94 protein-coding genes, 1 pseudogene and 1 riboswitch (1 of these 96 running past the window's edge) are annotated in these 115,343 nt (G+C 38.6%); of the genes and pseudogenes, 57 read left to right on the plus strand and 38 right to left on the minus strand.

Annotation, left to right across the window (positions count from 1 at the left end):
- Positions 1–616 precede the first annotated feature (616 nt).
- The gene (locus GQR54_RS00005) at positions 617–1,942 is read left to right on the plus strand and encodes an OprD family outer membrane porin (protein WP_166376144.1); all 1,326 of its coding nucleotides are present in this window, start codon (positions 617–619) and stop codon (positions 1,940–1,942) included.
- Between the two features lie 107 nt (positions 1,943–2,049).
- On the plus strand, positions 2,050–2,919 hold the full coding sequence (locus GQR54_RS00010) for an alpha/beta hydrolase (RefSeq protein WP_166376145.1): 870 nt from the start codon (positions 2,050–2,052) through the stop codon (positions 2,917–2,919).
- A 68-nt stretch (positions 2,920–2,987) separates the two neighbouring features.
- Here the strand turns inward: GQR54_RS00010 and GQR54_RS00015 are convergent, their stop codons facing one another.
- Positions 2,988–3,377: a DUF2750 domain-containing protein gene (locus GQR54_RS00015; RefSeq protein WP_166376146.1), complete on the minus strand. Its 390-nt coding sequence runs from the start codon at positions 3,375–3,377 to the stop codon at positions 2,988–2,990.
- A gap of 225 nt (positions 3,378–3,602) precedes the next feature.
- On the opposite strand from GQR54_RS00015, the gene GQR54_RS00020 reads away from it, so the two are divergent.
- The 10 genes from GQR54_RS00020 to GQR54_RS00065 all read left to right on the plus strand — a co-directional run bounded on the left by GQR54_RS00020 (position 3,603) and on the right by GQR54_RS00065 (position 22,872).
- A complete protein-coding gene (locus GQR54_RS00020) occupies positions 3,603–4,646 on the plus strand; it encodes an alkene reductase (protein WP_166376147.1) in 1,044 nt (347 codons plus the stop codon).
- 202 nt (positions 4,647–4,848) lie between these two features.
- Positions 4,849–7,218, plus strand: a complete 2,370-nt coding sequence (locus GQR54_RS00025) for a TonB-dependent receptor (RefSeq protein ID WP_166376148.1) — start codon at positions 4,849–4,851, stop codon at positions 7,216–7,218.
- Positions 7,219–7,291: 73 nt separating this feature from the next.
- Positions 7,292–8,419 carry an alkaline phosphatase family protein gene (locus tag GQR54_RS00030; RefSeq protein WP_166376149.1) on the plus strand — a complete coding sequence of 376 codons (1,128 nt, stop codon included), beginning with the start codon at positions 7,292–7,294 and terminating at the stop codon, positions 8,417–8,419.
- Positions 8,416–9,477, plus strand: a complete 1,062-nt coding sequence (locus tag GQR54_RS00035; RefSeq protein ID WP_166376150.1) for an alkaline phosphatase D family protein — start codon at positions 8,416–8,418, stop codon at positions 9,475–9,477. The genes GQR54_RS00030 and GQR54_RS00035 overlap by 4 nt, the downstream gene beginning before the upstream one ends.
- Positions 9,478–9,638: 161 nt before the next feature.
- The gene (gene recC / locus GQR54_RS00040; RefSeq protein ID WP_166376151.1) at positions 9,639–12,938 is read left to right on the plus strand and encodes an exodeoxyribonuclease V subunit gamma; all 3,300 of its coding nucleotides are present in this window, start codon (positions 9,639–9,641) and stop codon (positions 12,936–12,938) included.
- Positions 12,925–16,503, plus strand: coding sequence for an exodeoxyribonuclease V subunit beta (recB, locus tag GQR54_RS00045; protein ID WP_166376152.1), 3,579 nt, complete (start codon positions 12,925–12,927; stop codon positions 16,501–16,503). The genes recC and recB overlap by 14 nt, the downstream gene beginning before the upstream one ends.
- On the plus strand, positions 16,500–18,563 hold the full coding sequence (gene recD / locus GQR54_RS00050) for an exodeoxyribonuclease V subunit alpha (RefSeq protein ID WP_166376153.1): 2,064 nt from the start codon (positions 16,500–16,502) through the stop codon (positions 18,561–18,563). The genes recB and recD overlap by 4 nt, the downstream gene beginning before the upstream one ends.
- 186 nt (positions 18,564–18,749) lie before the next feature.
- Positions 18,750–20,075: a PAS domain-containing methyl-accepting chemotaxis protein gene (locus tag GQR54_RS00055; protein ID WP_166376154.1), complete on the plus strand. Its 1,326-nt coding sequence runs from the start codon at positions 18,750–18,752 to the stop codon at positions 20,073–20,075.
- 609 nt (positions 20,076–20,684) lie between these two features.
- Positions 20,685–21,755 carry a hypothetical protein gene (locus GQR54_RS00060; protein WP_007585627.1) on the plus strand — a complete coding sequence of 357 codons (1,071 nt, stop codon included), beginning with the start codon at positions 20,685–20,687 and terminating at the stop codon, positions 21,753–21,755.
- 55 nt (positions 21,756–21,810) lie between these two features.
- Complete coding sequence (locus GQR54_RS00065) at positions 21,811–22,872, plus strand: hypothetical protein (protein ID WP_165728836.1); 1,062 nt, start codon at positions 21,811–21,813, stop codon at positions 22,870–22,872.
- 68 nt (positions 22,873–22,940) lie between these two features.
- On the opposite strand, the gene ttcA is transcribed toward GQR54_RS00065, so the two are convergent.
- The 11 genes from ttcA to ccoN all read right to left on the minus strand — a co-directional run bounded on the left by ttcA (position 22,941) and on the right by ccoN (position 33,056).
- Positions 22,941–23,855, minus strand: coding sequence for a tRNA 2-thiocytidine(32) synthetase TtcA (ttcA, locus tag GQR54_RS00070; protein WP_007585631.1), 915 nt, complete (start codon positions 23,853–23,855; stop codon positions 22,941–22,943).
- A gap of 170 nt (positions 23,856–24,025) precedes the next feature.
- On the minus strand, positions 24,026–24,952 hold the full coding sequence (gene uspE / locus GQR54_RS00075) for a universal stress protein UspE (RefSeq protein WP_166376155.1): 927 nt from the start codon (positions 24,950–24,952) through the stop codon (positions 24,026–24,028).
- Between the two features lie 103 nt (positions 24,953–25,055).
- Positions 25,056–25,793, minus strand: a complete 738-nt coding sequence (locus GQR54_RS00080; protein ID WP_007585636.1) for an FNR family transcription factor — start codon at positions 25,791–25,793, stop codon at positions 25,056–25,058.
- Between the two features lie 67 nt (positions 25,794–25,860).
- Positions 25,861–26,532 carry a sulfite exporter TauE/SafE family protein gene (locus GQR54_RS00085; protein WP_007585638.1) on the minus strand — a complete coding sequence of 224 codons (672 nt, stop codon included), beginning with the start codon at positions 26,530–26,532 and terminating at the stop codon, positions 25,861–25,863.
- A complete protein-coding gene (ccoS, locus tag GQR54_RS00090; protein WP_121954920.1) occupies positions 26,525–26,692 on the minus strand; it encodes a cbb3-type cytochrome oxidase assembly protein CcoS in 168 nt (55 codons plus the stop codon). The genes GQR54_RS00085 and ccoS overlap by 8 nt, the downstream gene beginning before the upstream one ends.
- The gene (locus GQR54_RS00095; RefSeq protein WP_166376156.1) at positions 26,689–29,064 is read right to left on the minus strand and encodes a heavy metal translocating P-type ATPase; all 2,376 of its coding nucleotides are present in this window, start codon (positions 29,062–29,064) and stop codon (positions 26,689–26,691) included. Before GQR54_RS00095 ends, ccoS begins: the two co-directional genes overlap by 4 nt.
- 8 nt (positions 29,065–29,072) lie before the next feature.
- Positions 29,073–29,564, minus strand: a complete 492-nt coding sequence (locus GQR54_RS00100) for a FixH family protein (RefSeq protein WP_010554059.1) — start codon at positions 29,562–29,564, stop codon at positions 29,073–29,075.
- A 149-nt stretch (positions 29,565–29,713) separates the two neighbouring features.
- Positions 29,714–30,748, minus strand: coding sequence for a cytochrome-c oxidase, cbb3-type subunit III (gene ccoP / locus GQR54_RS00105; protein ID WP_166376157.1), 1,035 nt, complete (start codon positions 30,746–30,748; stop codon positions 29,714–29,716).
- The gene (locus GQR54_RS00110) at positions 30,745–30,930 is read right to left on the minus strand and encodes a cbb3-type cytochrome c oxidase subunit 3 (protein WP_010554061.1); all 186 of its coding nucleotides are present in this window, start codon (positions 30,928–30,930) and stop codon (positions 30,745–30,747) included. Before GQR54_RS00110 ends, ccoP begins: the two co-directional genes overlap by 4 nt.
- A gap of 5 nt (positions 30,931–30,935) precedes the next feature.
- Entirely contained in the window at positions 30,936–31,610 is a 675-nt protein-coding gene (gene ccoO, locus GQR54_RS00115; RefSeq protein ID WP_024599141.1) for a cytochrome-c oxidase, cbb3-type subunit II, read from the minus strand.
- Positions 31,611–31,622: 12 nt separating this feature from the next.
- A complete protein-coding gene (gene ccoN, locus GQR54_RS00120) occupies positions 31,623–33,056 on the minus strand; it encodes a cytochrome-c oxidase, cbb3-type subunit I (RefSeq protein ID WP_024594372.1) in 1,434 nt (477 codons plus the stop codon).
- 339 nt (positions 33,057–33,395) lie between these two features.
- Between ccoN and GQR54_RS00125 the strand changes: the two genes are divergently transcribed.
- From GQR54_RS00125 to GQR54_RS00135, 3 genes are all read left to right on the plus strand, one after another.
- On the plus strand, positions 33,396–33,821 hold the full coding sequence (locus tag GQR54_RS00125; protein WP_166376158.1) for a hypothetical protein: 426 nt from the start codon (positions 33,396–33,398) through the stop codon (positions 33,819–33,821).
- Between the two features lie 625 nt (positions 33,822–34,446).
- Positions 34,447–37,137, plus strand: coding sequence for a TonB-dependent receptor (locus GQR54_RS00130; RefSeq protein ID WP_166376159.1), 2,691 nt, complete (start codon positions 34,447–34,449; stop codon positions 37,135–37,137).
- A gap of 107 nt (positions 37,138–37,244) precedes the next feature.
- Positions 37,245–38,597: a hypothetical protein gene (locus tag GQR54_RS00135; protein WP_007585662.1), complete on the plus strand. Its 1,353-nt coding sequence runs from the start codon at positions 37,245–37,247 to the stop codon at positions 38,595–38,597.
- 49 nt (positions 38,598–38,646) lie between these two features.
- Here the strand turns inward: GQR54_RS00135 and GQR54_RS00140 are convergent, their stop codons facing one another.
- The 8 genes from GQR54_RS00140 to GQR54_RS00175 form a co-directional block, all read right to left on the minus strand.
- Entirely contained in the window at positions 38,647–38,901 is a 255-nt protein-coding gene (locus GQR54_RS00140) for a hypothetical protein (RefSeq protein ID WP_007585664.1), read from the minus strand.
- Positions 38,902–38,920: 19 nt separating this feature from the next.
- The gene (locus tag GQR54_RS00145) at positions 38,921–39,757 is read right to left on the minus strand and encodes a peptidoglycan binding protein CsiV (protein ID WP_165722269.1); all 837 of its coding nucleotides are present in this window, start codon (positions 39,755–39,757) and stop codon (positions 38,921–38,923) included.
- Entirely contained in the window at positions 39,757–43,230 is a 3,474-nt protein-coding gene (gene mfd / locus GQR54_RS00150) for a transcription-repair coupling factor (protein ID WP_166376160.1), read from the minus strand. Before mfd ends, GQR54_RS00145 begins: the two co-directional genes overlap by 1 nt.
- A 59-nt stretch (positions 43,231–43,289) precedes the next feature.
- Positions 43,290–44,183 carry a carbon-nitrogen hydrolase gene (locus GQR54_RS00155; RefSeq protein WP_166376161.1) on the minus strand — a complete coding sequence of 298 codons (894 nt, stop codon included), beginning with the start codon at positions 44,181–44,183 and terminating at the stop codon, positions 43,290–43,292.
- Positions 44,180–45,235: an agmatine deiminase family protein gene (locus tag GQR54_RS00160; protein WP_166376162.1), complete on the minus strand. Its 1,056-nt coding sequence runs from the start codon at positions 45,233–45,235 to the stop codon at positions 44,180–44,182. The genes GQR54_RS00155 and GQR54_RS00160 overlap by 4 nt, the downstream gene beginning before the upstream one ends.
- A gap of 57 nt (positions 45,236–45,292) precedes the next feature.
- The gene (locus GQR54_RS00165; RefSeq protein ID WP_166376163.1) at positions 45,293–45,901 is read right to left on the minus strand and encodes a PilZ domain-containing protein; all 609 of its coding nucleotides are present in this window, start codon (positions 45,899–45,901) and stop codon (positions 45,293–45,295) included.
- 220 nt (positions 45,902–46,121) lie between these two features.
- Complete coding sequence (locus GQR54_RS00170; protein ID WP_010554072.1) at positions 46,122–46,889, minus strand: haloacid dehalogenase type II; 768 nt, start codon at positions 46,887–46,889, stop codon at positions 46,122–46,124.
- Positions 46,889–47,539, minus strand: a complete 651-nt coding sequence (locus GQR54_RS00175; RefSeq protein ID WP_166376164.1) for a peroxiredoxin-like family protein — start codon at positions 47,537–47,539, stop codon at positions 46,889–46,891. The genes GQR54_RS00170 and GQR54_RS00175 overlap by 1 nt, the downstream gene beginning before the upstream one ends.
- 122 nt (positions 47,540–47,661) lie before the next feature.
- Between GQR54_RS00175 and GQR54_RS00180 the strand changes: the two genes are divergently transcribed.
- Positions 47,662–48,549 carry a LysR family transcriptional regulator gene (locus tag GQR54_RS00180; protein ID WP_007585683.1) on the plus strand — a complete coding sequence of 296 codons (888 nt, stop codon included), beginning with the start codon at positions 47,662–47,664 and terminating at the stop codon, positions 48,547–48,549.
- On the opposite strand, the gene GQR54_RS00185 is transcribed toward GQR54_RS00180, so the two are convergent.
- Positions 48,529–49,044 carry a DUF2937 family protein gene (locus GQR54_RS00185; RefSeq protein WP_166376165.1) on the minus strand — a complete coding sequence of 172 codons (516 nt, stop codon included), beginning with the start codon at positions 49,042–49,044 and terminating at the stop codon, positions 48,529–48,531. The two genes, GQR54_RS00180 and GQR54_RS00185, sit on opposite strands and share 21 nt — an antisense overlap.
- 374 nt (positions 49,045–49,418) lie before the next feature.
- On the opposite strand from GQR54_RS00185, the gene GQR54_RS00190 reads away from it, so the two are divergent.
- From GQR54_RS00190 to GQR54_RS00200, 3 genes are read left to right on the plus strand one after another with little or no spacing between them, the layout of a single operon-like run.
- Positions 49,419–49,985, plus strand: a complete 567-nt coding sequence (locus GQR54_RS00190) for an RNA polymerase sigma factor (RefSeq protein ID WP_002961494.1) — start codon at positions 49,419–49,421, stop codon at positions 49,983–49,985.
- A complete protein-coding gene (locus tag GQR54_RS00195) occupies positions 49,982–51,061 on the plus strand; it encodes a FecR domain-containing protein (protein WP_166376166.1) in 1,080 nt (359 codons plus the stop codon). The genes GQR54_RS00190 and GQR54_RS00195 overlap by 4 nt, the downstream gene beginning before the upstream one ends.
- Before the next feature lie 9 nt (positions 51,062–51,070).
- Positions 51,071–54,106 (plus strand): TonB-dependent receptor, encoded by a 3,036-nt coding sequence (locus tag GQR54_RS00200; RefSeq protein WP_166376167.1) that lies wholly within the window; start codon positions 51,071–51,073, stop codon positions 54,104–54,106.
- Between the two features lie 72 nt (positions 54,107–54,178).
- On the opposite strand, the gene GQR54_RS00205 is transcribed toward GQR54_RS00200, so the two are convergent.
- From GQR54_RS00205 to GQR54_RS00235, 7 genes are all read right to left on the minus strand, one after another.
- Positions 54,179–54,574 (minus strand): biopolymer transporter ExbD, encoded by a 396-nt coding sequence (locus tag GQR54_RS00205; protein WP_024594385.1) that lies wholly within the window; start codon positions 54,572–54,574, stop codon positions 54,179–54,181.
- Between the two features lie 317 nt (positions 54,575–54,891).
- Positions 54,892–55,335: a PA2169 family four-helix-bundle protein gene (locus GQR54_RS00210; protein WP_007585695.1), complete on the minus strand. Its 444-nt coding sequence runs from the start codon at positions 55,333–55,335 to the stop codon at positions 54,892–54,894.
- Between the two features lie 178 nt (positions 55,336–55,513).
- Positions 55,514–56,452 (minus strand): LysR family transcriptional regulator, encoded by a 939-nt coding sequence (locus tag GQR54_RS00215; RefSeq protein WP_002961484.1) that lies wholly within the window; start codon positions 56,450–56,452, stop codon positions 55,514–55,516.
- A gap of 16 nt (positions 56,453–56,468) precedes the next feature.
- A complete protein-coding gene (gene aceK, locus GQR54_RS00220) occupies positions 56,469–58,187 on the minus strand; it encodes a bifunctional isocitrate dehydrogenase kinase/phosphatase (RefSeq protein WP_166376168.1) in 1,719 nt (572 codons plus the stop codon).
- Positions 58,188–58,290: 103 nt separating this feature from the next.
- Positions 58,291–58,770, minus strand: coding sequence for a DUF4124 domain-containing protein (locus GQR54_RS00225; protein ID WP_166376169.1), 480 nt, complete (start codon positions 58,768–58,770; stop codon positions 58,291–58,293).
- Positions 58,771–58,861: 91 nt separating this feature from the next.
- Positions 58,862–60,358 (minus strand): DUF3413 domain-containing protein, encoded by a 1,497-nt coding sequence (locus GQR54_RS00230; RefSeq protein ID WP_166376170.1) that lies wholly within the window; start codon positions 60,356–60,358, stop codon positions 58,862–58,864.
- A gap of 5 nt (positions 60,359–60,363) precedes the next feature.
- The gene (locus GQR54_RS00235) at positions 60,364–60,576 is read right to left on the minus strand and encodes a DUF1414 domain-containing protein (protein ID WP_007375276.1); all 213 of its coding nucleotides are present in this window, start codon (positions 60,574–60,576) and stop codon (positions 60,364–60,366) included.
- Positions 60,577–60,638: 62 nt separating this feature from the next.
- Here GQR54_RS00235 and yejK point away from each other — a divergent pair, with 62 nt between their 5' ends.
- The gene (gene yejK / locus GQR54_RS00240) at positions 60,639–61,655 is read left to right on the plus strand and encodes a nucleoid-associated protein YejK (RefSeq protein WP_166376171.1); all 1,017 of its coding nucleotides are present in this window, start codon (positions 60,639–60,641) and stop codon (positions 61,653–61,655) included.
- Between the two features lie 334 nt (positions 61,656–61,989).
- On the opposite strand, the gene rne is transcribed toward yejK, so the two are convergent.
- Positions 61,990–65,094, minus strand: coding sequence for a ribonuclease E (rne, locus tag GQR54_RS00245; RefSeq protein WP_166376172.1), 3,105 nt, complete (start codon positions 65,092–65,094; stop codon positions 61,990–61,992).
- Between the two features lie 771 nt (positions 65,095–65,865).
- On the opposite strand from rne, the gene rluC reads away from it, so the two are divergent.
- Together rluC and GQR54_RS00255 are read left to right on the plus strand one after the other, a co-directional pair.
- A complete protein-coding gene (rluC, locus tag GQR54_RS00250; RefSeq protein WP_010554171.1) occupies positions 65,866–66,825 on the plus strand; it encodes a 23S rRNA pseudouridine(955/2504/2580) synthase RluC in 960 nt (319 codons plus the stop codon).
- Entirely contained in the window at positions 66,822–67,484 is a 663-nt protein-coding gene (locus GQR54_RS00255) for an HAD-IA family hydrolase (protein ID WP_197192408.1), read from the plus strand. The genes rluC and GQR54_RS00255 overlap by 4 nt, the downstream gene beginning before the upstream one ends.
- A 1-nt stretch (position 67,485) precedes the next feature.
- Here GQR54_RS00255 and GQR54_RS00260 read toward each other — a convergent pair whose 3' ends face one another.
- Complete coding sequence (locus tag GQR54_RS00260; protein WP_166376173.1) at positions 67,486–68,082, minus strand: Maf family protein; 597 nt, start codon at positions 68,080–68,082, stop codon at positions 67,486–67,488.
- A gap of 131 nt (positions 68,083–68,213) precedes the next feature.
- Here GQR54_RS00260 and yceD point away from each other — a divergent pair, with 131 nt between their 5' ends.
- From yceD to GQR54_RS00330, 14 genes are all read left to right on the plus strand, one after another.
- Positions 68,214–68,738, plus strand: coding sequence for a 23S rRNA accumulation protein YceD (gene yceD / locus GQR54_RS00265; RefSeq protein WP_007585727.1), 525 nt, complete (start codon positions 68,214–68,216; stop codon positions 68,736–68,738).
- A 9-nt stretch (positions 68,739–68,747) separates the two neighbouring features.
- A complete protein-coding gene (gene rpmF / locus GQR54_RS00270) occupies positions 68,748–68,918 on the plus strand; it encodes a 50S ribosomal protein L32 (RefSeq protein ID WP_002962381.1) in 171 nt (56 codons plus the stop codon).
- Positions 68,919–68,930: 12 nt separating this feature from the next.
- A complete protein-coding gene (plsX, locus tag GQR54_RS00275; protein ID WP_076923839.1) occupies positions 68,931–69,971 on the plus strand; it encodes a phosphate acyltransferase PlsX in 1,041 nt (346 codons plus the stop codon).
- Between the two features lie 52 nt (positions 69,972–70,023).
- Positions 70,024–70,950 carry an ACP S-malonyltransferase gene (fabD, locus tag GQR54_RS00280; RefSeq protein ID WP_166376174.1) on the plus strand — a complete coding sequence of 309 codons (927 nt, stop codon included), beginning with the start codon at positions 70,024–70,026 and terminating at the stop codon, positions 70,948–70,950.
- An 11-nt stretch (positions 70,951–70,961) separates the two neighbouring features.
- On the plus strand, positions 70,962–71,708 hold the full coding sequence (gene fabG / locus GQR54_RS00285) for a 3-oxoacyl-ACP reductase FabG (protein ID WP_101217158.1): 747 nt from the start codon (positions 70,962–70,964) through the stop codon (positions 71,706–71,708).
- A gap of 250 nt (positions 71,709–71,958) precedes the next feature.
- Positions 71,959–72,195: an acyl carrier protein gene (gene acpP / locus GQR54_RS00290; protein ID WP_002962377.1), complete on the plus strand. Its 237-nt coding sequence runs from the start codon at positions 71,959–71,961 to the stop codon at positions 72,193–72,195.
- Positions 72,196–72,410: 215 nt separating this feature from the next.
- Complete coding sequence (fabF, locus tag GQR54_RS00295; protein WP_007585731.1) at positions 72,411–73,649, plus strand: beta-ketoacyl-ACP synthase II; 1,239 nt, start codon at positions 72,411–72,413, stop codon at positions 73,647–73,649.
- 59 nt (positions 73,650–73,708) lie between these two features.
- The gene (gene pabC / locus GQR54_RS00300; RefSeq protein ID WP_166376175.1) at positions 73,709–74,524 is read left to right on the plus strand and encodes an aminodeoxychorismate lyase; all 816 of its coding nucleotides are present in this window, start codon (positions 73,709–73,711) and stop codon (positions 74,522–74,524) included.
- Complete coding sequence (gene mltG, locus GQR54_RS00305; RefSeq protein WP_166376176.1) at positions 74,518–75,504, plus strand: endolytic transglycosylase MltG; 987 nt, start codon at positions 74,518–74,520, stop codon at positions 75,502–75,504. The genes pabC and mltG overlap by 7 nt, the downstream gene beginning before the upstream one ends.
- A gap of 5 nt (positions 75,505–75,509) precedes the next feature.
- A complete protein-coding gene (gene tmk, locus GQR54_RS00310; protein WP_007585737.1) occupies positions 75,510–76,136 on the plus strand; it encodes a dTMP kinase in 627 nt (208 codons plus the stop codon).
- A 1-nt stretch (position 76,137) separates the two neighbouring features.
- A complete protein-coding gene (locus tag GQR54_RS00315; RefSeq protein WP_166376177.1) occupies positions 76,138–77,052 on the plus strand; it encodes a DNA polymerase III subunit delta' in 915 nt (304 codons plus the stop codon).
- An 11-nt stretch (positions 77,053–77,063) separates the two neighbouring features.
- Entirely contained in the window at positions 77,064–77,390 is a 327-nt protein-coding gene (locus tag GQR54_RS00320) for a PilZ domain-containing protein (RefSeq protein ID WP_002962367.1), read from the plus strand.
- Positions 77,391–77,505: 115 nt separating this feature from the next.
- Entirely contained in the window at positions 77,506–78,285 is a 780-nt protein-coding gene (locus GQR54_RS00325) for a YchF/TatD family DNA exonuclease (RefSeq protein ID WP_010554178.1), read from the plus strand.
- 4 nt (positions 78,286–78,289) lie between these two features.
- Entirely contained in the window at positions 78,290–80,149 is a 1,860-nt protein-coding gene (locus GQR54_RS00330) for an alkaline phosphatase D family protein (RefSeq protein WP_166376178.1), read from the plus strand.
- Between the two features lie 303 nt (positions 80,150–80,452).
- On the opposite strand, the gene GQR54_RS00335 is transcribed toward GQR54_RS00330, so the two are convergent.
- From GQR54_RS00335 to GQR54_RS00350, 4 genes and pseudogenes are all read right to left on the minus strand, one after another.
- Complete coding sequence (locus GQR54_RS00335) at positions 80,453–81,754, minus strand: O-antigen ligase family protein (protein ID WP_166376179.1); 1,302 nt, start codon at positions 81,752–81,754, stop codon at positions 80,453–80,455.
- Positions 81,755–81,866: 112 nt separating this feature from the next.
- Positions 81,867–82,418, minus strand: coding sequence for a hypothetical protein (locus tag GQR54_RS00340; RefSeq protein WP_166376180.1), 552 nt, complete (start codon positions 82,416–82,418; stop codon positions 81,867–81,869).
- Positions 82,419–82,441: 23 nt separating this feature from the next.
- Positions 82,442–84,445, minus strand: a complete 2,004-nt coding sequence (locus GQR54_RS00345) for an EAL domain-containing protein (protein ID WP_166376181.1) — start codon at positions 84,443–84,445, stop codon at positions 82,442–82,444.
- A pseudogene (locus GQR54_RS00350) lies at positions 84,429–85,125 on the minus strand (transglutaminase-like cysteine peptidase). The gene GQR54_RS00345 and the pseudogene GQR54_RS00350 overlap by 17 nt, the downstream one beginning before the upstream one ends.
- A gap of 275 nt (positions 85,126–85,400) precedes the next feature.
- On the opposite strand from GQR54_RS00350, the gene galU reads away from it, so the two are divergent.
- The 7 genes from galU to GQR54_RS00385 all read left to right on the plus strand — a co-directional run bounded on the left by galU (position 85,401) and on the right by GQR54_RS00385 (position 93,825).
- Positions 85,401–86,291, plus strand: coding sequence for a UTP--glucose-1-phosphate uridylyltransferase GalU (gene galU, locus GQR54_RS00355; RefSeq protein ID WP_166376183.1), 891 nt, complete (start codon positions 85,401–85,403; stop codon positions 86,289–86,291).
- Positions 86,292–86,319: 28 nt separating this feature from the next.
- On the plus strand, positions 86,320–87,675 hold the full coding sequence (locus GQR54_RS00360; RefSeq protein ID WP_166376184.1) for a UDP-glucose/GDP-mannose dehydrogenase family protein: 1,356 nt from the start codon (positions 86,320–86,322) through the stop codon (positions 87,673–87,675).
- 1 nt (position 87,676) lies between these two features.
- On the plus strand, positions 87,677–88,675 hold the full coding sequence (locus tag GQR54_RS00365; RefSeq protein WP_166376185.1) for an NAD-dependent epimerase: 999 nt from the start codon (positions 87,677–87,679) through the stop codon (positions 88,673–88,675).
- Complete coding sequence (locus tag GQR54_RS00370; protein WP_166376186.1) at positions 88,672–89,814, plus strand: glycosyltransferase; 1,143 nt, start codon at positions 88,672–88,674, stop codon at positions 89,812–89,814. The genes GQR54_RS00365 and GQR54_RS00370 overlap by 4 nt, the downstream gene beginning before the upstream one ends.
- Positions 89,798–90,871 (plus strand): glycosyltransferase family 4 protein, encoded by a 1,074-nt coding sequence (locus GQR54_RS00375; protein ID WP_166376187.1) that lies wholly within the window; start codon positions 89,798–89,800, stop codon positions 90,869–90,871. The genes GQR54_RS00370 and GQR54_RS00375 overlap by 17 nt, the downstream gene beginning before the upstream one ends.
- Complete coding sequence (locus GQR54_RS00380) at positions 90,871–92,178, plus strand: O-antigen ligase family protein (RefSeq protein ID WP_166376188.1); 1,308 nt, start codon at positions 90,871–90,873, stop codon at positions 92,176–92,178. The genes GQR54_RS00375 and GQR54_RS00380 overlap by 1 nt, the downstream gene beginning before the upstream one ends.
- A 243-nt stretch (positions 92,179–92,421) precedes the next feature.
- Positions 92,422–93,825 (plus strand): oligosaccharide flippase family protein, encoded by a 1,404-nt coding sequence (locus tag GQR54_RS00385; protein WP_166376189.1) that lies wholly within the window; start codon positions 92,422–92,424, stop codon positions 93,823–93,825.
- Between the two features lie 7 nt (positions 93,826–93,832).
- Here GQR54_RS00385 and GQR54_RS00390 read toward each other — a convergent pair whose 3' ends face one another.
- Complete coding sequence (locus tag GQR54_RS00390; RefSeq protein WP_166376190.1) at positions 93,833–94,960, minus strand: hypothetical protein; 1,128 nt, start codon at positions 94,958–94,960, stop codon at positions 93,833–93,835.
- A 100-nt stretch (positions 94,961–95,060) separates the two neighbouring features.
- A riboswitch (cyclic di-GMP riboswitch) is annotated at positions 95,061–95,159 on the minus strand.
- Between the two features lie 1,699 nt (positions 95,160–96,858).
- Between GQR54_RS00390 and GQR54_RS00400 the strand changes: the two genes are divergently transcribed.
- The 8 genes from GQR54_RS00400 to GQR54_RS00435 all read left to right on the plus strand — a co-directional run bounded on the left by GQR54_RS00400 (position 96,859) and on the right by GQR54_RS00435 (position 104,965).
- Positions 96,859–97,377, plus strand: a complete 519-nt coding sequence (locus tag GQR54_RS00400) for an acyltransferase (RefSeq protein ID WP_166376192.1) — start codon at positions 96,859–96,861, stop codon at positions 97,375–97,377.
- 233 nt (positions 97,378–97,610) lie between these two features.
- Positions 97,611–98,006, plus strand: a complete 396-nt coding sequence (locus GQR54_RS00405; RefSeq protein ID WP_240918842.1) for a 3-phosphoshikimate 1-carboxyvinyltransferase — start codon at positions 97,611–97,613, stop codon at positions 98,004–98,006.
- Between the two features lie 171 nt (positions 98,007–98,177).
- A complete protein-coding gene (locus tag GQR54_RS00410; RefSeq protein WP_166376193.1) occupies positions 98,178–99,581 on the plus strand; it encodes an undecaprenyl-phosphate glucose phosphotransferase in 1,404 nt (467 codons plus the stop codon).
- Positions 99,565–100,779 (plus strand): outer membrane beta-barrel protein, encoded by a 1,215-nt coding sequence (locus GQR54_RS00415; protein WP_166376194.1) that lies wholly within the window; start codon positions 99,565–99,567, stop codon positions 100,777–100,779. The genes GQR54_RS00410 and GQR54_RS00415 overlap by 17 nt, the downstream gene beginning before the upstream one ends.
- Entirely contained in the window at positions 100,779–101,297 is a 519-nt protein-coding gene (locus GQR54_RS00420; RefSeq protein ID WP_166376195.1) for a polysaccharide biosynthesis/export family protein, read from the plus strand. The genes GQR54_RS00415 and GQR54_RS00420 overlap by 1 nt, the downstream gene beginning before the upstream one ends.
- 22 nt (positions 101,298–101,319) lie before the next feature.
- Positions 101,320–103,527: a polysaccharide biosynthesis tyrosine autokinase gene (locus tag GQR54_RS00425; protein ID WP_166376196.1), complete on the plus strand. Its 2,208-nt coding sequence runs from the start codon at positions 101,320–101,322 to the stop codon at positions 103,525–103,527.
- 15 nt (positions 103,528–103,542) lie between these two features.
- Positions 103,543–104,271 (plus strand): CpsB/CapC family capsule biosynthesis tyrosine phosphatase, encoded by a 729-nt coding sequence (locus tag GQR54_RS00430; protein WP_166376197.1) that lies wholly within the window; start codon positions 103,543–103,545, stop codon positions 104,269–104,271.
- Positions 104,264–104,965, plus strand: a complete 702-nt coding sequence (locus GQR54_RS00435) for a VpsP family polysaccharide biosynthesis protein (protein WP_166376198.1) — start codon at positions 104,264–104,266, stop codon at positions 104,963–104,965. The genes GQR54_RS00430 and GQR54_RS00435 overlap by 8 nt, the downstream gene beginning before the upstream one ends.
- 207 nt (positions 104,966–105,172) lie before the next feature.
- Here GQR54_RS00435 and rsmF read toward each other — a convergent pair whose 3' ends face one another.
- On the minus strand, positions 105,173–106,624 hold the full coding sequence (gene rsmF / locus GQR54_RS00440) for a 16S rRNA (cytosine(1407)-C(5))-methyltransferase RsmF (protein WP_166376199.1): 1,452 nt from the start codon (positions 106,622–106,624) through the stop codon (positions 105,173–105,175).
- Between the two features lie 265 nt (positions 106,625–106,889).
- On the opposite strand from rsmF, the gene GQR54_RS00445 reads away from it, so the two are divergent.
- The 5 genes from GQR54_RS00445 to prpF all read left to right on the plus strand — a co-directional run bounded on the left by GQR54_RS00445 (position 106,890) and on the right by prpF (position 113,664).
- On the plus strand, positions 106,890–107,579 hold the full coding sequence (locus GQR54_RS00445) for a GntR family transcriptional regulator (RefSeq protein WP_024590401.1): 690 nt from the start codon (positions 106,890–106,892) through the stop codon (positions 107,577–107,579).
- Positions 107,580–107,661: 82 nt separating this feature from the next.
- Positions 107,662–108,540: a methylisocitrate lyase gene (gene prpB / locus GQR54_RS00450; RefSeq protein WP_002962361.1), complete on the plus strand. Its 879-nt coding sequence runs from the start codon at positions 107,662–107,664 to the stop codon at positions 108,538–108,540.
- Positions 108,541–108,590: 50 nt separating this feature from the next.
- Positions 108,591–109,718 (plus strand): 2-methylcitrate synthase, encoded by a 1,128-nt coding sequence (gene prpC / locus GQR54_RS00455; protein ID WP_166376200.1) that lies wholly within the window; start codon positions 108,591–108,593, stop codon positions 109,716–109,718.
- Between the two features lie 158 nt (positions 109,719–109,876).
- Positions 109,877–112,486 carry a Fe/S-dependent 2-methylisocitrate dehydratase AcnD gene (gene acnD / locus GQR54_RS00460; RefSeq protein ID WP_166376201.1) on the plus strand — a complete coding sequence of 870 codons (2,610 nt, stop codon included), beginning with the start codon at positions 109,877–109,879 and terminating at the stop codon, positions 112,484–112,486.
- 11 nt (positions 112,487–112,497) lie between these two features.
- On the plus strand, positions 112,498–113,664 hold the full coding sequence (gene prpF, locus GQR54_RS00465) for a 2-methylaconitate cis-trans isomerase PrpF (protein WP_166376202.1): 1,167 nt from the start codon (positions 112,498–112,500) through the stop codon (positions 113,662–113,664).
- A 116-nt stretch (positions 113,665–113,780) separates the two neighbouring features.
- On the opposite strand, the gene GQR54_RS00470 is transcribed toward prpF, so the two are convergent.
- Both GQR54_RS00470 and GQR54_RS00475 read right to left on the minus strand, forming a co-directional pair.
- On the minus strand, positions 113,781–114,422 hold the full coding sequence (locus tag GQR54_RS00470) for a CPBP family intramembrane glutamic endopeptidase (RefSeq protein ID WP_166376203.1): 642 nt from the start codon (positions 114,420–114,422) through the stop codon (positions 113,781–113,783).
- A gap of 64 nt (positions 114,423–114,486) precedes the next feature.
- Positions 114,487–115,062, minus strand: coding sequence for an inner membrane-spanning protein YciB (locus GQR54_RS00475; RefSeq protein WP_166376204.1), 576 nt, complete (start codon positions 115,060–115,062; stop codon positions 114,487–114,489).
- A gap of 191 nt (positions 115,063–115,253) precedes the next feature.
- Here GQR54_RS00475 and GQR54_RS00480 point away from each other — a divergent pair, with 191 nt between their 5' ends.
- Positions 115,254–115,343, plus strand: the 5' end (the start) of a protein-coding gene (locus GQR54_RS00480) for an HU family DNA-binding protein (RefSeq protein ID WP_007375441.1). The gene runs 180 nt beyond the window's last position; only the first 90 of its 270 coding nucleotides appear in the window; its start codon is at positions 115,254–115,256; the stop codon falls past the right edge of the window.

Consider the following 115,343-nt stretch of genomic DNA (forward strand, 5'->3'; position numbering starts at 1 on the left):
TGCCAGCAAAGCAGAAGAAAGCGATGCGCAGTACAGCTTATCTTGAAAAGGTATTGAATTTATAGTGTTTTTTCATGCTCTTGCCCTGGATGTAATGTAAGAGTTGATTTTACTCATCAAGATAAAATGAACATGTATATAAATATAATAATTTACATGTTCTTTGCTACTTTATAGCCAACAACAAAAGTATTGGCTAAAGGGTGCTGATTTTTATATTTATTGATTTTTTAGTGGAAATTAGCTGCTCATAAAACAACAGATAGCTTTTAGTTTTTGCTCATAACTTTACTTTGATAAGTTTAAATAAAGTAAAATTTTACCAATGTTATGACGTTTTTAAAGGGAGCTATCGTCATAGGTACGAGTAAGCAAGAGACAATGCTCACCTTACTTTTGTAATTCATCCGAAACAAAACAAACACTTAATATTTCATAATATGAAAATTAAAACATTAAAAACTTATATTGTTCTATATTTTAGTAGCGTGAAAGAAAACGTGATTACTTAAAATGTAATTACCTTATGACATGTTTGCCGTGTAGGTCGAAAAAATACACGCTGCTATGTACTGCACAGTGAAAACTTAAACAAAATAAGGTAACGGAGATAACTATGGCTCACCGAGTATCTAAATTACTTGCGGCAATAGCCGCAGTATTAACATGTATTTCTATTCCTTCGTATGCCGCTGTTAATGGGCTGACAGAACAAGATGAATTTAATATAAAACTTAGATCAATTTATTTTGACCGTGACTACGATAACGACGCAAGTGACGATTCAACTTTTGCTCAAGGTATAGAGCTCAATTACACATCGGGTTATATAAACGATTTATTGAGTGTGGGTGTATCGACTTACACCGTAATGAATATTAATTCTACGGGTTCAGCCGCAGGTAATATTTTACCAGCAGGTAGTGAGAGCGGTGGAGTTGACGATAGCTTTTCTAAATTTGGTCAATATTTTTTAGATTTTAAATTGGGCAATAACGGTTACGTTAAAGTGGGCGGGCAAAAAACCAAAAGTATGTTACTTAAAAGCTCTGGGAGTCGGGCTATTCCTAATACTTTTAGAGGTGTTTTTGGCGATTATAAAATTGGCAACACTAAATTATACGGTTACGTTTACGACAAATGGAGCCGTCGACACGACGATAGATGGGAAGACTTTTCTACCGACCAATCGGCAACTGGCGCTATTAGTGTAATTTGGGGCGTAGGTGCTACGCATAAAAAAGACAATCTAATATTAGAGGCTGAATACTTAAATTCGCACGATTATCTAAGTAAAATCGCATTAAAAATCAGTTACGACATTAAATTTGAACAAAGTAAGTTAACCCTTTCAACTGGCATATTTACCTCACAAGATGATGGTGATTTATTTGTAACAGGCGCAGAGGGCGGCGATTTAGATGATGAAGATACACCTGGTGCATTAACAGGCTTAACCAAAAGTAAAAACGATGGATTTGCCTATTACCTAGATGCTGATTGGAAAAAAGATATTTGGAGTGTAGGTGCGGCATTTACTAAAGTGAGTGATGCTTGGATTGAAGATAATTTCAGTGGTGATCATGGTACAAACCCATTTCCAACTCGCTCATTAATCGGTGCCGATTTAACAAACCAAAATGAAACATCATGGCAAGCTCGTTTAGGAATTGATTTGAAAGCAGTATCGCCTGGCTTAACAACTAAATTTTACTACACAGACGGCAGCGATGCTGAAAACTCTGCGTTGGGTAAGTTAGGTGGCACAGCCGACGAAAAATATTGGGCTGTAGATACCCGCTATAAAGTTGAGAAAATAAAAGGCTTAAGCTTACGTTGGTTATTTGTAGATTATACAACCGAAAAATCAGGCAGTGTTGATGGTGTTAAAGGCGATAGAGCTGACCATCGAGTTTATGTAGATTACACTATTAAATTTTAACATGACTTTTAATAAGCCAATGCAAATTTTATGCATTGGTTTTGTTTCCTTTTTTAATTACCTTTATGATAAAACTAACAAATCAACAATAAAAATTAAGCTAATATATGTTTTCTCTTCAACAGTGGCAATCACAGGGTCAATTTACTCAAATTAGTGGCCATCAAATTTTTACTAAAACAGCTGGTGATATAACTAAGCCTGCGCTGCTCTTAATACATGGCTTTCCAAGTGCTAGTTGGGACTGGGAAGGTATGTGGCAAACCCTTAGTGAACATTATTTTGTAATTACACTCGATATGCTAGGTTTTGGTTTGTCAGATAAACCTAAAAATGCAGGCTATAAAATTACTGAACAAGCCGACTTATATACTCAATTTTTAAAAACGTTAAATATTAATGATATACATATTTTAGCTCATGACTATGGCGATACTGTGGCTCAAGAGTTATTAGCAAGGCAAGTCGTTAGCCAAAGTGACTTTAAAATAAACAGTGTGTGCTTTTTAAATGGTGGGTTATTTCCGCAGGTGCATAAACCCTTATTTATACAAAAGCTTTTACTTTCAAAGCTAGGTTGGATAGTGCCAAAATTAATGAATAAACAAAAATTTGCCAATAATCTACTTACTATTTTTGGTAAAAGTACACCGCCCTCAAAACAAGTGGTAGACACACTTTGGGAGCTGCTAATTTATAAAGATGGCTTAGCCGTAATGCCCAAACTCATTAGTTATATAAAGCAGAGGCAGCAAAACAGAGAACGCTGGGTTGGTGCCATCATAAATAGCAATATACCACTTACGTTTATAGCCGGCGCAGAAGACCCCATCTCTGGTAAGCATATGATTGAGCATTATAAAAAGCTTATTCCCAATGCGCGCGTACAAGAGTTTGTAGAGCTTGGGCATTATCCGCAAGTAGAAAATCCAGATGCAATTACACAGGCTTATTTGAATTTTAGATATTGCCAATAAAAACGCGGCTACTAAATTAAGTGCCGCGTTTATAAATTTTAGAACTCTGAGTATTTAGGCTTTGAACCTTAATATTTTTGCTTTGGCGCTTTTAATTGTTTTTCAAACTCATCTGAAAACAATATCGTGCCATCATCTTCCTCTGTAGGGAAGGCAGCAATAAGTAAGTCATCTACCTCAAGACCCGGTGTCCAGCGACTAAACCAGTCAGCAAGTGGGATCGCTTTAGCGCTGCAGCCAGCCCATTCGCCAGTTGCCCATGCTTCTGCAAATTCACGAGTTGGCCAAACTGGCACACAGTCGTCATCTTCGTTGGCAAGCATAACGCAGCCATCATCATCGTTTAAAATCCATACTTGCTTGAACTGTCGTACGGTTTCGAACATATAGGCTAGGCGTTTTTTTGCTCCAAGTCCTAAAATTACTGCGTGTTCTTCGCTTAAATTTGGCGTTGTCATAATTAGCTCACTTTTAATTACTATATCTAAATTATATGCACACAAGTATATCGAGTTATATGACAGAGTGTTGAAAAGTTGCTATTTAATTTCAGCAATGCAGATCTAATTTGTAGATTGATCAGTATAATTTCTTACTAATTTGAGCGATCATTCAAAAATAAGCTTGAATGTTTGTAAAAAGGCCACATTGTAGTAAGCATATACTTAATGAAGGATTGAAAAATGACAACTGATCTACTTGCTCCGTTTAAATTAAATAACACGATTGAGCTTAAAAACCGCATACTTATGGCGCCATTAACGCGTTGTATGGCTGACGATAACCTAGTGCCAACACAAGATATGGTTGAATATTATGCTCGCCGTGCCGAAACCGGTTTAATTATTAGTGAAGCAACTATTATTCGTCCAGATGGACAAGGTTACCCAAATACTCCGGGTTTATTTACCAGCGAGCAAATTCAAGGTTGGAAAAAAGTAACTGACGCTGTGCACGCTAATGGCGGCAAAATGTTTGCACAGCTATGGCATGTTGGCCGTGTTGCACACCCTCACTTTTTTGATGGCGATGTACTTGCTCCATCAGCAATTGGCGTTGAAGGCTCTGTCCCTCGTATGCGTGAGCTTACATACATCACACCAAAAGCAGCCACTACTAATGATATTAAAAGTCTAGTTGCTGATTTCGCAAAAGCTGCTGAAAACGCAATTGAAGCAGGCTTTGATGGGGTAGAGATTCACGGTGCTAACGGTTATTTAGTGGACCAATTTTTACATTACGCTGCAAATACACGCAGCGACGAATATGGTCAAACGCCTGAAAACATGTCGCGTTTTGCACTAGAAGTAACCGATGCGGTTATTGCTGCTGTAGGCAGTGATCGTACTGCACTTAGATTAACACCGGGTGCTTACTTTAATATGAGCGAAGATAGCCGCGATAAAGCGGTATTTGATTACTTATTAACAGAACTTGAAAGCAGAGAATTAGCGTACTTACACGGCGGTATTTTTGACGACAGCATGCGCTTTGACTCGCTTGAAGGCAAAAGCATCTCTGAATTTTTACGCGCAGGCTACAAAGGTACATTAGTAGGCGTAGGTAGTTATAGTTTTGAGTCAGCAAAAGAAGCTATTAACGATGCTAAGTTTGACTTAATCGCTATTGGTCGCCCACTTATTGCAAACCCAGATTACATTAGAAAAATTGCAAACGGTGAAGAGTTAGTACCATACAGCGATGAAATGCTAGCTGAATTGAAATAAATTACTATTTGTAATAAGTTCTAGAAAATAATTAAGACACCCAAAGTTAAACCTTTGGGTGTCTTTTTTTGTACATATTCCCGCCATAAATCTTCCATATTTGTTTAATTTTTATGTAAATAAAGTTCATCCTCGTTGTCATATTTAAAATTCATACTGTCCGCGTTTTCATATTTCATAATTAAAATCAAACGGGACAACAATGTACGCTTTAAAAAACAAATCGCTTTTGAGCATGGCTATTGCCATGGCTGTATCAACATCTGTTCATGCTAACGACAACACCATAGAAGAAGTAACAGTGGTTGCTAAACCAACGAGCTACGCTAACAATGTTATTGAGCCTGCAATGCTTGAGCAACAAAGTTCGGTATCGAGCATATTATCGGTTATTGATAATTTACCGGGTATTAGCATAAATGAAGGTGATGCATTTGGTGGCGACGATTGGTCTACTACAATCACCATGCGTGGTTTTAGTATTGATGGAAACCAACAACAATTAGGTATGACCGTTGATGGCATTCCCAATGGTGGCTCTAATTACGGCGGTGGTGCTAAAGCTAACCGTTACTTGGAGAGCGAAAACCTTGCAACGGTTGAAGTAGGTCAAGGTACGTCTGATATTAAGTCGGCTTCACTTGAAGCACTAGGCGGGACATTTAACTTTGTAAGTAAAGACCCAAGCCTTGAAAAAGGCACTACCTTTGCGTATACATCAGGCAGCCACGATGCCACGCGTTATTACTTTAAACACGAAACAGGCACTGTTTTTAATAACACACAAGCGTACGTAAGTTACTCGCAAACAGATACAAGCCGCTGGATTGGTTCTGGCAGTAATGGGGGCAAAGACAACCAACACGCAGAGCTTAAGTTTGTATCTAATTTTGACGATTTAACGCTCACTGGTCGTTTGTCTTACGACGATGTAAGCGAGACAAACTATAACAGCGTAAGCCTTGAGCAGTTTGAACAAACGACCGATTGGGATCAGCTAACATGGAATTGGACGGGAGTTCCGCACTTTGACCAAATGTTTGCAGAAGGGTGGGGAACGCTTCGTGAAAATACCTTAGGCTATTTAAAATTTGAATACGCGATTTCGCCAACTTCATTATTAACCGTTAGCCCTTATTACCATAAAAATTCAGGTCGCGGCGATTGGATCCCACCTTACTTAACAACGCCTGTTGATGAAAATGGCGAACCAACAACCGAGGGCGGTACTAATGCAGGCTCTTATGGTTTTGCTGATAGTGAAGGCAATCCGCTTGCACCAAATGCCGATTGTACGCAAAGTTTGAGCTGGCCATGGGAGTCGGGTCCTGGTTTAAATCCTGCGTGTTACGATGCAACAGCAACGCCGGTTATGTCTTACCGCCATACGCATTACAACAAAGATCGCTTAGGTGTAACGGCAAATTACCAAGCTACATTTGGTGATCACGATATCGAAGCGGGCTTTTGGTATGAGCAAAGCGAACGTGACGAGTCGCGTGATTGGCACAAAGTAATTGACGCGCGTATCTATCATCACTTTGATAGCACGCCTTACTGGACACAATACAAAAACACTTTTGATACCGATACATTCAAATGGTACCTACAAGACTCGATTAATTTTGGTGACTTAACATTAAATATTGGTGCAAAACAATATTTAGTTGAATTACAAAAGTACGACCACTTTGCTAACGAAAGATCAGATAAAGTAGATAGCGACTCAGACGTGTTATTTAGCGGGGGTGTATTGTATCAGCTAAATAACAGCACAGAATTATTTGCCAGTTACAGCGAGAATTTTTCAGCAATAAAAGACGGTGTACTTGAGCGAGATAGCTCAACACTTACAAACATAGAGCCAGAAACTGCCGACAATATAGACTTTGGTGTACGTTATCAAGCTGACAGACTAACGCTTACAGCAACGGCTTACAGTGTTAAGTTTGATAATCGCATTACCTTTATTGCCCCTGGTAGTGGCACAGACGGCATTGATTACACGATTGGTACAAATGGCTCGTACGTAAATGTAGGGGGTATTGACTCAAATGGGCTCGAGCTTGCAGCAAGCTATATGCTAACACCAAGCTGGAACGTTTACTCGTCGTATACTAATAGCAGTTCTGAGTATTCGTCGGATGATCCAAATGCATACGATTCACAAGGCGTAATATTAAGAGATGAAAGTGGTAATGAGGTAGCACCGAGCTTTAGAAAAGGCGACAGCATAATAGATTCATCAGAAGATTTATTTGTGGTATCTACCGATTACTTTAGCGATGGCTTTCGTGTTGGTTTATCGGCTAAATACACCGGTGAGCGCTTAGGCGCATGGCAAGACGAAGACACTCGCACGCGCAATAAAGTAGACGGCTACACAGTACTTGATTTTAATGCAGGTTATTCAACTGACGTAGATGCCGGCCCGTTTAAAGCCATTGACGTATCGTTTGTTGTTTATAATGTTACTGACAAAAGCTACTTAGCAGGTGGTACCGGTAACGGCGCTACTTATTACATTGGTGCGCCTCGCACCGCAGCAGTTACATTTACCGCTGACTTTTAATTAGGTTTTAGTAATTGAATTTAAATATAGCCCATCATTGATGGGCTTTATTATATGAAAGGGCGCAAACGCGATGAAAACAATTATAAAAGTAATACTATTTAGCTTAAGTGTATTAGCGAGTAACTTTGCAACAGCAGCGCAAAATGTAGTGCTGGTAACGCTTGATGGAGTACGCTGGCAAGAAGTATTTAACGGGGCTGATAATAGCTTAATTAATAATACTGATTTTGTTAAAAAGCCTGAGCAATTAAAGAGACAATTTTGGGCAAAAACTGCAAATGAGCGCCAGCAATTACTAATGCCTTTTTTAACGCAAGTAGTGGCTAAACAAGGCGTAATTATTGGCGATAGAGCTAACGGCTCTACTATGTCGGTAAGTAACCCGTGGTATTTTTCATACCCTGGTTATAACGAAATACTCACCGGTGAAGTTGACGAAAATATAAATAGTAACAACAAAGTGCTCAACCCAAATAAAACTATTTTAGAGCGTTTAGATAAGTTACCTGAGTTTAAAGATAGCACTGCCTTATTTGGCAGTTGGGATGTATTCCCATACATTGTAAATACTAAGCGCAGTAACGTGTATGTAAATGCAGGTTTTATGTCAATTGAAGAGAATTTATTCACCGATGCGCCACTCTTAAATGCGCTACAAAATGAAATTCCCAGTCCTTGGTATAACGTACGACTAGATAGTTTTACATATCGCTTTGCTAAAGCGTATATGTTGGCTAAAAAGCCTAAGTTGTTAGTGATAAGTTTAGGCGAAACCGATGACTTTGCGCATGATGGTCATTACGATCAATACCTTAAATCGGCAAGGCAAAGTGACGCCTTTATAAAAGACTTATGGGCAACCATTCAAACTACAGCGGGTTATAAAAATAACACCACACTAATTATTACTACTGATCACGGCCGTGGCAATAATGCCAATGATTGGCAACATCACAGCTCTAAACGTGCACTTGCTGAACTAGAGTTAGGTGAAAATACCTACCCAGAAGGAATTGTCGGCTCTGAACATATTTGGCTTGCAGCCATTGGCCCCGCAATAAAAGGACGTGGCTTAATTAAAACTAAAAATGAGCTTAAACAAGCGCAAATAGCGGCGACCGTTTTAAAGGCTCTTGGGCAGAACCCAAATGAAATAAATTCAAATATGGCGCCTGCTATTAGCGAGATTTTAAAATGAAGAACCTATTAAAACCATTAACCCTATCTGCCTTGGCGCTGAGTTTGGTTATTAGCGCAAGTGTTACTGCCGCGCCATCTAAAATCCTATTTGGTTCGTGTGGGCATCAAGATAAAAACATACCCATATTTAATACAATTAACAAAGAGCAGGGGGATTTGTTTATATTTTTGGGTGACAATATTTATGGCGATACCAACGATATGGATGTACTTGCCGAAAAATACCAACGTTTAGGGGCAAAGCCTGGTTTTAAAACGTTGAAAGCGCAAACGCCTATTATTGCTATGTGGGATGACCACGATTATGGCCAAAACGATGCAGGTAAAGAGTATCCGCATAAAGAGCTATCACGTCAAATTATGCTTAATTTTTGGGATGAACCTGTAAACTCAGCGCGTCGCACTCGTCCTGATGGAATTTATACCTCGTACATGTATGGTGAAAATGAGCAAACCATACAAGTAATAATGCCTGATTTACGTTGGAACCGTGATGCGCTAAACCATGTAGGTGAGCTTGAATACGACACTAAGCGTAAGTTAAATAACCAAGGACCGTATAGTCCTAGTGAAGTGAAGGGCGCATCCATGTTAGGTGAAGCCCAGTGGCAATGGCTTGAACAAGAGCTTAAAAAGCCTGCTGCAATAAAATTGATTGCCTCAAGCTTACAGCTTTTACCCGATTTCACAGGTTGGGAGTCATGGGCAAACTTTCCTGAAGATAGAAACCGTTTATTTGCATTGATTAAAAAGCATAAAGTAAATGGGGTCGTGATCATCAGCGGCGATACGCACTGGGGTGAAATATCAAAGTATCAGCAAAACCTTGATTACCCATTAATTGAGATGACCAGCTCTGGCTTAACTGAAAAGTGGAAAGATGTAAGCCCTAACAAACACCGAGTAGGGAATTTTACTCATAACGTAAATTATGGTGATTTAAGCATAGACTGGCAGCAAATTGATCCCACTATTTCACTTAAATTAAAAGGCATTGATGGCGAAGTAATAATGCAAAGTGACTTTAGTTTATCAAGTATTAGCCCTTATAAATAAACTCACTACTACGCACAGTATATAAAATAGATGCTGTGCGTATAAAAATCTGTAAATTAGTTCTTAACTCTCTGATTTATTAAAGCCAATTACCCGTTTGCGCTACCCCTAATATTGAAAATATCTTACACTGGTTTTATCTCAAGCAAGGTCAGTGCTATATGCTAAATATTATTCAATCAAACCGGATGGAAGCCCTACAAGCGCAGTTCCACCAGCTGTTAAAAGTAAACCCATTGCAAAGCCCGTTCGACAAAGAAGTAGTGCTAGTGCAATCGCCGGGTATGTCGCAGTGGTTAAAAATAGGTTTGAGCGAAAGCTTAGGGGTTGCAGCGCAGGTAGATTTTCCGCTGCCGTCGAGCTTTATTTGGCAGTTGTATCAGCAATTACTGCCAAATGTCCCTAAAGAGTCGGCATTTAATAAGCCCAACCTTGCTTGGAAACTGTTTGCAATTTTACCAAACTGTATTGACGAGCCATTATATTTGCCGCTAAAGACCTATTTAGAAGGCGATATTGACGGGCAAAAAACCTTTGCGCTGTGCGAAAAAATAGCCGATGTGTACGACCAATATTTAATGTACCGACCGCACTGGATAGCCACATGGGATAGCGGAAAAGATGAACTTGATGACGTGGATGTAGCCATTGCCCCATGGCAACCTGACTTATGGCGACGCATTGTAAAGCTAAGCCAAGACCTTGGGCAAAGCCAATTTCATCGCGCTAATATGCAAGGGCAGCTACTAGCAGCACTTGAGACTATGGACAATAGCTTACTGCCACAACGCATTAGCTTATTTGGTATATCGGCGATTGCCAGCTCCCAGCTAGACGTATTTGAAGCGCTGAGTAAAAAAACCGAGGTTATATTATTCTTTTTTAACCCGAGTGAGCATTATTGGGGCGATATTATAGATGAAAAAACAGCAGCTAAAATAAGCGCTAAATACGCCAAAATGCCGCTGGTGGAAGCGCAACAAAAAAAACAAACCAATCCAGATGAAGAATACTACTTTATAGGTAATCCGTTGTTATCGTCGTGGGGTAAATTAGGTCGCGACTATTTTGAGCAACTCGTACAGTTAGATGCCCGTTGGATAGATGGTTTTATTGATGTGTTTGACGACACCTTACTAGGGCAAGTACAAAGCGAGATTTATCAGCTTGCGTTTAAAGGTGAATCGCTGACCGATAACAAAGAGTGGTTTATAAACGACGAAGGTAAGTTACCAATCAGTGCAACCGACACCAGTATTACGCTAAGCGATTGCCATACACCGCTTAGAGAAGTTGAGCGCTTGCACGACTACTTACTTAACTTATTTAATCAAAACCCAACGCTTACCCCCAAAGACATAATTGTCATGATGCCCGATGTAGGCACTTACAGCCCTTATATTGAAGCCGTATTTGGCGGGGCACAAGGTAGCCGCTTTATTCCTTACGCACTGGCCGATTTAGCCATAGAGCAAGAAAAACCCGTCCTTAGTTCATTTGCGAGTTTAGCTAACTTACCGTTTTCGCGCTTTGGTGTGTCGGATATTCTCGATTTATTACAAGTGACGCAAATAGCCGAAAAATTTGGGCTTGAAGCGCACGAATACGAGCAAATTCAATACTGGCTTGAACGTGTAGGCGTTAAATGGGGTATAAACGCAGCGCATAAAAGCAGCTTTGATTTGCCCGCTATCGATTTAAATACCTGGCAACATGGGCTCAACCGTTTACTGCTTGGTATTGCCATGCGCGACGAACAATGCCCGTTTAACGGTATTTACAGCGCTGATGAAGTAGAAGGCATGGCGCTTGATACACTCAACAAGCTCGTGCACTTTATTGATGTACTGCAAAGCTTTAAAGAGCAGCTAACGCCCGATGATACGCTCATTAATAAAGCGCATATTTTAAGCGAGCTATTAAACGCCATATACGAAAGTGAAAGCGACGACAGCTGGGATTTATTAGTACTTCAAAACGTGCTCGAAGAGTTACAAAAACACCACGACAATGGTGATTACAGCAAAGCGGTTTCGCAGCGTATTGTTAGTTACTTAGTTAAACAAGGCATTCAAGAAAAAGGCGTAGGGCAGCGATTTTTGGTCGGGCAAGTAAACTTTTGTACGCTTATGCCCATGCGCGCCGTGCCATTTAAAGTGGTATGTATGCTGGGCTTAAATGATGCCGACTACCCGCGTAACGTACAGCCTATTGGTTTTGATTTAGTGCCTTATTCTAAAAAGCAAAAAGGTGACCGATCACGTAAATTAGATGACCGTTACTTATTTTTAGAAGCGCTACTGAGTGCCCGCGACAACTTATACATGAGTTACATTGGTCGCTCGTGTTTTGATAACCAACCGCGCATGCCATCAACCCTTGTAAGCGAGCTGTTAGAATACATAGGGCGCAGCTTTGTATTAAGCGATAAAAGCGAAAAAACGCTGCCCGCATGTCTAATCAATCAGCAGCATTTACAGCCTTTTAATAGCCATTATTATTTAGCAGATGAGCAAGCCAATACTGTGCTGAGCAACCACAGTTACAATCCAATTTGGCTGCCAAGTGAGTCAATTAAACCACAACCGGTTATTGCACTTGATGTGACTGTGCCAGAGCAGCTAGATCTTGATGTGTTTATTAGAAGTGTGTGCAGCGCACAAGAGAGCTTTTATCAACAAACATTAGGTTTACGCCTGCCACAATTTAACGAAGTAGCAAAAGACGAAGAACCATTTAGCCTAGATGCGCTGCGCCGTTATTTTTACCTTGATGAAATACTTAAAGCCAATATAAACGAGCAACCACTGAGTACCGAGCAAATACTGCAGCGGGGTGAGTTACCTCAAGCCAATGTAGGCAGCCTCATATTTGAGAGTATGGAGTACCGAGTTGATGCGCTTGCAGGGCAAGTTAAAGAGCACATTAAAGGCGGAAAAAGTGAGCCAATAGAAGTTTTGCTTACCATTGAAGGCACCAAAATAGAGGGCTGGCTCAATCATGTGTATTTGCAAAAACAAGTGTTTTACCGCAGTGCGAGTATTAAAGCGAAAGATTTAATTAAAGGCTTTATTTATCACCTTGCAGCGCAAAGTATGGATCAACAAGTAGAAACGTTGCTACTTGGGCTCGATAAGCAAATTACCTTTGCGCCCATAAACAAAGCCGATGCCGATGCTCTATTAGCTGATTGGTTTGAGTTATACAAAGCGCTGCGCGCAGAGCCTGTGCCGTTCTTCCCGGTAAGTGGCTATGAATACGTTAAAAGCGGCGGCGATATAACAAAAGCAATGAGCAAATTTAGCCCGCAATATATAGGGCGAGGCGAGGGCGAAAATCCGTATATTCGCTTAACGGTGCAATCGCTAAACGACTGCCAAGAAGAATTTATAAAATGGAGTGATAAATTGCTCACGCCTTTATTTGAACACGCAAAGGAGAGTGACCATGCAAGCGCTTAATCCTCTTACTATGCCGCTCATTGGTCAAAGTTTAATAGAAGCCAGTGCAGGTACTGGTAAAACTTATACGATTACGGGGCTGTATTTACGCTACTTATTAGGCATGCAAATAGAAGGTGAGTTAAATACGCCGCTCAGTGTTGAGCAAATTTTGGTAGTAACCTTTACCGACGCCGCCACCCAAGAAATTAAAGACCGCGTACGCAGCCGAATTATTGCTGCGCGCGACGCATTGCTTGGGCAAGACCCAAATGACGAACTCATTGAAGGCGTAATTGCCAAAATTGATGATAAGCACCGCGCGTTTGATTTACTCGATGCAGCTGCTAAATCAATGGACGAAGCCGCTATTTTTACCATTCATGGCTTTTGTCAGCGAATGCTAAAACAACATGCGTTTGAGTCGGGTGTGGCGTTTAATCTCGAATTTATTTTAGATGAGCGCGACATATTACTCGAAACCATTAAAGATTTTTGGCGCGCATTTGTATACCCACTAAACAAAGAACGCACCGATGCTATTTTAGATGTATTTGCCGCACCAGAGGCTTTATTCGCTCAAGTGGCGAGCATTTTAAATAAAGCTAATGCGCACATTACGCCACAAATAAATTTAGATGATGTATGGAAAGCCCGTGACGAGTACATAATCCGTGTACCTGCATTTAAAAAAGCGGTGTTAGAGCAAGAGTTTATAGGTGCTATTAAAGGCTCGGGTTTAAGCGGGTCTAAAACGCCAGCACGAAAAGGCAGCCTTAGTGCGCTTGAGGCATTTTGTTTAGGCGGCGATTTGTTTTTTGAATTTGGCACTAACAAGTATTCGTTTGAAGTGTGGAGTACAGAAAACCTAAGCGATGTGAGCAATTATAAAAAGAATCAGCCATTATTTGTGCATCCATTACTGAGTCAATTTGACGAGCTTGCCGCACTTAATAACACCATAAACCAAGGGCTCAAAATAGCAGTTATACAACATGCAGCACGCTGGGTAAAAGCTGCAATAGTTAAGCGTAAGCAAGAGCAAAGCGTGATCACCCCAGATGACTTACTGACCAATTTACACAGTGCGCTTAATAACGAGCAAGGCGACGTACTGGCGCAAAAAATTGCGCAGTTGTTTCCGGTTGCCATGATTGATGAATTCCAAGATACCGATCCGATTCAGTACGGTATTTTTAGTAAAATTTATGGGCAACAAAATACCACGCTTGCCATGATAGGCGACCCTAAACAGGCTATTTATGGCTTTAGGGGCGCGGATATTTTTACGTATATTGGCGCAAAAGAAGCTGTACAGACTGATCAGCAATTTACGCTGGGTACTAACTTTCGCTCAAGCACCGACATAGTAAATAGCGTTAATAGTTTATTTGGCAAACACGCTAACAGCTTTATTTATAACGACGCCATACCGTTTAACGCAGTAGCAGCTAAAGGTAAAAAAGCGGATGACTCTTTTTTAATTGATGGCAAACCCGCTACCGCATTCGAATTTAATGTATTTGTAGATGAAGCCGCCGATGAAAAGAACAAACCAACTAACAAAGGTGTAGGGCAAGCGCATTTAGCCACTCACTTTGCGAATAAAATAGTGACCCTGCTTGAAAAAGCAAAACAGGGGGACGCGTGTATTGGCAGTATCCCTATAAGCGCTGCCGATATTTGTATATTAGTGCGCGACCGTGTTGAAGCACAAATAATAAAAAAAGCGCTAGATGATGCCAAAATTTCCAGCGTGTATTTATCGCGAGAAAGCGTTTTTAGCCAAGAGCTTAGCCATAACCTACTTAACTTTTTAACAGCGCTGCATGGTCAATATGACGAGTCATTGCTGCGCGGTGTTTTAGCTGGTCCATTATTTTGTTTAAGTTATAACGAAATACATGCACTCGCCGATGATGAAAATAAATGGCAAGAGCATTTAAACTTTTTTGCACAACTTAGCCACATTTGGAACAAGCAAGGCGCTATGGCCATGCTTGAGCGCTTAATGAGCCATAACCAGCTTAGCGCTAAATGGCAAGGTTTAGGGTATAACGTTGAGCGTTGGCTGACGGACTTTAGGCACTTGGGCGAAATACTTCAGCAAAAACAAATAGAGCTTGAAGGCACGCTGCGTTTGCTGCGATGGTTTGCACAAAAGGTAAGCCAACAAGATGGCGAAACAGTACAAGTGCGCCTAGAAAGTGACGCCAATTTAGTTAAAATTGTCACTATGCATGCCTCAAAAGGGCTTGAATACCCACTGGTATTTATGCCGTTTGCCAGTGGCTATCGCGAAACAAAAGAAGCGCTTTATCATAATAATGGCAAGCTAGTTTACGATTTAAGTAAAGACGAAGATGCCCTGCAAAAAGCAGAGCAAGAACGCCTAGCTGAAGATTTACGCCTGCTTTATGTAGCGCTTACTCGCGCCGTACATTTTTGTGCGCTTGGTGTTTATAACATTGGGCAAGGACAAAGTAGCCGCTTGGCTATGCAAAGTAGTGCACTTGGGCATGTTTTATTTGCAGGGCTTGAACTTGCCAGTAGCCAAACATGGCGCACGCATTTAAGTGAGTTTTGCGACGCTAATAGTGCGATGAGCTATCAGCAATTTACCTCACAAACATTATTAGAGCAGGGCACGCTTTGTTTTAGTAATAGTAAAATTGCGCAGCAAACATTAAGTGTTAATAGAGTAACGGCAAATATTGAGCGTAACTGGCGAGCAACCAGCTTTAGTGCGTTAAGCTTTAAAAAGCATAGCGACCAATTAGCCCCAGGGCGAAGTGATGAAGATCACGAAAAAGACGAGTTTGCAGTGCAAGAGGACGAACTGCCATCACCTTATAGTTTTCCTAAAGGGCCAAAGCCGGGTAGCTGTTTGCACGAAATATTTGAACAAATAGATTTTATTAGCCCAATAGTTCACCCAACTAATACCGAGCAAAACTTATCTGAGGTAGTTAAGCGCAGCCTTGAAAAGTATCACATAGGTGAGCAATGGCGAGAAGTGGCTGAAAAGTGGGTGCTTGATGTTCTTGCGTGCCCCCTAGATAAAAGCTCTCTAGAAAACAGCCTTCTTTCATTAGGTGTGCTTACACCCAATGACTGCCTAGTCGAAATGGAGTTTAATTTACCACTTGAGAGCTTAAGTGCACCAAAGCTAAACGAAATGCTGGTTAAACATTTTGGCTTTACGCAAAGTAAGCTTGAATTTTCGCACGTAAAGGGCTTGTTAAAAGGCTTTGTCGATTTAATATTTTGCTACCAAGGCAAGTATTATATTTTAGATTATAAGTCTAATTATTTAGGCAGTACGCCAGCTGATTACGAAGGCGATATGCTTGAGCAAGCTATGAGCAGTCATCAGTATCATTTACAGTATTTAATTTACACCGTAGCACTGCATCGTTTATTAAAACAACGTATAGCTGATTACTCAATAGAAACCCATTTAGGCGGCGTGTATTACACGTTTTTACGTGGAATGCCGGCAGGGCAAGGCGTGTACTTTAAAAAGCTAACTGTAGAGCAAGTAACTATTTTAGATGGCTTATTTAGCCAAGGAGCTATGCTATGAGCGATTTAAATGAGCAACCTGGATTGTTTGACGATATTGACGAGACACTTAATAATGAAGCCGCAGAGCCTCTTACTTCAAAAAATGTAGCACAAGATGCCCCATTAGAGGACATTGTGTTAAATAATACGATTACCGAAGTCCCGTTACTTGAGTATTTATTAGCGCAAAATCGACTGCGTGTAGTTGATGTGAAGCTCGCTGAATTACTGTGTGCTAATGACATTGAGCAAACTCACAATGAACTGTTTTATATTATTTTATTGCTGTGCTTATCGCAGCAAAGCCAGCATAGCTGCCTAACCTTAAATGAAGTTGATTGGAGTAACCCTTTTAATTTGCGCAAAAGCGACTTTAATAAACTCGATGGCAATGTACCCAGTACGCTAAGCCCGTTTAGTGATGATTTTAACGTACATACGGCGCTTAATTATTTACAAAGCCATGAAAGCGTGGGCGAAAATAAACCACTGCAGCTGTTTAACGAGAGACTTTATTTTGCGCGCCTTGCAGGTTATGAGCAAACACTCGCAGATAGATTACTAAGTATGAGCGAGCGAAAGCTCAATATTAATAATGAAGTATTGGCAGCGCTTTTAAATACCTATTTTCCTGCTGATTCAACTGTTGAAACTGATTGGCAAAAAGTGGCGTGCGCGATTGCTGCAACCAAAGGCTTTAGTGTGATCACGGGTGGGCCTGGCACAGGTAAAACCACTACAGTGACTAAGTTGTTGGCTATTTTACAGTCACTTTATGAAACAGCACCCCTTAGCATTAAACTTGTGGCCCCTACAGGTAAGGCCGCTGCTAGGTTGAGTGAATCAATATTGGGTGCTAAAAATAAGCTCACAACAATTCCTGATAATATAAAAACGTTAATACCGCAAAACGCTCAAACAATTCATCGCTTGCTAGGTGTAAAACCGTTCACAAATAAATTTAGACACGACAAACGTAACCCATTGCATTTAGATGTACTAATTATTGATGAAGCCAGTATGGTCGATTTATCGCTGATGGCTAAATTAATAGAAGCACTTCCTGCGCACGCGCGATTAATACTCCTAGGTGACAAAGATCAACTTGCATCGGTAGATACCGGCAGTGTAATGAGCGATTTATGCCAAGGTTTAACACTTGGGCAAACGCCAAGCTACTCGCAAGCACGTTGTGATGAGCTAAATAGCTTATGCTTTAATAATGAGCCTAAGCTCGTAGCGCAAAGCGTGAGTGAATTTAAACTCGCAGATTGCATTGCCTTTTTACAACACAGTTATCGATTTGATGCACAAAGCGGCATTGGTCAACTCGCACTTGCGGTAAACACCAATAACACCGGTATTTTAAATTACGTAGAGCAAGAAAGTAGTGAAGGGCGCTTTAACGATGTAATTTTAGATTACGACTTTGTAGCAAAACCAATTGAAAAGCTCGTTAAAAGTGCAGCAAGTCATTATGCAAAGTACCTTAACTTAATAGCTCAAGGTGCAAGTGTTGCACAGGTGCATGCTGCTTTTGCGAGTTATCAGCTTTTAGCTGCGGTACGAGAGGGCGATTACGGCGTTCATAGCTTAAATCAACGAATAGAGCGCGTGTTGCAACAGCAAGGTTTAATTACCGTAAGTCCTAATACTCACCACTACACGGGTATGCCTATTATGGTGAGCCAAAACGATTACCAGCTTAAGTTATTTAACGGCGATATTGGTATTTTAATGCCCGATGAAAGTGGGCAGCTCAAAGCCATATTTATTGATGAGCAAGGTAATCAACGAGCATTTTCACCTGCACGACTCCCTGCGCACGATAAAGTCTATGTAATGACTATTCATAAATCACAAGGTTCAGAGTTTAGCTACACAGCCATGGTACTGCCACCGCTAAAACAAGCGCGCATGGGTATTAACAGGCAATTAGTGTATACGGGAATAACCCGTGCTAAAAATAAGTTTGAGCTGGTGGCTGATAAAAAAGTACTGCAATTAGCAATGAATAAAAGCGTATCGAGAGCATCTGGATTGTATGAAAGATTAAAGTTTGAGATTCAAAAACTTTAGCGGGAAGTTAAGCGCTATTAGATTAATTTATTTATAGTTATTTTGTATTGATGTGTTGTAGCGACTTTATATAAATCTATGTGTTTTGAGACTTTAGTAAGTAAAGCTCTTATTATTTATCGCGCTATGAAAATTAACTTCTATACTAAAATAAATTTTATATTGATTGTATTAGTAAGGATATTAATGTTTTTTTCTAAAAATAAGCAAAACGAAATAGTGTCTTTAAAAGCTGAGCTTTACCCATTACAGCAAGTATGGGAAGGGCTTTACCGAGAGATGCTAGTACTTAATATACTCTATGATGGGCGAATCTCACACGCTAATGATTTGTTTTTAGATAAATTGGGCTATAACGAAGATAGTTTAACGAATAATCCTTTTAATGACTTTGTTACTGAGCAGTCGCGCAAATCAAAAGATTTTATAAGCTTGCAACAAGCAATTAAAAAAGAAGGTCACTGGGGCGGTACATTACAAATAACGCGTTTTGATGGTAAAGCTGAATGGTTACGTTTAATAGTACATCCAGTAAAAGGGGAGCAAGATCAGTTGCTCTATTTTTCTATATTCGGAAGTGTACTTACAAAAACAATTACGGCTTCTCGCGAGCAAAGCGATACTATTAAAGCGATATATCGCTCTATGGCGGTAATTGAATTTGATTTAGAGGGCCATGTCTTAAAAGCAAATGATCAGTTTTTAGCTGCAATGGGTTATCAAGAAAGTGAAATACTAGGTAAACATCACCGTACGTTTTGTGAGGCTTCAGAGTATAACTCTCAAGAGTATCTGCAATTTTGGGCTAAATTAAGAGAAGGTAAGTTTATTGCTGAGCGTTTTAAGCGCGTAGATAAACATGGCAACATTGTTTGGCTAGAAGCGTCGTATAACCCAATCTCAAATGACGCGAATGAGCTTTATAAAGTGATGAAGTTTGCAACTGTTATCACTGATCAAGTAAATCAAGAAATTGCGATATCACAAGCTGCCGAAATTGCTTATAGCACCTCGACCCAAACTGATAAAAAAGCAGAGCAAGGCGCGAGCGTTATACAAGATACAGTCGCAGTAATGACTGAGCTGGCTATTAACATGGAGCAAGCTGCAAATGAAATTTCAGCGCTTGATCAGCAGTCGCAACAAATATCGAGTATTGTACAAAGCATTAGTAGTATTGCTGAGCAAACAAATTTATTAGCATTAAATGCCGCAATTGAAGCGGCAAGAGCTGGCGAGCAGGGGCGAGGCTTTGCTGTGGTTGCAGATGAAGTGCGATTGCTTGCATCGCGTACCTCAAAAGCAACAGAAGAAATTGTAGAAGTTGTACAGCGCAACCAATCACAAACCCAAAATACGGTGGCTGTAATAGAAAAAGGTAAAGAGAAGGCAGAGCAAGGCTTGGCGTTATCTAAAGAATCTGGTGAAGTGATGCAAGAGATCCAACAAGGTGCACAAGAAGTTGTAAATGCGATTGGGCAATTTACCAGTGAACTTAAAGCTAACGGTTAGATTAGCTTCGTCCTTATTCTAAAGCGGGCACTTTCAATGGTATCCGCTTTAATCTTACTACCCTCAATATACCCCTTGAAACCCATCTAATAATTTCAAATATAACAACTATACCTCTATTAACTCATTAATCGGTATGAAATAAGTTTCTTCTCTTCCCTAAATGATAATAAGTTGTTGCATTTTTGTTCGTTGTTCCTAATACTAGAGTCTGTTGATCTTTCAAGGTTAAATTTGCAGCAGTCTGTTTGGTATTTAGGCAAGGCAGAGCCTAAGTAGTGTGGTTGTTCCCCATAAATAGGCGATAACGTAGCATTAATGCCAAACAGACGCTGCCCAAAGGGTACTTCCTAGAGGCTATTTACTCTTTGTTGCTCGTTTTTTACTTATTCTACATGGATGTAAGCCAGTAGAGTAACGCAGGAGCAGTTACCGAGCCCACTAGGTTACAAATCTCGCGCCGTGATTAAATAGCCTCTAGTTTGAACGAATTTTAATCCGCAAAGAACAACAGACCCTAGTGAACACCTAAGCTGACAAGCTTATGTAAACCAACATGAATACCTTAAATGATAATAAAATATTAAGTACACAACATTAAGGAATTGTATGAACAACACAAAGCGCACACACAAATTAATTAAGCCAAGCCACCTAATTGGTGCGGGGTTAGCTATGTTAATGAGCTTTTCTGCAGCGAGTAAAGACTACAAAATTATATTAATTCATGGGTTACAAACTTCGCAAATAACAAATAAGTCGGGTAGTGATGTAATCAATGATGGTGAAACATATTGGCAATCGTACTGGAATAATCGTGCAGATGAGCGAATTGATTGGCCTGCTTATGAACGTATTGAAGGTAAAATTGCTACCGATTGGGTGTGGCCAAAGCTAAAGCAAATTTCACGCTCTAATTTATGCAGTGATGGCTGTGTATTTGTAACACATTCAACAGGAGACTTAGTTGCACGCCATATTATTGATAATCAAGAAAACTGGTTAGAAAACGAAGGCTTAGAGCCGCTTAATATTGTTGCTACGTTTGATTTAGCAGGTGCGGGTGGTGGAAGTGAGCTGGCTGACGTAGCTGTTAGTGCTTTAACTGGCGCATCATGGAACTTTGCGGTCGATGCTGCACTCAAATGGTGGCTAGGAAGTGATGTAACCGAAGCTGTTGGTGTATTACACGATTTAAAAGTAAACAATGCACGTAAAATTTCACCATTCCCAGATGCACGTACGCCACGTTTACGCTTTGTTGCCGATGGAAATGCATATTTGGGTTTAACGGGTGGTTTTTTAAAAGGCAATGATGATTCGGTTGTTGCATCGCACTCTTCATGTGGTGCCAGTTCGGCTGGCTCGTTTGGAAGTTGTAGCAGCAGTATTGATACAAATGGCCATTTAAAATCGCAAGGTGATGCAGTAAGTAGCTTTATGCCAAACCATTATCCAATGATGATGAGTGACAGTTATAGCCATAACGAAATACATAACGCGCAGCGAAAAGGTAATGTAACAATAGCCATGAATAACGTAAATGTGGAAGGTGACACTGTAGGTTTTAATACGTTTGATAAAACTACAGGTAGTTGGTTTTGGAAAAAACAATATCGTTATATTAAGGATTCAAATAATTTAAGCGCATCAGCACTTATTTATAATGTGATTCCATAACATACAAGGCGTGTAGTTAAAAACTATACGCCTTATAAAAGATTGAAATATAAAAATGAAAAAATTTTATGTCGTTGCTTTAATTATTAGCACTATTTTATTCTCGCTATGGTTTACAGGTAAAAATGATGCTCATAAAGTTGCTGAGCCAATAACACCTCAGGTTAAACACAGTGCGAGCGTAGCTGATTTATCGCCAGTAAAAGTGATCCCTATAGATGTACCTACAGCAAAAAAAACACAATCAAAAAAACAAATCGCGTTTAATGAAGACTTAACAAAAGCAGCGCAGCAAGTGGTTATGCAATATGAAAGTGCACTTAAATTTCCTCCTTATTCTCAGCCATTGAGTCCATTAGATGAAGATCGATTAAAGCCAAATCAATTCTACCCGGTATCGAGCCCTATTGATGAAAGTGGCGATGCTTTAACGTTAAGTCTTAAGCAATATCGTTTTGTATACCCAGAAGAAATAACAATAAAGATAAGCGCTCAAGGGCTTGGAAAAGTGGTCGTTGAGCTTGCAAATACAGATACAAAAGAAGTGTTAAATACCCATACAGGCAATGCGCGTGACGGTGAAGCAATTATAACATTTGAAGAGGATGAAGATTACCCTCGTAGCTTACAAGTGTTTGTAGAGGGTGATGTTGCCGGTAAAAAAGTTCCCGTAGTTGCACAAATTCAATATATGCCGCCTAGTGCAACTTTAACAGGTTTTGAAACTGCTTATGCACAAAACGAAAATATGATTTTGCCAGCTAACATAGCGGTAGTAAAAAGTGGTTTGTATCGTGTTAGGGCTAATTTATACAGTGGCGATACACCACTTGCTCATTTAGTATCTAAAGAGCGGTTAGCACAAGGAAGCCAAACACTTAATTTGAAAGCCCACTGGTCGGTATTACCACAAGGCATTACAGATATGCGCTTAAGCGACTTTGTTATTGAGAGAATGTCGCCAAGCCCAGGTGAGCGAAACAGCTTTGGGAATAGTGAAATAAGTCATTTTGATATTAACGATTTTTCGTACGATAGCTTGCAGCAATTACCATATCAGGCTAATGCACAAGAAAAGTTAAGTTTGGAATTTTTACAAGGCTTAGCTGAGAGTTAAAAATAGAACGCAATGCTGAATTGGTAAATTTAAGGGGGTTGTACATAAATACAACCCCCTTAAATTTGTTAGCTTAGATTTATAGTAACTACACTTGGCGCTTCTTGTTCATCAAGCTCATTAGCAACAGGCACTTTAGGAATATCTGGTTTATCAAGGGCTATATCGCCACCATCAATTACTTCACCTGTTTGTAAGTTTTTAAAATCAAACAAGTCGGCGTCAGCTAAATGTGAAGGCACTATGTTTTGCATTGCTGTAAAAATGCTTTCAATACGACCTGGGTGCTCCGCATCCCATTTAGCGAGCATTGTTTTTGTATGTTTACGCTGTAAGTTTTCTTGCGAGCCACATAGGTTACACGGAATGATAGGGTAACCTTGTACAAATGCGTATTGGCTTATGTCGCTTTCTTTACAGTATGCAAGTGGGCGAATAACCATATGCTCGCCGTTATCACTCATTAATTTAGCCGGCATACTTTTTAGCTTTCCGCCGTAAAACATATTTAAAAACAATGTTTCAATCATGTCGTCACGGTGATGCCCAAGGGCTATTTTAGTAGCGCCTAGCTCTTTTGCTGTGCGGTATAAAATACCACGACGTAAGCGTGAGCAAAGTGAACACGTTGTTTTACCTTCAGGGATAATATCGGTAACAATACTGTAAGTATCTTCTTCTACAATTTTGTATTCAACATTTAATTTATCAAGATACTGGGGTAAAACATGCTCAGGAAAATCAGGTTGTTTTTGATCAAGATTTACAACAACTAGGTCAAACTTTATAGGTGCTACACGTTTTAAATGTTGAAGCATTTCAAGCATTGTGTAGCTGTCTTTGCCGCCAGAAAGACATACCATTATACGGTCACCCTCTTCAATCATATTGAAGTCCATAACGGCTTGACCAGTTTGGCGACGTAAACGCTTTTGCAGCTTATTTAAGTTAAATTGAGCTTTAGCTTGATCTGAGTGTGACAATTACGCCCCCTAGTAAAACAATACAGCAAAGTTATTTGCTAAAAATAAAGGGGCGTATTATACCCAAACCACCTGAATATGCGAGTTTAGGATGTAATTAAAATTGATTTAAACATGCCTTATTAACACGTAAAAATAACTCGCTTATAACTTGCACATAAAGCTTAAAATTAATCCTTTGCCATAGGGCTCACGTAACCATCGGGTTTGAGTGCCAGTACATCACAGTCTAGGCTATCAATTACATGCTCTGCTGTATTACCTACAAGAGCGGCACTTAAGCCCGTGCGGCCTACAGTACCAATAACAACTAATTCGCTATTTAACCGCTTCGCTACATCAGGGATTACATCCTCTGGCAGGCCTTCTTCAATAAAACATTGCTCTGGGTTTAAATTAAACTCTGCAGCAAGTGCATTGGTTGATTCATGATGATGCTTTTTAACTGATTCGTTATAAAGTCCTGGGTTAAACTCAGGAATTTCGATGGCAATATTAATAGGAGTTGCAGGGTAGGCATTAACTAAATTAAGTTTTGCGTTGGCAAGTTCACATAAATATTGTGCGTCTTTAATAACGCGTTTATTAAGTGCTACATGTTCTTCGTTTTCACTAACCGCATTTACAGCAGCTAAAATATTACCGTTTGCTGGCCATGCCATTTCTTTTACAAATAATACCGGGGCTGGGCATTTGCGTACTAAGTGCCAATCGGTCGGGGTAAAAATAACTGATTTAAGTGCACCATGTTGATGTGTGCCTTTAATTACTAAATCGTACTTTTGATCAATTACAGTATCGATTATGGCTTCGTAAGGGCGATTATGCCAAACCACTTGGGTTTCAATATTTATATCTTTGTAAGGGGAAACTAAATCGTTTAGCCATAGCTGGCGATCTTTTAGTACGGCATCGCGCATTGCTTCGCGTTCATCGCCAGATAGCATAGTTGTCATTTCGTAAGAGAAGTCGTAAACCGTCATAAAGGCGGTAATACTTGCGCCAGATTTTTTAGCTAAATCTATTGAACGTGCTAAACCGTGTTGATCATCTTTGGTGGGGTCAATAACCGCAATAATGCGTTTAATAGTGTTCATATGCTACTCCATTTACCTAACGGGTGTACATTTAGTGTAACGTAAATATAAAACAGTTAAAGGGGTAGCATATAAATTGTTGTTCTAAATCAAACTATTTAATTTAGCGAGGCTTAACTATCGCCGCTGTTTTAGCCAAGGCATCATTATCTAAAATTGTAATAAATTTACCCTCTACTTTAATTAAGTCAGCTTTTTGAAAACGACTCAATAAACGACTAATGGTTTCTACTGTTAGGCCTAAGTAATTGCCTATTTCACCGCGAGTCATCGTAAATCTAAATTCCTTACGCGAAAAACCACGCTCACCAAAACGCTCCGACAAGTTATAAATAAAACTAGCTAAGCGTTCCTCTGCTGATTTTTTATTGAGTAATAACAGCATTTCTTGATCGTAAGTAATCTCGCTACTCATTAAACGCATTATTTGTTGGCGAAGTTTTGGTAATTTTCCTGATAGTTCATCAAGAGTATCGAATGGGATTTCGCACACCATTGACGTTTCAAGTGCTTGCGAAAAACTGGGATGAGTCATTTTACTTATTGCGTCAAAACCAACTAGGTCGCCCGCTAAATGAAAGCCGGTAATTTGCTCATCACCTCGCTCCGATAACGTGTACGATTTAAATGAACCAGAACGAACCGCATAAATAGCCTGTAAAGGTGCACCTGATTCAAATAGATAGTCGCCTTTATGGAGTGGTTTTTTTCGCTCAATAATTTCGTCAAGCTTGTCCATTTCTTGGCCATTGAGTGAAAATGGCAAACACAATTGACTAATACTGCAGTTATTACAGCTAATAGCACAATTACCTTTAGCGCGACTTTGAGAGAAATCCATAATTTAATCCGTTTAAATTTTTATACACGACTGCAAAATAACCTTAAAGGTTAATAATGCGAATAGATTAATGTACCAGTTTGTCAGTTGCAATAATCAATAAGTAGATACCATACCAAATTATAACACTGCCTAATACAATTCGGGTCCATGGATGGTTAATAATAGTATTTAGTTTTTGCGCGGTAATGCCTAATGTGATCATCGCGGGAAAAGTACCCAAAGCAAAGCAAAGCATAACTAAGGCACCGTCAAGGGCACTTGGGCTGGTCATCGCCCATGTAAGCGCTGAGTATACAAGCCCACAAGGCAGCCATCCCCACAAAGCACCATAACCTAGGGCTTTAAAAGGAGAGTTAATAGGCATTAAATATTTATTTAGTTTAACAATGTGTTGCCACACCAAGGTTTTACCAATTTTCTCTAACCATTGCAAAGTAGGGCCCAAGCGCATTATATACACGCCAACGAGGAGCATAAAAATAGCTGCAATGAACGAAAGTACTAAAGAGAAGGAGGTGTTTTGCCTTGCAAATTGGCTGCTAATACCAGCAACAAGTGCGCCAGCAGCCATATAGCTTAGTGCACGTCCAATATTATAAGCAAATGAATAGGTAAATGTTTTACGTTTGTCACTTGCTAGTTGTAATGAGCTTGCAATACCGCCACACATAGCAATGCAATGACCGCTACCTATTAGCCCCATTAAAAAAGCGCTGGTATAAAGAGGGTCAATCATTACTTTTTTTATGTTGCTCTTTGTCATCTTCAAACAAAATACTATGACCTTGCTTGTTTAAATCCGAAAACTGCTCGCTTTTCACTGCCCAAAAGAAAACACCAATAGCAATAATGACGAATAAAATGGCGATAGGGATCAAAATGTAAATTATGCTCATAACTTTAATAGCCTTAGTGAATTACTAATCACAATAATTGAGCTGGCAGACATGCCAATAACAGCCATCCAAGGAGCAACTAAGCCCAACGCTGCCAGTGGTAATATTGAAGCATTATACAATAAAGACAGCGCAAGATTTTGCTTAATAATACGTCTGGTTTGTTTTGCTACATTAAGTAAGTGACCAATGGAGGCTAAATCGCTATTAAGAAGCACTACATCGGCGCTATTTTTTGATATGTCTGCACCGGTTTCCATAGCAATAGATAAGTGCGCACTAGCAAATACCGGGCTGTCGTTTACACCATCACCTACCATTGCAACGACTTCATTTTGTGAAGACCATTGCTCAACGGCGGTTTGTTTATCTTGTGGAGAACATCCAAATTGCACACTTTCAAGTTTAAGTTGCTTTGATACTTTTTGCCCAGCATCTGACGCGTCACCGGTTAACATGTGACACGTTAAGTTTTGCGATTGAAGTGAGTCTATAAGCTTTTTAGCATCGCTTTTTACTTTATCAACAAAGTAAAAGCGTGCAACAACTTGCTTATTTATATACAAGCTCGCTTGTGCATTCGATTTTTTGCAATTAAACCAACCACTTTTACCAATTGCGTAATGATTAGTTGCATCTTGTGCGCTAATTCCCAGCCCTGGGTGTACTTCAACGTTATTAAGACTGCGGTGAGCTGGCGTAAACTCATCAAATGCACTGGCGATAGGGTGCTCAGAATAACGCTCTAGCATGGCTGCCATATCTAGCACTTGAGCTTTTGTATACTGTTTATCGATTATATCTACTTCATCAAGGCTAAATTTACCTTGCGTAAGTGTGCCTGTTTTATCAAATGCAAATAAAGTAATTTGTGAGAGCGTTTCGAGCACATGCGCTTGTTTTATTAATACGCCTTTGCGGGTAAGCGTTGCCACTGCACATGTGAGCGCGGTAGGTATGGCTAAACTCAGGGCACACGGGCAGGTAGCAACTAAAACCGAAATAGTGATCCAAAATGCGTGTTCAGGATCAATTTGGTACCAACCAATAGCAGTAAGCGAAGCAAATATGAGTAAACACGCAATAAACCACTGTGCTACTTTATCAGTAATTTCAACCAGCTTAGGCCGCTTAGTGAGTGCGTTGTGTTGTAGGCGTATAATTTGATTTAAAAGTGTATTTTGGCCAATTTTATTGATTTTTATTTCAATAACGCCGTCGTGGTTAACGCAACCAGCATAGACATTGTGACCAATAAATTTAGTTACGGGTTTATGTTCACCGGTCATCATAGACTCATCAACCGTGGTTTTGCCTTTAATAAGTTCGCCATCGGCAGGAATCGTTTCACCCGCTTTAATAAGTACTACGTCATTAAGTTTTAGTTTTTTAGCCGCAATTATAAGCTCGTCACCACTTTCGTTAATGGTACGCGCTGTTAATGGCAGTAGTTTTTGTAAGTTGGCAGTAAATTCGCTCGCTTTTAAACGCGCTCTAAATTCAAGATATTTACCTAATAACAGTAAAAAGGTAAACATGCATACAGATTCAAAATACACTTCGCCGACTTGCATAAATGTGGCGTAACAACTTGCACCAAATGCGCCAAAAATAGCCAGTGATACGGGTAAATCCATATTGAGCTGTTTTGCTTTTAATCCATTTATAGCACTGGTTAAAAAGGGCAGTGCGCTATATAAAATAACCGGAGAGGCCAGTACCAAGCTGATCCATCTAAAATACTGCTCAAAGTTACTGTCCATGCCTGAAAACATGCCAAAGTACATGGCGAACGCAAACATCATTACTTGCATGGTCATTAAGCCTGCAACACCTAAGCGCCGAATATAGGCTTTGGCAGTTTGTTGTTTTTGCTGAGCTTCAATATCTGATTGAAATGGGTAGGCTTTATAACCAATTTTAGCTAAGGAAGTAATAACCTCACTCAACGGGGTGCTGGTTTTATCCCATTGAATCATCGCGCGGTTGGTCGATGTATTTACATCAACACGCTTAACTGAGGTTAAATTTAAGAGTTGTTTTTCGATAAGCCACGCACACGCTGCGCAGGTTATACCCTCAACGCTCAATAATACCTCTGAGATATTATCGTTAGTGGCTATAAATTCGTCTTGAATGTCTTCGTTGTCATAACTTTTTATAAATGCGAGTTGCTCAGGTACTAGCTGTTCTACTTTACCGGCACGTACGGTGCGGTATTTGTAGTAATCGGTCATACCTTGGTCAACAATGTTTTGTGCAACAGCTTGGCAGCCAATGCAACACATTGGCTGGGCTTTGTCGTCAATTATAACGCTGGCACTAAATCCATTTGGCACACTCTCAAGGCAATGAAAACAAGAGTTAGACATAGTTATTACTACTTATAATTAGGAGTAACTAAAACGGTTTGTTCAGTTGGTAACGTTATATTTTCTTTCATTTTCCAACTGCCATCTATTGGCTCAATAAAGACTGAGTAGGCGCCTTGTGTATACTCATTAAGTAATGCAGTAAATTCTTGATTGGCATTAGGAGTAAGTGTTGCTTCAAAGTCGTGTGCTTTTATGGTGCGATGGTAAAACGAGAGTTTTAACACATGCACATTGCTGCTGTCGCCTTTTGTAAATTTAAAGCTTACACGTTCGTTAGTTACATTTAACTCGCCATGTAAATAAAGTGCCTTTGCTTTTTCAAACTTAGTCAGTTCTAAGTTTATTGCTTTACCTTTTTTATAGTAGTCGTCAACAACCATGTCTGGGCCGTTACCTATTGCTGTAATAAATAAGCTAATACAGCCAATAATGGCAACTAACGGAAAAAAGATTAAAAACCAAGGCCAAAAATTTTTATACCACGGAGTAGGTTGCATAGTGTCTCTAAAGTAAGTTTAGGAAGCGTTATTTTATAGGAATTATACGTAAAAGACTAAAAAAAAGCCTCACAGTGGAGGCTTTTTTGATCTGGATTAATCTATTGAATTAAATAAATTAATTTATAAACATTTTATTAACCGCGTGCTTATTTATCTTGCGATAAACTGTAAACATAGGCAGTTAATAAGTGAATCTTATCTTCACCTAAAATGTCTTTCCATGCAGGCATTACACCGGCACGGCCGTGGTTAAGCGTTTCTTCAACAGCACGTTGAGAACCACCATATAACCAAATGTTATCAGTCAGGTTAGGCGCGCCAAACGGTAGGTTATGTGCAACCGACCCTTTACCGTCAGCACCATGACATGCGGCACACATTGCAAACTTAGCAGCGCCTGCGTCTGCGTCTTTTTGGTTAACAGTACGACCAGAAAGGCTCAGCACATGTGCTGTCATTTCTTTAACGCCTTGTTCGCCAAGAGCAGGACCCCAAGCTGGCATTGCTGCAATACGACCATAAAGAAGTGTTTCTTTAATTTTGTCAGGTGTTCCGCCATATAACCAATCTTTATCAGTTAGGTTAGGGAAGCCAGTACCACCACGTGCATCAGAGCCATGACATTGCGCACAGTTTTGTGAGAATAAACGCTGACCAATTTCAATGGCTACTTGGCCATCTGTTTGCTCATGTTTATTATCATTATCAAGTGCTACTTGCTGCGCTGCATCACCTTCAAATTTAGAATTAACTAAATCTAAAACGGGTACTTGTGCAAGTTTATTAAAAATAGGACCAAAGCGCTCTTCTGCAGCTTCGTACTCTTTATCAAGTTTTACAAAGCGACCATCCGCTTTTGCCTCTGCAACTGCTTTTTTAGATTCAGCTAAAGACGTAATACCTTGATTAGAGCTCGTCCATTTACCAAAACCTTCCCAGTTACCTAAACCCGGGTAAGCCGCAAGATAGTATACAGACCAAATAAAGGTTGCGAAAAACATGTAAGTCCACCATTTAGGTAGTGGATTATTTAGCTCTTCAATGCCGTCAAATTCATGTCCACAGCTTTCACCTTCTTTTACGCCAGCGTAGTTTTTTAAGTTCCAAACTAACAGGCCAAAAATGATGCATAAGCATGCAAGGGTTAATACAATAACCCAAATACTCCAAAAGCTAGTCATTTTTCAGACTCCTTTTCCTCGTTAGAGAGTGTGTTGTCATGTTTTTTTTCATCTTCGAAAATGGCATTAGCGGCGCTGTCAAAACGAGTTTTGCTTCGCTTGCTATATGCCCATGCAACAATCACAATAAACAATACTAAAATTACCAGAGTCAAAATGCCTCTGTATGTTCCGTAATCCATAATTTTTACTTCAAGTGGGTGCCAAGTTGCTGTAAATACGCGATGAGAGCTTGTATTTCTGTTGCGCCTTTGCCGTCATTCATAGCATTAACTTTATCAACATCAGCTTGAAGCTCTTCGTCGCTGCCATAACCTAGACCCGGATGTTTAGGGTTTTCTGGGTTAATAGCAAAAGTATCACGGAAAATTTGTAGTTTTTTCAGAGTGAGGCTGGTATCAACCGTATTCTCTGCTAACCAAGGAAAGCCTGGCATGTTCGACTCAGGAACCACTGCACGTGGATCAACTAAGTGAGCATAGTGCCAATCATCTGAGTAACGCTTACCAACACGAGCTAAGTCAGGACCAGTACGTTTAGAACCCCATAAAAACGGATGATCCCAAACAGATTCACCGGCTACAGAGTAGTGACCATAACGTTCAACTTCATCACGAAAAGGACGAATCATTTGCGAGTGACAGTTAGAACAACCTTCACGCACGTAAAGGTCGCGGCCTTCCATTTCTAAAGCGTTAAGAGGGCGTAAACCTTCTACAGGCTTAGTTGTATCGTCTTGGAACATTAGCGGAGTGATCTCAACTAACGCGCCAAAGCTAATAGCAAAAACAGTCAGAATAGCCATAAGGCCAACGTTCTTTTCTACTATTTCATGTTTGTTTTGTGAATTTTTCTTGCTCATCATCTCACTCCGTTATGCTAATTGTGCTTGCGCGTCTAGTTTCAGAGATTCTTTCTCAGCTGAAATAGTACGGTAAACGTTATAAGCCATAACTAACATACCTGTTACGATGAATACACCGCCTACAAAGCGCATAATATAGAAAGGATGCGACGCTTCTAAAGACTGCACAAAGCTATACATCAATGTACCGTCAGCATTTACTGCGCGCCACATTAGACCTTGCATTACACCTGAAATCCACATTGCAACAATGTATAAAACAACACCTACAGTGTGTAACCAGAAGTGGGTATTAACCAATTTAACGCTATACATACGACCTTGCGCGAATAATGCAGGAATTAAGTGATAAATAGCACCAATTGAAATCATAGCAACCCAACCTAGCGCACCTGAGTGTACGTGGCCGATTGTCCAATCTGTGTAGTGAGATAACGCATTTACAGATTTAATTGCCATCATAGGACCTTCAAACGTAGACATACCGTAGAAAGACAATGAAACAACTAAGAAACGCAGTACTGGGTCGGTACGTAGTTTATGCCACGCGCCAGATAGCGTCATAATACCGTTAATCATACCACCCCAAGACGGTACGAATAGGATAATAGACATAACCATACCTAAACTTTGCGTCCAATCAGGAAGCGCTGTGTAGTGAAGGTGATGAGGACCAGCCCAGATATATAATGAAATTAAAGCCCAAAAGTGAACTACCGATAAACGGTATGAATACACCGGACGACCTGCTTGTTTTGGTACAAAGTAATACATCATACCCAAGAAACCAGCAGTTAGTAGGAAGCCTACAGCGTTATGACCATACCACCACTGAACCATCGCATCTACCGCACCTGCATAGATTGAGTATGATTTAGTTAACGACACAGGCACTGCCATACTGTTTACAATATGAAGGACTGCAACAGTAATAATAAAGCCAGCGTAGAACCAGTTAGCAACATAAATATGCGACACTTTACGCTTGATTAAAGTACCAAAGAATACAACTGCGTAAACAATCCAAACCACAGCGATTAAAATATCGATTGGCCATTCAAGTTCTGCATATTCTTTTGAGCTAGTAATACCTAAAGGTAGCGTTATTACAGCTAATACAATAACTAGCTGCCAACCCCAAAAAGAAAAGGCGGCAAGTTTGTCTGAGAAAAGACGCGTTTGACAAGTACGTTGTACGACGTAATAAGACGTCGCAAAAAGTGCACTGGTACCAAATGCGAAAATTACTGCGTTCGTGTGTAACGGACGTAGTCGAGAGTAAGTTAACCATGGTGTATCAAAGTTAAGTGCTGGCCAAGCTAATTGGGCAGCAATCAGAACCCCAATACTCATGCCAACGATGCCCCAAATCACTGTCATAATAGCGAATTGGCGTACAACCTTATAGTTATACTCAGTTTGTGATGCTACTGTTTGGCTCATTTTCTGGCTTCCGCTGCAATAAATGCGTTTAGAAATGAATTACCCACCTTTAAAAGTGGGGCCTACTATTTTCTCAAGCGTGTTATCTAAAACTTTCAATACATGAAAGCTTCAGAAAAAAAACTTGAGAAACCCTTATTTTTTGCGGGTGAAATGATAAATTTTTTGGCCTAAAAAAGATAGGTCAATTACATAAAATTATGACATCAATCAATGTTTGTGAGCTTGTTGTTTATTTTTTGATACAGTTTGTGCCTTATTTGGTCTAATAGTAACACTCGCACTTGTTATTTGCAGTCGCGATTATTAGTATTTGCTTTTTTTTAGTGCGAAATTGTTATGCTTATATATAGGTTAAGTTTATTCACGGCGGTGTTTTTTTTATTAACAGCGTGTGATTTTTCTAAAAATACAGATGAAAAATTTCTTAAAAACGCCCAGTGCGAAGTCAATTTACCGTGTACTTTTTCAAATGATGTTAAAGTATGGTTAAGCGAGAAAACCCTTTCTCCCGAAACTCCATTTACTATTTTTAGTGATTTACCAACAAACCTTACAATTGAAGATGCCAAGCTTAAAGGCATTACTATGTATATGGGTTACATTCCTCAGCAATTTAAAAAACATAATGGCCTGTGGCAAAGTGATACCATGGTTGGCATTTGTTCTGAGCAAAATATGCTCTGGAATTTAGAGCTAACAGTCAAAGATAATACAACCTCTTTAATACAAACACTAAATTACTCTTTTTATGTAACGTATTAGATTTACTCCTACCGACTGATTCCTTCGGTACAGCTCACTTTTCTAACGAGAATTGATGTTTGCTATTCATACGATTATTAGAGCAACAAGATCAATTAATTGCCTCCTTAAATTGTGTCACCTGTCAAAATACTAATAATGCCCAATTTATCTCAAAAAGTTCAATTTTAATTATGACTGAGTGAAAATCTAATCAAAAAACCTCCTAAAGTAGCTAAACAAGACTATTCAAGCACTAAACATGCATAAATAGGGTTAGTAATTAACATTTAGTTTTGCGGTTTTAATAATGTGCTGTGATTAACTTGTTAATTTATTCAAACTTGGTACGCAATCCAGTTGATTACATTTAATTACAAAGTAAGCCAGTTTGATTTCAGGTGTGTTTTTTAAGTGTCTAGATATCATTAGTTGATTGATACTAAAGTGTATTTTCTAGTTAACAATGAAACAAGTTGTAACGTATGTTCCTAATAAAGATGTTCTATTTTGTTGAAGCATACAAAGTAAGCAGTTATTAAGTTTTCGTTCAGTTAAAGGCGCCTAAGTTGCCCGCCTGACTCACTATTCTTATAACAAGTGAGCATTACCAATAAAGGTAAATTTCAACAAGTAGGGTTCTTTCATGAAAAAATCAACTCTTGGTTTAGCTGTCATTGCAGCGATCCCAATGTTCTCAAGTGTGCAAGTTTTAGCGGCAGACGAAGCTGCGAAATCAATCGAAAAAATTCAAGTAACGGGTTCTCGTATTAAGCGTTCTGACATGGAAACCGCTAGCCCAGTTACACTAATTGGTGCTGATGAGATCAGAGCTTCCGGCGCTACATCAGTTGATAGTGTGCTTCAGCAAATGACCGCCGCTGGCGGTGCAATGACTAATCCTGGCGTTAACAATGGTTCAGGTGGTAATGCATCTATTAACTTACGCGGTTTAGGCTCAGCACGTACTTTGGTACTTGTAAACGGCCGTCGTATGATCAATTCAGGTACTGGCGCAGCATCTACTGTTGATTTAAATACGATACCAGTTTCAATGATCAAGCAAATTGAAGTACTTAAAGACGGCGCTTCAGCCGTATATGGTACAGATGCTGTTGCTGGTGTTGTAAATATTATTCTGAAGAATGATTTTGAAGGCCTTGATTTAAACGTAAACACTGCAATGACATCAAAGCACGATGCAACTGAAAACTCTATTGACTTTACAGTGGGTACTTCATTTGACAAAGGTAATATTGTCTTTGGTGCACAATATACAAATCGTGGTGAAGCAAGCCAAAGTAATCGTGATTTCTCAAGCTGTCCAATACTTGAAGATGAAAACGGTTTATATTGTGGTGGCTCTTCATTCAGTGAAGGTGGTCATATTCAAAGCAACGTGACTGCACCCATTTTGAATAAAAAAAATGAAATTGAACAAACTGGAGTTGCTAATGATAGTGGCTTGAGCGGATTAGGTGGGAGTTTACATCGTTACACAACAGCTGCCGATGCATATAACTACGCAAGTAGCAGTTACTTATACACACCAATGAACAGATTAAATATTACAGGTCTTGGAACTTATGAAATATCTGATGACACAAGCTTTTTTAGTGAATTCACTTACACTAAGCGTTGGTCAGAGCAGCAGTTAGCACCGCAACCAATTAACTTTGCATTTGATTACGACCCAAGCACTATGGGTGACAGTCTGTTAGGACAAACCTACGACAAGCGCGAAGTTGCAAATAACGCATTCGTGAAGGGAGCTGATGGTCAGTATGTGACAACAGCTACAAACTATGCTGCTGGTGATCCAATTAGCTACCGTCGTAGAATGAGTGAAAGCGGTACACGCAATTATTCTCAAACAGTTGATACTGTTCGTATTGTAGTTGGTGCCGAAGGTGTAATTGATGATTACTCTTGGGATATTTCAGCTAACTTCGGTCGTAATGACTCTGTAAGTAAAACAGATAATCTTCATAATGTTTCGTCTCTAACAGCAGATGTAGAAGCTGGAACATTCAATCCTTTAAGCGAAGCTGATTGGGCTCAATCTAACGTAAGTCAATATATTTACAAAGAGCAAGAATCAGGTGGAAGTCAGTTATTTATTGTATCAGGCTCTCTTTCAGGCGAAATGTTCGAGTTACCAGCTGGCTATGCTGCGTTTGCTGCAGGTGTTGAGCACCGTCAAGAAAAAGCATGGCAGGATCCAGATTCAATAGCTGCACAAGGCCTAGGTAACGACCCTCGTATTGATCCAACAAGTGGTGGTTTCAATGTAGATGAAGCATATGTAGAATTTGCAATACCATTATTGGCTGATGCTCCTTTTGCTGAAAGTGTTGAATTAAGTGCTGCAATACGTGCGTTTGACTACAGCACATTTGGTTCAGATAATACTTGGAAGCTAGGTCTAACTTGGCGCGTAAATGACGAACTAATGCTACGTGGTGTTCGCTCAACGGCTTTCCGTGCACCTACAGTAGATGAGCTATATTCTGGTAAAGCAATATCTTATGATGGCGTTACTTACCCTGGTGCTGATGACCAAGCAGAAGTAACAGTTGGTGGGAATGCTGCTTTAACACCTGAAGAAGCAGATACACTAACGTTCGGTGTTGTGTACGAACCACAATGGCTTGATGGTTTTTCAATGACTGTAGATTACTACGATATTGAAATCGAAAACGCTATTAGCACCTACACAAGTCAATTTGTTGTAGATCAGTGTATTGACCCTAATGGTACTGGGACTACACTATGTGAAAATACAGGTGCTTTTGTACGTACAGATGGTCGAATTGTATTTAATAACCAGTTACGCAATATCGGTTCAGAGAAAACATCAGGCATAGATTTAAACTTAAAGTATTCATTTGATGCGTTAGGTTTAGCTTGGAAAGCAGGCTTAGATACAACGTATTTAGATGAATATGTTGTTGATACAGGTGCTGTAATTGACTATCAAGGTTACATTACAAATGGTAGCGGTGGCTATGCTGACATTAAATCAAATCTTCACTTAACAGTAAGTGGTGATAGCTGGGATGCTACTTACGAAGCACGTTACGTTGCTGGGATGGATAGCTTTACTTGTAGACTTGATCAGAGTGAATGTGTTGCACCAACGACACCATCAATTGTGTATCATGATATTAGTGGTTCTTACATGGTTAATGACTTAGTAACTGTCTCTGCTGGTATTAATAACATGTTTGATAAAGAGCCTCCGTATTACACAGGTAATTACGATTCAAATACTGATCCGTACACTTATGACACATTAGGTCGCCGTTTATTTGCTGGTATTAATATTAAACTATAATAACTAGCACATTAATCGTATTAAGGCTCAGTATTTACTGAGCCTTTTTTATTGAACAAAACAAAGGAGACAAGTACACTAAAACGATATTTTAGAAGGAGAACTGATTGTTAAAACAAGATGAAAACTTATCTTTTGTCATTGAACCAGAGCTAACTCCTCGTTCTGAACAGCGCATAGATCTGTATTTTTCTATCCCTAATGAAATGGGGATTAATCCGCAAACGCTTACCGAAGAATCTTACTTTAATAACCACTTTAAATCGCATTTAGCCTACAATGCTAACAATATACACTTGCCATTAGTACGAAGCCGTTTTGTTAGTAAAAACAAAGGTGAGCAGCAAGATTACCGTCAAAACCTTAATTTATTTTGTTACCAAGTGCGTTTAGCCCTTGATGCCGACATTAAAGACGCGTTAAAAATTGATGAAGCAGAAGACTTTTATAAACGCGCTAACGAAGTATATGAACAAAGTGAAGGACTTTTAAAAAAGCTGCGTCGCTACACGCCAGATGACGAAAAACTACTTCCATTTTTTACCAATGCTGACAACTATTTAAGTTGGCATGTTGAGCAATCATTTTTAAAGCTTTTAGATGAAGGCCCACGTAGTAGCGATTATGCAAAAGAGCGTAACGATTTACTGCAGTTTTGTAAAAACGAAAATACGTACCGAGCAGAGAAAAGCTACAATTCTGAAACCACCATGCAAGACGCAAATCGAATAACAAATAAAATGCGCTTGTTACAACGTTTAATTGAGCATGGCGTTATATTACAGCGCCAAACGCGTTTTCTTAACAGCTACCTTAAACGATTAGTTAAAGGCACTGTAACAGCTGTTATCATGGCATTTGTGATGGTTGTGATACTTAATGCCCGCTCAACGTTTACTGAAGTCACCGCGACGCTTATTTTAATTTTAGGGGTTATTTACGGGCTACGTGAAATATTTAAAGAAGACATTACACGTATGATCTGGCGAGCTATTGTACAAGGGCGACCTAAGTGGCGATTTAGTTTTAAAAATAGTATTACCAAAGACAAAATAGCGAGTCAGCTAATTTGGCTTGAATACACACGCTTTAAAAAAATACCTAAAGAAGTTAGATCTATTTTTTCAAAGCGTCGTCAGCAAAATAAACAAGCCGCGCAGTGGTTACACTTTGCAAGTGAGACACGTGTTAGTGCAAAAGAATTTTTACCCGGTTACGATACACTGCAACAAACACTGCAATTTAGTCTTGCACCATTTGCGCGTTATTTAAAGCGTGGTGAAGGGAAGTTATATCATTTAGATAGTAATAAAATTTCTAAGCAGGCGGTTGAACGGCGCTATCAACTTAACATGGTGCTTGTGCTAACTGAGGAAGATAGAACACTCTACCAACGCTATAAAATAACGTTAAATCGTAGTAAAATCGTTAATATTGAGCTTATCTACTCCAAAAAATGAATTTTAGTAATTAAAAAAGGGACTGATAAAATCAGTCCCTTTTTTAAATTTATTTATTAGCTAAACCATGTTTACTATATAAAGTTACTTTGTTTGATACTAGCGTGATCTCGATATTTTTTGCTTCGTCGCCCCACACACAATTAGTATGCAGTGTTTTTTCAACACAATTATCTGCACTTCCCAAAATGGTTTCAACTTCAGTCTTATCCATACCTACTTTGATTTTTTCGTAACTTTCAAGGCTTACCTTAGAACAAGCCGCAAGGCTTAATGTAGCTGCGATGATAAGGAGTTTTTTCATTGTTATATCCTACTTAGTATTAATGTTTGAATTTTCTGATTTGGACGATCATGCCCATTCGTGGGTGGTCAAAGTAATGTACTTCACCACTTATTACACGTCTAAACTGAGAAAAACGGGCTGACTCTATATCACCATTTTCTAGTTTTTGGCTAATATCAAAATTAGCCGTAATATATAAATAATGTCGTAAGTGTATTTTAAATAAACCGTCTAGTTCCCATTCTGCTTTTGATTGGTTTGGGTCGTTAAACAGTTCAGGTTGTGAGTTTAATAAACTTACAAAATCAGGATTTGAATAGCTAGGGGTTACGTTGGAATCACTTTTAAGGTGTTTACCTGCTATTAAATGCATACTTGGAGCACGCGATTTACTTGCGCCTTCAAAGCGCCAGCCAGTATGTAGAATAGGTGTTAATCCTTTGCGATCTAGCTGTCGGTACTGCGCTTTAAATTGCAGTTGTTCTGGCGCTAATAAATAAGTTTGCTGCATATCATCTTTAGCGGGTGCTAGAGGTGTTACAGGTAGCTCATCGTAGCTTTGTAGGTAGTTTGTACTGTCACCGCATACACCCGATTGTGGGTTTGAATTAACTAATGAATCGGTAAAAGAGCGTTTTTGAAAACGCTCATCACCATCTATACAGGCTTGCATTGCTTGCTCTGTATAAAGAGGGGTCATTAAATCTAGAGAGTTTTTATCCTCAATAGCTTTGTGCTTAAGTGTAAAATCTTCTTGCAAATACGGAGCAGGGCGCTGCTTAAATACAAGCACCTCAACCTCAAACCAGCGTTCTGCAAATGCAGTGCTGCTAAACAAGCAGCATAAAATAACTAGCGATTTTTTTAGCAACATTAATGGCTAACCTTTTTTTCGAAATCTGCAATCATTGCAGTGACCATTTTTAAGCGTTCGCGAGCGTTAGCTTCACTAATTGCAAAGCGCAGTTTATTTGCGCCATCCATTTTGTACACCTTAGGCGCACTTTGTATCAAACCAATGATGAAGCTAGGGTTAACCTTAGTATCTTGGCTAAACTCAAAGTAACCACCTTTTGGATTTGCCTCAATTTTTGTTATCCCTAAATTACTTGCCTGCATTTTTAATAGTTGTAGGCTAAATAGGTTTTTAGCGGCATCAGGCAGTAAACCAAAGCGGTCTATAAGTTCTACCTGTAGTTCATCCATATCATCAAGGTTAGCACAACTAGCAACTCGCTTGTACATACCTAGGCGTGCATTAACATCGTGTATGTAATCATCAGGTAATAGTGCAGCCAGTTTTAAATCTACTTCGGTTTGTTTTTTAAGTAGATTTTCAAGCGTTGGCTCTTTTCCTTCACGTAGCGCATTTACGGCTTGCTCAAGCATTTCCATGTACAAACTAAAGCCGATTGTTTGCATTTGACCTGATTGATCGTCGCCAAGTAACTCACCGGCGCCACGAATTTCTAAATCGTGTGTAGCGAGAGCAAAACCCGCACCTAAATCTTCCAACGATTCGATTGCTTGTAAGCGTTTACTCGCGTCTTTAGAGAGTGCTTTAGGGTCACCTGTGAGTAAATAGGCATACGCTTGATGATGGCTTCGACCAACTCGTCCACGTAATTGGTGTAATTGCGCAAGGCCAAGTTTATCTGCTCTATCCATAATAATGGTATTGGCTGTCGGTACATCAATACCGGTCTCAATAATCGTGGTACATACCAGCACGTTGTATTTTTGATGATAAAAGTCAGTCATTATTTGCTCAAGCTCTTGCTCGCGCATTTGACCATGGGCTGAGGTGACGCTTGCTTCAGGCACCCATTCACTAATTTCTTGCGCAACACGGTCAATAGTTTCCACATTGTTATGCAAAAAGTAAACTTGGCCACCACGTTTAATTTCACGTAGTACAGCTTCGCGTATTAGTTCTACATCGCGTTGGCGTACAAAGGTTTTTACCGCTAAACGTTTAGCCGGTGGCGTTGCGATTATTGATAAATCGCGCATTCCGCTCATGGCCATGTTAAGTGTACGCGGTATTGGCGTTGCAGTTAGTGTGAGTATGTCTACATCGGCACGCAGAGCTTTAATTTTCTCTTTTTGGCGAACACCAAAGCGATGCTCTTCATCAACAATGAGTAAGCCTAAATCGTTAAATTTAATGTCATGCTGAATAAGTTTATGTGTGCCAATAACTATATCGAGCTTACCGTTCGCCATTTTTTCAAGCGTGTCTTTTTGCTCTTTAGTGGAGTTAAAGCGCGAAAGTACACCTACTTCAATAGGAAAATCAGCAAAGCGGTCTTTAAAGTTTTCAAAGTGCTGCTGAGCCAGCAAGGTGGTAGGCACTAAAATGGCTACCTGCTTATCATCGTTAACCGCTACAAAAGCAGCACGCATGGCCACTTCTGTTTTACCAAAGCCTACGTCACCACACACTAAGCGGTCCATGGCTTGCTTTGATTGCATATCCCCTAATACCGCTTCTATGGCATTACGCTGATCGTCAGTTTCTTCAAACGGGAAGCTATCGCTAAATTGGCGATATGCAGGGGCATCTAGGGTAAATTTATTACCGGGTTTTGCTTGGCGCTGAGCATAAATATCAAGTAATTCGGCGGCAACATCGCGGACTTTTTCAGCCGCTCGTTTTTTAGCTTTTTCCCATGCATCTGAGCCAAGCTTATGCAGCGGGGCGCTGGCTTCTTCGCCACCCGAGTAGCGGCTAAGCATATGCAGTGCAGACACTGGCACGTACAATTTAGCTTCACTTGCATATGTGATGGTAACAAACTCAGTAATTACACCTGCAGCATCAATTGTTTGCAAACCTTGGTAACGCCCAACACCATGGTCGAGATGCACAATAGGTTGGCCTTCTTTAAGCTCAGCTAAATTCCGGATTAGCGCATCTTGGCTGGCTTCGTACTTGTGCTTGCGGCGTCTGCGCTGAGATACTTTAATGCCTAGGAGTTCTTGCTCGGTAATAATAGAAAGGCTTGGTTTAGTACCAAGTACTACACTTTGTTCAAGCGGGCTTACTATTAAACCTACATCACTCGCGCTTTTTGTAAATTGTTCGAGTGTTTCAAATTCTTTAAATTTTAAACCGCTGGGTTTTAAAATGCTCAGTAATGATTCGCGACGACCGTCCGATTCAACACTGAGTAATATGCGGCCTTTTTTCTTTTTTTGCTCTGCTACATAATTTATAAACGCGGCATAAGGTTCATGCTGCTTATGATCAATTCGAATAGCAGGCAGCTCGCTAACGCTTAAGTTTTTATTGCCCGCTTTAGTACCAAGCTTTGCAAGGGATAAACGAATACGTGCAAAATTGCCTAAATTAGAAAACAGCTCTTCAATAGGCTGATAAAGCGCATTGGGTTCAAGTAATGGACGAAGTGGGTCAACTCTGCGGTTCTCATAGCGTACATTTACATCGTGCCAAAAGGTGTCTGCCGCGTGCTCTAAATCACCCAGCTGCATAACAGTTGTCGTATCTGGCAAGTAGTCAAAAATAGTTGCTAGCTTTTCAAAAAACAACGGCATGTAGTATTCGATACCGGCAGGCCAGTTACCTTTGCTTACTTGCATGTATACAGAATCTTGCTGCGAACTTGCACCAAATTTTTCGCGGTAGCTTATTCTAAAACGTTCAATATCAGCGTCGTTAGTAGGAAATTCATGCGCTGGAAGTAGCTCAATTTTATCTACTTTTTCATCAGAACGCTGCGTTTCTACATCAAATAAGCGAATGGTATCGAGTTCGTCATCAAAAAAGTCGAGTCTAAATGGATGCGGGCTACCCATTGGGTATAAGTCAACGATAGAGCCGCGTATAGCGTATTCGCCGTGCTCCATTACTTGTTGAACATTTAAATAACCAGCTTGCTCTAAGTTGTCACGAAAGTTATGTGTGTCTAGCTTGTCGCCCACTTTAAAGTTTATTGTTGAACCATAAATAAACGAGGCCGGGGCTGTGCGCAACATTAAGGTAGATACAGGCACAATTAACACACTTTGTTGTTCTTTTTTTAAGGTATTTAAAGTGGCTAAACGGGCTGAAATAATATCTTGATGGGGAGAAAAGTGATCGTATGGCAGAGTTTCCCAATCAGGAAATACCATTACTGGGTTATCGGGTAATAAATATTCTAATTCTGTTTCAAGGCGCAGTGCGCTTGGTGTATCAGGCGTAACAATCAAGACTAAGTTGTCTTGTTGTTTAACGCCTTCAGCAATGGCAATACTTAAACCACTTCCGCTTAGCTGGCCCCATTGAATTTTATCTTTATGAGATTTTACCCAAGGCAAGGCTGCCCATTGCTCAAACGCCATTTATTACTCCATTTATAGTTGGCTCTTAGCAAGTAAGAGCCATCTTGAGTTAAGATTACTTAGTCTCGGTATATTTTTGTTAGGTCTTTATAGTGATCAATTCGTCGGTCACGCAAGAAAGGCCAAATACGTCTTACGTTTTCTGAGCGTTTTTGATCAATTTCAACCACTAAAATTTGCTCATCAGTATTATTAGCCTCTGCTAATAATTCACCTTGTGGGCCTGCAATGAACGAATTCCCCCAAAACGCAATACCATCGCTTTGCGCACTTGGGTCACTTTCATGGCCGACACGGTTACAGCTAATTACTGGTACACCATTGGCAACAGCATGGGCACGCTGACTAATAACCCACGCATCTTTTTGACGAGTTTGCTCAGCAATGTCGTCGTTAGTATCCCAACCAATAGCGGTTGGGTAAATTAACACTTCAGCGCCTGCCATTGCCATTAAGCGGGCAGCTTCAGGAAACCATTGATCCCAACATACTAGCACGCCTAATTTACCCACCGAGGTTTGAATAGGCTCAAAACCGATATCACCAGGGGTAAAATAAAATTTTTCGTAAAAACCAGGGTCATCAGGAATATGCATTTTGCGGTATTTACCTGCTATACTGCCGTCTTGCTCTAATACAACCGCAGTATTGTGATAAAGGCCCGTAGCGCGTTTTTCAAATAAAGAAGCGACAATAACAATGCTTAGCTCTTTAGCAAGCTCACCTAAGGCGTTACTGCTAGGGCCTGGAATGGTTTCGGCTAAATCAAATACGTCAACGTTTTCGGTTTGGCAAAAATAGAGGCTTCGGTGTAGCTCTTGAAGTACAACCAGTTTTGCACCTTTTTGAGCGGCTTCACGAATGGCACTCATTGATTTTGCCATATTGTGCTGAGCGTTATCGGTATTGCTTTGTTGCACTAACGCAACGGTTAATTTTGCAGGGCTTGTCATTGTGCTGCTCCAGCTAAAAATCCACGAGGTAATTGCATTGTAATACAGTGCAGGCTGCCAAATTGTTCAATTATTGGTTGGCAATTAACGCCAATAATAGTGTGTTGTGGGTATGCTTTTTGAACTTGTGCTAGAGCACGTTCATCATTGGCATCATTATACGTTGGCACAAGCACAGCATTATTAATAATTAAGTAGTTAGCGTAGGTAGCCGGTAAGCGTGTTTGCTCATCGTCATAAGCGGCTTTTGGCCACGGTAACTCAATTAAGTTATATGGGGTGTTATCGGCAGTTTTAAAGGTTTTTAGTTGTTTTTCCATTGCATCAAGTGCGCTAAAGTGCTCATCAGTTTTATCGTCACACTGCACATATACAAGGGTATTATTTGGAGCAAAGCGCACTAAGGTATCAATGTGGCTGTCGGTGTCATCACCGGCTAAATAGCCATGATCAACCCATAAAAAATGTGTTGCGCCCAAGTGCTCTTTTAAAAGTACTTCTATGTCAGCAGGGTTTAAATCTGGGTTACGGTTTTTGTTAAGCAAACATTCGCTGGTTGTTAGCAACACACCATGCTCGTTTATTTCAATACCGCCACCTTCAAGTACCATATCGAGCGCTTGATATTGGTTGTTTATGCTACTTAGCTCTTTTACCAAAGTACGATTAATTTGATTGTCTAATGCGCTTTCAAATTTATTGCCCCAACCATTGAAAGTAAAATCATATACTTTTAGTTGCTCTGGTGAATCAATAGCGGCGCAAGTAAGCGGGCCATGATCGCGCGCCCAGGTATCGTTGGTAGGCGTTACTACAAAATGAACACGATTAAGAGAAATGTCAGCGCTATTTAGCAATGCTGTAATATGCATTTTTAAGGCACTGTTATGCGCCACAATAACAAGCTGTTGCTGCGTTGTTATATGCTTAGCAAGCTCAATATATACAGGTTCTACACGTGCTAAATTATCAGCCCAATCTGTGTCTTTATGAGGCCATGTAAGCATAACAGCGTCTTGCTCGGCCCATTCTGGTAAAAGTCTAAAGTTCATGAATTTTATATACTAATTAAGATGACGCTAGTTTAGCATTTTACATAAAGATGTCAGCTAATTATCACTGTTTAGGTTGGCTTGGTTTTGATCAAGTTCTTGACGTTTTTTAAGTTGGCGGGTTTGAGCATGTAAACTTGCTCTAACAATAAGTTCTTGGTCAGTGGTTCTAATTGCGGTAAAGAGCATGGTGTATTGATAATGTTCGTTATCTTGTTTTTCTACTGCCACAACTTCGGTGTAACAATAAACCGCAGAGGCTTCGTGGTGCAAAAACAGTTTTGTTCTAAATGCTTGGCCAATTGAGTGTACTTCGGGTGATGTAAAGCGAATACCGCCACCGCCGTAGCTATCACATTGTATTGCATTATCTTGGGCTTGTTCTGAGGCCAAAATATGGCTCATTATTAAATCTATTTTACGTGACTGCGCTTGTAAAAATGTAGCTAGCTCTTGTGCTATATCGCCCAAGTTACGCAGTGGTCGTAACGAGCTTTGCTCAAGTTCACTTACTTCATTTGCTAATCTAAATAGTGGGGGGATATCGTCTTCTAGCTCAAGCTGCGATTTAGGAACTTGTCCGTTCGATACGGCGAATAAATTCACTCTTATACTTTCATTAATTTGAAAGTACTGCTCAAACTCACCTAATCTTTCACTATTCATTATGTTCTCCACCACGTATTTATTTAATAGTAGCGTTGTGAGTACTAAATTGCTAGCAGATAAAATAACTCATAGTGGGCTAAATGCTTTGTTTACATTCAATTTTTAACATACTGATTATGAAAATAAATACACTAAGACATATTTAGGGGTAGTTATAAAAAAGCGGCCAATGTCATCCTAACATTGGCCGCTTGGGTATTGATTCATCAGCGCATACTTATTTAAGTAGAGCGGCTAATTCATGTAAATCTTTCACAACGTGATCTGGTTTTTTAGCTAATGGGTAAAGTGCTTTACCTGGGCGTGCAATGAAAGTGGTTTGTAAGCCTGCTTCTTTTGCGCCAGCAACATCCCAGCCATGGGCTGCAACCATCATAGCTTCATTTGGTGCTACATTTAGCTTTTTAAGTACCCATTCATAAGCACGTAAGTCTGGTTTGTAAATTTTAATATCTTCAATGCTGTAACGTGCATCAAAGTAAGACATTAAACCAGCGCTTTCAAACTGTGCCTTTACACCTTTGTTTGAAGAATTTGTAAGGCTTACTAACTTATAGCCCTGAGCTCTAAGTTTTGCCAGTCCTTCTTTAACATCGCTGTGTGGAGGAAGCGTTAAAAGAGGCGTAACAATAGCTGTTTTAGCTTGTTCACTTGTAATATCAATATTGTTGTTTTGAGCTACCATAAGGAGTGACGCCACCCCGATTTGCCCAAAGTCGTGATAACTACCGCTTACTGTATCTACTAATGAATGGTGCAACATAGTTGAAAACCACAGTGGTAATAAATCTTCACGTCCGCCTAGTGCTTTACCGATAGAGGTACGCATTGACGTTAAATCAAGTAGGGTTTCGTTTACATCAAAAATAAGCACTTTGGGCTTTGTTTGTTCTTTTGGTTCATCAGCGACTGCATAACCAGATACAAGGCTTGTGCCTACAAGTAGTGAAAGAGTAAGTGTTTTTAACGATTTTAAAATAGACATTAGTTATTCTCCGATTCAAGTGCTGCGATAATATCAATAGGTTCTGCGCGTAGGGTGTAGTCTTCGTTCAAAAATGCGTATGTAATAACACCTTTTTGGTTTATCACATAAGTAGCCGGTAGCGGCAATTTAAAGCTTTTATCGCCGTAGTAGTGTTCAAAATCAATACCAAATTGTGTGTACAACGCTTGAATACGCTCATCGAGTGTAAACAATAAACCAAATTGTTCAGCTACTTTATTACTAACATCTGAAAGCACATCAAATTCAAGGGCGTTTTTTTGTGCAGTTGAGAGAGTTTCATCAGGCAGTTGTGGTGATATTGCGACTAACTGAGCACTTTGAGTTTTAAATTGCGGTAAGTAGTCATTAAGTGCTTTTAGCTCTAAATTACAATATGGGCACCAGCCACCACGATAAAAGCTAATAATTACCGGGCCTTTTTTTAATAAATCCGCAAGGTCAATGTTTTCGCCTTTATGATTGGCTAGGCTAAAGTTTTCTACTTTTTGACCAATTTGCAACGCATTGTCTTTAATATGCTGTGCAATAAGTTCTTCGTTTTTAGTGTTCATTAATGCTAAAACGTCAGCCGGTAACTTGGCATCTTTTTGTACGTTATAGGCATCTATTTGCGCTTTTAAACTCATGATTGAACCTCAATAATTAGACTATTTGCAATTATAGTGTTTTACATATTTAAATAAACATTGCAAAACTGAAAGCTTCATTCGAAAATGTTAAACATTGAAAAGTGCACAATGGCATCTTTATGTATAATTTAAGCGACCTAGAAACATTTATAGCAGTAGTTGAAAATAAAGGGGTGCTTGCTGCCGCGCGTGAGCAGCGTTTATCGCCTGCAACGGTAAGCCATCGCTTAAGTAAATTAGAACGTGAGCTTGCAACAGTACTTGTTTTTAGAGATAGCCGACGAGTACGGTTATCTCCCGCAGGTGAAATATTTTATACGCGAGTTGGCGCTATAATGGAGGCGCTGCACGACGCTGAGCATAGTATTGGTGCGCGTAGTTCATCTGTGAGTGGTTTATTACGCGTGACTATGCCCCCTTGGATTTTTTCAAAATACGTAATGCCAAGACTTAATGAGTTAGAGCAGGCCTATCCTGAACTTAAACTTGATTTTTTAATTACTGATCATTTTGTAAATGTGGTTGATGACGCACAAGATGTGGCAATTCGTGTAGGACAATTAAATGATTCCGGTTTACTGTCACGAAAAATAGTAAACAACAAACGTATACTTTGCGCAGCTCCTAGCTACATAAAAAAATATGGCATGCCTAAAAGCTTAGCTCAATTGAGCGAACACTATTGGGTTTGCCTGCCGTGGCAGCGCCAATTAAAGCTTTTTGATGAACAAGGTAAAACACATACTTTTAATGCAAGAACACGCTTTACTATTTCTAATTCCGACAATATGACTCAAGCAGCCATTGCAGGTCATGGCATTGCAATTAAATCAATGATAGCTATTCATGAAGATATTAAAAATGGCATTTTAGTTGAAGTTATGCCCGGTGTAATGGCACAAGATGATGCACCAGTTTGGTTTTTGCGTCCGCAAAATAGCTTAACTACCCGCAAAACCGATGTATTTTATGACTTTATGAAATCACTATTTTTGAGCTGCGAATAAGCGTTTAAATGAGCGTTTTACTCCAGTTAAAAACAAATAACCAGTAAGCTCGGCAAGTAAGGCAACTATAATAGCTGCAACAATGGCGGCTATAATAGAGTCTTTTTTTAAAATGATTTGACCTTCGAAGCGTTGCCACACTTGTTGCTTTACATCACTCATGCCACTGATCATAGTAAAAATATATGGAGATTGCGCAAACCTATTTACAGCGATTTGTAAGTCTTGTTGTCGTGTGTAAAGTGTACTGATATTACTTGCACCTTTATTCACAATCCCATCATCAATATTTTTATAATGTTTAATTAGCTTATTTAAATCATCATTAAAATACTTAGCTGCATCGCTTTTAAAAGGCGCAATAGCATTATTAGCTTCAATTAATTGGGCTGATAATGCTTGGCCAAAATCGCTTACAAATGCAGGAATTTGCACTCCAAGTAGTAAACCGAATGCAAAGAAACTAAGTCGGATATAATCTAAAAATTTACTCATTTATCTTCCTATACATTTAAATAACCCAGAATTAACATTTGAGCTTGTTTTTATATCAAAAACTCGTAATCTAATGGGGCGTGTTGACCTTTGTGGATTGAAATTTGTTCAATCGAGGTACGATTTAATCGCGGCGCGAGGTTTGTAACCTAGCGGGCTAAGTCAAAACCGAGCAACAAAGAGTTAATCGTCCCTAGAAAGAACCCAACGGGCAGCGCATGTTTGGCATTTATGCTGCGTTATCACCTATTTATGGGGAATAACCACACTACATAGGCTCTGCCTTGCCTAAATACCAAACGTACTGCTGCAAATTCAACCACGAAAGGCCAACACGCCCTAATAATAAAAATAACAACAGGTGGATGTTAAGGATGACGAAAAAAGTAAAGTTCACGTCAACATTTGTTGATATATCTAAACAGCTCAAACGTTTTGTATCGCGCATTGTTCAACCCGACGATGTAGAAGATATTGTGCAAGAAACCTTTGTAAAAAGCTACGAAGCTGATTTAAAGCAAGATATACAGTTTACCCGCAGTTACATGCTTAAAACAGCAAAACACCTAGCACTTAACCATATAGCTAAGTGGGACAACAAATTTAATGATTCGTTAGAAAATGATAACGAATTACCCGTATTACTCAAATCAATGAAGCTTGAAGATGAATACACATCTAAAGAGCGTTTTTTACTTTTTTGTAGAGCTACTGAGCAATTAAGCTCATCGATTCGTAAATGCTTTATATTAAAAAAAGTTTACGGCATGAGCCAAAAAGAGATCGCAGACCAAATGCAGTTAAGCCAAAGCACTGTTGAAAAACACATTGCCAAAGGATTGTTACAAACCATGTTGTACATGCGTGAACATGAGCAAAGCCCTCAAACAAACCCTAAAGCTCAAGCACACCCTATCTCAGTTAAGAGGGTCGCAGAATGAGTAATGTTCATCAATTTAATTCAAAAGATTTAATTTTAGAAAAGTCATGTGATTGGATAAGCGCGATTGATCGTGGTTTAACTGATGATGAAAAAGAGCAATTTAAATTATGGATGATGCAAAGCATCGCCCATCAAGACTCTATATACGAGCTTGCTCAGCTTTGGGATGAGCTTTCGGTATTAAATGAATTAAGTCATTTATTTCCTCAGCGTAACAATACTAAAGCATCAAAAAATAAGTGGATGTTTTCTTACTCAATTGCAGCGAGTTTATTTGCAGCACTAATGGTATGCAGTTACTTACTAATTAATTTAGAAAACGGCTATAACCAAGAGCTTGCAAAAGTTAACTACACTAAAATTTACAAAACAAAAGTAGGCGAGCAAGCAACGTATGTATTGCCAGACGGCACTATAGTGCAGCTAAATACTAATAGCTTACTAGAAGTTGCTTATAGCAAAGGCCGCAGGCAGTTGTTACTTAGTCGAGGAGAAGGGCGTTTTAATGTAGCAAAAGATGCCACGCGTCCGTTTAGTGTTATGGCCGGCGACAAAAGTTTTACCGCACTCGGTACCGTGTTTAATGTACAGCGTAATACCTCATCAGATTTAGAGCTTGTTGTTACCGAAGGCAAAGTGATGATCACCGACCCTAGTGTAGCGGTTGACGCAAATGACTTTAAAGATTATCAGCTTGCAGATAACAGCACGCAAAAAATTCGTCAAATTAATGCCAATATTGTTACCTCAGGTGAAAAAGTAATTATAGAGCAGAGTGTTACAAAGCCAATTACCCAGCTTTCAATGAACGACGTACAACGCGATTTGGCATGGCAAAATGGCATGCTTATTTTTAATGGAGAAGAGCTAAGCGATGCTTTACATGAAGTAAGTCGCTATACCGCCACACGTTTTGAGCTTTCATCAGCCGAGCTTGCCAGCATTAAAGTAGCTGGGGTATTCAAAGCGGGTGACGTTGAAGGTTTACTAGAAAGTTTACAAACTAATTTTTCGATTGATCATGAGCGTTTAGGTGAGCATGTAGTAACGCTAAAACACCATACAGAATCATAAGTAGACGTTATGCAAATCAAACTAATGTTAGATAAAGTTGCATCAATAAAGATTGAACGTAAAAAAAACATTAAAAAGAAGAAACGAAACCATAGAGGATTTTTGTTTGTCAGCTGTTTATATAAGTTGCGCAGTAACCAAACGCATTTATTAAGTGGATTTAGTGTGCTTGTACCGGCTATTTTTAGCTTGAGTGTACAAGCAGCAACTCAAACCACTGGGCAAATGGTGCAATTTGATATAAAAGCGCAGCGAGCAGACAAAGCCTTAATTGAATATGCTAAACAAACAGAGCAAACCGTGGTGTTTTCTTATGAGTTGGCAAAGCAGTATGACGCAAATTCAGTTTATGGATTTTACACTCAGCTAGATGCCCTAGAGGCATTATTAGGTGGGACTGAGCTCGATGCGGTTGTTGATCAAAATGGTTTACTGAGTATAAAACTCAAACAAATCAACAGGAATGATAACAACATGATGAAGCTTTCAGCGGTCAGTGCAGCAGTATTACCAGCTTTACTTGCAGTAAATTCGCAAGGTGTAAACGCAGCAGAAGAAGTCGCTCAAGAAAAAATTGAAAAAATTGCTATTGTCGGTAGCCGTGTAGCAGGACGTTCAGTTGAAGATTTACCCGTTCCAGTAGATATCTTAAGTGCAGAAGCGCTTGAAAATACAGGCCAAACAGAAGTTGGTCGTATGCTACAGTCTATCGCCCCTTCATTTAACTTTTCAAGCTCTGCAATTAGTGACGGTACTGATGCTTTAAGACCTGCGACACTTCGCGGTTTGGGTCCCGATCAAACATTGGTGTTAATTAACGGCAAACGTCGTCACCAAGCAAGTATTATTCATATTAATGGCTCTGTTGGGCGTGGTACCGCAGGTACTGACATGAATGCAATACCAGCCTCTGCAATTAAACGCATTGAAGTATTACGTGATGGCGCTGCTGCTCAGTATGGTTCTGATGCTATTGCAGGTGTTATTAATATTGTGCTTAAAGATGGTAGCGAAGGTGGCAAAGCGGCTATTAACTACGGTCAATATTCTGAAGGCGATGGCGAAACCATTAACCTTGATTTTAATAAAGGCTTTGCGCTAGGTGATGACGGTTATTTAAATACAACTATCAATTACCGTGACCGTGCACCTACTAACCGTGCAGGTTTACATGGCTCTTGTCAGTTTTATGGTTGTACAGAACTAAGTGACGGTACTTTACTTGCTGGCGATCCGCGTGAGCTGACAGCCGATCGTGATACATTCAGAATTGGTGATGCTGATTCTCAGCAGTTTGGTTTAACAATTAATACCGGTTACGAGTTAGGTGATGGCGAGCTTTACGGCTTTATTACTTACTCAACACGTGAAAATGAGTCGGCTGCATTTTTCCGTCATAATGCAAATGCAGGTGGTAACCCAGTACTACAAGATAATGATGCGACGATTCCGCTAGGTTTCTTACCAAAAATTAATACAACTATCGATGATATCTCGTACAACTTTGGTTATAAAACTGAGTTTGATAACGATGCAAGCCTTGATTTATCTTACACCTATGGTGAAAACAGCATTGATTACACGACAAGTGACACTATCAATGCCTCATACGCTAACTTTTTACGTTATGACCAAGGTTTAAGTGCTGCTGATATTCGTACAACTATCCCACGTGAAGCATACGCTTATGGCATGGAATTATCACTGCAAACAATCAATATTGATTTTACGCAAAACTTTGATGATTATTCTTTAGCAATGGGTGCAGAAATCCGTACTGACGAATATCGCATTTTAGAAGGTAATGAGTACGCATACCGCGATTACGATACAACCAACGGTGTAAGTATTTACAACGGCTTAAGTGGTGGTGTTGGCTCTGAAGATGCATCAGGTGGTTCACAAGGTTTTGGTGGTTCAGCTCCTGCGTCATCAGTTGATGAATCGCGTGATGTAATTTCATTTTACATAGATGCAGAAGCTTATGTGATTGAAGATGTAATTTTATCGGGTGCACTTCGCTACGATAACTACAAAGGCTTTGGTGATACAGTAAACTTTAAGCTTGCTGGTAACTGGTCTGTAACCGACGATATTTCACTACGTGGTGCATTAAGCTCAGGTTTTAGAGCGCCTTCAATGCAGCAGCTTTACTTTAATAACGTAAGTACGCAATTTGTTGTTGGTACTAATGGTAATTTAGTTGCAGAAGAGGTTGGTACATTTAGAAATGATTCAACACTTGCGCAAAGCTTAGGTATTCCAAAGCTTAAAGAAGAAAAATCACAAAACCGTAGTTTAGGTATTGTATATAACGTTACAGATAATATTAATGTAACCGTTGATTACTACTCAATTGATATTGACGACCGTATTGTAATTAGTGACCGCTTAGGTAAAGGTTTATCTACAAGCCTTGATGCTGCACTAAATAGTGCGGGTGCTGGCGTAGGTCAGTTCTTCTTAAATGGTGCTGATACAGAAACTCGTGGTGTTGATTTTGTAGCAACGTGGAACACTGAAGGTTTAGGCGGCACGCTTGATTTTACACTTGCAGCTAACTTTACTAAAACAGATGTTGTATCGTTATTTTCGCCTGCTGGCTCAAGCCTTGAGACAGTAAACGTAGAAGATATATTTTCAGCTGAAGACATCTCTATTATTGAAGAGTGGCAACCAGAAGATCGTATTAACTTAAGTGCGCTTTATCAACGTGACGATTGGACAGTTAACCTGTCACTTAATCGCTTTGGTGAGTACACAGTAGAAGATGGTGGTCGTCAAACGTATGGCGCAGAAATTTTAACTGACGTTAAAGTTAACTACTTCGTTACTGAAGATTTGTCGGTAAATATTGGTGCAAATAACTTGTTTGATGTTTACCCAGATAAAAACGAAATAGGTAACTCTCGCTCAGGTACTATTGTGGATGCTAGTGGCAACACAGTAATAAGTAGCTCAGGTGTGTTTGACTACTCACGTCGTTCTGCTCCATTTGGATTTAACGGTGCTTACTACTACGTAGGCGCAGAATACCGTTTTTAATTAATAACCTCCCTTTCGTTATTTAACTCAAAGGGCCGTAAGGCCCTTTTTTTGGTTTTATATTGGGCTGTTTTATTTAGAAATCAAACTTATTGAATAATCATCGTATTGCTTAATATTATTCATTACACTCATTAAAGTATTATGTGTACTGTTTTCGTCTGCGGTTATAAGTACCGAACTTATTTCATATTTAGCCGCGAACATCGCTAAATTAGTCGCAACTTGCTCTAAATCAATTAACCTCCCTGAAAAATATACTCCGTTGCTTTCATCAATTCTAAATAAAGCATTTTTAACAGGCTTATCTATTTGAGGGCTGTCGAGTGGTCGGTTTAATTCAATAGCTACAGGTTTTACAAAAGATGTGGTTACAATAAAGAAAATTAGTAATATGAACACTATGTCTAACATCGGGGTCATATCTACATCAGCATTATTTTGCAGTTTAGTTAGTTTACTTTTCATATTGGACCTTATTTTTAATTAAATGCTGCGGCGCCACAGCAAGGTTTTAGGTACCTATTAACAAAATTAGCACAGCAAAAATAAAGCGTGGTTAAATAAATATTCTAATAACATTAAATATTTGTATTCATTATGTATTTAAAATGTGGCGAAATAAGGTGGTGTTTGTAGCAATCTGCTTATATGGGGTCTATATGGCATCGTTATAGTGTGATTTAATTCGTTAAATTGCTTAAAGATTTATGCAGATTGGTATTAGAGGCAATAAAAAACCCAGCGCTAGGCTAGGCTGGGTTGTATTTATGCGTTATGTAAGCTTACTGCTTTTGCATACGGCTCATTTCTGCATGGCAGCTTTGCATTGTTAATAATGTTTTAGCCAGTGCAGCTTCGCAATCAGCCGGTTGTGGTTTATCCATAGCGGCTTTAATTTCTACAAGCGTTTTATCTTCTACTTCTTCAAGCTCTTTTACATACGTGCTGTCGTTATGTGAGGTGAATGTAGTAAGTAAGGCTGTGTATGCACGTCGTGCTTCAACTGCGAAAGATGAACCATCTTCGCGTTCGCCTTTTTCATTAATTGCATATGGCTGCAAGCGCTCAACACTCACTTTTCGGGCATCTATCATGCGCTGAAAAAGTGCGCCAATAGCAGGGTCTTCAACTTTTTCCTGTGCTTTTTGATAAAAATCGATGCCGCTGTTCATAACTTGAATGATGTCAGTAATATGATTTACTTCTGATCCTTGATGGGTGTTCATAATGACCTCTTTAATTAAATGAATGTATAGTTCAATTTAATTAAAGCAAGGTGTGTTCCAAGTTCATGACTTGTTTTAAGTTTATGTTTATTAACGGTTTGTTTTTTGTTTTTGGAGTTGCTAGGTTAATAGAGTAGGTATTAACCTAGCAATTTTTACATTATATTGTGTAATAAAGTTATTTTAGCTCTTCAGCTACTTCAGCTACTTTTTGGCGTAACCAGATGTGGCTCGCATCGCGATGTAACAGTGGGCTCCAAATCATATCAAGCTCAAAAGGAGGAATTGGAAACGGTGGCTCTAAAATTTTAAGCCCCGGATCATCTAAGTATATATTTGCGGCTTTTGAAGGAAGGGTCGCAATCAAATTTTTCTCTTTAGCTAAATGAATCGCTACATGGTAGTTACGCGTAAAAGTGGCAATGTTACGATGTTTACCAAAGTGGGCAAGTGCTTCGTCAACCCAACCAAGTTTTTGCACATCTTTAGGGTCCATGCCCACGCCTACACCAAAACCTGTTTTACTCACCCATATATGGCGCGCTTTTAAGTAGCTGTCGAGGCTAAAGTTTTCAATAATAGGGTTGTCGGCCTTAACTAAGCAGCAAAAACTGTCTTTCCAAATACGTTTATGATGAAAAGACTGAGGTAAGTTTTCAAAACGGTTGATTGCCATATCTACTTTACCGTTTTCTACGTCATGAAAGGTTACATCACTTGGTGTGAGTATATCTAAAGTAGTATCGGGGGCTTCTTCGTGTAGTTTACTTAAGAGCTTTGGCGCTAACGTACTTGCAGCGTAATCACTGGCCATTATTCTAAATACACGTTTACTCTGGCTTGCCTCAAATTCTCTATTAGGTGCTAGGGTTTCTTCAAGCGTCATTAATATGCCACGAATAACGGGTTGTAACTCTAAAGCGCGCTCTGTCGGGACCATACCATCGCTGGTACGAACTAAAATAGGGTCGTTAAATAAGTTACGAAGACGTTTAAGGCCATTACTCATTGCGGGCTGCGTAATACTCAATTGATTAGCAGCGCGTGTTACATTGCATTCTCGAAGCAATGTATCGAGATAAACGAGTAAATTTAAATCTATTTTACTTATATTCATTGTGTGTCCTTTGCGTCTACCAGTGATGGATAAATCGCTGTGCTGTCGGGTAAGGGTAAATATGACTTACCTGCCCATTTTTTATATTTTGTTGAGCCTGCTTCCAAAAGCTAACATCTATAAGCTCTGGATGAGTGCTGAGGAAAAACTTTTTATACATAGGATTAGGCATTACAAATGTACATAACTGCTCTGGGAATACATCTTGTGGTGCAACAGAGTAACTTTGTTCATCCATTAAATAATCGTCGTAGCTCTTTGCTTTTGGTAATGCTCTAAAGTTCATATCTGTTAGGTATTGAACTTCATCGTAATCGTAAAAAATAATACGTTTGTGCTTACTTACACCAAAGTTTTTTAAGAGCATATCGCCAGGAAATATATTAACGGCAATCATTTCTTTTAGAGCTTGCCCGTATTCTTCAATCGCGTCTGCGGCACTTTCTTCATCAGCATTTTCTAAAAATAAATTGAGTGGTGTCATGCGCCGTTCAATATATAAATGCTTGATGATCAACCATTCGCCTTCAATTACCATTGATGAGCCAATTGTTTTATGTAATTGCGCAAGTAAATTACTATCAAAACGTGCCAAAGGAAATACGACGTTAGAATACTCTATGGTATCGGCCATTCTGCCAACGCGATCATGGTTTTTTACTAGTTGATAACGCTTTAATACGGTATCACGGCCGAAGGGCTTACTTTCACCAAATTTGTCTTTTATTACTTTAAAAACATAACCAAATGAGGGAAGGGTAAATACCATCATCACCATACCGGGAGTACCCGGTGCAATTGTAAACTCATCATTAGAGTGAGATAAGTGATTTAAAAACTCTCGATAAAACTCAGTTTTACCCTGCTTATGAAAACCCACTGCGTTATAGAGCTCAGCAAGTGTTTTGTTTGGCATAAGCTGATTCAAAAACCGGACAAGTGCTGAAGGTGCATGAGTCTCTACCATAAAGTAGGCGCGGGCAAAGCCAAAAATGACACGCATTTGAGATGATTTAGTTAAAAGTGCATCTAAATATAATCCGTCATCTTCATCGTGCAATACGGCGATTATAAAAGGCTGAACCCCACTTTTTGAAACAACACGACCAACAATATAAGCTGCTTTATTACGATAAAAAGGTGTGTGCAAAATATCAAAGCGCATTTGCCAAGGTTGGTGATGTGTATCGGGTGCTTGTTTATAAAAAGCTTTAACAAGAAGGCGAATATCACGCTCTAAATTTACAAATGGGGCTTTAAAATCAAAATGATTAATAATGCGTTTTATTGTTGGCTTTAGGCCATCAACTACTGGAAAGTATGTCCTATATTCGGCCTCAACAGGCACTGAAGGAGCATCTTTCAAAGTTGCTTCTACAAATATAAAGTCATTATGAAAATAGCGCCTATGGTACAGCCTGCAAAATACAGAATTATAAAAGGTTTCGGCGAGTTCTGCTTGAGGGTGGAAACATAAAAAGTGCTGATATATCTTTTTAACTTCGAGCCATAGGCTTTCATCTAATTGCTCTGTTGGGGTTTCTTTTTTTAGCGCTTGTGTGGTTTCGTTAACACGATCATCATAATAGCTGATACGCAAACGGCTGATATCATTAATTGCTTGCCAATCTTTTTTTGCAAAGGCGAGAGGGGCTTTGGCCGTTGTTTTTTGAAATAGCTGATAGTGCCTTTTAAAACCCGTTAAAATTAATTCAGCAATATGGCGAGGCTGCATTTACACTCCTTAATAGTCCTTAGAGCTTATACTCTATTATGTTAAGGGTATGTTATTTTAAGTTTAAAACCAAGATAAATATTACTCACTATTTTGGAGTGATTTATTGGTATTGAGCTATCTTTTTTTCGAGTATTTTAATTTGTTTAGTAATAACCAATACGTTTTTTTTGTACTCTTTATTAATTGTTTTTAGTGTTTTAGTAATGTCTTTGGTAATACGCTTTTTATCTTCAACGGCTAGAATATGATTTAACCGTTCTTGTTGTTTATATTCAGCACGCTGCTTGTTACGATCAAGTATTGTTAGTTTGTGGTTATTACTGCGAAGCTCTGCCTGTAAACCTGACAGGAGTCTTTCACGTTCAAGCTCATTTAGTTGTTTAGTGTAATCAATTTGAGGGCCTGAATACTGACTACCCGTTGTGTTAACTTTATAAGTTGTTGCTTCGTCGTCACAGGGGAATTGAGAAAAGACAGTGCCTTTTTCTGTTACACATTTGTAGTAAGTGGTATCGCTAAAGCTAAAAAAACTGATAAGTAAAAAGCTAGAATAGAGAATATAACGAGAAGTTTTAAACATGTATGCCGTCCTTGATTTTTATATTTTTTAGTAAAACAATATAAAACTATAACCTAGCTTGGTGGTATATCAAGCTAGGTTAGGATAACGGCTATTGGGTGAAGGTTTTAAGCTTTTTAATACTCTGTACTAAAAATGGTATATCTAAACCTTGTTCAATAGAAAAACCTTCAGCGGCAGAGATGTTTTTAAAGTTACCATCTGAATCTATTAAGGTAATCCTATCTTTTTTATAGGCTATAACAACACCCTGAGAGTAGTTAACGCCCATATCATCTTTTTTCTTGTATAAATTAACGCCCAGCATTGTTTGCTTAGCAATGGCTTTACAATTTAAATATTGGCCAACACTTGTTGCAATTAAATCGCTAGGTTGAATAAGTCCATCTACTTTAGAAATACGTTTGTCGGAGCTATATAAAGTTGATGTTGTTACTACTTCTTGCTTGTTATTGGCAAGACTAAAAGCAAAAACCTGTGTTTTATCATCTCGTACAACGGCGTTATCGCTACTTTTAATAACTCTAATTGCGCTAGAACTATGTGCTTGATCATTTATAAAACTAAGTTCTTCCACGCCGGTTACTTCAATGCTGCGGCGCTGACTTTGCCATGCGGGAAGAGTTTGATCTCTTAAAATTGCTGCTTTATAAAAAGCTGGCAAACCATACACTAAGCTAAATAGCATATCGTCGTGATTAGTTGGCTGTAAAAACTGCTCTGTTTTGTGTAAGTTTTTATTATCGGCAACAAATTTAGCGAGTTGTTGCTCGGTTTCAAATACAAAAATATCTACATTGGCTTGTGTGTAGTCTTCACACTTATCAAGCGGGCTTGGCATTTGATAACTAATGTTTTGGTTATTAATTTTTACGTTATGTGCTTGCTTATAGCTTTCTATATCAAGCAGGTCATTTTTAGCTAATAAACTTTTAGCGGTAGTAGGGTATGACAGTGGTAGTACATTATCTTGCTTTGTTACATCAAAGTTTAGATTGGCGTCAGCCCAAATATGAATACTGTGGCTAAGTGAAAAGCACACGATTAAAAATGAAATTGCGTAACGTGCAAATTTATATTGTTTTAAGCGCTCAAGATGGTGCCATGTGTAATTACTTACAAATAGCTGAAAACCTAAAATAATTAATACAATCCCACTGGCTAAAATCGTTGTTAAAGCAGGTGAACTGGTTAAGCGATGCCATAGTAGAGAAATAATCTCAGCTGAGGCAGATATACTTAGGTGATAACCCAAATTAACATACACATAAGCATCAAGAGTAAGCAGTGATGCGCCCAGTGTGGCTATAACAGCGGCCATGCCACGTATATGCCGTGGGTAGGGGAAAATTAAACTAAGCGGAAACACCGTCAGCACAAATGCTAAGAAGGCTATAAAACTAGTATGGCTCAGCCACGTAACTAGCATGTAGGTAATGCCCATAAAGCTTGTTGGTGGCGAGTCGGCAAATAAGTAGCTTAAGCTAATAAATAGCGCCAAGCCAATATTGGCAAAAGTAAACCAATGGCCCCAGCTTAATAGCTGACTCGCTTTTGATGAAAATTGATTGTGCTGCGATAAATTCATAGAGTTTATTTAACCGACTGTGATAGAGCTTTTGCAAAGTTCTCAGTTACGGCTTGTCTTTTCCCTGTTGGTACATGCTCTTTTAAGATATGCGTGATAGAATTTCCTAAACACATAAGGCTTAAATCTACCGGCGCATTGTGTTTAGTTAGCACATCAATAAGCTGATCGACGATTTGTTCTACTTCTTCATTAGAGTATTTTGATAAGATTGGCATCAGTTGGTTCAATAAAATAGTTATATTCTCGTATTTTAACACTAGAGGCGTGAAAAACAAAGATGACAACAGACGTTAAAAAATTAGTCGTTCACTATGTAGACAAAAAAGACGACGATACGCAAATTCACCTTCGAAATGATGAGATGGTAATTAACGATAAAGTAGCCGTTTTTATCGAACAATTACATCATGCATATAATGGCAAGCCAGGTAAAGGTTACTGTGCTTTCAGTGGTGATAAAAACAGCGTTGTAGCCTCTGCAATGCAAAGCTACCGTAATAATGAGTTAGGCTTTTGGCATATGACCGAGCAAGCCTCAACGGTTTTAAAAGAAGAGTTTGATAAGTATGCATTTAGCGAAACAGGTTATTTAGTATTTTGTCATTATCAGTATGTTGCTACCGATTACATGTTAATTGCGATGATTAACATTAAAGAGCATTATTCTATGACCTCTGAGCTTGATTTAGCGGCTTCTCGCCATTTAGACATCTCTCGCATGCAACTCGCTGCTCGTATCGATTTAACAGCATGGGATACGCAAGCAGAAGATAATCGTTATATTTCGTTTATCAAAGGACGTGCGGGTCGTAAAGTTGCTGACTTTTTCTTAGACTTTTTAGGCTGTGAAGAGGGTATTGATTCAAAACAGCAAAGCCAAGTAATGCTTAGCGCAGTAGAGGATTATTTATCAGAGCAACAGTTTGATAAATCAGAAAAAGACGATTTACGTAAACAAGTATTTGATTACTGCAATGATTGCGTAACCACAGGCGAAGATGCAAGTGTGAGCGATCTATCTACAACGCTTACAAAAGGCGATGACAGCCCGTTTGATAGTTTTTGCAAAGAGCAAAGCTATGACTTGGAAGAAACTTTTCCCGTTGATAAAAAAACAGTTACCAGTATGGTTAAGTTCTCAGGCCTTGGTGGGGGTGTAAGTGTAAGTTTTGAACGTAAACACTTAGGTGAGCGCGTAACGTACAACGAAGCAACCGATACACTAGTGATTAAAGGTATTCCGCCAAACTTGAAAGATCAGCTACAACGTTTTATGGAAAATGAAAAAGAGTAAACTCATTTGAGCTAGTTGAAAGTTGATTTAAGAGTGCGATATTTATATCGCGCTTTTTTGTATCGGTATCAAAATTCATTGAATCGGAACAAGGCCACTAAAATATCTATTGTACAAAGAGAAGTGAAAGAGGAGTAAATGAGTAAACACAAGCCATGCTTTATTAGCAAGACTTAGCCTTATTACTACCTCTAAAAGCGCAGCGTCTCTTAACCTCTTTGTGAATAAATTGCTTATTATGGGCGTGAAGAAACTTTAATAATTATTCAAAGCATGTAAACAAAAAAGCCCCGCTATTTATTAAATAGCAGGGCTTTTTAATAAGTGTTAGTTATTAATCAACACTCAATGTTTTAGTCATTGCAGAACTTGCACGACCAGCAGGTTTGATAGAACCCGCACGTAAACCACTGTCTGGCACTAGTTCACGCTTATCGTGAGCCATTGCTACAGATGTATGTTTTACTTCGCTATCAGCTACAGGAGTAGGCTGTGCCATTGGCGCACTTGCAGACCCTTGAGTTACCGCTGTTTTCACATGCGGTGCTTTAGTCACAACAGGAGTTTCAACTTTAGCAGGCTCTTCAGTTACTACAGGAGTTTCAACTTTAGCAGGCTCTTCAGTTACTACTGGAGTTTCAACTTCAGTTGGCTCTTCAGTTACTACTGGAGCTTCGACTTCAGCAGGTTCTTCAGTTACTACTGGCGTTTCAACTTCAGTTGGCTCTTCAGTTACTACTGGAGCTTCGGCTTCAGCAGGTTCTTCAGTTACTACTGGAGTTTCAACTTTAGTTGGCTCTTCAGTTGCTACTGGAGTTTCAACTTTAGCAGGCTCTTCTACAGCTTCAACTTTTGCTAAGTCTTCAACGGCAACGGCTTGTTCAATTTGCTGCGCTGCATCCACAGGTGTTTCTTCAGATTTAGCTTTAAGTTCTGCTTCATATTCTGCAGCTGCTTGATCAGCAACTGGAACAAATGCAGGGGCTTCATCAGATTTAACTTCTGCTTCACCTTCAGGACGACGACGACGTTGACCAGATGCACGAAGATGACGAGGAGAACGGCGTGAGCGTGTACGTGTTTGCTCTTGCTCGTCTTCTGTAGTTGCTGTTTCATCGTTAGAATCAACAGTTTCAACGTCAACTTTTTCTTCTTTAATATGCGCTGTTTTTTCTGCCGGAGCTTGTGTTTGCTTTTCTACAACAGGAGCTTGCTCTTGAACTTGTGGAGTATCAGTAACTACCGCTTGCTCAGGTGTTTGCTCTGTTGAGTTAGCTTGCTCAGCGTTTTCATCTTGCAGACGTACTTTTTTACGTATGTTACGACGTTGACGGCGAACTTTAGGCTTTTGCTCTTTAGGCTCTACAGCTTGAGCTGGCTTAGAATCAGTTTCTACTTCTACTTCTGCTTTTACAGGAGCTTCAGCTTTAACTTGATCTTTGTCTTCGCTTTTATGCTCTGGGCGCTTACGAGAGTTAGGGTTACGACGACGCTTATTGCGGTTCTCGCTTCTCTCTTGAGTCTCAGTACTAGTTGCTGCTGGTGAGTCTGTTTTAACTTCCTCTTCAGCTGCAGGGCGCTCATTGCGTGGTTTATTAGTGCGCGGGTTATTATTACGACGACGTTGGTTGTTATTACGACGACGATTATCGTTACCACGGCGAGCGTTATTACGCGCTTCTTGCTGCTCTTTTTCTACAGCTTCTTTTTTCTCTTCTACTGTTTCGCTTGCAAATAACGATTTAAACCATTTAGTGATTGCTTCAAACAAGCCACCTTCAGTTTTACTCTCTGTTGCTACAGGCTGAGCTACTGGTGCAGGCGCTGCTTGTGGAGCCGGTGTAGAAGGCATTACAACACCTTTTAACATTGGCTCTTCACGTACTGGTGCACTTGGTGATTTTGACATCTCAAATGCTTCAGGTTCTGGCGCAACAACTTGTCCGTAACTTACCGTTTCAAGTGTTTCGTCTTTACGTAAACGCATAACTTCGTAATGTGGTGTTTCCATATGTTGATTAGGAATAATCACTACGTCACATTTATGATGTTTTTCAATGCGATGAACACTACGACGTTGCTCATTTAGTAAATAAGCAGCAACGGCAACAGGCACTTGTGCATTTACTTGTGCTGTGTTGTCTTTAATTGCTTCTTCTTCAATTAAACGAAGAATAGAAAGTGCGATAGATTCGTTTGAACGAATAGTACCTTGTCCACTACAACGTGGACATGGGCCTTGGCTTGCTTCACCTAATGAAGGACGCAAACGCTGACGCGACATTTCAAGTAAACCAAAGCGTGAAATTTTACCAATTTGAACACGCGCACGATCTGGACGAGCAGCATCTTTTAAACGATTTTCTACTTCACGTTGATGACGTGGAGGCGTCATATCGATAAAGTCGATAACAATTAAACCACCTAAGTCACGAAGACGTAATTGACGTGCAATCTCATCAGCGGCTTCTAAGTTAGTATTAAGTGCTGTTTCTTCAATATCGCCGCCTTTCGTTGCTTTAGACGAGTTGATATCGATAGATGTTAGTGCTTCAGTTGGGTCAATTACAATTGAACCACCAGAAGGCAAGCGTACTTCACGCTGGAACGCAGACTCAATTTGGCTTTCAATTTGGTAATGCGTAAATAAAGGAGTGTCACCTTGATAAAGCTTAACACGGCTCATAAAGTCAGGACGAAAACGCTCAATGTGCGCTTTAGCTTCTTCAAAAACACGTGGTTTATCAATTAAAATTTCGCCAATATCACGACGTAAATAATCGCGTATCGCACGGAATATTACATTACTTTCTTGGTGTATTAAAAATGGCGCTTTAGCACTATCGGCTGCTTGTCTAATTGCTTCCCAATGTACTAATAATGCTTTTAAATCGTAGTTTAATTCTTCAAACGATTTACCAACACCCGCTGTACGAACAATTAAGCCCATACCTTTAGGAAGTTCTAAACGACCTAATGCTTCTTTAAGTTCAGTACGCTCATCACCTTCGATACGACGAGAAATACCGCCAGCACGTGGGTTGTTAGGCATAAGAACTAAATAGCTACCTGCAACACTGATAAAAGTAGTTAACGCTGCGCCTTTTTGGCCGCGTTCTTCTTTATCAACTTGTACTATTACTTCCTGACCTTCTTTTATTACGTCGCGGATGTTAGGGCGACCATGAAAAGTGTAACCTGCAGGGAAGTAAGTACGTGCAATTTCTTTTAAAGGAAGGAAACCATGACGGTCAGCACCGTAATCAACAAATGCTGCTTCAAGAGATGGTTCAATGCGAGTGATTTTGCCTTTATAAATATTGGCTTTTTTCTGTTCGTGACCTGGGCTTTCGATATCTAAATCATAAAGGCGTTGGCCATCAACCAGTGCTACGCGCATTTCTTCTTGCTGCGTTGCATTGATTAGCATACGTTTCATATTGTTACTCTACTTATTTATGTCTCTGACATGACGATGTTTACTCGCCTGTTCAGTTGTCCCTATTTTTAGAATGTGCAGCCTCACGACTGGGTCTTTAACGGAACGGCTCTGTTTCTCGTATGCAGTATTTTAAATGCTGGCAAACAATAGCAATTATTATCGCTATTAAATTCTTAATGGTGCTAAAACTGTCGGCTTTTCAGCTACGTTTACAAGTTTTACCCAGAAGTCGACCTGTCATATTAATCTTGCTAAATATCATTCATATTAGGCGCGTAGGGCTCATTAAGTTGGTGAGCAATACATACTGATGTATCGCTAATATCCGTTTTAAGAGCAAAAATCGCTGCCGATGTTAATGAACGCTTATTTATTAGATTTTTTTAGTTCTAAATAAGCTGCTATACAGTACTACAATAATTGAGCTAGTGCTGAACGACATTTTTTACGTCGTCACTATCAGACAAATTATCTGTTCATTGCTTTCTCTAGCACGTTAAAAATCACTTCATGTTCAAACTTAACCGGCAATATATTACGCGCATTGCCGTTAATTGATCGCACGTGTTAACTGAGGAGGCATAAAAGCTTTGGAAAACTTAACTCGGATCTGTATGATCGGCTACCCAGAATGTGCATCACGAATGTTTTAATGTGTTAAAAAGCACCGTTGTTATTTGCAAATACTAAATATTTGCGCTGCTGATTATCCCACTATTATTACAGTGTTAGCAACTAAATTATTTTACTTAAATTAGTGATTAGGCAATGTCAGAAAAAAACGACTTACAAGTAACTTATGTCACGATCAACGAAGACCATTTAGGTCAGCGTATTGATAACTTTCTTATTACCCATTTAAAAGGGGTGCCTAAAAGCGCTATTTATAAACTTTTGCGCAAAGGTGAGGTACGCGTTAATAAAAAGCGTATTAAGCCTGTATATAAACTACAGCTTGAAGATGTACTTCGTATTGCACCTATCAGAGTTGCTGAGCGTGAAGAATTTGTTCCATCAAAATTAGACAAAGTAACTCGCCTAGAAAACGATATTTTATTTGAAGATAAATACCTTATCGTCATAAATAAACCTTCAGGTATGGCTGTTCATGGCGGCAGTGGTTTAAGTTATGGTTTAATTGAAGCGCTGCGAGCACTTCGCCCAGAGGAACGTAGCCTTGAGCTAGTTCATAGGCTTGACCGTGATACATCGGGTTGTTTACTTATAGCGAAGCGTCGTTCGGTGTTAACAGCATTGCATGAACAACTTCGCGAAAAAACAATGGAAAAAAATTACTGGGCACTTGTAGAAGGGCAGTGGGATTCTAAAACTAAAAACGTAACCGAAGGGCTGCGTAAAAATACACTTAAATCGGGCGAGCGCGTAGTACGCGTAGATAACACTGAGGGAAAACCTTCACATACTCGTTTTAAAGTACTTGAACGTTTTAACGATTGCTCATTGGTACAAGCATCGCCTGTTACAGGGCGTACGCACCAAATTCGTGTGCATACGCAATGTAAAGGTCACCCAATAGCGTGCGACGACAAATATGGCGATCAGGGTTTCGACGATTCTATGCGTAAAGTTGGGTTAAACCGATTGTTTTTACACGCACATGATTTAAGTTTTTATCACCCTAAAAACGAAACCACTATGCGTATTGAAGCACCGCTAGATAAAACGCTTAAAAATACATTACTAAAATTACGAGATGCAAAACTGTGATTGCAGTGACGCCAATTAAAAAATATAAGCTCGTCATTTTTGATTGGGATGGCACTGTTATGGATTCAGTCACTAAAATAGTTAACTGTATTCGTAGTAGCGCTGAGTCACTTAATTTAGTGCCACCTAGTGACGAAACCATTAAAAATATTATTGGTATGTCGCTTGAAAAAGCAATTGACGTTTTATTTCCTGATAATGTAGCGCAGCACCAAGCGTTAATTTCAGGTTATAAATATCAATACAGTGTAGATACTACTCCCACGCCTGTATTTGCTAATGTCGTCAGCGTTTTAAATGCCTTAAAAGAGCAGGGCATTGTTTTAGCGGTTGCAACAGGTAAAGGTAGGGGTGGGTTAGAGCGTTTGCTTGAACAAAGTCAATTGAGGCATTTTTTTAGTGCGACACGTACAAGCGACGAAGCGCAATCAAAGCCCTCTCCAGATATGTTGTATCAATTACTTGAAGAACTTGGCATAAGTGCTCAAGACGCTGTAATGATTGGCGACACTCAAATAGACATGACTATGGCAAAAGCTGCTGGCATGGATAGAATTGGCGTAACAATGGGTGTACACAACGCACAGCAGCTAAATAAGCTTAGTCCTGTTGCAACAGTAGATAACTATCTGCAGCTGCAACAGGTTTTGCTTGGCTAATTTATTTACCCTGAGCAGTAAGTACATCAATACCAAACTCAGCCAGTAACTGGCTGAGTTTAATTAATGGTAATCCAATTAAGCTATTAGGATCGTCTCCGCTTAACTTTTCAAATAAACAGATACCCAACCCTTCACTTTTAAAGCTGCCAGCACAGTTATAAGGCTGCTCAGCATCGCAATAAGCGCTAATTTGTGCATTACTGAGTGTTTTAAACGACACGTTAAAAGGTTCTACGCAGGTTTTTTTAGTGCCAGTTACAATATCGTAAACACAAAGCCCAGTTAAAAATGTTACAGTATTACCGCTAAATAAATTTAGTTGTTTTACGGCATTTTGTTTATTATGTGGTTTACCTAAAATTTGATTATTAAACACAGCGACTTGGTCTGATCCAATAGCTAACCCTTTGTTAAAGTGTTTATTAGCCGCTGAGGCTTTTAATTCACTTAAACGCTTAACCAGTTCGGTAGGTGTTTCGCATTCAAGTGCTGATTCGTCAACGTCTGGTGAAAACGTATCAAATGGTAAATTAAATTTTTGTAATAAAGACTGCCTAAAAGGCGAGCTTGACGCTAAAATGAGTGGATGCTTCACGGACTGTTTTCCTACGATAATTCAGATTGAGTTAGGATAAATCAGATCCGAGAGTAAAACACGTTAAAAACCAAGTAAAAATGGTTTTTTACTTTGACTAACAAACTAACTATCTATATGATGCAGCCCCTATGCAAAAGGTGAAAATTCCCATCACTCTTCATCCAGGCAAAGCAGCGCAGCACCGTTTAAAGTATGACGGAATTGTACCGCTTGAAAAACTTACTCGTTTAGAGAAAGTTGTGCAGGAAGAAGTAGGTGAAATAGCGGTAAAAATACATTGCAAAAACGATGATCAAGGTTTCGCTGTGATTAGAGGCAATTTGTCCACACACGTTACTGTCATTTGTCAACGTTGTAATGGTGATTTAGGGTTGGATTTGGTTCAAGACTTTGCATATTCACCAGTAGGTGAAGATACAGAGTTAGATATTTTTCCAGAAGACTACGATGAAGTAGCGCTTGATGAAAATGGTGAAGTTAACGTTTTTAATTTAATTGAAGACGAACTAATTTTAGCAATTCCATTAGTGGCTACCCACAACGAAGCTTCATGCAGTTATTCAGCAAAGCCTGCCAGCTTTGGTGTATTAAAGGCGGAAGATGATAAACCTAATCCATTTGATATTTTGAAACAACTTAAGAAAGATTCTTAGGAGAAGACTATGGCTGTACAAAAAAGCAAAAAGTCTCGTGCAAGACGCGGCATGCGCCGTTCACACGATGCGATCAGTGGTCCAACTTTAACTGTAGATCAAACATCTGGTGAGACTCATCGTCGTCACCATGTGACTGCAGATGGTTACTACAAAGGCGTTCAAGTAATTTCTAAATAAGAGATTACTTATATGCTGAAAGATCTAACCATAGCGTTAGATATGATGGGGGGCGATTACGGCCCCCGTTCATCTATTCCTGCTGCCGTTTGTGCAGTAAATGCTCATGCCAATTTAACTCTCATTTTATGTGGCAATGAACACGTTATATCTAAAGAACTCGAATCCCTCGATTCTCTACCTCATCCTAGACTCATAATTCGTCACTGTAGTGAAATAGTCACTAATGCCTGTGAACCTGCAATTGCTGTGCGTTCAAAAAAAGATTCATCTATGCGTGTTGCCCTAGATTTAGTTAAATCGGGCGAGGCTCAAGCATGTGTTAGCTCAGGTAATACCGGCGCTCTATTTTTTATGGCTCACTATGTATTAAAAATGCTGCCAGGTGTTAAACGTGCCGCACTCATTTCATCTGTTCCTACAGAGCTTAAAAACCCAGTATATTTACTCGACTTAGGTGCTAATGTGCATTGTGATGCGCAAATGCTCTATCAGTTTGGCATTATGGGCTCTATTGTTGCTGGACAAGCACTTGGTTTGGATAATCCTCGCGTTAGTTTATTAAATATTGGCGCTGAGGACATTAAAGGCCACGACGACATTAAACAAGCTGCACAATTAATGCAGCAAAGCCCACACATAAATTATATTGGTTACAGCGAAGGAAGTGATATTTTTTCGGGTAAGGCTGATGTAATTGTTTGCGAAGGGTTTGTTGGCAACGTAGCACTTAAAACATGTGAAGGCATTGCCAAGCTTATTATGAATAAGTTTACAACCGCACTCGAAAAGCACCTTTTATATAAATGTATGGCGTTTATATTGCGCCCAATAATAAAAAAACTCTATAAAAGGGTGAACCCCGACCAGTATAACGGTGCTTCTCTGGTAGGATTGCGCGGTATTGTCGTTAAAAGTCATGGAAATGCGTCAGCTAAAGCATTTCAAGCAGCAATTGATGAAGCGGTAAAAGAGGTTGAACGTCAACTTCCTGATAAAATAGCCGCTATTTTCGAAAACACACATTCTAAAGACACGGCGGTTAATCAATAATTGATGTGCCGTGTATTTCATTATTTATTTGTTTAATTAAAAAGAGCAAAGTATGGCACAAAAAATTGCACTTCTATTCCCAGGTCAAGGCTCGCAAAGCGTTGGTATGTTACAAGAACTACTAGAGAGTTCTGATATTGTTAAAGCAACATTTGCAGAAGCATCAAATGCACTGGGTTACGACTTAGCAGAGCTAGTTCTTAATGGTCCAGAAGAAAAATTAAATCAAACCCACCGCACACAACCTGCATTACTAACTGCAAGTGTTGCTATTTACCGTGATTGGTTAGCAGCTAACCCTGATGTAGACGTTGTTATGGCGGGTCACAGCTTAGGCGAATACTCAGCGTTAGTATGTAGCGACGTATTAAGCTTGAGCGAAGCCGTAAAGCTTGTTGAAAACCGCGGTTTATACATGCAAGAAGCCGTGCCAGCAGGCGTAGGTTCAATGGCTGCTATTATTGGCTTAGGCGATGAAGAAATTAAAGCGGCTTGTGCTGCCTCAGCGCAAGGTGAGGTTGTATCTCCAGTTAACTACAACTCTCCTGGTCAAGTTGTTATCGCAGGCCATAAAGCGGCAGTAGATAGAGCATCGCAAGCATGTAAAGATGCCGGTGCTAAACGTGCATTACCACTTTCTGTTAGCGTACCTTCACATTGTGAGTTAATGAAGCCAGCAGCTGACAAGCTAGCAGCTGACTTAGCCGCTTTAACATTTAATACACCTAAGTGTGATGTAATTAATAATGTTGATGTAAAAGCTGAAACGTCAGCTGATGCAATTAAAGACGCACTAGTACGCCAGCTTTATAGCCCAGTTCGCTGGACAGAAACAGTACAAGCCTTGGTTGCGCAAGATGTAACACAAAGCTACGAATTTGGTCCTGGTAAAGTATTAACAGGACTTGCTAAACGAATTGATAAAGCAATGATCTGTGGCTCAGTAAACGACGCCGCTTCAATTGATGCAGCTAAATAAGAGTATATAAAATGTCTAATTTATTTTCATTAGAGGGCAAAGTTGTCCTAATTACTGGCGCCAGCCGTGGTATTGGTAAAGCAATTGCAACAACATTAGTTGCACAAGGTGCAAAAGTTGCAGGTACTGCGACAAGTGAGTCAGGCGCTGCTAAAATCAGTGAATACCTAGGTGACAATGGTAAAGGTTATGCATTAAACGTAACCGATCCTGCATCTATTGAAGCAACACTTGCTGCAATAAAAGCTGATTTAGGCGATATTGACGTACTTGTAAATAACGCAGGTATTACACGCGATAACTTATTAATGCGTATGAAAGAGACTGAGTGGGACGATATTATTGACACTAATTTAAGCTCAGTTTTCCGTTTATCTAAAGCAGTACTTCGTCCAATGATGAAGAAAAAAAAAGGCCGTATTATTAACATTGGCTCAGTAGTGGGTACTATGGGTAATGCAGGTCAAGCTAATTATGCAGCGGCTAAAGCGGGTGTAATTGGTTTTTCTAAATCACTTGCGCGCGAAGTTGCATCACGTGGTATTACCGTTAACGTAATCGCACCTGGCTTTATTCAAACAGACATGACTGATAATTTAACTGATGAGCAAAAAGCAGCTACGCTTGCAAATGTTCCAGCAGGGCGTTTAGGTCAACCAGACGAAATTGCTGCTGCAGTATGTTATTTAGCGTCTGACGCGGCTGCGTATGTATCAGGCGAAACTTTGCATGTAAATGGCGCGATGTACATGGTTTAATAGCCATTGTACCTAGAACGAAACTTAATAAAGTTAAGTAAGTTACCTTAAAAACATTGAATTATTTGTGAACTTGCTTTAAACATACTTGAAATCGCTGCGAAAATAAGCGATAAAAGACAAAACACACACTCAGAGGTTTGACCAGACAATTATTTATGGTCAAATCATTGAATCAGAGAATTATGCGGCGTAAACTACGCCGCAATCTGAAAATAACGCATTGGCGTTTTTAATAAAGGAAAGAAGAATGAGCGATATCCAAGAACGCGTAAAGAAAATTATCATTGAACAACTAGGTGTTAAAGAAGAAGAAGTTAAAAATGAATCTTCTTTCGTAGATGACCTAGGTGCAGATTCTCTTGATACTGTTGAACTAGTAATGGCTCTTGAAGAAGAGTTTGATACTGAGATCCCAGATGAAGAAGCTGAGAAGATCACTACAGTACAAACTGCTATCGATTACGTTACAGCACACGCTGAGTAATTAATCGCACGTTAAAGGCAGCATCCGCTGCCTTTAATTTTTTATATCCAAACCACCTCAAAGTTCGTGATCCAAAACTTAAATCTCCATGCTCAATTTTAGTTAAAAATTAATTTTGATTGTGTTATGCGTTTTAATCTATTTTGGGACTAGCACTTTGAGGTAGCTTGGGTATGATCATCCCCTTGTAAAATATCCCTTATTGGAGGCAAACCGTGGCTAAACGTCGAGTCGTCGTAACTGGCTTAGGAATGTTGACGCCGCTAGGTAATGATGTTCAATCAACCTGGCAAGGCTTATTAGATGGTAAAAGTGGCATTCAAACAATAACGCACTTTGATACATCAAAATTTGGTACTAAATTCGCTGGTTTAATAAATGACTTTGATGCAACTGCATACATGTCAGCGAAAGATACTAAAAAAATGGACTTGTTTATTCAGTACGGCATTGCAGCGGGTGTTCAAGCCTTTAAAGATTCAGGCCTTGAAATCACTGAGCAAAACGCAGCACGCATTGGTGTAGCTGTAGGTTCAGGTATTGGTGGGCTTACGTTAATTGAAGAAAACCACATTAAGCTATTAAATAGTGGTCCGCGCAAGTTATCGCCATTTTATGTGCCGTCTACCATTATTAATATGATCTCAGGTCATTTATCAATGATGCATGGACTTCGTGGTCCAAATATTTCAATTGTAACTGCCTGTACTACTGGTTTGCATAATATTGGCCATGCAGCGCGCATGATTGCCTACGGTGATGCAGATGCAATGGTTGCTGGCGGTGCAGAAAAAGCGTGTACCCCAATTGGTATGGGTGGCTTTAATGCTGCGCGTGCACTTTCAACACGTAACGACGATCCACAAGCGGCTTCTCGCCCTTGGGATAAAGACCGCGATGGCTTTGTGCTTTCTGACGGTGCAGGTGTTGTTGTAGTTGAAGAGTACGAACATGCTAAAGCTCGTGGCGCTAAAATTTATGCTGAGCTAGTAGGCTTTGGTATGAGTGGCGATGCGTATCACATGACGTCACCACCAGAAGATGGTGCGGGCGCTGCACTTGCAATGCAAAACGCACTAAACGATGCGCAAGTAAACGCTGAGCAAATTGGTTACATTAACGCACACGGTACATCTACAAATGCAGGCGATAAAGCAGAAACTGCCGCTGTTAAGTCTATTTTTGGTAATGCAGCTAAAGATGTAATGGTAGGCTCGTCTAAATCGATGATGGGTCACTTGTTAGGTGCTGCAGGTTCGGTTGAATCAATTATTTCGATTTTATCACTGACAGATCAAAAAGTGTCGCCAACTATCAACCTTGATAATCCAGACGAAGGGTGTGACTTAGATTATATTGCTCACACTGCACGTGATGCAAAGTTAGACTTTGCACTGTGTAACTCGTTCGGTTTTGGTGGTACTAATGGCTCGTTGCTATTTAAAAAGGTATAATCTTTTTTAACAACGAATCAAATTATAAGAGCTCAGTTGTTTAACTGGGCTTTTTTTATATGCCAAACAAAATGCAAACAATAATAGCAGTAGATCAAAACAGCACTTTAAGCACGCGTGACAGGGGCTTAAATTACGGTGATGGCTTTTTTACAACCGCTAAGGTTGTTGATGGGCAAGTACAGTATTGGGCTCATCATAAAGCGCGTTTGATTGAATGCGCACAGCGTTTGGGTTTTCCTGAGTTAGACTTTAATAGCCTTGAAAATCAAATTGCTTTGCATATAAACGCTGCACCACTAAACGTGCTTAAAATACTTGTAACGCGAGGCGAAGGCGGACGTGGTTATGGGCTGCCAAGTGAGTGTAATGTCACTATTTTATTGAGTGTGTTGGACTACCCGAGTAATTACAAAGCGCTTGTTAAAAAGGGTGTAAATCTCGAAATAAGCCCGATTAAATTAGCGGCACAGCCTTATTTAGCAGGCCTTAAAACATTAAACCGGCTTGAACAAGTGCTAATTAAAAAAGCGATGCAAACGCAAAACTGCGACGATGTGTTAGTGCTCGATTACAATAACAATGTAATTGAAGCTTCAGCAGCTAATATTTTTGCGATTAAAAATAAATGTGTGTTTACGCCATTGCTTGATGAGTGCGGAATAAAGGGCGTTTATCTACAATCGTTATGTGATAAATTGCCTGTTGAATTTAAACGCGTGAAAGTAGAAGATTTAACCCAAGCAGACGCCGTATTTGTGTGTAATAGCTTAATGGGAGCAGTACCTGTTAAAAGTATTGAGCAACAGGTATTTAATACAGACGACAGCCACGCATTACTAACTAGATTATTAGCCAAGGAGGCTGAGTGTTAAAAGTTATTTTATCGGTACTTTTTTTAGCTGTTATAACCACTGCTATTGGTTACCAGCAATTACAAGCAACAATAAATAGCCCGCTAAAGGTAGCACAAAACACACAATTTGAAGTTAAGCATGGCACTGGCTTTAATAAGTTATGTCAGCAGTGGCAAGCTAATAACTGGGTGGAAGGCTGCTGGCGTTATCAAGTAATTGCCAAATTAGATCCCACACTTACCGACTTAAAAGCGGGCCTTTACGAGCTAACAGCCGATAGCGTTATCAACAACGTAAAAAAAATTAATCAAGGCCAGCAAATCAACTTTAGTTTTACCATAATTGAAGGGCAAAACTTACGTGAAGTACTAAGTGCTATTAAAAAAGCCGATAATTTACAAAACGATTTAAAAAGAGATGAGCTAAGTACACAAATACTGGGCAATAATACGCACTTAGAGGGCTGGTTATTTCCCGACACGTATCATTATCATAATAACGATACTGCAAGTAGTGTATTAAAACGTGCAGCGCAAAAAATGCAGCAAACGTTAGACGATGCTTGGCAGCAGCGCGCAGCTGATCTCCCTTACAAAACAGCATACGAAGCACTAATAATGGCTTCAATTATTGAAAAAGAAACAGGCCTTGCCAGCGAGCGTCCGTTAATTGCATCAGCGTTTGTTAATCGATTAAACACTAACATGCGCCTGCAAACCGATCCAACCGTAATATACGGATTAGGCGCTGATTTTGATGGCGATATTAAACGCAAAGATTTACGCGATTATACGCCTTACAATACGTATCGTATTAATGGTTTACCGCCAACACCGATTGCAATGCCATCAAAAGCCGCTATTTTAGCTGCAGTTAATCCGCCACAAAGTGAATACGTTTACTTTGTATCAAAAGGCGATGGTAGCCACCAGTTTTCAACCACGTTAAAGCAGCATAACGCGGCAGTTAAAACGTATATATTAAATAAAAAGAATTAATTTTTATGAAATCAAAATTTATAGTAATAGAAGGGCTAGAAGGCGCCGGTAAATCAACCGCTATTTCGTTATGCCAAGACTTTTTAAACAAACAAAAAATAGACTTCATTAACGTCCGCGAACCTGGCGGCACACCGCTTGCTGAATCGCTTCGTACGCTTGTAAAAGCAGAGCACGAAGAAGAAATTGCCTTTGAAACCGAGTTGCTTATTATGTACGCAGCACGTTCGCAATTAATGCACAATGTTATTACCCCAGCGCTTGATAAAGGCCAATGGGTACTTGCCGATCGTCATGACTTATCGTCTCAGGCGTATCAAGGTGGTGGGCGTGGTATTAGCTCAAATACATTAGCTTCACTTTCGTCAATGGTATTAAAGGGCTTAAAGCCTGATTTAACTATTTACCTTGATATTGATCCAGTGATAGGCCTTGAACGTGCAAAAGGGCGTGGTGAGCTTGACCGTATTGAACAAGAAGCCATTGAGTTTTTTCAGCGTACACGTATGCGTTATGTTGAACTTGCTAATGACGACAACACAATTAAAACGGTTGATGCAAACCAAAGTATTGATAAAGTACATCGCGATATAACCAATGTACTGCATTCATTTTTTGAAGGCCTAAAATAATATGCCATTGCCGTGGCTACATGATACTCAAGCACGTTTAGCGCAAAGTTATCGTGCAGAGCGTTTTCATCATGCGCAATTATTTTGTGGGCCTGTTGGCGTAGGTAAATTTGAGTTAAGTGATGAGCTTGGTAATGCTTTGTTATGCCAAAATATAGCTAAGCAGGTAGCTGCGCAAAACAGTATGCTAAAACCTTGCGGGCATTGTAAAAGCTGTTTACTTACTCTTGCGGGTACTCATCCCGACAAGCGCTTAACGCAAGTTGATGGGCAAAGCATAGGCGTAGATGATATACGCGGCATTAGTGACTTTATGAACCACTCAGCAGCGCAAAATGGTAATAAAGTAGCGATAATCGAAAATTGCGAAAAAATGACTACAGCAGCAGCAAATGCACTTTTAAAAACACTTGAAGAGCCAACTAATAGCCGTTTTCTAATATTAACTACAAGCCAACCAGCACAGCTCCCTGCAACTATTTTAAGTCGATGCGCTAAAAGTGACGTAAAAATAACAAATATAGCACTTGCTCAGCAATGGTTAGAGACATTAGATATACCTAACTATAGTTGGCTAGCACTTTTTTATAACCAACCGCTGCAAGTAAAGCATTGGCAACAGCAAGACCAGCTAAAAAATATTGATACACTGTATAAGTTTGCAACTGAGTTTAAACAAAGCCATAATTTCAAAGCGTTAGTCGATATAATAAATAAACAGCCTGAACTTGTTCGTATATTTACTTTGTTTTTAAGCGTGCAACTAAAGCAGCAATTACTGCAAGGTATGAGTTTTGACGCTTATCAAAGTGCGCAAAATGCATTAGGCGAGTTTTTACAAAATAACACACAAGTACTTGGCCTTAATTTACCGCTTGCTGTATCACGATTAGCATACACATTGCGAAATTCTTAAAAGGATTAATCATGCAAGAACTACTAGTAGACATAGACGATTTAGACGAGTTATACCGTTGTTATATGCCTTACTTAAAAAAAGGTGGCTTATTTGTACGCACTAATATGCGTTACGAAGCAGGGCATTCATTAGCGCTTAGAGTTACCTTGCCCGATGCCTTAGAAGATGATGTAGTAACAGGTAAAGTGTCGTGGATCACGCCACAAGGGGCACAAAGCTCTAACCCTCCAGGTATTGGTATTAGCTTTTTAGACGATAAAACAAACCTAAACGCTAAAATCGAAAAGCTACTTGGGACTATGTTAAACTCAGGCGATCAAACATATACCATGTAGTTATAGGGTCGGTTTTTCATTGAGATTAACGCCGCCCTATATTGGGTTCTTTTAATTTCTAACATAATAAATTAAACGAACAAATTTAAACCCTGAACATAATACAGGCCTTATAGTGATTGTAGATTCTCATTGCCATTTAGATCGTCTTGATTTTGATAAATTAGACTTAAACCTTGACCAAGTTCTTGATAAAGCGCGTGCAAAGCAAATCGAGCACTTTTTATGTGTAAGCGTAACGCTTGATCAGTTTCCAAGCATGCTTGATAAAATTAAGCATTACGACGATGTTTCAGCCTCATGTGGTGTACATCCACTTGATCAAAAAGACGCCCTTAATAAACAGCAACTAATTGACCTAGCTTCACACGAAAAAGTCGTTGCTATTGGCGAAACGGGTCTTGATTACTACTATTCAAAAGATACTCACGCAGTGCAGCAAGCAAGCTTTGTTGGGCATATTGAAGTGGCTAACGAATTACAAAAACCGTTAATTATTCATACTCGTGATGCCCGCGCCGACACCATTAATTTAATGCGCGAGCACAAGGCCGAAAACTGCGGTGGTGTGCTACATTGCTTTACTGAAGACTGGGATATGGCTAAAAAAGCCATAGACATGGGTTTTTATATTTCTATTTCGGGCATTGTTACCTTTAAAAATGCATTAGAGCTAAAAGAAGTAGTAAAACAAATACCGCTAGATAGATTATTAATAGAAACCGACTCGCCTTATTTAGCACCGGTGCCGTACCGTGGGCAAACAAACCAGCCAGCGTACGTAGAAGATGTCGCTTATTACATTAGCGAACTTAAAGGCATTAGCTTTAATGAACTTGCTAAAGCGACTACCGAAAACTTTTATTCTTTATTTAAATTAGCAGCTAAAGGCTAAATACATGATTACTCACACGGCAAACCTTCCTATTTTACTAATGGGGCCAATGGTGCGCCGTGCAGAGCAAACTGGAGTCTGCATTCAGTTTGCTACCTCCAAATCGGCTAGCTGCCAAATAAACTTATTAAATGCAGAGTGTTATAGCGAACAACAAACTATCGCTTTAGGCCAGCACTTATACCTGCACTTTATTGTTATAAAACCAGTAGAAAATCTGTTTCCGGTAGATAAATTATTAAGTTATGAGCTCATCATTGACGATGCAATAATTGATTTATCGCCTTTGTGCTATAGCAATCAAACAACGCCTGCATTTGTAATTCCTAATGAACTGAGTGATATTTTGCATGGCTCGTGCCGTAATGCACATCATCCAGCAAAAGACAGCTTAGTGTCTGCAAGTCACTGGCAAAATACTCAGCGCGCTAATAATAATCAAGGCGCACAATTGTTATTACTGAGCGGTGATCAGGTTTATGCCGATGACGTAGCAGGGCCCATGTTATTAGCTGTTCATCAGTTAATTAAAGCCTTAGGTATTTATAAAGAGCAACCACTTGCCATTGAGCTACCCGCCGACATAAATGAGCAACTTTATAATCGCCATTTGTTTTTACCAAAAACGCCTTGGCAAAAACGCTCAAAGTTAGGTGTGGGTTACTGGCTAAAAAAAGACGAACCTCACTTTTCAAGTGTAAAAGCGTATAACCACCTCATCCACTTTGAAGAATATATAGCACTTTATTTATTAAATTTTAGTGCTGCTGCTTGGCAATGCGTTGATATACAAAACACAGCATATTTAGGTCAAAGCGAGCAAAAAAAAACTATTTTTGACGCTGAAAAAACAGCACTGATTGATTATGCAAAAGGCTTAAGTGAAGTAGAGAGATTGTTTGCCAATGTATCGACGCTAATGATGTTTGACGATCACGATGTAACCGATGATTGGAACCTCACCGCTGGGTGGGAGCAAGCTATAAATGAAAACCCAAGTAGTAAACGGATCATTAATAACGGTTTAATTAGTTATTGGCTTTTCCAAGGGATGGGGAACGATGCACTAAATAAAACAGGCGAGCTACTTACACCTTTCAAGCAAAGCCGTACTGCTAATAATTTATGGCAGTTTAAAGCATTTGATAAACCACTAAACGATTTTAGTTTTTGGCATTACGAGTTAACGACAATACCCAAAGTAGTGGTGCTAGATACGCGTACGCACCGCTGGCGAAATGAGCAAAACTTTAACGAGCCGTCAGGTCTACTTGATTGGGAACGTCTCACTGAGCTTGAGGAAAGCCTATTAAGCCACGACCAAGTTATTATTGTATCGCCAGCTCCCGTGTTTGGTGTTAAATCAATAGAAGCCATTCAAGCCATGTTTAACATATGTGGCCAACCACTCATGGTTGACGTAGAAAACTGGATGGCGCACGAAGGCTCAGCCAAAAAGCTACTCGATACATTTAGACGAACCGACACTCCAAACGAAACCCTTATTTTATCTGGCGATGTACATTACTCATTTTGCTTTTCAGTGCAAAAGCGTTTTGGCGATCACCCTAATCGAATTTGGCAACTTACCGCCAGCGGTATTAAAAACGAGTTCCCGCGTAAATTAATAAACATACTCGATAAACTAGATTCAACTCTATACGGCCCAAAAAGTCCTTTAAACTTTTTTACTAAACGCTGGCATATGGAAGTAGATAAACACCAAACTAAAGGTGAAGGGCAAAAATACTTAGTAAGCGACTCAGCTATTAGTTTAATAACACTAGAGCAGGGGAATTTAGCCCGCTACCAACTTATACATGGTGATGGCCATACAACGGAGTTTGATTTAGAAGAACAGTAATTCTTAATCAATTGTTGAATAAATTAAAGATCTATTTTCACAAAGAGAAGCGAAAGAGGAGTAAATGAGAAGACATAATGCCAATCAGGATATAGTTTCTGTTTTATATCTTCCTCTAAAAGCGTAGCGCCTCTTAACCTCTTAGTGCATAAATCACTTATTACAGGCTTTGCTTGTCACGCCAACAAGTTAACCGTAAATTGAACCTTGGCGGTAGACGCAGAGCTTGCTCGCGTGAGAAGCGCAGCTTCTAATCACTCTACATTAAGGAATTACTTGGTTTTGTATTTAACCACTCTCTTTTCAATTTCGTTTAGATGCAGGTAATTTATTACTTAATATTGCTAAGCATAAAATAGTCATAAACAACATTGAGTTTGCACCGGCTTGCAAAGAGTAATCTACCAATGAATGCAGCAGCATATCTATAATTGCAATGGCGCAGCCAAAAGCAACGCCCTGGAATAAAGCTGTTTTACGTTTTCGCATAGTCGCAATACATAACCATAAACAATAGAGTATAAGTGAGCCCAGCGCGGCTGTAGTGGGTAACCCCAGCTCAACTGCAAATTGTACGTAATCGTTGTGGGCGTTATCATAGTAACCCGAGTAAGGCTCAGATTGATACGCCGGAAACGCAGTATAAAATGTACCACCACCTGAACCCAATAATGGCTTATCTAAAATAAGGGGTATTGAATCACGTACAACTTCATCACGGGTCTCTGATGAAATACTGGTTTCACTAATACGTTGTTTAACTTTTTCTACATCAAATATAGCGCCAATAATAATTAAATCGATTATAAAAAAACTAACTATAAGTAATTTAAAGGTTTTAGGTTTTTGCCTGTAAATAAAAAACGCAAGTAAGCTAACAACCATTAATGCAATAAAAAATGCAGAGTTCCCCATACGGCTACGCGTCAAAATTAACGCAATAATGATAATAATTAACGAAATACGTAATATTATTTTTGAGCTTAAAAGTATTTCAGTCCACGCACGAACTGTTTGCTTTAATGTTTGTTTGCAATCACTAGTTGAGCGTTTTAGTTCGCTAACTAAAACACCAATACCTAAACATAAACATAAAGCTAAAAAATTCGCTAAAAAATTCGAGTAAGTAAAAGTACCTATAGCGCGTTCAGTATGTTTATACCCAAATAACGGGCTAATTATATCGGGTGATAAATTTAAATAAGTTGCATATAAAGCCTGAAAAACACCTGCACTTACAATTGCATAAATCAGGTTTTTAATACGCTTAGCATCATTACAATAAATAAATAATAGCCAGCAAAGCATAATCATAAAACTTGTTTTTATAAGCATCTGTTTTGTTTGAAATGGATCAGCACTTACGCTAAATATCTGTACCGTACAAACAATAATAACAGTACCAAGCACAGCAAATAATGGCCAAGAATACAAGGGAGGGTATAAAGAGTGCTGGTTATTAATACTGCTATAAACTAAATGGATAAAAAAGTTAGTACTAATTAATATCCCTATTGCTAAAATTGCCCAAGGACGGTAACTACCTAGAGGTAACGGCAATAAAAATAAAATTGTGCATAGAAACAAAAATATAAAACGATTCACGGAATTCTCTAAAGTAAGAGCTTAGTATAGAGCTGAAAAATAAGGGCTAAAAAGTCAGTTTCCTAAAGTAAAACGCAGCCAAAAGGCTGCGTTTTTATTATTTTAATTGTAGTTAGTTACCTACTTCTGATATTCCAGCGTCACCACCAGTGCCACCAGCACCTGGCGGAACTGTAGAAGTTGGTAAAGTAAAAATGACTGGAGTCGGAGAAGTAGGATCTCCGCCTGGACCAGCAGCGGTAGCCTCAGAAGCAACAGTTGCATCAACTCCAGCAGTAATAGCTGCAAGTGTTACTGCGTCACTATCTACACCTGAAAGTACTAAAGCTGATAGAAAATCAGAAATATAAGGATTGTCCAGACCAATGGCAGCAATAGCTTCATTCATTATTAAATCTAACTGCTCAGGCGAACAGGTTCTGTTAGCTATAGGAGAGTATAAATCAATTGGTGAAGTATTTTTGCAAAGCTCTTCAATAAGGTCTGCTAATTCTTTTTTTAGTTCATCTGAAGGTGTGTCTGCTGATGCATTATTTAATATATCAATTAACGCATCTAAGCTGTTTGTTTGTAGTATTTCGTTATTATCTGCTTGTGCATAAGCGGGTAATGTCGCAAATGCTGATATGCCAACAAATAAAGTAGTAAGTAAAAGTGATTTCATCTTCTGTCCCTTTAAGAGATTATCTAATTACAAAATTTTAGCGCATCGGTGCAAAAAGTAAACTCTTTATTTGCACCATTATCATTAGTTTTGATTATTTTAGTGGGTGGCATGATTAAATTACCTTGCAAACCATCACAACCTAAGGTTTCAAGTATCTTTAATGTTTCAGGTTTTTCAATTAAACAGGCTAAAACTTTAATACCAAAGCCATGACAAATATTATTAACTGTTTGTATGAAAAATTGGCTCTGAGTGCTATCGAGGATGTCTTGGATATAACTGCCATCAATTTTTACGTACGCAATGTCCAAACCTTGTAAATATCTAAACGAAGTCAAGCTCGTGCCAAAGTGCTCAACGCATACATTGATGCCAATATCTTTTATTGCATCAATATGTAATGAAGCAACATGTACACTGTAAAGTAAGCTAATCTCATGTAACTCAAAAACTAAATTTGTTTTAATAACTGGTTTCGAGTGTGCGTAAAGAGTTAACCATTCAATAAAGTCAGTTGAATACAACGAAGCCTTACTTATATTTAATGCAAATGTATCGTCAGGGTATTGCTCTTTAATATTTATAAAATTACGAATTATTTTCTTATCTAATTCTTCTGTTAAATTAAGTTTTTCAGCCATCGCAAATAAATGACCATTATTTACCTTCTCGCCCTCATGCGTAAAATGAGCAAATACCTCAAAATAGCACTGTTTATTTTCTGAGTTAGCTCGCTTGACTGGTTGTATAGAAAAACTAACTTCACCAGAGTCAATAATAGACTGTATGAGAGTCCGCCATTGTTTAACACTAAATAAAGTATCTTTATCCACCTTAGTTGCAGTAGTGTCACCAATAATACAGCCAGTATCAAGTTCTGAAAGTACACTCGCTATAGACGATCCATTATCAACATTCATTAATGCTAAATTAGCAAAACCGTTTACATGTAAGCTATTTTCCTTTTGGCTAAATGCATCGTTAATATCAAGACGTGTTCTATTTAAAAACTGTATATCGAATGGAGCTAATGCAATAAAAGTACTACCGTTAAGTCTAAAAATTTTAGTATTAGTTAAAGTACCAATTACAGACTGCAAAGTAACGCTTACATCATGGACATACTCGTCACCATCTTGATAACTTAAAGTTTGATTAATATTGGCAAGTGAGGGAAGTGTAATCATCATTGCTGCAATTGGAGTGTCAGCAGTTATAGTGTCAACTAAAGAATTAAAGTGGTTCTCAAACGAACGGCGGTTACCTAAGCCTGTTAGTGAATCAATATAGACTTCTTCTGTGAGTGCTTGCGTTTGCTTCGTGAGTGAGTCGAACGTACATTGTAAGTTCATCACCATATTGTTGATTGCTTTAGTGACTGTTCGTAACTCGCGCGCAACAGGTATCTCTTCGTTTAAGGTAAAACGTTTGCGCGTAACTAGATGAGCTTGGTTTTCTACCGCTTTTAAAGGCCTAAATACAGCGCGCAATATTAAAAATGCAATACCAAGAGATGTAATTAGTAGCAAAAAAGAACCATAAAAGCTACGTTTAGTATGCTCCCATAGAGTTAAATACGATTGTCCTACATGACTTGTAACTTCAAGTGCACCAGCCATAATCCAGCCATTATTTAATTCAGATTGCATCGTCGGGGCTTTAAGTTTTACAGCAGCTATAAACCAATTGGGTACAGATTCAACGCGTTTCGGGTTTGTGAGATCAAAAATAACTTTGTTATCTGCATTAGTGAATTTTATTTGTTTGTAATAACCAGAGTCAAAAATGGCTGTTGCCATGGTTTGAGCAATCATTATGCTATCTTCTTCAAGATAAGGGGAAATAGAAAGCCCCAAACTTGTTGCAGTATCTTGCGCATGGCTCCCCATTTGAGTTTGTAAATATTCGCGAGTAGTATCAACGTCGGTAATTACGCGTACAAAGAATGAAGTAATAGAAATTAATATAATAAGACCATACACTTGGGTTTTTAAGCTTAATCCATTTTTAAAAACTTGAGACATAACTAGCTGTTCCTTTAATTACTTTTGGCGGACGCAAGCTCACCTTGTTCAATTCGCTCTAGCATCGTATTCCAGGCCGACACACCACGGCTATTTTTTACTTTATTACCTAACCCTTTTGATTTAGCTAGCCATAAACCTTGACCATTAAAGCTGTATATAGGTGTCAAATCACGGCGTTTATTGGCAGGGAGTAGTTTAGTATTAAAATTACCTAAAACAAAGGGTATTTGGTTGGGAGTTTCAATATATATGAGTACCATGTGCGGTTGGTTAACCGTTTTTTGGCGAACATACATTAAACGAACTTTATCTTCAGGTACGCCAAGTGCTATTAAAGTGAAATATTTAGCAATGACATAGTCTTCGCAGTCGCCCATCCCAACACCTAAACTTTCAAGCGGAGTAGCCCAATAGTCTTTTTGATCCCAAAGTTCGTCATCGGTTTTGTATTTAATGTGCTCATTAAAAAAGTCATTAACTAAATGAATTTTCTGCCATTCACTTTTATCAGCCGACTCATCTATAAAGTTTAACCAGCTTTTAATGCGTTCATGACCTTCATCACCATATTGGTTTTGTGCGCGCGTAATAATATCGCTATTACGCAAATATAGAAGCATATCTTGCGCGCATACAAAAAACGACACAATTAATAAAGTGCAAAGTATTAAGCGCACAGATGTTCCTTTAAGTCAGTTTTCCCCAAGAAGTAAACGCCATAAGTATAGTATTATTAGCTTTGAAAAGGTAGCTCGTAACAAAGACTTGAATTACAATTCAATGAAACAAATAATTAACAGTAAAACAGTCAAAAAGTACTCTTTTATTATTGAGTCAATTATTGTGATGTGTATAATAATAGGCTCACATGGTTTGTGAAACGCGTAAAAAGGAGTTTAAATTTAAACAGTCCTTTTTCTTTGTTTACCAGAAAATAATGAAAGGAATTAAAGTGAGAGTTTTAAAAGCAGTATTGCCTGTAGCGGGCCTTGGTACCCGCATGCTGCCCGCAACAAAAGCCATTCCGAAAGAAATGCTTCCTTTGGTAGATAAGCCTTTAATTCAATATGTAGTTAATGAAGCTGTGGCTGCTGGAATAAAAGAAATAGTCCTTGTTACACATGCTTCAAAAAACTCAATTGAGAACCACTTTGATACAAGCTTTGAATTAGAAGCAACTTTAGAGGCTCGCGTAAAACGTAGCCTACTAGAAGAGGTTCGTTCAATAGTTCCAAAAGACGTAACTGTTATTTCTGTTCGCCAATCAGCGCCACTTGGTTTGGGCCATGCAGTCTTGGCTGCACGACCAATAGTAGGCAATAATCCGTTTGCAGTAATGCTACCCGACGTAATTATCGATAAATATAAATCAAATTCAAAAACCGATAATTTAAGCCAAATGATCGACCGTTTCGATAAAACGGGCCACAACCAAGTAATGGTAGAGTCTGTACCACGAGAACAAGTTCACCAATATGGTGTGGTTGATTTGGCGGGTAAAAACATAGAACCAGGCGAAAACGCAGCAATTAAAAATATGGTAGAAAAGCCGAGTAACGAAGAATCTCCTAGTAATTTAGCTATAACAGGGCGTTATGTAGTATCGAGTGCCATTTGGGATTTGCTTGAATACACACCAGCAGGCGCAGGTGGCGAAATACAACTTACCGATGCGTTATTGCAATTACGCCACCTAGAAACGCTAGAAGCATACCATCTAAAAGGTAAGTCTCACGACTGCGGTTCAAAATTGGGTTACATGCTTGCCAATGTCGAATATGCAATGCAATCAAGTGAGATGGGCGAAGAGTTTACTAAAGAAATCAAAAAATTAATCATATAGAACACTTAACATACTTCAAGGATTTAAAATGAAAGTTACCTTTTATGGCATAGGCTACGTAGGCTTAGTGCAGGCCAGTGTGCTTGCAGATGCAGGGCACGATGTATGTTGTGTAGATATTGATGAAACACGTATTAATAATCTTAAAAACGGTATTATTCCAATATACGAACCAGGTTTAACACCGCTGGTTGAAAAAAATTATGCCGAAGGGCGATTAATATTTACTACTGATGCTCAATTCGGTGTTGAATTTGGTGAACTACAGTTTATAGCTGTAGGTACTCCGCCAGATGAAGACGGCTCGGCTGATTTAAAATATGTACTAAAAGTAGCGGAAACAGTAGCTACTTATATGACAACACCAAAAGTAATTATTGATAAGTCAACGGTCCCAGTAGGGACTGCAGATAAAGTAAAAGCTAAAATACAAAGCGTGCTTAACGAACGTAAAAGTAACTTAGAGTTTTCTGTTGTATCAAACCCAGAGTTTTTGAAAGAGGGCGCGGCAGTAAACGATTGTAAACGCCCAGATCGTATAATTATAGGTACTGACTCAAAGACAGCCGAAGAACAAATGCGAGAATTATACGCACCATTTAACCGTAACCACGAAAAAATAATTGTTATGGATATAAAAAGTGCTGAGTTAACTAAATATGCAGCAAATTGCATGTTGGCGACCAAAATAAGTTTTATGAACGAAATGGCGAACATTGCAGAAATGGTTGGGGCCGATATAGAACATGTTCGTCACGGTATAGGTTCAGACCCGCGTATTGGGTATCAGTTTATATACCCAGGCTGTGGTTATGGCGGTTCGTGTTTTCCAAAAGATGTACAAGCTCTCGTGCGCACTACTGATAATATTGGTTATGAGTCTAAAATACTCAAAGCAGTCGAAGCGGTTAATTATGCACAAAAAAATAAGTTATTTGAGTACATCAGCAAACATTTTGATTTAGCTAATAACCCAGGTGCAATAAAAGGAAAAACTTTCGCATTATGGGGATTAAGCTTTAAACCAAATACCGACGACATGCGAGAAGCACCGAGTCGTGTATTAATGGAGCAGCTTTGGAATGCTGGTGCAAAGGTACAAGCATACGACCCTGAAGCAATGGAAGAAACTCAGCGTATTTATGGTTCACGCGCCGATCTAAATTTAATGGGGACTAAAGAATCCGCACTTAATAAAGCCGATGCCCTTATTATATGTACTGAATGGCAAAATTTTAGAGCTCCTGATTTCAATTTAATAAAAGAACAATTAAGTGAGTCTATTATCTTCGATGGTCGAAATTTATATGAGCCAGAGCGAATGAGTGCAAAAGAAATAAAGTATTACAGCATTGGCCGTGGTTTATCGACTAAAGAGGCATAAAATGAAATTTTTAGTAACGGGTGCAGCAGGTTTTATTGGTAATTTTGTGGCAGAACGTCTATGTAACGAAGGCCATGAAGTTATAGGACTGGATAACTTAAATGATTATTACGATCCGGCTTTAAAACTAGCAAGACTTGAGCGTATAAAACACCATAAGTCATTTAGTTTTGTTAAAATGGATTTAGCCGATAGAGGAGGGATTGCTAAGTTATTTGCAGATGAAAAATTTGATCGTGTAATACACCTAGCGGCGCAAGCTGGCGTGCGCTACTCAATCGAAAATCCAATGGCGTATATAGATTCAAATATAGTGGGCACGGCAACTATTTTAGAAGGGTGTCGTCATAATAAAGTACAGCATTTAGTTTACGCTTCATCGAGCTCTGTTTACGGTATGAACGAAAAAATGCCATTTTCAACAGATGATGCAGTCGATCACCCTGTATCGCTTTATGCAGCAACTAAAAAATCAAACGAACTTATGGCGCATAGCTACAGCCATTTATATGATTTACCAACCACGGGCTTACGTTTCTTTACCGTATATGGCCCGTGGGGTCGCCCCGATATGGCTCCTTACTTATTTACCGATGCCATACTAAACGACCGTGAAATTAAAGTATTTAATAACGGAAAAATGAAGCGAGACTTTACCTATATAGATGATATTGTTGAAGGGATTATCCGAATTCAGGATGTAGTACCTGTACGTGATGCTACAAATACCAATACATCACCAGAATCAAGCAAAGCTCCCTATAAAGTCTTCAATATAGGTAACAATGAACCCATAGCATTGATGACCTTTATTGAATCAATCGAAAAAGCAGCAGGTAAAATTGCTGAAAAAAATTATATGCCTATGCAGGCTGGTGATGTGCCAGCAACGTTTGCAGATATTGATAGCCTACAAAACGCAGTAGGCTTTAAACCAAATACGAGTATCGAGTTAGGAATGCAGCAATTTGTTGATTGGTATAGAGATTATAATCGATGAGAAATGAAAAAGTTGTTTGCTTTGTCATTAATAGCTTAGGTGGCGGAGGAGCTGAGAGAGTATTCTCCCGTCTTATTAATATGCTTAGCAACGCACAAATAGATTATAAAATAGTCGTTGTAACTCTTGATAAAGAAGAGATTAAAAACCCAATCATTGACTCTGTAGAGCATATTGAGCTTGACTACAACGGTTCTTTATTAAAAAGTATGTTTGGTTTGAGAAAGGAATTAGAGGTATTACAACCTGTGTTAGTTGTATCATTTCTAACTCGTTCTAATGTTTCTTCGGTTTTTGCGGGCTTTAGAAGAATATACCCGGTTATCATAAGTGAAAGGGTGAATACATCCTCTCATTTTGGTAATGGCTTAAAAAGCATATTTAAAAAATCATTTACACGTTTCTTCTATGAAAGAGCATCTTCCTTAATAGCTGTTTCTAAAGGGGTGAAGGAAGACCTAAGTAACTTTTTTGATTTAAAACATAAACGAATTGACGTTATATGTAATTCATATAGCTTTGATGAGTTGGAATTAAAAGCTCAAGAATATAAAGTTGAATTTGAAAAAAATTCTTTTATTGTATGTGTTGGTCGATTTTATAAAAACAAAAATCACACACTGCTAATTAAATCACTAGCAAAAGCTGAATCTACAAAAAAATTAGTTCTACTTGGTGATGGCCCAGAAAGAGCTAATTTAGAAGCCCTAGTTTTGAAATTAGAGTTACAGGATCAAGTTGTGTTTAAGGGATTTATTGAAAACCCATATCCTTATATAGCTAATTCAGCTGGTTTGATCTCGGTATCATTAGCAGAGGGTTTCCCAAATGTATTAGCAGAAGCATTAGTCCTTGGTAAGTTTGTTGTTTCAAGTGATTGCCAATCGGGCCCGTCGGAGCTACTTGATAGTCGTGTATCCTTAGGTGTTGATAAATTACAAAAAGCTAAATATGGGATCTTGATTCCTGTAAACAATGTTACAGAAACTGTAGCAGGGATAGAGCTGTTTAATGACGCGAATTTAATTGAGCAGTATAAGACTAAAATTAAGCCACTAAAGAACAGTTATTCTCATGAATATTTTTTGTCGAGTTTTGAAAAAGTAATCAAGGAGGCACTTAATGAGCGAAAAAAATAAAATAAAAATAGGTGTCGCTGGATTAAGGGGAATTCCAGGAGTAATGGGAGGTGTAGAAACCCATTGTGAAGAACTATACAAACGTATGTCTGCAAATTTTGAAATATTGGTTTATGGAAGAAAAGGGTACGTCGAAAGTTCTATTATATCGAGCTCTTTGAAAGTTAAATCACTATATAGCCCTAAGCAACAGTCACTTGAAACTCCGTTTCATACATTAATCTCAATTTTACATTGTTACATGTTTTCTCGAGTTGATGTATTCCACATACATGGTATTGGTGGTTCAATGTTTTTGCCACTGGCAAAAATTTTATTTCCTAAAGTATTGGTGACACACCATTCTCAAAACTATGAACACCAAAAGTGGGGACGCCTTGCCAAGTTTGTATTTAAATGTGGCGAAAAATTTGCTTTAAAGTATGCAGATAAAGTTTTTTTTGTATCAAAAACGCTATTAGATATTTCAAAAAAACGTTATCCGGAAAAAGCAAATAATTACCAATTTATGGCTAACGGTTTTTCTCTGCCTGATTTATCAGTAAATGTTCCTGATGTAAACTACCCATTTTTTTTAGCTGTTGGTCGGTTAGTCCCAGAAAAGGGCTTTCATGATCTTGTAGATGCTTTCAACCTCTATAAAGGAGATGAAAAATTGGTTATTGCTGGAGATACCGATTTTAAAAGTAGTTACGCCGATAATATAAGAAGAAATGCAGGCCCGAATATAATTTTCTTAGGCAGAAAAAGTCGTTCTCAATTAAAATGGCTTTACAGCAATAGTAAGTCTTTTATTTTACCCTCTTATTCGGAAGGTCTCCCAATATCAGCACTTGAGGCTGTTTCTTGTTCTGCACCTGTTGTTATGAGTGATATTGTTCAGAATAAAGATTTAGGCTTCCCAGATGACTGCTATTTTAAATTAGGGGATATTAACAACCTCCTTGTAATGCTACAACAAGGTGGTAAACAAGTAGACAAAAGAATATTAGGAAATTACGATTGGGATAAGATAGCTATTAACTATGAAAAATCAATAATAAAGGTGACAACTTAATGGCCTATGTTTCGTCATTAATAATAATAATTGCTTATTATTATTCGCTTAAAAAATTACCTTATATCAAACAATCTAAGCTTTTCCTTGGCTTTTTTACACTCTTTGTAGTGCGAATTATATTTTCAGTTAATCATGAAATCTCATTTAAACCAATATTTGCAGGGCAATCGTTAACGTCTCTAGCATCTTTATGTACTATATTTTTAGTATTTATTTTTATGGATAAAAAATACTTAAAATTCAAATCTATAATGCCATTTTATTTGATTATTTTTTCTATTATTTTATCCGCACTATATTCAGGTGAATTTATGGGAGGGGTGGTTGTTATTATGAAATGGCTATTATTAATTGTTACCTCAATAGCATTAATTCAGTTATTTTATAACCACGGGTTAGTTAATACATTAAAGCCTTTTTATTATTTATTTATGGGCCTTTTAGTCTGTCAATTAGCTTCTATTTTACTTGGAGCGGGGAAAGATACAGAGGCATTAAATTCTACGTCTAACTCGATTAGTTACATTGGCGGCTATGCCCATGAAAGTGCTTTTTCTATACTGCTGTATAATGGACTACTTATTTCATCTCTATTGATGCTAAAAAAGAATATAAGACCCATAATTCCACTTTTGTTTTTCATAGGTTTAATATTTGCTAATTATCGAACATTATTACTCTCGTCGTTAATTCCATTGATGGGGGCATATTTTGCCTATTTTTATATGGGTGCAAAGAAAGATACTAAACTACTTGTATTTAGTTCAGGTTTGATTTCGGCATTGGCTGTTAGCGTATTATTTGGTGGTGATGTAGTTGAACGTTTTGGTGAGCTTGGTGGCGCACTTTCTAATTTAAATGAGCTAATGTCAATTGATTATTCATTGTTTAATGTTGAAGAGCGCAGGTTATTGTCTAGCCGTTTATACCTATGGAATATGTACCTTACTGAGTTTTCGTATTTCTCCTTTTTGGGAATATTTTTAGGAGCTGGACCAGAAGCGTGGACTGGCTATTTTGAGGTGTACGCACATAATACGTATATTGCAGCGCTATTTGACCTTGGGATTATTGGTTTAATTGCTTTGTTAATTATGCTTAGCAGTACTTTTTTATTAATTGTGAAGATTGAAGATAAAAAGTTAAAAGCTGTATCAATAAGTTTTTTAGTGGGCTTTTTTATTATGTCCAATTCAACTATGCCTTTGTGGGCGGTGGAAGGGGTACATTTATATTCGTTTATTTTCACAACGGCTTTTTATTTGGCGAAACGAGGCACATCGAAAAAGCTATGTACTAGTTAGTTCGTAAAAAGTTACTTTAGTGTTGATATGGTGTTTGTTAGACATTTAATCTTGATTGTTACTCTATTAAATAATCAAATTGGATTAAGTGTTATAATATATGTCTTCTGCACATAAATTTGACAAATTAGTTTGGTGGAAAGTATTTATTTTTGTTTTACGTATATTGATAAATTTAGTTGTTGTTTATATTAACTAAAGCTTATTAATATTATTTATTTTCCCTATTCTTAAGGATAACAATTGAAAGGTTTACTGTGGGTTTTTTTTGAGAAGGTAGGAGTAACTCTTTTTTCTTTAGTTGCAACTTTTTGGTATGCAAATTTATTAGGGCCTACTGGTTTTGGTATGTCAATTATTATACTTTCGTCATCTTTATTTATATCAACAATAATAGAAAATTTGCAGCAGTACCCGTTAATCGCCGCAAATGAAAATATAGATAACACATTTAAAACTAGCGCAATTGGTTGGTTGCTGTTATCTCTATTAATATCTACATTACTCTATGTTGTTTTATATATAATATACGGTTCTGGTTGGTGGATTCTTATTTTACTTTCAGTCAGTTACATTCCAATTTCATCTATTTCTAGGGTATATATTGCTGATTTAATCATTAAACAAAAATATAAACAGCTTGCTTTAAGGGCTTTTTGGGGTAAAGCTGCAGGAGTTGGCGTTGGGTTATTATCAGCGTATGCAGGCCATGTTGAACTCGCAATAATATTACAAAGCTTCGTTGCTGCATTTATTGCTTTATTAGTTATGTTTTTTTCTCATAAAGATTTATTTAAAAGTGATAGTCACTTCAGTTTTTCATTATTTACTAATTTGATAAAAGAAGGAATTCCATCTGGTGTAGCGATTGTAGAGCAAAATGCAAAGAATCATGGTCTAATTATCTTTTTGGGTGCATTTATAGGTCCACAGATATCAGGTGTTTATGCCCTTGCAATTCGGTTTGTTGATATACCACGCAGTCTCATAGGTATAGGCTTTATTACATGGGCAACAGGCAAGTTTCATTCAGTAAAAAGTGAGTCTAGTGCTTTGCTAAACACTTTTAATACGGCTTTTTTATATTCGACAACAGTCTTAGTTCCTTGTTACATAGGCCTAGCTGTAGTGGCAAAGCCTTTAATATTAGAGTTCTTTGGTATTGATTGGCTCGGAGCTTATGAAATTATAATCGGGTTGGCAGTGTATCAATGTATCACGTCTTTATATTTGTACTTACCCCCATTACAAGTTTTATTTAAGACAACATATGAAACACTATTTGTAAATATAGCTTCTACCATGCTTATCTTACTTTCGGTCGTTTTCCTTTCTGATTTAACAGGTAAGTACTCGCCTTTAATTGGAATGTACCTTTCATTGTTATTTATAATACCTAAGTTTAATTATGCGCTTTGCAAAATTTTAGATATTAAAATTGGCTCCGTTTTGAAAGTAATAACAGGGTGTTTAATTTCTGCTGTAGGGATGTGTTTATTCGTAATATATATTCAGATTAATATGAATGTTGAGAATTTATATATACTAATTTTTATAGGTCTTTTTAGCTATAGCTTTATATATATAACTCTTTATTTAGCTAATATTATTGATAGAAAAATACTAGTTAACATAAAGAGTTTATAAACTAAATTCATTCACACTCAGATAATTGATGAGGCTGGAATGTAAGATCTCCATAATATGAAAATTTTGAGCTTTTAAAATCAACCGTTGCGTCATCAATGTCATAATTTCTTATGTCACATAAATGAGTATCTTCATTAATTTTAAAAGTAGAGTTAACGAATGTCACTTGCGCGTTAATTGCTTGTATAGCTGAACTATTAGCAGAGCTTATATAACAGTCAGTGCAGGTAAAATTATTATTCCATAGCTTGAAATTGTACCTTGCTTCTTTACCTGATGTAGAAGTGATATTTTCTAATGTAACATTCTCACCTTTTATATCTAAATCTGCATCTTTGCTATTTGATATAACAGTATTTTTTATTACTATGTTGCTAGTACCAGTATTAATCATTATACCGTCACCTTGTTGATAGCTACCACAGTTTTCAATACCACCAATATTATTAGCTATTGAAACTTTATCAATTAGAATATCTTTTGCTAAGCCTGCTATACTTATACCAGAAATATAACACGATCTTTCTAAGTCTCGAGATGATGTCAGACCATCAAATACAGAGTTGGTAATGCTGATGTTACTCGTGTTTGTTCCATTGATCCGTATGCCAGCTTTGTAATAACCTAAGCTTGTTAAATTATTAATTGAAATATCTGATATTACCTTAGTTGCATTGTAATCAATTTCTACGCAGCTCATAGTATTGTTTGCTGTTATATCTTCTAGAGTAATATTATTAACATTGTTGCTTTTAATTCTGAAACAGTGGCGAGTGTTTAGAAATGATATATTTTTAAATGTGATATTGCTTCTAGCTATTACAATTCCGGAGTTACTGCCTGAGTAATAGTTGAAATTACTCGTGAATGTAGCTCTTTGTGAACCTACCACTTCAACAGGGTGATCACCGTTACTTAAATAAAGTGCATCAGTTTGTTTATATAGACCTGGCTGCAATTCAACTTTATCAATAAGTGGATCGGCTAATAAATTATTTAACTGGTTGATTGATGCTGGGGAGGTTTCAGAATAGCCATTGCCGCTTCCTACTGTACTAATATAAGCAGTTTGGGCCTGTGAAACGAAGCTTGTTAAAAGAAATACGGAATTAATGAGAATAAATTTTTTCATTTTTATTACCTTGTTTAATTTGAAACTATTCGGTTAAATTTAAAGAATGAATAGGTAAACCAAGGTAATAACTAACAGCGAAACTGTTAGGTCTTATCTTCGCGGTAACCCCGCTACCATCATGAGTGATTAATTAAACACTCATATTAGGCCGGAAGCTTTGCGTCCTTGATTTTCACCAAGTTTGCCCTTTTCACTATGAGTTTTAATTATATCGGAAATGCGAATAAAGACAATGGTATAATTATTATTATGAACGTTTAATTAACAGTTCTTGTTTTAACACGATGATTTATCAGATATTAAAATATTGATAATTTTTAAGTATGTATTTAATGTAATTGTGGTGAATAATACTTTATTTTTAATTTAAACATGAGGTTACATGTGCTATCCTCTATTTCTATTTTTGAGCGTGTCGTCCAATTTAAATGTAAGTATAAGAACTTTCACATTGTAGGCTTGATAATTATTTTCTAACAATACTTAATAGCACTAATTGATGTTTTATTGTTATTAAATGCAATTAGCAATAGATTTTGTATTTGTTTTAGGTAATTGCCCGTTTTTATACACAGTATTGGTTTGACAATAATTAATAGGCGCAATCGGTTGAATCTCAGTTCTTCAAAAGTTTAATGTATGCTGAAACTTCAGTTTTTAAGGGATTTAATCTTTGTTTCTAAGGTTTTATATCAAGGATGTTATTTATATGAATACTTCAGTATTCCCAGAAAAAGAGAAAAGTATACATAGGCTACACGGAATTGATTTTTGTAGGGCCGTATTTATGATACTCGGCTTGTTTTACCATACGGCATTAATATACAACGATGGCTATGTATGGAGGGTATCCTCAACCGAGAGTTCGGTGGTCTTCAATTACATATCCGATTTTATTCATGCATTCAGAATGGAAGCGTTTTACATCATTTCAGGGTTTTTTTACTTTCTGGTTTTCACTAAAAAAAGTACCAATTTCCTGAATGAGAGGCTGTTAAGAATAATGCCTCCTTTGATTTTTTGTGGGCTCTTAATAAACCCAATAATGAATTACTTCAGTGACCAACGAGTTTATAACTGGGGGGAACTAATTTACTTTACGGATGGACAATGGTTGGGCCATCTGTGGTTTCTTGGTAATTTAATGGCATATTTTATTTTGACGTATCCTATATGTTCTTTTATCTTAAAAACAAATGAATTAAGTAAAAAGAAAATATTAATTTGTTTCTATTTTTTGATTCCATTTTTAAGTCTTTGTTCTCTTGCTTTTTCAAAAATAATGCTTTTAGATAATTTTGTTTTTTTTACATTTGATTCATTGTTTTACTATTATTTTTATTTTTTATTTGGGTGTGTGTGTTACAAAAATAGAGATGTATTCATTAGTATACTGAACTATAAAACAGCTTTTTATTCGGCTTTAATTTACTTTGTAATTTACCTCTTAATTAACTTTGACTATTTTTCTTTTTTGAAATCAGATTACATTAAGGGTATAACTAAATTATCTAGTGGTTTTCTAGTTTTAACTTTAATAGCAATAACTTACAATTTAGGTGTTAATGGTTCAAAATTAACGCGTAAGTTTTCTGATTCCAGTTACACAATATATTTACTACACCAACCATTGATAGTTATTATTTATTTTTTCTTTTTCGATGACTTTCACTTTCCGTTATTTTTAGAGTATGTATTAATAATATTATTAACGTTCCTAATTTCATTCTCGATACATCACTGGTTTTTAGTAAAAAACTCAACTTTACTTTTCTTGTTTAATGGTGTTTTAAAAAAGAAAACTTGATGCACTTAGAGTGACTTTATGGAAATAGGTTATCGCAATTGTAAATTTAAATATTATTTAAAAATAACTTTTATGAGATAGTAAACAAATGATTAAGCTACTACATTTATACAGAAAAATAACAAGCAAGTTACACATTATATTTTTTGGACGAATTTCACTTTTGAGAAAACTCGGAGGTAAAGTAGGAAATAATTGCCGTTTTATAGGCGAGATTAGTTTTGGTTCGGAACCTTACTTAATAAAAATAGGTGACAACGTGAGTATCACTTCAAGTCACTTTGTTAATCACGATGGAGGTGTTTGGGTTTTCAGACGAGACTTTCCTGAAATAGACGTAATTAAGCCTATAAACATAGGTGATAATGTTTTTATTGGAAGTCATTGTATAATTATGCCCGGCGTAACTATAGGATCTAATGTGGTAGTTGGGGCTGGTTCGATAATAACAAAAGACTTAGACTCTGATGGCGTTTATGCCGGTGTTCCGGCTAAGTATATTAAATCTTTAGCTGATTATAAAAAGTCTTCATTGGAAAATAACTTAAAAACTAAAGGTTCATTAACGAAAAAGAATTATTTGATAAATCATTATAAAATAAAATAAAATAAAATGTTATATGATTTCAATAAAAAGTCGAGATTATTTTACACTTACTACTCGCTTAACGTTAGATTACCAATAAATGTGCTTTCAGAGTTTGGCATATTAATTTTAATCGACGCTTTGTAAGCTAAGTGGTTTATGAACAAAAGTAAAGCGACGGACTTTAAGCTTTTAAGCCGATTATAATCATAGTTACACAAGTGAATTTACTATTTTGTATAGCGAGTTTTAGTTTGAATATAAAAAATGATCCAGCTGTAAATAGCTTTCTACAGCGAATGCCTGAAAAGGTACAAAAAACGTTCACAGATGAGCAGCTGATGCACTTGAAGGTCGCAATAGGTGCAAGGCAATGGGGAAAACATAAAATAGATTTTCGGTTTGTACTTAGTTTTTTCAGGTACCGTTACTATGTTGTATTTTTAACAGGTAGAAATAGGCGTGAATTAAGTGTGAAAGAACAACGAGTTTCTACTTTGTTACAGGCTTTCATGGTCGCATTATTTACTTTATTTATAATTCTTTTATTACTGTTAATAGCCTATCTGTTTAAGTCTGCTCTTGGCATTGATATATTTGAGGGTTATTCACTGGGGATTTGGTCCTGGTTTAAAGGTTTGTTCAACTGATGATTTAGTTACAAAGACAGTTTCAAGTAAGGATATTTTCCTTTTCAAAATTGACGACATTTTTATTTTGTGGAAACTAATAACATAGTATTGTTTAGTCACTCTTGGTGATATATCATACAGCAAAATATTAAAAGCTAATTTACTCGCTATCTACAGGGAAAAAATAGTATGACATCTACAAGGACTTTCAAGCCTAATAGCTCCTCTGATGCCAATTTTTACCGATTATTTGACATGTTTGCCCTTTTCTTGGCATTCCAATGTTCTGCTTTATTTTATGGTTTTAATTTGACACCTATTTATATGGTCGCAGTATTAAGCGTAGCCTTAAGCTTTTTATATAGCGCTGAAATTTTTTCTACATACCGATCTTGGCGTGCTGGTAAGTTTAGAACAATGGTGCTGTGTGCTTGGTCCTCTCTATTTGTGGCATTCACTTTTTTATTTATCATATCTTTTATATTTAAATTTAGTGATACGCTCTCGCGTTTAGGGCTAGGTTTGTGGCTTTTGTTTAGTATTATATTTTTATATTCATGGCGTTTAGTCGTGCATCTCTATAAGCGTAATAGACGAAAGCTAGGCTTGAATTTACGTAACGTCGCAGTTGTTGGTGCAACTGAGTCTGCGGTATATTTATATGATGAAATTATGAAAAATGATGAGCTTGGTTTCAAGTTTTTAGGTTTTTATGATGACAGAAAGCCAGAGCGGTTATTTAATAATGTAGCTTCTTATGATATTGCTGGCACAATTCAAAATGCTATATGTGCAGCGAGGAAGGGGAGTATAGATGTATTGTATATTGCTCTCCCTATGAAAGCGGATAAACGTATTGCTGATCTGCTATTGCAGCTCGGCGATACCACTGTAGATGTACATATTATACCTGATTTTTTACTTTCTAATTTGATTCATGCTCGTATTGAACACGTTGGTGAGGTAGATACATTAAGTGTTTTTGAATCGCCCTTTATAGGTGCCCGTGAGTTTATAAAACGCACGGAAGATATAGTTGTAGCCTCTATTATTTTAATGTTAATTTCCCCAGTTCTTGTTGCTATAGCATTTGCTATTAAATTTACCTCAAAAGGCCCTGTGATTTTTAAACAAGATAGATATGGCCTAGATGGGAAGAAAATTAAAGTCTGGAAGTTTCGCTCTATGACAGTAACTGAAAATAGTGATGTGGTTACTCAGGCGAAAAAAAATGATGTCCGTATTACCAAACTTGGAGCGTTTTTACGTGGTACTAGCCTTGATGAATTACCGCAATTTATAAACGTGTTAAAAGGCGATATGTCAATAGTAGGGCCACGACCACATGCAGTAGCACACAATGAAGAGTATCGTAAAAAAGTGGAGTTCTATATGCTTAGGCATAAAGCTAAACCTGGCATAACAGGTTGGGCTCAAATAAATGGTTGGCGCGGAGAAACAGACACTTTAGATAAGATGGAAAAACGAATAGAATTTGACTTACATTATATTAAGCACTGGTCGCTGTGGTTTGATATAAAAATTATTTTTATGACAATTTTTAAAGGATTTAAGAATGCAAATGCTTACTAAAACACTTGCCCCTATTTTGGCTGTTTTGAGCGTGGGGATTGCAGCACCAGCCAATGCCAGTTTACAACCGGGCAGTTTTATGACAAAAGATGGCGCAGAAATAACGCCAACATTACAAACTGGTTTGAGTAGTAATGATAATTTTTTTAGTACACCTGAAAACGAAGAATCGCGTTTAATATGGACTATTACTCCTAATATAAAAGCAGTCATAGAAAATGGACCAGATAGCTATAATCTTGATTTAGGGACGAGTAGTTCACTGCACAACAAAGATTCTGTAGATAACTTTACCGAAATAAATATTGGTGCCGGTGTACATAAAGAATTTACTAGCCAACATCGTCTAGATGTTAAAGGTAAGGCCGATTGGCTTTACGAACCACGAGGTAGTGGTTTGACTGAAGGTTTAGGCGATGCGATAGACGAGCTAGTTAAGTATAAACAACAAAATTTTACCGCACTATATGAGTATGGCGCATTAACCTCAAAAGCCCAGGTTGCTTTAAATGCAGGTTTTTATAGTAAAGAGTACCAAAACTTTAGAGCCGTATCACAGTTTCGTGACTTGAATAAATCGTTGATTGGTATTACTGGTTATTATAACACTCAAGCGGCGATGCGTACTTTTTTAGAAGTTAAGCAAGAAAACTATCGTTACGATTTTTTAGCCGCCAGTGGTATATCTCGTGACTCTGACGATGTTAAAGTGTTACTTGGAGTTGAGTGGGAGGCAACTGCTCTTACATCGGGAACATTTAAATTGGGTTACCAAAATAAAGATTTCACCTCATCTCAACGTGAGAATTTTAGTGGTTTAAGTTGGGATGCTACCGTTAACTGGCAGCCACTTAGTTACTCAACAATTCAGGTCGCTACTAGTCGATCTGCAAAAGATCCCCTAGTACAAGGTGATTATATTGAAGAAAGTAGCTATGGTGTTAATTGGACCCATGGTTGGAGTGATTATTTAACATCACTTGCTGCGATTAATTATGTAGATGAGCAATATACGGGTAATATTGGTCGTCAAGATAAAACTAAAAATGCACGCTTAGGTTTAAATTACGTTGTAAGTAAGTTTGGTATGGTTTCTACTTATGTAGATTTTATTGATAAAGATTCAACTCAAACTACCATTAAGTTTGATCGTGTTATTGTAGGCGTTAATTTTACATTTGCTTTAAAGGCTAGTTAATGAAGTTTATTTTTGGTTTAGTGCTGCTTCTATTAAGCAGTTTTTGTTTTGCGCAATCTGCGCAAAGCTACGTGTTGGGTGCAGGTGATAAGGTTGAAATAAAAGTTTTTGGCCAACCTGATTTAGAAGTCACTGCACTTTTAGGTAATAGTGGGGAAGTTAATTACCCATTTCTAGGTAAGGTTAAACTTGCCGGGCTTAATACATCTGAGGTTGAACAGGTTATAACACAAGGTTTGAAGCCTGGTTATTTGATAAACCCAAATGTATATGTTCAGGTTGTTGAATATCGACCTTTTTATATTCATGGTGAAGTTAAGCACCCAGGCGCTTACTCTTACCAGCCTGCAATGACAGTTAACCAAGCTATAGCACTTGCTGGTGGTTTAACTGAGCGAGCTTCAGTTGATAAGATATATATATTTAAAGAGCAAACCAAACAGCAGCAACTCAAAGGCAGTTTAAATAGCCAAATTGCAGCGGGCGATACCATTAAAATTGAACAACGCTTGTTTTAAGCAATTTACAAGGCAATAATTAATGAACCAAACAAATGAAAACCTAAATAATAACGAGGAAGTTATTGATTTGGGATCTTACTTTAATATAATTAAACGTGCCAAATGGCGTATTCTAAGTTTTGCTACCGTAGTTACTTTATTAACTATAATGGTTGCCCTTACGTTAGTACCTAAGTACATTGCAACTGCTACCTTACTTATTGAAGCTGAACAAGCTAAGGCAGTAAGTTTTCAGGAAATTTATGGTTTAGATTCAAATAAAAAAGAGTATTACTTAACCCAATTTGAAGTGATGAAGTCGGACAGTATTGCTCGTGAAGTTATTACCAAGCTTGATCTTAAGTCTCATGAAGACTTTATCAATAAACCTTCAGTTTTAGGTGAGTTTAAAACATTAGTTAAGGAGGTTTTCCCTTTCTTAAATAAAAAAGATTTACCAATACTTACACCGCAAGAGAAGAATGATAGAGAAATGTTAGGTTTGCTAGCTATTTTCAAATCAAGATTAGTTATATCACCTATTCGTAGTACGCAATTAGTAAATGTAAGCTTTGAGTCTAGCGATCCAAAATTGGCTGCATTAGTAGCAAATACAGTAGGTGAAGTTTATATAGATAACCAAATGCGTGCAAAAATGGGTATAACTCAACAGGCATCGACTTGGTTAAATACTCGTTTATCACAGCTGCGTATCCAGTTAGATGGGTCTGAGGCGCGTTTACAGTCGTACAGAGAGCAACAAAAGCTAGTTGATATAGAAGGCATTGCAGGTTTAGCTACACAAGAGCTTGAACAAATATCACAACAGTTGATAGTCGCCCGCAATGAACAAAACAACCTTCAAAGCATCAACCGAGTTATTAAAGAGTATGGTAATGATAATATAGACCTATTAGGTAGTATGCCTGAAATTACATCACACCAAGTAATACAAGACGTTAAGCGTGAAGTTATTTTGGTTGAACGTAAGTTAAGTGATTTAGGTGAGGTTTATGGATCAAAACATCCCAAAATAATTTCTGCAAAGGCTGAGCTTGCAACTGTAAAAGCTAACTTGAATAAGCAAATAAAAGGTTTAATTACAGGTATTGAAAAGGAACTAAATCGTATAACACGTACTGTTAGTGCGCTTGAACGTGATTTAGTTAAAATTCGTGCCGAGTATCAAGACATTACACGCAAAGAAACTCAATATAATCAATTGAAACGTGAAGTAGAAACTAACCGCAATATATTTAACACGTTTCTATCTCGCTCTAAAGAGACTGAAGTAACGAGCGATTTTAGTTCTGCAGCAGCGCGCTTTACCGATCTAGCTTATGCACCTAGAGAGCCTAGTAAACCAAGCAAAGTATTGATTATTATAATGTCATTTATAGTTAGCTTTGGTTTTGCTGTCGTGATGAGCTTTGTGTTTGATTCATTAGACGATACTGTCAAAACTAAATCTGATGTAGAAGGTAAATTATCACAGCGTATGTTAGGGCTATTACCATATGTAAAAACACCTAAGAATAGCTTTTTCCCTATCCATGCTTATCTTGATGAGCAGTATCGATTATTCGCTGAGTCGGTTAGAACCTTCAGAACTAGTTTATTATTAACTCAGTTAGAGCGTGATCTCAAAGTTATTGCTGTTACGTCGAGCTCTCCGGGTGAAGGTAAAACGACTACTTCAGCTAATTTAGCTATGTCGCTTGCACAAATGGGTAAAGTATTATTAATTGATGCCGATTTGCGTAAACCGAGTATCGCTAAACGTTTTGATATTCCGGTATTTCATCCAGGATTAAGCAATTTAATTGTAGGTACTGAACAGTTAAGTGAGTGTGTGCATATTGATGAACAATCGGGTGTTGCTATTATGCCAAGTGGGCAAATACCAGGTAACCCGTTAGAGCTTTTATCAAATGCTCGCTTTAGCGAAGTGCTTGATATACTTAAAACTAAATACGATCATATCGTCATAGATACACCACCTACGCAAGCCGTTAGCGATGCCTTAGTTATTGCACAAAATGTAGACTCGGTTATTTATGTTGTTAAATCTGACATTACTCGTATTAAACCTATTACAGCTGGTATTGAGCGTTTATTTGAAGCCAAGGCCCATGTTGCCGGTATTGTACTGAATCAGGTTGATATGAGTAAGAGAAAAGATGAGCACAGCCATGGCTACTATGATTATTTTGATTATTCACAAAAACCTGAACAATCTAATGCATAATTAGTTTGCAAACTTATGATTGATATTCACTCGCATATTTTGCCGGGAATAGATGATGGTGCTAAAGATTTAAGCGAATCTTTAGCACTATTAAATATTGCTCAAAATGATGGGATAACCCATATGGTTGCCACTCCGCATATACATATTGGGCGATTCAACAATTCGGTCACACAGCTATATAACGATATAAGTACTCTAAAAGCACAGGTATTAGCAAACAATATAAATATAAAATTGGCCGTCGCTGCAGAAATTAGGCTTGATGTTGAGTTAATGAGTTTAGTGCTTGGTAATAAGCTTCCGTTTATTGGCACACTTGACTCAGTAAATTACTTGTTATTAGAGTTACCACATTCACATGTACCACAAGGTTACGACAAGTTTATAAATTGGCTAGCTAAAAAAAATATAAAAGTAGTTATTCCTCATCCTGAACGCAATCGTGATATTCAATCAAACCCTTTTTATATAAATCATTTAAAGCAATTAGGTTGTGACTTTCAGTTAACTGCTTCGAGTATAGAGGGTTCATGGGGCGAAATTGCAAGGCGTATTAGTATAGATATGCTAGAAAAAGGTTTAGTAACTTATGTTGCGTCTGATGCGCATTCAGTTAAACGCAGACCTCCTATACTAAGTAATGCAAAGAAGATTGTGACTAACCTGATAGGTGAAAATAAAGCATATGATTTGTTTTTTACTAATCCAATGCTTTTAACAGAGTCGCTGTTTAATGAGTAATTTTAATGTAAAACGACTTACTCAAATAACTGTTCTTGCAGCTATTACATTGATCATAAGTTATCAAAGTTTACAAAGTATGCGTGCGAATACTTGGTACTTTAATTCAGTAAATATTTTAAAGCAGTCTGAAATCTTAATTACTCCTGTTGAGTTAAAGCTTGCTGATAGTGCAATTGCACTTGCAATAGATTTAGAACCCACCCAACCTCATTATTGGCAGCTTAGTGCATATATAAAAATGCAAAACTTAGCTGTAACAAGAGAGCAAGTTGACGACAAGCTGATGGTTTACCAGCAGGCAGAAGAAAATCTTTTAAATTCATTAGAGCTCAGAAATACATGGGCTGAAACTTGGATTGCACTAGCACAAGTTGTTAGTTATCAAGAGGGGCCTACAAAACGTGTATATGAATATATTCAACAAGCTAAAAAAGTAGGCCCCTACAAGCTTGATGTACAGCTTGGAATCATTCAAATATCATTAATACACTGGCAACAACTACCGCCTAAATATAAAGCTTTGTATGTAGCTGAACTTAATTTAGCAGTTGAATATGGCTATAAATTCTACCAAGTATTTAATGTTGCTAAACAAGTTGATGCACTACCAATTCTTTGTCTATCTTTGCAATTTGGTAAGGCGTTTGAAAAAGTAAGAAGTAGCACTGTCTATAGAAGAAGCTGCAAATAAAAACGCCCAGAGACTTATAAAAGTTCTGGGCTATAAAGCGACTCTAAATTGAGTCTAGCGTTAACTAAAAACTTTCTGGTTCATTAGGGAGAAGAAGAAAGTACTTAAAACTATAGTAAAGCTATTTAAAAAGCAGAACTAATTTTGCCACGTGGTTGCATTTAATTACAAGATATTAGATTAATTATGCGTAAACTGTACTTTAGTCTAATTCCAGCTTATTAACTGCGTATTTTGTACTAGATCTCGTGGTAGTGAGTTTTTAATCTTATTTTTCTGCCATTTCCCCAGCCCAATAGGGCAACCACACAGCGTTAATACTACTTCACCTATTGTTTGAGTTGCTTCAGCTAAGCGTATATCTTTACCTTGAAAATAATCATTGGCTTGCTCGTTATTTAGCGCGTAAATATTCGTTTTGCACTCGTTACCAAACACTGTAGCAAATTCGTGCGTTAGTCTTACGCCGTTTTTATGGATAATGCCAATTTGAATACCCAAACGTGCGTACTTAATTTTATTTTGCACGGCTTCAAACTCTTGTGGAAATAACCACAGTTCTCTATCACGCTGCATTAAATTACCTGGCAAGGTAGTTATCCCAAAGTGCTTTTTAAGCGATTGCATAAACGCGACGCTTTGTTTTTTATCAAACTCGTTGAACGGAAACGCGCCTTTTTTAACAGTTTGATTTGGGTTATCGCAACTTGCGTGTTTTTTAAATTTAGCGATAAAAAAGCCTTCGCTATCGAATGTTTGCGGCCATACATGCAAATAGCCTTCACTTGTTGTTGCTTTACTTGCACCTTCAAATAAATCACTTAGTGACTCAGGCGCTATATAGTCGCCAAATTCACTGAGTAAATAATCGCATACTTGTTGGTTTTCGAGTGGTGTAAGTGTGCAGGTTGAATACACTAAGGTGCCACCTGGTTTTAATGCGTAAAACGCGCTTTTAATTAAGTCTTTTTGTACTTGGGCTATTTGAATGTTTGATTCTATTGACCAATTTTTTAGTGCGTCGGCGTCTTTACGCACAGTACCTTCGCCAGAGCATGGCGCGTCTAGCAATATGCTATCAAAGCATTCAAACATGTAGTTGCCAAATATAACGCCATCAAAGTGCGAGAGCGCACAATTACCAACGCCCATACGTTTGAGTGTTGCGCTAAGTACCTTTAAGCGAGATGACGAAAGCTCATTTGCAACAAGCACGCCTTGGTTATTCATAAGCGCAGCTAGTTGTGAGGTTTTCGAACCCGGCGCAGATGCCATATCAAGCACATAATTATTTTGAGAGTCTGCGAGCTCAATACTTTGCTTTAATGCGATAGGCGGCAGCATTGAGCTTGCTTCTTGCACGTACATAGCACCGCTTAGGTGTAAGTCGGTATTACCTAGGGCTAGGTTTTGTTCTTCATTGCTTGGGCGTTCTAACCAAAAGCCTTCACTGCACCAAGGGATTGGGGTTAGCAGCCAATTTTTTTCAGTTGCACGTTTTACAAATTCTTCAATGCTAATTTTTAATGTATTAACGCGGATAGATTTTCTGAGGGGCCTACGACACGCATTTAAAAAGTCATCTAAGTTTAGATGCGCTGGTAAATAGGTTTTTACGTCATCAATAAAGTGCTCAGGAATAAAAGTGTTGGCGTTCACGCGTTAGCTCATACTATAAAAATAAAGCGCGATAATAGCATTTATGCGAGGTGTTTTCAGCGCTAAAAAGCGTAACATCTGATTTATTACGCTGTCGACACTTCACTGTTTTAGTCCATTGTAAAACCATTTTTATGCGACTTTAGGTTAATAGTGTCGACAATGAGCGTGTTTTTTAGCCATTTTGATAGGTTTAAGGGTTGACATGATTTTTTAATAAGCCCATAGTAACCACATCAATTGTCGACAATCTAAAAAATAACTTATGACACACACATTTTTAAACGAAGCGCCTATAACTACCGCATCAGATCAAGTATTTGTAGATATGCGCCGTGAGATTGTTGAAGGAAGCATAGTTCAAGGCAGTAAAATATCAGAGCCTGAGCTTGCCAAACGTTATGGTGTAAGCCGTGCAACGCTTAGAGAGGCGTTAAATCGCCTAGAAAGTTGCTACCTTGTTGAGCGTAAAGCTAACGTAGGTTGCCGAGTAGTTGCCCTTACTGCTGAGCGTTTGATTGAAGTTTATCAAGTTCGTAGTTCGCTTGAAGGCTTGGCATGTAGACTTGCTGCCGACAATATGGAACCCGAAGAAGTAAAAGGCTTAAAGCAATTACTTAATCAGCACCTACAAACACAACGTGTTAAAGAGGGCGAATCTTATTATCAAGAAGCCGGCGATTTAGATTTTCATTACCGTATTATTCAAGGCAGTAAAAACGCGCATTTAATTCATTTACTGTGTAATGAGCTCTATCAATTGATACGCATGTACCGTGTACAAATGGGCATGGTGGGGCCGCGTGTATCAAAAGCGTTTGATGAGCATTTAGCTATTATTAACGCGATTGAAAACCACGATGGCGAACTGGCCGAAATGCTTATGAAGCGCCACATAAGTGCATCGCAAGCAAATATTCAAACCAAATTTGATTTATTAACGGCTAAAAGTTAAGTAGAGCAGTTAAACAGTCACAATTACAGATTAAAACTATAAGTTACTCCACGTAGCAACCGTTCAAAGTGAGGAGAAAGTAATGTCAGCAGGATTAAAATTTAAACACGCTATTGCCAATAACCGCCCGTTACAAGTAGTAGGTACTATTAACGCCTACACAGCGATGATGGCTGAAAAAATGGGTCACCAAGCTATTTACCTCTCAGGTGCCGGTGTTGCAAACGCCTCGTTTGGTATGCCTGACTTAGGTATGACGAGCCTTGATAACGTGCTTGAAGATATTCGTCGTATTACTGGTGCTAGCGATTTACCACTACTTGTTGATGCCGATACCGGTTGGGGTGGGGCGTTTAACATTGCACGCACAGTAAAAGAAATGACTAAAGCCGGTGCGGCGGGTTTTCATATAGAAGATCAAGTAGCGCAAAAGCGCTGTGGCCATCGTCCTAATAAAGAAATTGTAAGCCAAGGTGAAATGGTTGACCGCATTAAAGCGGCGGTTGATGCAAAAACCGATAGCGATTTTTATATTATGGCGCGTACCGATGCATTTCAAAAAGAAGGTTTAAACGCCGCGATAGACCGTGCAGCGGCCTGTGTTGAAGCCGGTGCTGACGCTATTTTTGCAGAAGCCGTACACGACCTTGCTGATTACCAAGCATTTGCAAAAGCGATTAACGTTCCAATTTTGGCAAACATTACTGAGTTTGGCCAAACACCTATTTACACTAAAGAGCAGTTAAGCGATGTAGGTGTTGAAATGGTGCTTTACCCACTAAGTGCATTTAGAGCCATGAACAAAGCAGCATTAAACGTGTATTCAGCAATTTTAAATGAAGGCTCGCAACAAAGCCAAATCGAAAATATGCAAACGCGTTCTGAGCTTTACGATTTTTTAGATTACCACACGTACGAGAACACACTCGACACACTTTTTTCATCAAAATCTGACAAATAATAATTATTAAAAAAATAAAATCACACAAAAATTTAAGATAGGAGAAGAACATGGTAGATAAAGCATTAGGCGGCGCGGGTTTACGCGGACAAGTGGCTGGTCAAACAGCATTGTGTACTGTTGGACAAAGCGGTTCTGGTTTAACGTATTGTGGTTACGATATTAGCGAACTTGCTGAAAAAGCGCAGTTTGAAGAAGTGTCTTTTTTACTTTCACGCGGAGAGTTACCTACAACAAGTGAATTGGCAGAATATAAAGCAAAACTAAAAAGCTTACGCGGCTTACCTGATGCGCTTAAAACCGTGCTTGAAAATATTCCTAAAGACGCGCATCCAATGGATGTAATGCGCACGGGCTGCTCAATGTTAGGCAACCTTGAAATGGAGCTTGATTTTAGCCAAGCTAATGATGCAATCGACCGTATGATTGCTGTGTTCCCAAGTATTATTTGTTACTGGTACCGCTTTACACACGATGGCGTACGCATTGAAACACAAACAGATGACGACTCTGTTGGCGCACATTTTTTAACGCTGTTACACGACAAAGCACCTAGCGAGTTATTTGCACAAGTGATGAACGTATCACTAATTTTATACGCAGAGCACGAGTTTAATGCTTCTACATTTGCGGGTCGTGTGTGTGCATCAACGCTTTCTGATATTCATTCTTGTGTAACTGGTGCGATTGGCACGCTGCGTGGTCCATTACATGGTGGTGCTAACGAAGCGGCAATGGATATGATTCAAGGCTTTACAAGTGCTGAGCATGCTGAGCAAGAAGTAATGGGCATGCTTGAACGTAAAGATAAAATAATGGGATTTGGTCACGCGATTTATCGCGAATCGGATCCGCGTAACGTAATTATTAAAAAGTGGTCTGAAAAACTAGCTACTGAAGTCGGTGATACCGTGCTTTATCCTGTGTCTGTTCGTTGTGAAGAGATTATGTGGCGCGAGAAAAAACTGTTTTGTAATGCCGATTTTTTCCATGCATCTGCTTATCACTTTATGGATATTCCGACTAAGTTATTTACGCCAATATTTGTAATGAGCCGTGTTACTGGTTGGACTGCACATGTAAAAGAGCAACGCGCTAACAACCGTATTATTCGCCCAAGTGCCGATTACACAGGGCCTGATGCACGTAGTTACACACCAATCGAATCAAGAAGTTAATTATTTTTAACTAAGGTGAGCCAATGGCTCACCTTTTACGGCTTTAATGCTTTATATAATAAAAACAACTACAAACCTAAAGCCTTTCTTTAAAAATACCAATTGCACCCTCCATAAAATTGGTATTACATCCGTCACCAAATTAGCGAACCCTTATTATGACCATAATTAATAATACCCAATACCGTAAACCTCTACCGGGCTCAAATGTCGACTATTACGATACCCAAGAAGCCGTAGATGCAATTAAGCCAGGTGCATACGCCACGCTACCTTATTCATTACGTGTATTTGCCGAAAACCTAGTACGCCGATGCGACCCTGCTATGTTAACCGATGCACTTAACCAGCTAATTGAGCGCAAACAAGATTTAGATTTTCCGTGGTATCCGGCGCGTGTGGTCTGCCATGATATTTTAGGCCAAACAGCGCTTGTTGATTTAGCTGGGCTTCGTGATGCAATTGCAGCCAAAGGCGGCGACCCCGCAAAAGTGAATCCGGTAGTACCTACGCAGCTAATTGTTGATCATTCACTAGCGGTAGAGCATGCCGGTTTTGATCCTGATGCGTTTGAAAAAAACCGCGCCATCGAAGACAGACGAAATGATGACCGTTTTCATTTTATAAACTGGACTAAAACTGCGTTTAAAAATATTGACGTTATTCCACCGGGTAACGGCATTATGCATCAAATTAATCTTGAAAAAATGTCGCCGGTTATTCAAAACCGAGATGGCATTGCATTCCCAGATACCTTAGTTGGTACCGACAGTCACACGCCACATGTTGATGCGCTTGGTGTTATTGCTGTGGGTGTAGGTGGGCTTGAAGCGGAAAGCGTTATGCTTGGCCGTGCTTCTTATATTCGCTTGCCCGATATTGTAGGTGTTGAGTTAACAGGTAAGCGCCAACCAGGTATTACCGCAACCGATATTGTGCTAGCCATTACTGAATTTTTACGTGAGCAACGTGTTGTATCTACTTATTTAGAGTTTTATGGTGAAGGTGCAGACGCGCTTACACTTGGCGACAGAGCAACCATTTCAAACATGACACCTGAATTTGGCGCAACTGCCGCCATGTTTTATATCGACGATAAAACAATAGATTATTTGCGTTTAACAGGTCGCGAAGAAGAACAAATTGCCCTTGTAGAAAACTATGCAAAAACAGCAGGCCTTTGGAGCGATAGCTTAAAAACCGCAAAATACGAGCGTGTACTTAAGTTTGATTTATCAAGCGTGGGGCGCAATATAGCGGGTCCATCTAATCCGCACCGCCGTGTATCGACAAGCGATTTAGCTAAAGAAGGTATTTCGGGTGTCGTTGAAAATGAAGAAGGCTTAATGCCTGACGGCGCATGTATTATTGCCGCTATTACTAGCTGTACTAATACGAGTAATCCACGCAATGTAATTGCCGCAGCACTACTTGCCCGTAACGCAAATGCAAAAGGCTTAACGCGTAAACCTTGGGTTAAAACTTCATTAGCACCGGGCTCAAAAGCAGTGCAATCATACCTTGAAGATGCAAACCTACTAACAGAGCTTGAGCAACTTGGCTTTGGCATTGTTGGTTTTGCGTGTACTACCTGTAATGGTATGAGCGGGGCGCTTGACCCTGTTATTCAAAAAGAAGTAATAGAACGCGATTTATATACTACAGCGGTGCTTTCGGGCAATCGTAACTTTGATGGGCGTATTCACCCTTATGCTAAGCAAGCATTTTTAGCGTCACCTCCTTTGGTTGTTGCTTACGCCATTGCGGGTACTATTCGCTTTGATATTGAAAAAGGGATACTAGGGCAAGATCAACAAGGCAACGATATTACGCTTAAAGATTTATGGCCATCAGATGAAGAGATTGATGCAGTAATTAAGCAAAGTGTTAAGCCGGAGCAATTTAGAAAAGTATACGAGCCGATGTTTAATTTAACCGTAGATTACGGAGAAGATAACGACCCACTTTACGACTGGCGCCCAGAAAGTACGTATATTCGTCGCCCTCCTTATTGGGAAGGTGGGCTTGCGGGTGAGCGTACAATGAGTGGTATGCGTGCGCTTGCTTTACTTGGCGATAACATTACAACCGATCATCTATCACCATCAAACGCAATTATGGCAAGCAGTGCCGCTGGCGAATACCTAACCAAAATGAACGTCCCAGAGGAGGACTACAACTCGTACGCAACGCACCGGGGCGATCATTTAACAGCGCAGCGCGCAACCTTTGCAAACCCAAAACTACTTAATGAAATGGTACTGGACGAAAACGGCGAAGTTAAGCAAGGTTCTTATGCGCGAATAGAGCCACAAGGCACTAACACACGTATGTGGGAAGCAATCGAAGCCTACATGGAACGTAAACAACCGCTTATTATTGTAGCGGGTGCCGATTACGGTCAAGGTTCGTCACGCGATTGGGCGGCAAAAGGCGTAAGACTTGCAGGCGTTGAAGTAATAGCAGCTGAGGGCTTTGAGCGTATTCATCGTACTAACTTAGTTGGTATGGGTGTATTGCCTCTTGAATTTAAAGCAGGCACAACTCGTAAAACGCTAAAACTTGATGGCAGTGAAAGTTATGATGTAACAGGCGAGCCAACGCCTGGTTGTACGCTTAATTTATCTATCACACGTAAAAATGGCGAAGTGTTAAATATACCCATGAAATGCCGTATAGATACCCAAGAAGAGCTTTCTATTTACGCTGCTGGCGGTGTATTACAACGCTTTGCACAAGACTTTTTAGAAGCAACGAAATCTGCATAAGGGCAAGCATTATGTTTAAACCGCAAATTAAAGTGCCTGCAACCTATATGCGTGGCGGCACCAGTAAAGGTGTATTTTTTAATTTAACTGATTTGCCAAAGCCTGCTCAAATAGCAGGCGAGGCGCGCGATAATTTATTACTGCGCGTTATTGGCAGCCCCGATCCGTACGCCAAACAAACGGATGGTATGGGCGGCGCTACATCAAGTACCAGTAAAACTGTAATTTTAAGTAAAAGTGAGCAAGCCGATCACGATGTTGATTACTTGTTTGGTCAAGTGGCGATAGATAAACCTTTTGTAGATTGGAGCGGAAACTGCGGTAACTTAACCTCAGCAGTGGGTGCTTTTGCCATTAGTAATGGTTTGGTCGATAAAAACCTAGTGCCCGATAACGGTGTTGCTATTGTGCGTGTGTGGCAGGCTAATATTAAAAAAAGCATATTAGTGCATGTCCCCATGACAAATGGCGAAGTACAAGAAACCGGCGACTTTGAACTCGATGGTGTTACATTTACAGCAGCTGAAGTAAAACTTGAATTTATTGACCCCGCTGATGGCGATGGTGCGTTATTTCCAACTGGAAATGTAGCTGATGATTTAGAAGTACCGGGTGTTGGTACTTTAAAAGCAACAATGATAAATGCAGGTATTCCTACCATATTTATTAACGCCACTGATATTGGTTATACCGGCACAGAGCTGCAAGACGATATAAATAACGATGTTGCAGCGCTTAAAAAGCTTGAAACCATTCGTGCTTATGGCGCTGTTAAAATGGGCTTAATCACTAACATTAGTGAAGCGCAAGCTCGCCAACATACGCCTAAAGTTGCGTTTGTTGCATCACCTTTAGATTACAAAGCATCTAGCGGTAAAATTATTGAAGCTGCAAATATCAACTTGTTAGTACGCGCTATGTCGATGGGTAAACTGCACCATGCCATGATGGGTACAGCTGCGGTTGCTATTGGCACTGCTGCGGCTATTGAGGGCACACTTGTTAATATAGCCGCTGGTGGCAGCGCATTAAGTGAAGTGAACTTTGGTCATCCGTCGGGCACGCTAAAAGTAGGCGCTGAGGCTAAAAATAATGCTGGCAACTGGCTAGTTACCAAAGCAAGTATGAGCCGAAGTGCACGGGTATTAATGGAAGGGGTTGTAAGAGTTCCTCAGTAGTTCCTCATTAATAACTATCGTACAGCCATCGCATAAGTATTGTGATTAATTTACAGCATCAAAATACTTATGCGCTTTGTGCTTTTTTTATTGTCATAATTAATAACAAAACAGCACTAACTCATAGTGCCTGAATCTAGGTAGCTGCCAATCCCGAGTGTGAACATCCATATCCCCCATAAACTATGCTCAATAACACACACGACGGTTGAGCGGCTTTGTGCATAGGTATAGGCAAACAGTAAGCCACCTAAAAAGGCTAAGGCTACTGCAATCCAATTTGCATACACACTATGCGCCAACGCAAATACACTCGCACTAACTATAATACGCACTGCTTTTTTGGGCATGATGCGTTTATAACGATGAAAAAAATACGTTCTGAATATTAATTCTTGAGGAATAACCGACAGTATTGGGTAGAGTAGCAACAGTAAAAGCCAATCATTAAACGAGTTGCGGGGAAGGGTAAACCAGTTGCCCTGATGAATAATCCCGTAAAACATACCAGAGAACAGCGCACCTAAAAAAAAGAAGCTAAAAACACGTTTTTTAACAGCAGAAAATTGCCCAAGGCTTGTGAGTCTAAAACGTTTAAAGTGGGGATCGCCCAGTAGCAACATACAACACACACTCATAAGTATAATAAGCGCAGGAATAAGCCAGTTAGCTAAATGCTCGCGTAATACAAAACCCAACAAGGGCAGTAACACAAAAATGAGGGTAAATTCAAACCAGCGATATTGATTGGCGTTCAAGGTCGTCTCAACTTGTTTTTTAATAAGCTATCAAGCTAAGACGACATTTTTATGACGAGGGGGCTTACTTTGCTGGCTCCTCTTCACTAGGGAGGTATTTGTACAAGGCAATAATAGTGGCAAAAATACTCACAAAGGTAATACCCATTAAACCAAACACTTTAAAGTTAACCCAAAAGTCGAGCGAAAAATTATATGCAATATAAATGTTTAGTGCTGCGATGCCAGCAGTAATTACAACCCACATTAAATTAAGCTTATCCCATAACGGTTCTGGGACAACAATGGCTTGCTTTGTATCATTAGCATTTTCGAGTATTGAACTAAGCGCTTTTTTAACGAGGTTTTTCTTAAGTACATAACGGCTAACAAGTAACGTTAAACTCAAACCTGCGTATATCAGCGTTGCTTTCCATTTTATGTATTGCTCATCATGAAGTACCAGCGTTAACGTACCAAACACGGCAGCAATGCCAAAAAATATCCACTGACGAGTTGGCACAGAGCCATGTTTAAAGTAGCTATAAACAACTTGAATGAGCGTAGTGGCCATTAATAAACCGGTAGCCCAATATATATCGACTAGCTTAAAAACGGCAAAAAACAGTATAAGTGGGATGTATTCAATTAATGCGTGCATAGCTTACCTAAATTATACAAAAAAGAGTCAAAGGCTTTTTACCACATAAAGCTTAGCAACTACAAGGTTGACTTGTTGCCCTGTAACCCTTAGCCTGCGTGGCTTTATTGCCAATTTGGTTTGGTATTTTTTATATCATCATATTCCCACGCTTAACCAACACTGATTTGGCGTGTATTTAGGAGCCTAAAATGAATAAAGCAGAACTCGTTGCTGCCATTGCACACAAAAGTGAATTAACAAAAAAAGATTCTCAAGCGGCACTTTCAAGCTTGCAAAAA

This window comes from Pseudoalteromonas sp. Z9A4 (assembly GCF_011378845.1).
GTDB lineage: Bacteria > Pseudomonadota > Gammaproteobacteria > Enterobacterales > Alteromonadaceae > Pseudoalteromonas > Pseudoalteromonas arctica.

Bases quoted from the DNA above. Each gene is read 5' to 3' on its own strand.
- GQR54_RS00005 (WP_166376144.1), top strand. From the start codon at position 617: ATGGCTCACCGAGTATCTAAATTACTTGCGGCAATAGCCGCAGTATTA.
- GQR54_RS00010 (WP_166376145.1), top strand. From the start codon at position 2,050: ATGTTTTCTCTTCAACAGTGGCAATCACAGGGTCAATTTACTCAAATT.
- GQR54_RS00015 (WP_166376146.1), bottom strand. From the start codon at position 3,377: ATGACAACGCCAAATTTAAGCGAAGAACACGCAGTAATTTTAGGACTT.
- GQR54_RS00020 (WP_166376147.1), top strand. From the start codon at position 3,603: ATGACAACTGATCTACTTGCTCCGTTTAAATTAAATAACACGATTGAG.
- GQR54_RS00025 (WP_166376148.1), top strand. From the start codon at position 4,849: ATGTACGCTTTAAAAAACAAATCGCTTTTGAGCATGGCTATTGCCATG.
- GQR54_RS00030 (WP_166376149.1), top strand. From the start codon at position 7,292: ATGAAAACAATTATAAAAGTAATACTATTTAGCTTAAGTGTATTAGCG.
- GQR54_RS00035 (WP_166376150.1), top strand. From the start codon at position 8,416: ATGAAGAACCTATTAAAACCATTAACCCTATCTGCCTTGGCGCTGAGT.
- recC (WP_166376151.1), top strand. From the start codon at position 9,639: ATGCTAAATATTATTCAATCAAACCGGATGGAAGCCCTACAAGCGCAG.
- recB (WP_166376152.1), top strand. From the start codon at position 12,925: ATGCAAGCGCTTAATCCTCTTACTATGCCGCTCATTGGTCAAAGTTTA.
- recD (WP_166376153.1), top strand. From the start codon at position 16,500: ATGAGCGATTTAAATGAGCAACCTGGATTGTTTGACGATATTGACGAG.
- GQR54_RS00055 (WP_166376154.1), top strand. From the start codon at position 18,750: ATGTTTTTTTCTAAAAATAAGCAAAACGAAATAGTGTCTTTAAAAGCT.
- GQR54_RS00060 (WP_007585627.1), top strand. From the start codon at position 20,685: ATGAACAACACAAAGCGCACACACAAATTAATTAAGCCAAGCCACCTA.
- GQR54_RS00065 (WP_165728836.1), top strand. From the start codon at position 21,811: ATGAAAAAATTTTATGTCGTTGCTTTAATTATTAGCACTATTTTATTC.
- uspE (WP_166376155.1), bottom strand. From the start codon at position 24,952: ATGAACACTATTAAACGCATTATTGCGGTTATTGACCCCACCAAAGAT.
- GQR54_RS00080 (WP_007585636.1), bottom strand. From the start codon at position 25,793: ATGGATTTCTCTCAAAGTCGCGCTAAAGGTAATTGTGCTATTAGCTGT.
- GQR54_RS00085 (WP_007585638.1), bottom strand. From the start codon at position 26,532: ATGATTGACCCTCTTTATACCAGCGCTTTTTTAATGGGGCTAATAGGT.
- ccoS (WP_121954920.1), bottom strand. From the start codon at position 26,692: ATGAGCATAATTTACATTTTGATCCCTATCGCCATTTTATTCGTCATT.
- GQR54_RS00095 (WP_166376156.1), bottom strand. From the start codon at position 29,064: ATGTCTAACTCTTGTTTTCATTGCCTTGAGAGTGTGCCAAATGGATTT.
- GQR54_RS00100 (WP_010554059.1), bottom strand. From the start codon at position 29,564: ATGCAACCTACTCCGTGGTATAAAAATTTTTGGCCTTGGTTTTTAATC.
- ccoP (WP_166376157.1), bottom strand. From the start codon at position 30,748: ATGACTAGCTTTTGGAGTATTTGGGTTATTGTATTAACCCTTGCATGC.
- GQR54_RS00110 (WP_010554061.1), bottom strand. From the start codon at position 30,930: ATGGATTACGGAACATACAGAGGCATTTTGACTCTGGTAATTTTAGTA.
- ccoO (WP_024599141.1), bottom strand. From the start codon at position 31,610: ATGAGCAAGAAAAATTCACAAAACAAACATGAAATAGTAGAAAAGAAC.
- ccoN (WP_024594372.1), bottom strand. From the start codon at position 33,056: ATGAGCCAAACAGTAGCATCACAAACTGAGTATAACTATAAGGTTGTA.
- GQR54_RS00125 (WP_166376158.1), top strand. From the start codon at position 33,396: ATGCTTATATATAGGTTAAGTTTATTCACGGCGGTGTTTTTTTTATTA.
- GQR54_RS00130 (WP_166376159.1), top strand. From the start codon at position 34,447: ATGAAAAAATCAACTCTTGGTTTAGCTGTCATTGCAGCGATCCCAATG.
- GQR54_RS00140 (WP_007585664.1), bottom strand. From the start codon at position 38,901: ATGAAAAAACTCCTTATCATCGCAGCTACATTAAGCCTTGCGGCTTGT.
- GQR54_RS00145 (WP_165722269.1), bottom strand. From the start codon at position 39,757: ATGTTGCTAAAAAAATCGCTAGTTATTTTATGCTGCTTGTTTAGCAGC.
- mfd (WP_166376160.1), bottom strand. From the start codon at position 43,230: ATGGCGTTTGAGCAATGGGCAGCCTTGCCTTGGGTAAAATCTCATAAA.
- GQR54_RS00155 (WP_166376161.1), bottom strand. From the start codon at position 44,183: ATGACAAGCCCTGCAAAATTAACCGTTGCGTTAGTGCAACAAAGCAAT.
- GQR54_RS00160 (WP_166376162.1), bottom strand. From the start codon at position 45,235: ATGAACTTTAGACTTTTACCAGAATGGGCCGAGCAAGACGCTGTTATG.
- GQR54_RS00165 (WP_166376163.1), bottom strand. From the start codon at position 45,901: ATGAATAGTGAAAGATTAGGTGAGTTTGAGCAGTACTTTCAAATTAAT.
- GQR54_RS00170 (WP_010554072.1), bottom strand. From the start codon at position 46,889: ATGTCTATTTTAAAATCGTTAAAAACACTTACTCTTTCACTACTTGTA.
- GQR54_RS00175 (WP_166376164.1), bottom strand. From the start codon at position 47,539: ATGAGTTTAAAAGCGCAAATAGATGCCTATAACGTACAAAAAGATGCC.
- GQR54_RS00180 (WP_007585683.1), top strand. From the start codon at position 47,662: ATGTATAATTTAAGCGACCTAGAAACATTTATAGCAGTAGTTGAAAAT.
- GQR54_RS00185 (WP_166376165.1), bottom strand. From the start codon at position 49,044: ATGAGTAAATTTTTAGATTATATCCGACTTAGTTTCTTTGCATTCGGT.
- GQR54_RS00190 (WP_002961494.1), top strand. From the start codon at position 49,419: ATGACGAAAAAAGTAAAGTTCACGTCAACATTTGTTGATATATCTAAA.
- GQR54_RS00195 (WP_166376166.1), top strand. From the start codon at position 49,982: ATGAGTAATGTTCATCAATTTAATTCAAAAGATTTAATTTTAGAAAAG.
- GQR54_RS00200 (WP_166376167.1), top strand. From the start codon at position 51,071: ATGCAAATCAAACTAATGTTAGATAAAGTTGCATCAATAAAGATTGAA.
- GQR54_RS00205 (WP_024594385.1), bottom strand. From the start codon at position 54,574: ATGAAAAGTAAACTAACTAAACTGCAAAATAATGCTGATGTAGATATG.
- GQR54_RS00210 (WP_007585695.1), bottom strand. From the start codon at position 55,335: ATGAACACCCATCAAGGATCAGAAGTAAATCATATTACTGACATCATT.
- GQR54_RS00215 (WP_002961484.1), bottom strand. From the start codon at position 56,452: ATGAATATAAGTAAAATAGATTTAAATTTACTCGTTTATCTCGATACA.
- aceK (WP_166376168.1), bottom strand. From the start codon at position 58,187: ATGCAGCCTCGCCATATTGCTGAATTAATTTTAACGGGTTTTAAAAGG.
- GQR54_RS00225 (WP_166376169.1), bottom strand. From the start codon at position 58,770: ATGTTTAAAACTTCTCGTTATATTCTCTATTCTAGCTTTTTACTTATC.
- GQR54_RS00230 (WP_166376170.1), bottom strand. From the start codon at position 60,358: ATGAATTTATCGCAGCACAATCAATTTTCATCAAAAGCGAGTCAGCTA.
- GQR54_RS00235 (WP_007375276.1), bottom strand. From the start codon at position 60,576: ATGCCAATCTTATCAAAATACTCTAATGAAGAAGTAGAACAAATCGTC.
- yejK (WP_166376171.1), top strand. From the start codon at position 60,639: ATGACAACAGACGTTAAAAAATTAGTCGTTCACTATGTAGACAAAAAA.
- rne (WP_166376172.1), bottom strand. From the start codon at position 65,094: ATGAAACGTATGCTAATCAATGCAACGCAGCAAGAAGAAATGCGCGTA.
- rluC (WP_010554171.1), top strand. From the start codon at position 65,866: ATGTCAGAAAAAAACGACTTACAAGTAACTTATGTCACGATCAACGAA.
- yceD (WP_007585727.1), top strand. From the start codon at position 68,214: ATGCAAAAGGTGAAAATTCCCATCACTCTTCATCCAGGCAAAGCAGCG.
- rpmF (WP_002962381.1), top strand. From the start codon at position 68,748: ATGGCTGTACAAAAAAGCAAAAAGTCTCGTGCAAGACGCGGCATGCGC.
- plsX (WP_076923839.1), top strand. From the start codon at position 68,931: ATGCTGAAAGATCTAACCATAGCGTTAGATATGATGGGGGGCGATTAC.
- fabD (WP_166376174.1), top strand. From the start codon at position 70,024: ATGGCACAAAAAATTGCACTTCTATTCCCAGGTCAAGGCTCGCAAAGC.
- fabG (WP_101217158.1), top strand. From the start codon at position 70,962: ATGTCTAATTTATTTTCATTAGAGGGCAAAGTTGTCCTAATTACTGGC.
- acpP (WP_002962377.1), top strand. From the start codon at position 71,959: ATGAGCGATATCCAAGAACGCGTAAAGAAAATTATCATTGAACAACTA.
- pabC (WP_166376175.1), top strand. From the start codon at position 73,709: ATGCCAAACAAAATGCAAACAATAATAGCAGTAGATCAAAACAGCACT.
- tmk (WP_007585737.1), top strand. From the start codon at position 75,510: ATGAAATCAAAATTTATAGTAATAGAAGGGCTAGAAGGCGCCGGTAAA.
- GQR54_RS00315 (WP_166376177.1), top strand. From the start codon at position 76,138: ATGCCATTGCCGTGGCTACATGATACTCAAGCACGTTTAGCGCAAAGT.
- GQR54_RS00320 (WP_002962367.1), top strand. From the start codon at position 77,064: ATGCAAGAACTACTAGTAGACATAGACGATTTAGACGAGTTATACCGT.
- GQR54_RS00330 (WP_166376178.1), top strand. From the start codon at position 78,290: ATGATTACTCACACGGCAAACCTTCCTATTTTACTAATGGGGCCAATG.
- GQR54_RS00340 (WP_166376180.1), bottom strand. From the start codon at position 82,418: ATGAAATCACTTTTACTTACTACTTTATTTGTTGGCATATCAGCATTT.
- GQR54_RS00345 (WP_166376181.1), bottom strand. From the start codon at position 84,445: ATGTCTCAAGTTTTTAAAAATGGATTAAGCTTAAAAACCCAAGTGTAT.
- GQR54_RS00360 (WP_166376184.1), top strand. From the start codon at position 86,320: ATGAAAGTTACCTTTTATGGCATAGGCTACGTAGGCTTAGTGCAGGCC.
- GQR54_RS00365 (WP_166376185.1), top strand. From the start codon at position 87,677: ATGAAATTTTTAGTAACGGGTGCAGCAGGTTTTATTGGTAATTTTGTG.
- GQR54_RS00370 (WP_166376186.1), top strand. From the start codon at position 88,672: ATGAGAAATGAAAAAGTTGTTTGCTTTGTCATTAATAGCTTAGGTGGC.
- GQR54_RS00375 (WP_166376187.1), top strand. From the start codon at position 89,798: ATGAGCGAAAAAAATAAAATAAAAATAGGTGTCGCTGGATTAAGGGGA.
- GQR54_RS00380 (WP_166376188.1), top strand. From the start codon at position 90,871: ATGGCCTATGTTTCGTCATTAATAATAATAATTGCTTATTATTATTCG.
- GQR54_RS00390 (WP_166376190.1), bottom strand. From the start codon at position 94,960: ATGAAAAAATTTATTCTCATTAATTCCGTATTTCTTTTAACAAGCTTC.
- GQR54_RS00400 (WP_166376192.1), top strand. From the start codon at position 96,859: ATGATTAAGCTACTACATTTATACAGAAAAATAACAAGCAAGTTACAC.
- GQR54_RS00410 (WP_166376193.1), top strand. From the start codon at position 98,178: ATGACATCTACAAGGACTTTCAAGCCTAATAGCTCCTCTGATGCCAAT.
- GQR54_RS00415 (WP_166376194.1), top strand. From the start codon at position 99,565: ATGCAAATGCTTACTAAAACACTTGCCCCTATTTTGGCTGTTTTGAGC.
- GQR54_RS00420 (WP_166376195.1), top strand. From the start codon at position 100,779: ATGAAGTTTATTTTTGGTTTAGTGCTGCTTCTATTAAGCAGTTTTTGT.
- GQR54_RS00425 (WP_166376196.1), top strand. From the start codon at position 101,320: ATGAACCAAACAAATGAAAACCTAAATAATAACGAGGAAGTTATTGAT.
- GQR54_RS00430 (WP_166376197.1), top strand. From the start codon at position 103,543: ATGATTGATATTCACTCGCATATTTTGCCGGGAATAGATGATGGTGCT.
- GQR54_RS00435 (WP_166376198.1), top strand. From the start codon at position 104,264: ATGAGTAATTTTAATGTAAAACGACTTACTCAAATAACTGTTCTTGCA.
- GQR54_RS00445 (WP_024590401.1), top strand. From the start codon at position 106,890: ATGACACACACATTTTTAAACGAAGCGCCTATAACTACCGCATCAGAT.
- prpB (WP_002962361.1), top strand. From the start codon at position 107,662: ATGTCAGCAGGATTAAAATTTAAACACGCTATTGCCAATAACCGCCCG.
- prpC (WP_166376200.1), top strand. From the start codon at position 108,591: ATGGTAGATAAAGCATTAGGCGGCGCGGGTTTACGCGGACAAGTGGCT.
- acnD (WP_166376201.1), top strand. From the start codon at position 109,877: ATGACCATAATTAATAATACCCAATACCGTAAACCTCTACCGGGCTCA.
- prpF (WP_166376202.1), top strand. From the start codon at position 112,498: ATGTTTAAACCGCAAATTAAAGTGCCTGCAACCTATATGCGTGGCGGC.
- GQR54_RS00475 (WP_166376204.1), bottom strand. From the start codon at position 115,062: ATGCACGCATTAATTGAATACATCCCACTTATACTGTTTTTTGCCGTT.